The sequence below is a fragment of the Streptomyces sp. NBC_00250 genome, assembly GCF_036192275.1.
Classification (GTDB): Bacteria; Actinomycetota; Actinomycetes; order Streptomycetales; family Streptomycetaceae; genus Streptomyces.
The window spans coordinates 8,463,678-8,579,020 of record NZ_CP108088.1 but is presented as its reverse complement, the minus strand read 5'-3'; the positions used below and the strand labels follow the sequence as shown (position 1 = coordinate 8,579,020).

Annotated in this window: 96 protein-coding genes, 7 pseudogenes and 1 riboswitch (1 of these 104 only partly in view); of the genes and pseudogenes, 55 read left to right on the top strand and 48 right to left on the bottom strand. The window is 71.8% G+C overall.

The genetic code is table 11. The features are described 5' to 3' along the window. Window positions 1-1,206, bottom strand: the 5' portion of a protein-coding gene (locus tag OG259_RS38650; protein ID WP_328946508.1) for an acyl-CoA synthetase. It extends 351 nt beyond the left edge of the window; 1,206 of the gene's 1,557 nt are visible here — the first part of the coding sequence; it begins with the start codon at window positions 1,204-1,206; its stop codon lies beyond the left edge, outside the window. After that, complete coding sequence (locus tag OG259_RS38645) at window positions 1,203-2,312, bottom strand: NAD(P)H-dependent flavin oxidoreductase (protein WP_328946507.1); 1,110 nt, start codon at window positions 2,310-2,312, stop codon at window positions 1,203-1,205. The genes OG259_RS38650 and OG259_RS38645 overlap by 4 nt, the downstream gene beginning before the upstream one ends. Window positions 2,313-2,475: 163 nt before the next feature. Here OG259_RS38645 and OG259_RS38640 point away from each other — a divergent pair, with 163 nt between their 5' ends. Continuing rightward, a complete protein-coding gene (locus OG259_RS38640; protein ID WP_443052089.1) occupies window positions 2,476-4,269 on the top strand; it encodes a serine hydrolase in 1,794 nt (597 codons plus the stop codon). 250 nt (window positions 4,270-4,519) lie between these two features. After that, window positions 4,520-6,535: a sialidase family protein gene (locus OG259_RS38635; RefSeq protein WP_328946505.1), complete on the top strand. Its 2,016-nt coding sequence runs from the start codon at window positions 4,520-4,522 to the stop codon at window positions 6,533-6,535. A 56-nt stretch (window positions 6,536-6,591) separates the two neighbouring features. Here OG259_RS38635 and OG259_RS38630 read toward each other — a convergent pair whose 3' ends face one another. The 7 genes from OG259_RS38630 to OG259_RS38600 all read right to left on the bottom strand — a co-directional run bounded on the left by OG259_RS38630 (window position 6,592) and on the right by OG259_RS38600 (window position 15,766). Then, window positions 6,592-7,368: an alpha/beta fold hydrolase gene (locus OG259_RS38630; RefSeq protein WP_328946504.1), complete on the bottom strand. Its 777-nt coding sequence runs from the start codon at window positions 7,366-7,368 to the stop codon at window positions 6,592-6,594. Between the two features lie 78 nt (window positions 7,369-7,446). After that, window positions 7,447-8,355 (bottom strand): LysR family transcriptional regulator, encoded by a 909-nt coding sequence (locus tag OG259_RS38625; protein WP_328946503.1) that lies wholly within the window; start codon window positions 8,353-8,355, stop codon window positions 7,447-7,449. 37 nt (window positions 8,356-8,392) lie between these two features. Further along, entirely contained in the window at window positions 8,393-9,592 is a 1,200-nt protein-coding gene (locus tag OG259_RS38620) for a glycine C-acetyltransferase (RefSeq protein WP_266901561.1), read from the bottom strand. A gap of 3 nt (window positions 9,593-9,595) precedes the next feature. Beyond that, window positions 9,596-10,630: an L-threonine 3-dehydrogenase gene (tdh, locus tag OG259_RS38615; protein WP_328947305.1), complete on the bottom strand. Its 1,035-nt coding sequence runs from the start codon at window positions 10,628-10,630 to the stop codon at window positions 9,596-9,598. A gap of 319 nt (window positions 10,631-10,949) precedes the next feature. Beyond that, entirely contained in the window at window positions 10,950-12,518 is a 1,569-nt protein-coding gene (locus OG259_RS38610) for a phytoene desaturase family protein (protein WP_328946502.1), read from the bottom strand. Between the two features lie 102 nt (window positions 12,519-12,620). Beyond that, window positions 12,621-14,876: a serine/threonine-protein kinase gene (locus tag OG259_RS38605; protein ID WP_328946501.1), complete on the bottom strand. Its 2,256-nt coding sequence runs from the start codon at window positions 14,874-14,876 to the stop codon at window positions 12,621-12,623. Continuing rightward, window positions 14,858-15,766: an oxygenase MpaB family protein gene (locus tag OG259_RS38600; protein WP_328946500.1), complete on the bottom strand. Its 909-nt coding sequence runs from the start codon at window positions 15,764-15,766 to the stop codon at window positions 14,858-14,860. The genes OG259_RS38605 and OG259_RS38600 overlap by 19 nt, the downstream gene beginning before the upstream one ends. A 126-nt stretch (window positions 15,767-15,892) precedes the next feature. On the opposite strand from OG259_RS38600, the gene OG259_RS38595 reads away from it, so the two are divergent. Then, window positions 15,893-16,330, top strand: a complete 438-nt coding sequence (locus tag OG259_RS38595; RefSeq protein ID WP_328946499.1) for a type II toxin-antitoxin system Phd/YefM family antitoxin — start codon at window positions 15,893-15,895, stop codon at window positions 16,328-16,330. 54 nt (window positions 16,331-16,384) lie between these two features. Here the strand turns inward: OG259_RS38595 and OG259_RS38590 are convergent, their stop codons facing one another. Further along, on the bottom strand, window positions 16,385-17,575 hold the full coding sequence (locus OG259_RS38590; protein WP_328946498.1) for an acyl-CoA dehydrogenase family protein: 1,191 nt from the start codon (window positions 17,573-17,575) through the stop codon (window positions 16,385-16,387). Between the two features lie 219 nt (window positions 17,576-17,794). Continuing rightward, the gene (locus tag OG259_RS38585; protein WP_030314702.1) at window positions 17,795-17,995 is read right to left on the bottom strand and encodes a hypothetical protein; all 201 of its coding nucleotides are present in this window, start codon (window positions 17,993-17,995) and stop codon (window positions 17,795-17,797) included. 206 nt (window positions 17,996-18,201) lie between these two features. On the opposite strand from OG259_RS38585, the gene OG259_RS38580 reads away from it, so the two are divergent. Next, on the top strand, window positions 18,202-19,098 hold the full coding sequence (locus tag OG259_RS38580; RefSeq protein ID WP_328946497.1) for a siderophore-interacting protein: 897 nt from the start codon (window positions 18,202-18,204) through the stop codon (window positions 19,096-19,098). A 68-nt stretch (window positions 19,099-19,166) separates the two neighbouring features. Then, window positions 19,167-19,430 carry a hypothetical protein gene (locus OG259_RS38575; RefSeq protein ID WP_328946496.1) on the top strand — a complete coding sequence of 88 codons (264 nt, stop codon included), beginning with the start codon at window positions 19,167-19,169 and terminating at the stop codon, window positions 19,428-19,430. A gap of 14 nt (window positions 19,431-19,444) precedes the next feature. Here the strand turns inward: OG259_RS38575 and OG259_RS38570 are convergent, their stop codons facing one another. Beyond that, window positions 19,445-22,828, bottom strand: coding sequence for an AfsR/SARP family transcriptional regulator (locus tag OG259_RS38570; RefSeq protein ID WP_328946495.1), 3,384 nt, complete (start codon window positions 22,826-22,828; stop codon window positions 19,445-19,447). A gap of 127 nt (window positions 22,829-22,955) precedes the next feature. On the opposite strand from OG259_RS38570, the gene OG259_RS38565 reads away from it, so the two are divergent. Both OG259_RS38565 and OG259_RS38560 read left to right on the top strand, forming a co-directional pair. Beyond that, complete coding sequence (locus OG259_RS38565) at window positions 22,956-25,040, top strand: SpoIIE family protein phosphatase (RefSeq protein WP_328946494.1); 2,085 nt, start codon at window positions 22,956-22,958, stop codon at window positions 25,038-25,040. An 11-nt stretch (window positions 25,041-25,051) separates the two neighbouring features. After that, complete coding sequence (locus OG259_RS38560) at window positions 25,052-26,077, top strand: PHP domain-containing protein (RefSeq protein WP_328946493.1); 1,026 nt, start codon at window positions 25,052-25,054, stop codon at window positions 26,075-26,077. A gap of 123 nt (window positions 26,078-26,200) precedes the next feature. Here OG259_RS38560 and OG259_RS38555 read toward each other — a convergent pair whose 3' ends face one another. Both OG259_RS38555 and OG259_RS38550 read right to left on the bottom strand, forming a co-directional pair. After that, window positions 26,201-27,598: an NADP-dependent succinic semialdehyde dehydrogenase gene (locus OG259_RS38555; protein ID WP_328946492.1), complete on the bottom strand. Its 1,398-nt coding sequence runs from the start codon at window positions 27,596-27,598 to the stop codon at window positions 26,201-26,203. 177 nt (window positions 27,599-27,775) lie between these two features. Beyond that, window positions 27,776-28,459 (bottom strand): ThuA domain-containing protein, encoded by a 684-nt coding sequence (locus tag OG259_RS38550; protein ID WP_328946491.1) that lies wholly within the window; start codon window positions 28,457-28,459, stop codon window positions 27,776-27,778. A 137-nt stretch (window positions 28,460-28,596) separates the two neighbouring features. Between OG259_RS38550 and OG259_RS38545 the strand changes: the two genes are divergently transcribed. Further along, complete coding sequence (locus OG259_RS38545) at window positions 28,597-29,436, top strand: DUF3626 domain-containing protein (protein WP_328946490.1); 840 nt, start codon at window positions 28,597-28,599, stop codon at window positions 29,434-29,436. A 96-nt stretch (window positions 29,437-29,532) separates the two neighbouring features. Then, window positions 29,533-30,339 (top strand): class II aldolase/adducin family protein, encoded by an 807-nt coding sequence (locus OG259_RS38540; RefSeq protein WP_328946489.1) that lies wholly within the window; start codon window positions 29,533-29,535, stop codon window positions 30,337-30,339. Here OG259_RS38540 and OG259_RS38535 read toward each other — a convergent pair. Next, complete coding sequence (locus OG259_RS38535; RefSeq protein ID WP_328946488.1) at window positions 30,303-30,977, bottom strand: TetR/AcrR family transcriptional regulator; 675 nt, start codon at window positions 30,975-30,977, stop codon at window positions 30,303-30,305. The two genes, OG259_RS38540 and OG259_RS38535, sit on opposite strands and share 37 nt — an antisense overlap. Before the next feature lie 103 nt (window positions 30,978-31,080). Between OG259_RS38535 and OG259_RS38530 the strand changes: the two genes are divergently transcribed. The 4 genes from OG259_RS38530 (at window position 31,081) to OG259_RS38515 (ending at window position 35,956) form a co-directional block, all read left to right on the top strand. Next, window positions 31,081-33,738 carry an FHA domain-containing protein gene (locus OG259_RS38530; protein ID WP_328946487.1) on the top strand — a complete coding sequence of 886 codons (2,658 nt, stop codon included), beginning with the start codon at window positions 31,081-31,083 and terminating at the stop codon, window positions 33,736-33,738. A 3-nt stretch (window positions 33,739-33,741) separates the two neighbouring features. Further along, window positions 33,742-34,635, top strand: a complete 894-nt coding sequence (locus OG259_RS38525) for a hypothetical protein (RefSeq protein WP_328946486.1) — start codon at window positions 33,742-33,744, stop codon at window positions 34,633-34,635. Next, window positions 34,635-35,618: a serine/threonine-protein kinase gene (locus tag OG259_RS38520; protein ID WP_328946485.1), complete on the top strand. Its 984-nt coding sequence runs from the start codon at window positions 34,635-34,637 to the stop codon at window positions 35,616-35,618. Before OG259_RS38525 ends, OG259_RS38520 begins: the two co-directional genes overlap by 1 nt. A gap of 182 nt (window positions 35,619-35,800) precedes the next feature. Further along, on the top strand, window positions 35,801-35,956 hold the full coding sequence (locus OG259_RS38515) for a hypothetical protein (RefSeq protein ID WP_328946484.1): 156 nt from the start codon (window positions 35,801-35,803) through the stop codon (window positions 35,954-35,956). Window positions 35,957-35,962: 6 nt separating this feature from the next. Here OG259_RS38515 and OG259_RS38510 read toward each other — a convergent pair whose 3' ends face one another. From OG259_RS38510 to OG259_RS38495, 4 genes and pseudogenes are all read right to left on the bottom strand, one after another. Continuing rightward, window positions 35,963-36,787 (bottom strand): DsbA family protein, encoded by an 825-nt coding sequence (locus OG259_RS38510; protein ID WP_328946483.1) that lies wholly within the window; start codon window positions 36,785-36,787, stop codon window positions 35,963-35,965. An 80-nt stretch (window positions 36,788-36,867) separates the two neighbouring features. Beyond that, window positions 36,868-37,543, bottom strand: a pseudogene (locus OG259_RS38505) (IS5 family transposase); the annotation flags it as partial. Between the two features lie 3 nt (window positions 37,544-37,546). After that, window positions 37,547-37,990: pseudogene (locus OG259_RS38500) on the bottom strand (helix-turn-helix domain-containing protein); the annotation flags it as partial. 176 nt (window positions 37,991-38,166) lie between these two features. Further along, window positions 38,167-38,745, bottom strand: coding sequence for a hypothetical protein (locus tag OG259_RS38495; protein WP_328947343.1), 579 nt, complete (start codon window positions 38,743-38,745; stop codon window positions 38,167-38,169). A gap of 57 nt (window positions 38,746-38,802) precedes the next feature. On the opposite strand from OG259_RS38495, the pseudogene OG259_RS38490 reads away from it, so the two are divergent. Next, window positions 38,803-39,167, top strand: a pseudogene (locus tag OG259_RS38490) (transposase); the annotation flags it as partial. Between the two features lie 86 nt (window positions 39,168-39,253). Here OG259_RS38490 and OG259_RS38485 read toward each other — a convergent pair. Continuing rightward, entirely contained in the window at window positions 39,254-40,600 is a 1,347-nt protein-coding gene (locus OG259_RS38485) for a streptophobe family protein (RefSeq protein WP_328947304.1), read from the bottom strand. A 239-nt stretch (window positions 40,601-40,839) separates the two neighbouring features. Between OG259_RS38485 and OG259_RS38480 the strand changes: the two genes are divergently transcribed. Continuing rightward, entirely contained in the window at window positions 40,840-42,300 is a 1,461-nt protein-coding gene (locus OG259_RS38480) for a DUF6777 domain-containing protein (protein WP_328946482.1), read from the top strand. A gap of 6 nt (window positions 42,301-42,306) precedes the next feature. Here OG259_RS38480 and OG259_RS38475 read toward each other — a convergent pair whose 3' ends face one another. After that, entirely contained in the window at window positions 42,307-42,921 is a 615-nt protein-coding gene (locus tag OG259_RS38475) for a universal stress protein (protein ID WP_328946481.1), read from the bottom strand. Next, window positions 42,918-43,100, bottom strand: coding sequence for a hypothetical protein (locus tag OG259_RS38470; protein WP_328946480.1), 183 nt, complete (start codon window positions 43,098-43,100; stop codon window positions 42,918-42,920). The genes OG259_RS38475 and OG259_RS38470 overlap by 4 nt, the downstream gene beginning before the upstream one ends. Before the next feature lie 101 nt (window positions 43,101-43,201). Between OG259_RS38470 and yczR the strand changes: the two genes are divergently transcribed. After that, the gene (gene yczR / locus OG259_RS38465; protein WP_328946479.1) at window positions 43,202-44,671 is read left to right on the top strand and encodes a MocR-like transcription factor YczR; all 1,470 of its coding nucleotides are present in this window, start codon (window positions 43,202-43,204) and stop codon (window positions 44,669-44,671) included. A gap of 99 nt (window positions 44,672-44,770) precedes the next feature. Next, window positions 44,771-45,274: an FBP domain-containing protein gene (locus tag OG259_RS38460; RefSeq protein WP_328946478.1), complete on the top strand. Its 504-nt coding sequence runs from the start codon at window positions 44,771-44,773 to the stop codon at window positions 45,272-45,274. Window positions 45,275-45,305: 31 nt separating this feature from the next. Here OG259_RS38460 and OG259_RS38455 read toward each other — a convergent pair whose 3' ends face one another. Next, window positions 45,306-46,496: an acyl-CoA dehydrogenase family protein gene (locus tag OG259_RS38455; RefSeq protein WP_328946477.1), complete on the bottom strand. Its 1,191-nt coding sequence runs from the start codon at window positions 46,494-46,496 to the stop codon at window positions 45,306-45,308. A gap of 136 nt (window positions 46,497-46,632) precedes the next feature. Here OG259_RS38455 and OG259_RS38450 point away from each other — a divergent pair, with 136 nt between their 5' ends. The 5 genes from OG259_RS38450 to OG259_RS38430 all read left to right on the top strand — a co-directional run bounded on the left by OG259_RS38450 (window position 46,633) and on the right by OG259_RS38430 (window position 52,070). Then, the gene (locus OG259_RS38450) at window positions 46,633-47,829 is read left to right on the top strand and encodes a CaiB/BaiF CoA transferase family protein (RefSeq protein WP_328946476.1); all 1,197 of its coding nucleotides are present in this window, start codon (window positions 46,633-46,635) and stop codon (window positions 47,827-47,829) included. A gap of 68 nt (window positions 47,830-47,897) precedes the next feature. Next, window positions 47,898-48,569 (top strand): GntR family transcriptional regulator, encoded by a 672-nt coding sequence (locus OG259_RS38445; RefSeq protein WP_328946475.1) that lies wholly within the window; start codon window positions 47,898-47,900, stop codon window positions 48,567-48,569. 70 nt (window positions 48,570-48,639) lie between these two features. After that, window positions 48,640-49,218 carry a 3'-5' exonuclease gene (locus OG259_RS38440; RefSeq protein WP_328946474.1) on the top strand — a complete coding sequence of 193 codons (579 nt, stop codon included), beginning with the start codon at window positions 48,640-48,642 and terminating at the stop codon, window positions 49,216-49,218. Between the two features lie 49 nt (window positions 49,219-49,267). Then, complete coding sequence (locus tag OG259_RS38435) at window positions 49,268-49,870, top strand: TetR/AcrR family transcriptional regulator (RefSeq protein ID WP_328946473.1); 603 nt, start codon at window positions 49,268-49,270, stop codon at window positions 49,868-49,870. 127 nt (window positions 49,871-49,997) lie between these two features. Continuing rightward, window positions 49,998-52,070, top strand: a complete 2,073-nt coding sequence (locus OG259_RS38430; RefSeq protein ID WP_328946472.1) for a galactose-binding domain-containing protein — start codon at window positions 49,998-50,000, stop codon at window positions 52,068-52,070. A gap of 67 nt (window positions 52,071-52,137) precedes the next feature. Here OG259_RS38430 and OG259_RS38425 read toward each other — a convergent pair whose 3' ends face one another. Together OG259_RS38425 and OG259_RS38420 are read right to left on the bottom strand one after the other, a co-directional pair. Further along, on the bottom strand, window positions 52,138-54,042 hold the full coding sequence (locus OG259_RS38425) for a glycoside hydrolase family 5 protein (RefSeq protein ID WP_328946471.1): 1,905 nt from the start codon (window positions 54,040-54,042) through the stop codon (window positions 52,138-52,140). A 90-nt stretch (window positions 54,043-54,132) separates the two neighbouring features. After that, complete coding sequence (locus tag OG259_RS38420) at window positions 54,133-55,419, bottom strand: YncE family protein (RefSeq protein ID WP_328946470.1); 1,287 nt, start codon at window positions 55,417-55,419, stop codon at window positions 54,133-54,135. A gap of 210 nt (window positions 55,420-55,629) precedes the next feature. Between OG259_RS38420 and OG259_RS38415 the strand changes: the two genes are divergently transcribed. After that, entirely contained in the window at window positions 55,630-56,262 is a 633-nt protein-coding gene (locus tag OG259_RS38415) for a CBS domain-containing protein (RefSeq protein WP_328946469.1), read from the top strand. Window positions 56,263-56,368: 106 nt separating this feature from the next. On the opposite strand, the gene OG259_RS38410 is transcribed toward OG259_RS38415, so the two are convergent. Then, a complete protein-coding gene (locus tag OG259_RS38410; RefSeq protein WP_328947303.1) occupies window positions 56,369-56,830 on the bottom strand; it encodes a MarR family winged helix-turn-helix transcriptional regulator in 462 nt (153 codons plus the stop codon). A gap of 103 nt (window positions 56,831-56,933) precedes the next feature. Here OG259_RS38410 and OG259_RS38405 point away from each other — a divergent pair, with 103 nt between their 5' ends. After that, window positions 56,934-57,881: a quinone oxidoreductase family protein gene (locus tag OG259_RS38405; protein WP_328946468.1), complete on the top strand. Its 948-nt coding sequence runs from the start codon at window positions 56,934-56,936 to the stop codon at window positions 57,879-57,881. Between the two features lie 129 nt (window positions 57,882-58,010). Here OG259_RS38405 and OG259_RS38400 read toward each other — a convergent pair whose 3' ends face one another. From OG259_RS38400 to OG259_RS38380, 5 genes are all read right to left on the bottom strand, one after another. Then, window positions 58,011-58,310, bottom strand: coding sequence for a DUF1876 domain-containing protein (locus tag OG259_RS38400; protein ID WP_266901636.1), 300 nt, complete (start codon window positions 58,308-58,310; stop codon window positions 58,011-58,013). 248 nt (window positions 58,311-58,558) lie between these two features. Beyond that, window positions 58,559-59,377 (bottom strand): maleylpyruvate isomerase family mycothiol-dependent enzyme, encoded by an 819-nt coding sequence (locus OG259_RS38395; protein WP_328946467.1) that lies wholly within the window; start codon window positions 59,375-59,377, stop codon window positions 58,559-58,561. A 172-nt stretch (window positions 59,378-59,549) separates the two neighbouring features. Continuing rightward, window positions 59,550-60,824 carry a diaminopimelate decarboxylase gene (gene lysA, locus OG259_RS38390; RefSeq protein ID WP_328947302.1) on the bottom strand — a complete coding sequence of 425 codons (1,275 nt, stop codon included), beginning with the start codon at window positions 60,822-60,824 and terminating at the stop codon, window positions 59,550-59,552. 272 nt (window positions 60,825-61,096) lie between these two features. Beyond that, the gene (locus OG259_RS38385) at window positions 61,097-61,627 is read right to left on the bottom strand and encodes an SAV_915 family protein (protein WP_328946466.1); all 531 of its coding nucleotides are present in this window, start codon (window positions 61,625-61,627) and stop codon (window positions 61,097-61,099) included. Window positions 61,628-61,828: 201 nt separating this feature from the next. Further along, window positions 61,829-62,761, bottom strand: a complete 933-nt coding sequence (locus OG259_RS38380; RefSeq protein WP_328947301.1) for an NADP-dependent oxidoreductase — start codon at window positions 62,759-62,761, stop codon at window positions 61,829-61,831. A gap of 132 nt (window positions 62,762-62,893) precedes the next feature. Between OG259_RS38380 and OG259_RS38375 the strand changes: the two genes are divergently transcribed. From OG259_RS38375 to OG259_RS38365, 3 genes are all read left to right on the top strand, one after another. Further along, on the top strand, window positions 62,894-63,904 hold the full coding sequence (locus tag OG259_RS38375; RefSeq protein WP_328947300.1) for a GlxA family transcriptional regulator: 1,011 nt from the start codon (window positions 62,894-62,896) through the stop codon (window positions 63,902-63,904). 229 nt (window positions 63,905-64,133) lie between these two features. Continuing rightward, on the top strand, window positions 64,134-64,829 hold the full coding sequence (locus OG259_RS38370; protein ID WP_328946465.1) for a type 1 glutamine amidotransferase domain-containing protein: 696 nt from the start codon (window positions 64,134-64,136) through the stop codon (window positions 64,827-64,829). Between the two features lie 159 nt (window positions 64,830-64,988). Further along, a complete protein-coding gene (locus OG259_RS38365; protein WP_443052088.1) occupies window positions 64,989-65,954 on the top strand; it encodes a LysR family transcriptional regulator in 966 nt (321 codons plus the stop codon). 159 nt (window positions 65,955-66,113) lie between these two features. Here OG259_RS38365 and OG259_RS38360 read toward each other — a convergent pair whose 3' ends face one another. Continuing rightward, window positions 66,114-68,096: a heavy metal translocating P-type ATPase gene (locus OG259_RS38360; RefSeq protein WP_328946464.1), complete on the bottom strand. Its 1,983-nt coding sequence runs from the start codon at window positions 68,094-68,096 to the stop codon at window positions 66,114-66,116. Between the two features lie 95 nt (window positions 68,097-68,191). Here OG259_RS38360 and OG259_RS38355 point away from each other — a divergent pair, with 95 nt between their 5' ends. Beyond that, the gene (locus OG259_RS38355; RefSeq protein ID WP_328946463.1) at window positions 68,192-68,599 is read left to right on the top strand and encodes an ArsR/SmtB family transcription factor; all 408 of its coding nucleotides are present in this window, start codon (window positions 68,192-68,194) and stop codon (window positions 68,597-68,599) included. 131 nt (window positions 68,600-68,730) lie between these two features. After that, the gene (locus tag OG259_RS38350) at window positions 68,731-70,833 is read left to right on the top strand and encodes a SpoIIE family protein phosphatase (protein ID WP_328946462.1); all 2,103 of its coding nucleotides are present in this window, start codon (window positions 68,731-68,733) and stop codon (window positions 70,831-70,833) included. Between the two features lie 105 nt (window positions 70,834-70,938). Here OG259_RS38350 and OG259_RS38345 read toward each other — a convergent pair whose 3' ends face one another. Continuing rightward, window positions 70,939-72,003 carry a substrate-binding domain-containing protein gene (locus tag OG259_RS38345; RefSeq protein ID WP_328946461.1) on the bottom strand — a complete coding sequence of 355 codons (1,065 nt, stop codon included), beginning with the start codon at window positions 72,001-72,003 and terminating at the stop codon, window positions 70,939-70,941. Between the two features lie 210 nt (window positions 72,004-72,213). Here OG259_RS38345 and OG259_RS38340 point away from each other — a divergent pair, with 210 nt between their 5' ends. From OG259_RS38340 to OG259_RS41900, 4 genes and pseudogenes are all read left to right on the top strand, one after another. Then, complete coding sequence (locus tag OG259_RS38340) at window positions 72,214-74,655, top strand: polysaccharide lyase 8 family protein (RefSeq protein WP_328946460.1); 2,442 nt, start codon at window positions 72,214-72,216, stop codon at window positions 74,653-74,655. Window positions 74,656-74,667: 12 nt separating this feature from the next. Beyond that, window positions 74,668-75,069 (top strand): annotated as a pseudogene (locus tag OG259_RS38335) (IclR family transcriptional regulator); the annotation flags it as partial. Then, a complete protein-coding gene (locus OG259_RS38330) occupies window positions 75,066-75,593 on the top strand; it encodes an SMP-30/gluconolactonase/LRE family protein (protein WP_443052087.1) in 528 nt (175 codons plus the stop codon). The pseudogene OG259_RS38335 and the gene OG259_RS38330, both read left to right, overlap by 4 nt. Next, window positions 75,521-76,029: pseudogene (locus tag OG259_RS41900) on the top strand (SMP-30/gluconolactonase/LRE family protein). The gene OG259_RS38330 and the pseudogene OG259_RS41900 overlap by 73 nt, the downstream one beginning before the upstream one ends. On the opposite strand, the gene OG259_RS38320 reads toward OG259_RS41900, so the two are convergent. The 3 genes and pseudogenes from OG259_RS38320 to OG259_RS41890 form a co-directional block, all read right to left on the bottom strand. Continuing rightward, window positions 76,004-76,987 carry a hypothetical protein gene (locus tag OG259_RS38320; protein ID WP_328946459.1) on the bottom strand — a complete coding sequence of 328 codons (984 nt, stop codon included), beginning with the start codon at window positions 76,985-76,987 and terminating at the stop codon, window positions 76,004-76,006. The pseudogene OG259_RS41900 and the gene OG259_RS38320 sit on opposite strands and share 26 nt — an antisense overlap. A gap of 225 nt (window positions 76,988-77,212) precedes the next feature. Beyond that, window positions 77,213-77,410: pseudogene (locus OG259_RS41895) on the bottom strand (mandelate racemase/muconate lactonizing enzyme family protein); the annotation flags it as partial. Continuing rightward, window positions 77,405-77,602, bottom strand: a pseudogene (locus OG259_RS41890) (mandelate racemase/muconate lactonizing enzyme family protein); the annotation flags it as partial. The pseudogenes OG259_RS41895 and OG259_RS41890, both read right to left, overlap by 6 nt. Before the next feature lie 332 nt (window positions 77,603-77,934). Between OG259_RS41890 and OG259_RS38310 the strand changes: the two are divergent. The 5 genes from OG259_RS38310 (at window position 77,935) to OG259_RS38290 (ending at window position 84,546) form a co-directional block, all read left to right on the top strand. Continuing rightward, window positions 77,935-78,129, top strand: coding sequence for a lipopolysaccharide assembly protein LapA domain-containing protein (locus OG259_RS38310; RefSeq protein WP_328946457.1), 195 nt, complete (start codon window positions 77,935-77,937; stop codon window positions 78,127-78,129). 122 nt (window positions 78,130-78,251) lie between these two features. Further along, a riboswitch (cobalamin riboswitch) is annotated at window positions 78,252-78,473 on the top strand. A 164-nt stretch (window positions 78,474-78,637) separates the two neighbouring features. Beyond that, window positions 78,638-80,968 (top strand): 5-methyltetrahydropteroyltriglutamate--homocysteine S-methyltransferase, encoded by a 2,331-nt coding sequence (gene metE / locus OG259_RS38305; RefSeq protein ID WP_328946456.1) that lies wholly within the window; start codon window positions 78,638-78,640, stop codon window positions 80,966-80,968. A 273-nt stretch (window positions 80,969-81,241) separates the two neighbouring features. Further along, window positions 81,242-83,131 (top strand): propionyl-CoA synthetase, encoded by a 1,890-nt coding sequence (locus OG259_RS38300; RefSeq protein ID WP_328946455.1) that lies wholly within the window; start codon window positions 81,242-81,244, stop codon window positions 83,129-83,131. Between the two features lie 189 nt (window positions 83,132-83,320). Beyond that, window positions 83,321-83,689 carry a PRC-barrel domain-containing protein gene (locus OG259_RS38295; protein ID WP_328946454.1) on the top strand — a complete coding sequence of 123 codons (369 nt, stop codon included), beginning with the start codon at window positions 83,321-83,323 and terminating at the stop codon, window positions 83,687-83,689. 260 nt (window positions 83,690-83,949) lie between these two features. Then, window positions 83,950-84,546, top strand: coding sequence for a snapalysin family zinc-dependent metalloprotease (locus OG259_RS38290; RefSeq protein ID WP_328946453.1), 597 nt, complete (start codon window positions 83,950-83,952; stop codon window positions 84,544-84,546). 129 nt (window positions 84,547-84,675) lie between these two features. Here OG259_RS38290 and OG259_RS38285 read toward each other — a convergent pair whose 3' ends face one another. Beyond that, window positions 84,676-85,458, bottom strand: a complete 783-nt coding sequence (locus OG259_RS38285; RefSeq protein WP_328946452.1) for an SAM-dependent methyltransferase — start codon at window positions 85,456-85,458, stop codon at window positions 84,676-84,678. A gap of 343 nt (window positions 85,459-85,801) precedes the next feature. Here OG259_RS38285 and OG259_RS38280 point away from each other — a divergent pair, with 343 nt between their 5' ends. Further along, window positions 85,802-86,488, top strand: a complete 687-nt coding sequence (locus OG259_RS38280) for a response regulator transcription factor (protein ID WP_328946451.1) — start codon at window positions 85,802-85,804, stop codon at window positions 86,486-86,488. 3 nt (window positions 86,489-86,491) lie between these two features. Here OG259_RS38280 and OG259_RS38275 read toward each other — a convergent pair whose 3' ends face one another. Next, window positions 86,492-88,228 carry a sensor histidine kinase gene (locus OG259_RS38275; RefSeq protein WP_328947298.1) on the bottom strand — a complete coding sequence of 579 codons (1,737 nt, stop codon included), beginning with the start codon at window positions 88,226-88,228 and terminating at the stop codon, window positions 86,492-86,494. Window positions 88,229-88,548: 320 nt separating this feature from the next. Here OG259_RS38275 and OG259_RS38270 point away from each other — a divergent pair, with 320 nt between their 5' ends. After that, window positions 88,549-89,172 carry a CBS domain-containing protein gene (locus tag OG259_RS38270; RefSeq protein ID WP_328946450.1) on the top strand — a complete coding sequence of 208 codons (624 nt, stop codon included), beginning with the start codon at window positions 88,549-88,551 and terminating at the stop codon, window positions 89,170-89,172. Between the two features lie 22 nt (window positions 89,173-89,194). Then, complete coding sequence (locus OG259_RS38265; RefSeq protein WP_443052086.1) at window positions 89,195-90,184, top strand: Acg family FMN-binding oxidoreductase; 990 nt, start codon at window positions 89,195-89,197, stop codon at window positions 90,182-90,184. 251 nt (window positions 90,185-90,435) lie between these two features. Here the strand turns inward: OG259_RS38265 and OG259_RS38260 are convergent, their stop codons facing one another. Beyond that, window positions 90,436-91,518 (bottom strand): zinc-dependent alcohol dehydrogenase family protein, encoded by a 1,083-nt coding sequence (locus OG259_RS38260; RefSeq protein WP_328946448.1) that lies wholly within the window; start codon window positions 91,516-91,518, stop codon window positions 90,436-90,438. Between the two features lie 175 nt (window positions 91,519-91,693). Between OG259_RS38260 and OG259_RS38255 the strand changes: the two genes are divergently transcribed. The 3 genes from OG259_RS38255 to OG259_RS38245 all read left to right on the top strand — a co-directional run bounded on the left by OG259_RS38255 (window position 91,694) and on the right by OG259_RS38245 (window position 94,089). Then, entirely contained in the window at window positions 91,694-93,121 is a 1,428-nt protein-coding gene (locus OG259_RS38255; RefSeq protein ID WP_328946447.1) for an MBL fold metallo-hydrolase, read from the top strand. Window positions 93,122-93,215: 94 nt separating this feature from the next. Beyond that, window positions 93,216-93,425, top strand: a complete 210-nt coding sequence (locus OG259_RS38250) for a hypothetical protein (protein ID WP_328946446.1) — start codon at window positions 93,216-93,218, stop codon at window positions 93,423-93,425. 10 nt (window positions 93,426-93,435) lie between these two features. Continuing rightward, window positions 93,436-94,089, top strand: a complete 654-nt coding sequence (locus tag OG259_RS38245) for a CBS domain-containing protein (protein ID WP_328946445.1) — start codon at window positions 93,436-93,438, stop codon at window positions 94,087-94,089. A gap of 276 nt (window positions 94,090-94,365) precedes the next feature. On the opposite strand, the gene OG259_RS38240 is transcribed toward OG259_RS38245, so the two are convergent. After that, window positions 94,366-94,869: a flavodoxin domain-containing protein gene (locus tag OG259_RS38240; RefSeq protein WP_328946444.1), complete on the bottom strand. Its 504-nt coding sequence runs from the start codon at window positions 94,867-94,869 to the stop codon at window positions 94,366-94,368. Next, complete coding sequence (locus OG259_RS38235) at window positions 94,866-95,321, bottom strand: Hsp20/alpha crystallin family protein (RefSeq protein ID WP_328946443.1); 456 nt, start codon at window positions 95,319-95,321, stop codon at window positions 94,866-94,868. The genes OG259_RS38240 and OG259_RS38235 overlap by 4 nt, the downstream gene beginning before the upstream one ends. Before the next feature lie 625 nt (window positions 95,322-95,946). On the opposite strand from OG259_RS38235, the gene OG259_RS38230 reads away from it, so the two are divergent. After that, window positions 95,947-96,276 carry a three-helix bundle dimerization domain-containing protein gene (locus OG259_RS38230; RefSeq protein ID WP_328946442.1) on the top strand — a complete coding sequence of 110 codons (330 nt, stop codon included), beginning with the start codon at window positions 95,947-95,949 and terminating at the stop codon, window positions 96,274-96,276. A 198-nt stretch (window positions 96,277-96,474) separates the two neighbouring features. Next, entirely contained in the window at window positions 96,475-98,247 is a 1,773-nt protein-coding gene (locus OG259_RS38225; protein ID WP_328947297.1) for a SulP family inorganic anion transporter, read from the top strand. 87 nt (window positions 98,248-98,334) lie between these two features. On the opposite strand, the gene OG259_RS38220 is transcribed toward OG259_RS38225, so the two are convergent. Further along, on the bottom strand, window positions 98,335-98,844 hold the full coding sequence (locus OG259_RS38220; RefSeq protein WP_328946441.1) for a universal stress protein: 510 nt from the start codon (window positions 98,842-98,844) through the stop codon (window positions 98,335-98,337). 398 nt (window positions 98,845-99,242) lie between these two features. On the opposite strand from OG259_RS38220, the gene OG259_RS38215 reads away from it, so the two are divergent. Beyond that, window positions 99,243-99,683 (top strand): phage tail protein, encoded by a 441-nt coding sequence (locus OG259_RS38215; RefSeq protein WP_328946440.1) that lies wholly within the window; start codon window positions 99,243-99,245, stop codon window positions 99,681-99,683. A gap of 243 nt (window positions 99,684-99,926) precedes the next feature. Here OG259_RS38215 and OG259_RS38210 read toward each other — a convergent pair whose 3' ends face one another. After that, on the bottom strand, window positions 99,927-100,802 hold the full coding sequence (locus OG259_RS38210) for an alpha/beta fold hydrolase (protein ID WP_328946439.1): 876 nt from the start codon (window positions 100,800-100,802) through the stop codon (window positions 99,927-99,929). 830 nt (window positions 100,803-101,632) lie between these two features. Between OG259_RS38210 and OG259_RS38205 the strand changes: the two genes are divergently transcribed. The 5 genes from OG259_RS38205 to OG259_RS38185 all read left to right on the top strand — a co-directional run bounded on the left by OG259_RS38205 (window position 101,633) and on the right by OG259_RS38185 (window position 105,026). Further along, the gene (locus OG259_RS38205) at window positions 101,633-102,298 is read left to right on the top strand and encodes a DUF4097 family beta strand repeat-containing protein (protein ID WP_328946438.1); all 666 of its coding nucleotides are present in this window, start codon (window positions 101,633-101,635) and stop codon (window positions 102,296-102,298) included. Window positions 102,299-102,340: 42 nt separating this feature from the next. Beyond that, a complete protein-coding gene (locus tag OG259_RS38200; protein ID WP_328946437.1) occupies window positions 102,341-103,291 on the top strand; it encodes an ATP-binding cassette domain-containing protein in 951 nt (316 codons plus the stop codon). After that, window positions 103,288-104,073, top strand: a complete 786-nt coding sequence (locus OG259_RS38195; RefSeq protein ID WP_328946436.1) for an ABC transporter permease — start codon at window positions 103,288-103,290, stop codon at window positions 104,071-104,073. The genes OG259_RS38200 and OG259_RS38195 overlap by 4 nt, the downstream gene beginning before the upstream one ends. Window positions 104,074-104,199: 126 nt before the next feature. Continuing rightward, complete coding sequence (locus tag OG259_RS38190) at window positions 104,200-104,415, top strand: GNAT family N-acetyltransferase (protein ID WP_328946435.1); 216 nt, start codon at window positions 104,200-104,202, stop codon at window positions 104,413-104,415. Window positions 104,416-104,489: 74 nt separating this feature from the next. Then, window positions 104,490-105,026, top strand: coding sequence for a hypothetical protein (locus OG259_RS38185; RefSeq protein WP_328946434.1), 537 nt, complete (start codon window positions 104,490-104,492; stop codon window positions 105,024-105,026). Here OG259_RS38185 and OG259_RS38180 read toward each other — a convergent pair. After that, window positions 105,004-105,759 (bottom strand): DUF4118 domain-containing protein, encoded by a 756-nt coding sequence (locus OG259_RS38180; RefSeq protein WP_328946433.1) that lies wholly within the window; start codon window positions 105,757-105,759, stop codon window positions 105,004-105,006. The genes OG259_RS38185 and OG259_RS38180 overlap by 23 nt on opposite strands. Before the next feature lie 132 nt (window positions 105,760-105,891). After that, entirely contained in the window at window positions 105,892-107,730 is a 1,839-nt protein-coding gene (locus tag OG259_RS38175; protein ID WP_328946432.1) for an APC family permease, read from the bottom strand. Between the two features lie 409 nt (window positions 107,731-108,139). Between OG259_RS38175 and OG259_RS38170 the strand changes: the two genes are divergently transcribed. The 3 genes from OG259_RS38170 to OG259_RS38160 all read left to right on the top strand — a co-directional run bounded on the left by OG259_RS38170 (window position 108,140) and on the right by OG259_RS38160 (window position 112,295). Continuing rightward, a complete protein-coding gene (locus OG259_RS38170; protein WP_328946431.1) occupies window positions 108,140-110,095 on the top strand; it encodes an APC family permease in 1,956 nt (651 codons plus the stop codon). An 807-nt stretch (window positions 110,096-110,902) separates the two neighbouring features. After that, window positions 110,903-111,376, top strand: a complete 474-nt coding sequence (locus OG259_RS38165) for an AAA family ATPase (RefSeq protein WP_328946430.1) — start codon at window positions 110,903-110,905, stop codon at window positions 111,374-111,376. A gap of 44 nt (window positions 111,377-111,420) precedes the next feature. Continuing rightward, window positions 111,421-112,295 (top strand): IS5 family transposase gene (locus OG259_RS38160; protein WP_328946429.1). Its coding sequence is split into 2 segments (ribosomal slippage): window positions 111,421-111,765 and window positions 111,768-112,295, totalling 873 coding nucleotides; the frame shifts between segments, so codons are not numbered across the junction. A gap of 15 nt (window positions 112,296-112,310) precedes the next feature. On the opposite strand, the gene OG259_RS38155 is transcribed toward OG259_RS38160, so the two are convergent. From OG259_RS38155 to OG259_RS38145, 3 genes are all read right to left on the bottom strand, one after another. After that, on the bottom strand, window positions 112,311-112,766 hold the full coding sequence (locus OG259_RS38155; RefSeq protein ID WP_328946428.1) for a GNAT family N-acetyltransferase: 456 nt from the start codon (window positions 112,764-112,766) through the stop codon (window positions 112,311-112,313). 315 nt (window positions 112,767-113,081) lie between these two features. Further along, window positions 113,082-113,213: a hypothetical protein gene (locus tag OG259_RS38150; protein WP_328946427.1), complete on the bottom strand. Its 132-nt coding sequence runs from the start codon at window positions 113,211-113,213 to the stop codon at window positions 113,082-113,084. 635 nt (window positions 113,214-113,848) lie between these two features. Next, a complete protein-coding gene (locus tag OG259_RS38145; RefSeq protein WP_328946426.1) occupies window positions 113,849-115,009 on the bottom strand; it encodes a serine hydrolase domain-containing protein in 1,161 nt (386 codons plus the stop codon). Between the last annotated feature and the right edge of the window lie 334 nt (window positions 115,010-115,343).

The window sequence follows — 115,343 nt, the reverse complement described above, 5'->3', positions numbered from 1 at the left end:
GAAGAGATAGCCGTCCTCGTCGAGGACCCCGAGGTCCCCGACGGTGAAGAAGTCGCCGATGCGGTTCTTCGCGGTCTTCGCCTCGTCCTTGTGGTACTGGAAGCCGCCGGTGTTCATCTTCAGGTAGACGGTGCCGAGTTCACCGGGCGGCAGCCGTACCCCGTCGTCGTCGAAGACGGCGAGTTCGCTGATGGGCCAGGCCCTGCCGACCGTTCCGGGCTTCTTCAGCCACTCCTCGGCGGTCGCGAAGGCGCCGCCGCCCTCGCTGGCCGCGTAGTACTCCTCGACGCACCGCCCCCACCAGTCGATCATCGCCCGCTTGACGTGCTCGGGGCAGGGTGCGGCGCCGTGGATCGCGTGGCGCATGGAGGAGACGTCGTACCGGTCCCGTACCTCCTGGGGCAGCGAGAGCAGCCGGTGGAACTGGGTGGGGACCATGTGGGTGTGGGTGCAGTCGTACCGGTCGATCAGGCGGAGCATCTCCTCCGGCGCCCATCGGTCCATCAGGACCAGCGGGTGCCCGAGGTGCAGGGCGGCGGCGGCGAACTGGAGCACGGCCGTGTGGTAGAGCGGCGAGCAGACGAGGTGGACGTTTCCGTCGGCGGGCCGGATGCCGAAGATGCCGAGGAAGCCGCCGAGATGGGTCTCCTCGGGGAGCTTTCCGGGGAGCGGGCGGCGGATGCCGCGGGGGCGTCCGGTGGTGCCGGAGGTGTAGTTCATGACCCAGCCGAGGGTCCGCTCGGCGGGCGCGGACCCGTCCTGGTCTTCGAGCAGCTCGGCGTACGGGCGGAAGCCGGGGATCGTACCGACGGCGTACCGGTGGGTGGCCGCGAGCCCGGCCTCGTCGGCGGCGAGCGTCACCGCTTCGGCGAAGCGTTCGTGGGCGATGAGGACCTTGGCGCCGGAGTCGGCGACGATCCAGGCGATCTCGGGTCCGACGAAGTGGTGGTTGACGGGGACGAGATAGAACCCGGCCTGGGTGGCGGCCAGATGGGCGGTGAAGAACTCGGGGCCGTTGGGGAGGACGACGGCGAAGGCGTCGCCGCGTTCGAGACCGGCTGCGCGCAACCCGTGGACGAGCCGGTTGGCCTCGGTGTGCAGCCGGCCGGCGGTCCACTCCTCGCCGTCGGGTGCGACCAGGACCGTACGACCGGGGTCGGCGGCGGCCTGGGACCAGAATCCTGCGGCTGTGGCTGACTGGCTCATGCCTCGCTCCGTCCGGCGATGCGGTTGATGCGGTCGACGGCCTTCTCGAAGCCGCGGGTGAGCTCGTCCACGACCTGTCGGACGCTGCGCTCGGAGTTCATCCGGCCGACGATCTGCCCCACGGGGGTGCCGAGAAGCGGTTCGACCTCGTGCCGCTGGATGCGGGAGACGGCCTCGGCGACCAGAAGTCCCTGGAGCGGCATGGGGAGCGGGCCCGGTCCCGCCGGGTCGTCCCAGGCGTCCGTCCACTCGGTGCGGAGCTGCCGGGCGGGCTTGCCGGTCAGGGCACGGGAGCGGACGGTGTCACCGGAACCGGCGGCGAGCAGCTTGGCGGTGAGGGCGCGGGAGTGCAGTTCGGCCTCGGTGGTGGTGAGCCAGATCGAGCCGAGCCAGACGCCCTGGGCGCCGAGGGCGAGCCCGGCGGCGATCTGCTCCCCGCTGCCGATGCCGCCCGCGGCGAGCACGGGCAGCGGGGACACGGCGTCCACGACCTCGGGAGTGAGGACCATGGAGGCGATCTCGCCGGTGTGGCCGCCGGCCTCGTATCCCTGGGCGACGACGATGTCGATCCCGGCGTCGGCGTGGTGGCGGGCGTGCCTGGCGCTGCCGGCGAGGGCGGCGACGAGGACGCCGTGGTCGTGGGCACGGGCGACGACGTCCGGGGGCGGTGAGCCGAGGGCGTTGGCCAGGAGTTTGATCGGGTAGTCGAAGGCCACGTCGAGCTGGTTGCGGGCGACCTGCTCCATCCAGCCGGTGATGCGCCAGCCGGAGGCCTCGCCCTCGGCGAGTTCGGGCACGCCGTGCTTGGCGAGGGTGGCCCGGACGAACGCCCGGTGCTCCTCCGGAATCATCGCCTCGACCTCGGCCTCGGTCACCCCCTCGACCTTCTTCGCGGGCATCACGACGTCGAGGCCGTAGGGCAGGCCGTCGGTGTGCTCCTGCATCCAGTCGAGGTCGCGGGCGAGTTCGTCGGGGTCGGTGTAGCGGACCGCGCCGAGGACTCCGAATCCGCCGGCTCTGGTGAGTGCGGCGGCCACCGCGGGGAAGGGCGTGAAGCCGAAGATGGCGTGCTCGATCCCCAGTGTGCGACTCAGCTCCGTCTTCATGGGCGGCAGGATGCCGCAGCGGCGCGCCGGAGGGAAGAGGTTTTCTGATGCATCGTCAGATTCTTTGCCCGAAGGGCACGGGGAGGGCACCGGGAGGCACCCTCACCGCCTGTCGACGTTTCGTTCGCGTCGACCGTGGGAGAGGGTGGGCATGACGGTGGACATGACGAGAGGTCAGGGTGGACCGAGCCGCCGCGCTTTCGGCGGCGGGGTGCTCGCCCTGGGAGGTGCGCTGATGATCGGTGCGGTGCCGGGGGCTGCGGCAGCCCCGGATCCCGGGTCCGGGAGCGGCGGCGGGAACGGGGGCGGGGGCGCGCGGCGGACCACGCTGCGACACGGCTCGGCCGAGCGGGCGGGGCTGCTCTCCGGGCACCTGGACCGGCTCGTCACGGAGGCCGAGGCCTTCCTCGCGCCCTCCCCCACCCACCCCTGGTACGCGGGGGCCGTGCTGCTCGCCGGGCGGGGCGGGACGGTGGCTCTGCACCGGCCGATCGGCATGGCGGTGCGGTACGCGGCGTACGACGAGAAGACCGACACCGGAGTGGAGCTGCCACCGCACGAGCAGGTCCCGATGACCGAGGACACCGTCTTCGACCTGGCGTCGGTCTCCAAGCTCTTCACCTCGATCCTCGCCGTGCAGCAGATCGAGCGCGGGGCCCTGGAGCTGGAGGCGAAGGTCACCGCGTACCTGCCGGAGTTCGGCGGTGGCGGGAAGCAAGATGTCACGGTCCGTCAGCTGCTCACCCACACCTCCGGGTTCCGGTCCTGGATCCCGCTGTACAAGGAGCCGACGCGGGAGGGGAAGCTGCGGCTGATCTGGAACGAGGTGCCGGCGAACCCGCCGGGCTCGACGTACCTCTACTCGGATCTGAATCTGATCGCGCTCCAGCTGATCCTGGAGGAGATCACCGGTCTCGGTCTGGATGTCCTGCTCCACGACGAGATCACCGCTCCGCTCGGGATGCACCGCACTCGTTTCAATCCACCGCTCTCCTGGCGGCCGGGAATCGCCGCCACCGAGGACGCCCGCCCGCCGTGGTCCGGCCTCGACCGGGGCATGGTCCGGGGCGAGGTCCACGACGAGAACGCCCACGGCCTGGGCGGGGTCGCGGGCCACGCCGGGATCTTCTCGCGCGCCTGGGACCTCGCGATCCTCGCCCGCACCCTGCTCAACGGCGGGGCGTACGGCCGGGCCCGCATCCTCTCCCCCGCCTCGGTGGAGCTCATGTTCACCGACTTCAACACCGCGTTCCCCGGCGACGAGCACGGACTCGGCTTCGAGCTCTACCAGCACTGGTACATGGGCGCGATGGCCACGCCCCGGACCGCCGGGCACACCGGCTTCACCGGCACCAGTCTCGTCCTCGACCCGACGACCGACGCGTTCCTGATCGTCCTCGGCAACTCGGTGCACCCGGTGCGCACCTGGCGCTCGGGGTCGGCTCCCCGGGTCGCCACCGCGAACGAGCTGGCCAGGGCAGTGCCCGTACGACCGGCCCGGGGCCGTACGGCTTGGTTCTCCGGCATGGCGAGCGCCACGACGGCCACCCTGACGCTCCCCCATGTGGCGGGCGCCGCACACCTGGAGTGCGCTCTGTGGTGGGACACCGAGCCGGGCACCGACCGGGTCGCCCTGGAGGCCTCCGCCGACGGCGGCACGACCTGGCAACCCGTTCCCTTCGCCACCGACGGCGCCACCGACGGCACCACCGAGCACCCGACGGGCACGGTCGGCGGCTGGTCCGGCCGCGTCTGGCACACCGTGTCCGCGCCGCTGCCCGGGCCGAACGCGCTCCTGCGCTGGCGGTACACCACGGACCAGCGGTACGTGGGACGGGGCGTGTACGTGGACGGGTTGCGGCTCCTCGACGGAGCGGGGCGCCCGGTGTTCGACGAGGCGCGGCCTGCGGACGGGGCGCGGATCAAGGCGAACGGCTGGAGCAGGTCGGCCGATTGAGCCCTCTCGACCACCTGGTCGAACTGCTGGTTCGACCGCGCACACGTGATCATGTGGGGTACCGTCCCGGCGGGAAGTTCTCACCGGGGGGATGAGACGAACGCGAGGGCGAGCGTCTGTCGTGTCGCCCGTTCGCGGTGCCCTTCCGTCCGCGGGGGCCGCCGCAACCGGCCCGTCGGCGAGCGGCACAACCGCTTCGAGACCCAGCCGCTCCCCTGTCGTTCGCCCTTGCTCACCGAGGTGTTCCTTCGTGCTGTCCCTGTCCGAGCGCCGCCCACCGGGCGCGCGCCGCTTCGCCTTGTCCGCATGGCTGTGCGCGCTCTCCCTCGCGGTCCTGGCCGCGGTGGTCCTGGCGGTCACTCCGCAGTCGCCCGCCGTCGCGTCGACGAACGCGGTCACGACCACGCCGACGGTCTCCGCCGAGGAGACCGACACGCCGTTCCCGGCGGGCGGTACCTACTACTGCACGCGCATCCCGGCCCTCGTCACCACCAAGACGGGCGTCCTCCTCGCCTTCGCCGAAGGCCGTGAACGGGACGCCACGACCGGCTGCAGCGATGTCGGCGACAACGACCTGATCATGAAGCGGTCCGTCGACGGCGGGAAGACCTGGGACGCGCAGCCCACGGTCGTGGTCGGCGCCGACCACGAGCTCTCGCACGGCAACCCCGCGCCCGTCGTGGACGGGGTGACCGGCCGCATCACCCTCCTCCACTCCAGCAGCGACTGGGACCGGAACCGGGCCAACCCGAAGCGCGAAGGCTTCGACCGTACGGTGCACGCCGTCCACAGCACGGACGGCGGCCTGCACTGGTCGCCGAGCGTCCCCCAGCCCCAGCTCGACCGGCCCGAGTGGTTCTGGGTCTCGACCGGTCCCGGCCACGGCATCCAGCTCAGCCGCGGCGAGCACTTCGGCCGACTGGTCGTGCCCGGCGACCACCGGGGCGGCGGCAGGGCCGGCGGTCAGCTGTACACCAGCGACGACGGCGGCCTGACCTGGCAGATGCGCGCGGTCTCCGACACGAGCGACACCGGTTCCTACCCCGCCGAACTGGCCGTCGCGGAGACCGTCGACGGCCATGTGTACGTCAACGCCCGCAACTCCGAGGTCACCCGCTGCACCACCAACGAGCACCGGCTCGCAGCGACGAGCACCGACGAGCACCGACGAGCACCGACGAGCACCGACGGCGGAACGACCTTCGCGGCGCCCTTCGCCCCCGTGGCCAACCTCGACACCTCCCCGACCTACGGCTCTCTGCTGCGGCTGACCCACGACCAGGACGACCGGCCCGACCGGCTGCTGTACTCGGGCCCGTCCCGGCTCGGCGCGAACGTGCTGGAGGACCGGCGCGATCTGGCCATCCGCTCCTCGTACGACGAGGGGAAGACCTGGAAGACCGTCGGCTCCCTGATCACGCCGAACCGCAGCGGCTACTCGGACATGACGCTCCTGACGAACGGGTCCATCGGCCTCCTGTACGAGAGGGCCGTCAACGTCCCCCATGGGAACATCGCCTTCACCGCCTTCACCGAGCAGGCCCTGAGCGACTCCGAGACCGAGCTGCGCCGCCCGCGCACGGCCGACACGCGCGTCAAGGGTCCCGGCGAGACCGGCAACCACGCCGTCATCCACGGCGGCGCGCAGCTGGGAACGCGTCTCGGCGGCGTCGCCATGGAGTTCGACGGCCAGGACGACTACCTGCGTCTCGTCTGCTCGCCGACCCTGCGGGTCGAGGACGGGGACTTCACCGTCACGGCCTGGTTCAAGCACTCGGCCACCACCGGCACCCTGCCGGTCATCTGGGCGTACGGCACGCAGGGGCCTCACTTCTCGGTCCGGGCCGAACCCGGGAGCGGCGTCCTGCGCGGCACCGTCGGCACGAGCATCGGCACCACCGAGGTGACGCTCCCGTCCTCGTACAACGACGGCGCATGGCACCACGTCGTGTTCACCCGCAAGGGCCTCACCGTAATCCTCGCCGTGGACGGGGGATCCACGGCCACCGCCGCCATGCCGGCGGGAGCGTCGGCGGCGGAGCGGAACGCCACTCCGGTCGGCGCGTTCAACATCCACATCGGTGCCCGGCCCGACTTCCCCAGCCAGCCGGCCGGCGTGGCGCAGCTCTTCCGCGGCACCCTGGACGACGTGCGGCTCTTCCGCACCGCGCTGACCGACGCCGAAGCGGCCGAGGTGAAGGCGGGCTCCCTCGCCGTGCGGAACAGCGAGGAGAAGCTCCGCCTCGGTTTCTCCACCATCTGGTAGGCGGGCGCACCCCGGCCGGCGGACGTACCCGCTCGCCGGCCGGGGGCGGGGGCGGCTCAGGCCGCCTCCGCGTACAGCTCCTCGATCAGCCGGGCGACGTGCTCCGGCTCCCGCAGTGTCGGGTAGTGGTCGGAGGCGGTCAGTCGGACCAGGCGGCAGTCCGGGATGCGTGCGGCCATCTCCTCGTTGCAGCGCACGACCTCCGGCCGGTCCAGCTCGCCCAGCGCGAGCAGGGTCGGCGCGGAGATCTCCCCGAGCCGGTCGAAGGCGGGCGGGCCGGTGAGCTGGTGGCCGATGTTGCTGAACCAGGCGGGGAGCACCGCCCGGCAGAGGGCGGCCGCGACCGGGTCGGACTCGGGGGTGCCGCCGCCGGCCTGCGCCCACGCGCGCAGGCCGAGCCGGACGATGCCGTCCATGTCGCCGGCCGTGGCCAGCGGTTCGAGACGCTCGAAGAACTCGCCCGAGGTCAGCCCGTCGTACCCGGTGACCCCGGGGACGAGGAGGGCGAGGCCCGCCACCCGCTCGGGCGACTCCAGGGCGAAGTCGACCGAGGTGGCCCCGCCCATGCTGGAGCCCACCAGGACCGCCCGCTCGATCTCGAAGCGGTCGAGGACCTCCGCCAGATCGCGGACCGGGGAGTACGCGGCGGTGGGCGCGGGTGAACGCCCGTAGCCGCGTACGTCGTAGCGGATCACCCGGTGCCGTGCGAGGAGCGCCGGCAGGACCGGGTCCCACACCGCGGAGTCGCCGACGCCGGGATGGAGCAGGACCAGTGGCAGGCCGTCCCCGCCCGCGTCGTCCGCCCAGACTTCACCGTGACTGACAGGCACCATGGTTTCCACGGTCGCCAGTCTGGTGGGGCATACGGGGCTCCGCCAGCGCCCGAACGGTGTTTGGCCGACGACGCGCCCTCAGGCGCCGGAATCCGACGCCACGCGCAGGGCGGTCAGTACCGGGCTGATCAGGGGGTGGTCCTCCGCGCCTCGACGGACGGCGGCGAAGACCCTGCGGGTCGGGGCGACACCGTCGATGGGGCGGACCTCCACGCCGGTGAGTTCCATGCCGCGCAGGGCCGAGCGCGGTACGAGTGCCACGCCGGCGGAGGCGGCCGCGAGGGCGACGACGGCGCGGAAGTCGTCGGAGGAGTGCTCGGGGTTCAGCGTGAACCCGGCGTACTCGCAGGCCAGGACGGTCACGTCATGGCAGGGGTTGCCCGCGGACTGGCCGATCCAGGCGTCCTTCGCGAGGTCGCCGAGCGCGACCCGCTCGCCGGCCGCCAGAGGGTGGCCGGGCGGCAGCACCGCGTCGAAGGGCTCCGCGTAGAGCGGGACGCGGGTGAGGCGGGCGTCGTCCTCGCCCGGAGCGCCCCGGTACTCGACGGCGACGGCCACGTCGACCTGCCGGTCGAGGACCATGAGCAGGCTCTCGTCGCCCTCGGCGTCGCGCACGCGGACCCGGATTCCGGGCGCGGCGTCGGCCAGTGCCCGGATGGCCGGGGCCACCACGAGGCCGATGCCGGTGGCGAAGGCGGCGACCGTGACCGTACCGGCCTCGCCGGAGCTGTAGGCGGCGAGTTCGGACTCGGCGCGCTCCAGCTGGGCGAGGACGGCGTTGGCGTGGCTGAGCAGGATCTCGCCGGCCGGGGTGAGGCGCGCGCCGCGGGCGCTGCGGTCCACCAGGCGGTGGCCGGTCTCCTGCTCCAGGGCGGCGAGCTGCTGGGAGACGGCGGAGGGGGTGAGATAGAGCGCGGCGGCCGCCGCCGTGACCGTGCGGTGGTCGGCCACCGCACGGAGGATGTGCAACCGCCGCGCTTCGATCATGCCCCTAGTCTCGCAGGCCAGGGGGCCCGCTCTCGCCTCAGCCCCGCAGGGCCGCGCGGGCGTCGACGAAGGCGTCGACGGCCCGGTTCACGTCCTCCGTGGAGTGGGCGGCGGAGAGCTGGACGCGGATGCGGGCCTTGCCCTGCGGTACGACCGGGTACGAGAAGCCGATCACGTACACCCCGCGCTCCAGGAGCAGCTCGGCCATGCGGCCCGCCTCGGACGCGTCGCCGATCATGACGGGGGCGATGGCGTGGTCGCCGGGGAGGATGTCGAAGCCCTCCGCCGTCATCCGGGTCCGGAACAGCTCGGTGTTGGCGCGCAGCCGGTCGCGGAGGTCTCCGGCGGACTCCAGCAGGTCGAGGACCTTGAGGGAGGCGGCGGCGATCACCGGGGCGAGGGTGTTCGAGAAGAGGTACGGGCGGGAGCGCTGGCGCAGCAGGGCGACGATCTCGGCGCGGGCGGCGACGTAGCCGCCGGAGGCGCCGCCGAGGGCCTTGCCGAGGGTGCCGGTGATGATGTCGACGCGGTCCATGACGCCGTGCAGCTCGGGGGTGCCGCGGCCGCCGGGGCCGACGAAGCCGACGGCGTGCGAGTCGTCGACCATGACCATGGCGTCGTAGCGCTCGGCCAGGTCGCAGATCTCGCCGAGCGGGGCGACGTAGCCGTCCATGGAGAAGACGCCGTCGGTGACGATGAGCTTGCGCCGGGCGCCGCCCTCCGTGGCCTCCTTGAGCTGCTGCTCCAGGTCGGCCATGTCGCGGTTGGCGTAGCGGAAGCGGCGGGCCTTGGAGAGGCGGATGCCGTCGATGATCGAGGCGTGGTTGAGGGCGTCGGAGATGACGGCGTCCTCGGGGCCGAGGATCGTCTCGAAGACTCCGCCGTTGGCGTCGAAGCAGGAGGAGTAGAGGATCGTGTCCTCCTGGCCGAGGAAGGACGAGAGGCGCGCCTCAAGCTCCTTGTGGACCTCCTGCGTGCCGCAGATGAAGCGGACGGACGCCATGCCGTAGCCCCAGCGGTCGAGCGCCTCGTGGGCGGCGGCGATCACCTCGGGGTGGTCGGCGAGGCCGAGGTAGTTGTTGGCGCAGAAGTTGAGCACCTCGCCGGGGCGGCCGCCCGAGGTGACGGCGACGGTGGCCGACTGGGGGGTGCCGATGACCCGCTCGGGCTTGTGGAGCCCGGCCTGCCGGATCTCTTCGAGGGTGGCACGGATGTCGTCGCGTACGGAATCGAACATGGGTCAGGCTCCCGCAGTCCAGTCGAGGATGATCTTGCCGCTCTTGCCGGAGGCCGCGTCGTCGAAGGCGGCCTCGAAGTCGGTGTACGCGTAGCGTCCGGTGACGACGGGTGAGAGGTCGAGTCCGCCCTCCAGGAGCACCGACATCGCGTACCAGGTCTCGAACATCTCGCGGCCGTAGATGCCCTTGATCGTGATCATGGAGGTGACGATCTTCGCCCAGTCCACGGCGAAGTCCTCGCTGGGCAGGCCCAGCATGGCGATCTTGCCGCCGTGGGTCATGTTGGCGACCATGTCGCGCATCGCGCGGGGGTTGCCGGACATCTCCAGGCCGACGTCGAAGCCCTCCTTGAGCCCGAGGGTGCGCTGGCCGTCGGCGATGGTGTGCTCGGCGACGTTGAGGGCGAGGGTGACGCCCGTCTTGCGCGCCAGGGCGAGGCGCTCCTCGCTGACGTCGGTGATCATGACGCTGCGGGCGCCGGCGTGCTTGGCGACGGCGGCCGCCATGATGCCGATGGGGCCCGCGCCGGTGACGAGGACGTCCTCGCCGACGAGCGGGAAGGACAGCGCGGTGTGCACGGCGTTGCCGAAGGGGTCGAAGATCGCGGCGATGTCGAGGTCGACGGGGACGCGGTGCACCCACACGTTGGACGCGGGCAGCGCCACGTACTCGGCGAACGCGCCGTCCCGGCCGACACCGAGGCCGATGGTGGCACGGCAGAGGTGGCGGCGGCCGGCCAGACAGTTGCGGCACTTGCCGCAGACGAGGTGGCCCTCGCCGCTGACCAGGTCGCCGACGTTGATGTCGGCGACGTCACGGCCGACGGAGACGACCTCGCCGACGAACTCGTGGCCGACGGTCAGGGGCGTGGTGATCGTCTTCTGCGCCCAGCCGTCCCAGGAGCGGATGTGCAGGTCGGTGCCGCAGATACCGGTCCGCTTGACCTTGATGAGCACGTCTCCGGGGCCGGTCTCCGGCTCGGGCACGTCCGTGAGCCAGAGTCCCGGCTCCGCCTTCAGCTTGACCAACGCCTTCAATGCCACGGCTCCCGACGTGCGTGTCCTGTGATGTGCGGGGTACGGGCACGAATGCGCGCCCAAGATCCCTGGAAGAGAATCTTCCGTACGGAGCGCTCGCGGTCCATCGAGGATTTCTTAAGCGCGCTCGCAGATCAGCTTCACACCACAGGCGGGGGCGGAGCGAGGTCAACGCGGCCGAACGGAGAGGCCGCCATCGGGGAGGGCCGCCCGGGAGAACGCGATGACGTCCCCGTGTCGGGCGGCCCCGTGCGGGAGTCCCGTGTCGGGCGGCCCGTGCCGGAGTCCCGTGCCGGGCGGCCCGTGCCGGAGTCCCGTGTCAGTGGCCCAGTGCCGCCATCGCCGCGTTGTGGCCGGGGATGCCGCTCACTCCCCCGCCCCGGACCGCGCCCGCGCCGCACAGGAGCACGTTGGCGTGCTCGGTCTCGACGCCCCAGCGGCCTCCGCCCTCCTCCGCGTACGGGAAGGACAGGTCGCGGTGGAAGATGTGGCCGCCGGGAAGGCGCAGTTCGCGTTCGAGGTCGAGCGGGGTCTTCGCCTCGATGCAGGGACGGCCGTCCACGTCGAGGGCGAGGCAGTCGGCGATCGGCTCGTCCAGCTGGGCGTCGAGCTGGTCGAGGGTGGCCTTGAGGAGCGCGGCCCGGGTGCCGTCGTTGTCGGCGGCGAACAGCCGGGCGGGGGTGTGCAGCCCGAACAGGGTGAGGGTGTGGTGGCCCGAGGCGGCCAGTTCGGCGCCGAGGATCGTGGGGTCGGTGAGGGAGTGGCAGTAGATCTCGGAGGGCGGGGCCGAGGGCAGCCGGCCCGCGGCGGCCTCGGCGTGGGCGGTGGCGAGCTGCCCGTACCCCTCGGCGATGTGGAAGGTGCCGGCGAAGGCCTCGTGCGGGTCGACGGAGCGGTCGCGGAGCTTCGGCAGCCGGGTCAGCAGCATGTTGACCTTGAGCTGGGCGCCTTCCGGGGCGGGCGGGGGTGCCTGGCCGAGGAGGGCGGCGAGGTCGCGGGGTGAGGCATTGACGAGGACGTGGCCCGCCTCGACGGTGCCCTCCCCGTCGGCGGTGCGGAAGGTGATCGCGGCCCGCTGCCCGTCGGTCTCGATCCGGGTGGCCTCGTGGCCGGTGAGGATGTGGGCCCCGGCGGCGCGGGCCGCGTCGGCGAGGGCGTCGGTGAGGGCTCCCATGCCGCCGACGGGCACGTCCCAGTCGCCGGTGCCGCCGCCGATGACGTGGTAGAGGAAGCAGCGGTTCTGGAGCAGCGTCGGGTCGTGGGCGTCGGCGAAGGTGCCGATGAGGGCGTCGGTGAGGACGACGCCGCGGACCAGGTCGTCGGCGAACTCCCGCTCGACGGTGACGCCCAGGGGGTCCTCGAAGAGCATCCGCCAGGTGTCGGCGTCGTCCACGCGGTCGCGGAGGGCGGCGCGGGTGGGGAGCGGCTCGGTGAGGGTGGGGAAGATGCGGCGGGCGGCGCGGCCGGTGCGCTCGTAGAAGGCCTGCCAGGCCTCGTACTCGCGGTCGGAGCCGGTGAGGGCGGCGAAGGAGGCGCGGGTGCGGTCGGGGCCGCCGCCGACGAGGAGGCCGCCGTCGCCCTTCGGGGTGTACGAGGAGACGGACCGTTTCCGTACGGCGAACCGCAGCCCGAGCTCGCGCACGATCTTCTCCGGGAGGAGCGAGACGAGGTACGAGTACCGGGAGAGCCGCGCGTCGACCCCGGCGAAGGGCCGGGTGGACACGGCGGCCCCGCCGGTTGAGCCGAGCCGCTCCAGGACGAGGACGGAACGTCCGGCACGGGCCAGGTAGGCGGCGGCGACGAGGCCGTTGTGGCCGCCGCCGACGACGACGGCGTCGTACGGACGGGCGGCGGGCCGGGCGCCCGGGAGCAGGTCAGGGGCAGTCATGGCTCATGCTCACACGGAGGCGGCGACCGGGGAAGACCACCGCCGCCCGACTTCCTACGGCGGGGGCCCCGTCCCGGCCGTCCGCCCCGCCGTGCCGGACGATCAGGTCGGCGGCGGGGTGGCCGCCCTCAGGTGGAGGGCGGCGGCCTCGGCGTGGCGGCCCAGACGCTCCAGGCAGTGGGCCTCGTCGTCGAGGGCCGCGAGGGTGTCGGGGTGGGCGGGGCCGAGGAGTCGGGTACGGGCGACGGCGACCGCGTGGTGGGACGCGAGCGCCTCCTCCCAGCGGCCGAGGCGACCGCAGGCGACAGCGGCCTCGCGGCGGCTCAGGAGGGTGTCGGGGTGCTCCGGCCCGAGGACCCGCGCCCGGTCCGCCTGGACGCTCTCGGACTCGGCGAGGGCCTCCGGCCAGCGGCCGAGCCGGCCGAGGTTGACGGCGAGCGCGTGCCGGGCGCGGAGGGTCTCGGGACCGTCGGCGCCCTGCGCGCGGGTGCGGGCGGCGACGAGGTCCTGGCAGACGTCCAGGGCGTCCGCGGCCTGGCCGAGCCGGCCGAGGCAGACGCCGGTCTCGTAGCGGGCGGCGAGGGTGTCCGGGTGGTCGGCGCCGAGGGCCGCGGCGCGCGCGTCGGCGACCGCGCGGTACTGGGCGAGCGACTCCTCGCCGCGCCCCAGCCGCCCGAGTGTGTACGCCACTTCCTGCCGGGTCACGAGGGTGTCGGGATGGTCCTCGCCGAGGAGCCGGGCCCGCGCCTCGGCCACCTCGTGCGCCGTACGGTACGACTCCTCCAGGCGGCCCAGACGGCAGAGCGTGAAGGCGAGGTTGTGCCGGCAGCGGAGGGTGTCGGGGTGGTCGGGGCCCACGGTGCGCTCGCGTGCGGCGAGCACGGTCACGTACACCTCGTACGCCTCGGGGTGGCGTCCGAGGCGGCCGAGCGCGTACGCCCGCTCCTGCCGGGCCGCGAGGGTGTCGGAGTGGTCCGCGCCGAGGACCCGCGCGCGGGTCGCGGCGACCCGGTCGAAGACGCGCAGGGCGTCGGCGGGGCGGTCGAGCCGGGCGAGGGCGAAGCCGACCTCGTAGTGGCTGGCCAGGGTGTCGGGGTGGTCCTCGCCGAGGGCCGCCGAACGGTGCTCGGCGACGGACCGGTGCACCGACTCGGCCTCGTCCCAGCGGCCGAGGCGGCCCAGGCCCATGCCCGCCCGGTACCGGCCGGCGAGCACCGCGATCAGCTCCGCGGAGGGGGCGACCCGAGGCGGGTCGGGCACCTCGTGTGCGGGCTCGGCCGTCGTCCCGGTGGTGGCGGTGGTCCACTCCGTGGTGAGCACGGCCGCGGCGGGGTCGTGGGCGACCGGGCGCGGCACGGTGGCGGCATCGGCGGGCCGGTGCCCGCCGGTGATGGCCCGGACCCACGCGGGCGCGGGGGCGGGCGTACCGGCGCTGGGGCCAGGACCGGGAACGACGGTGGCCCCGGGGTGGCCGGGGCCGACGGCGGTGGTGCCGGGCAGGGACGGCGAGACCCGCCCCGTGACGATCCGGCGGCGCAGGTCGCCCGCGTCGGCCGGCCGCTCCTCGGGCACCTTGGCGAGCAGATCCACGACGATCCGGTCGAAGTAGTCCGGGAGTTCGGCGCGGTGGGCGCGCGGCGGACTCGGCACCGTGTCCCGGTGTCCGATGAGGATCGCCCAGGAATCGCCGAGGTCGAAGGGCGGGACCCCGGTGGCGAGTTCGTAGAGCACGCACCCCAGCGAGTAGAGGTCGCTGCGGTGGTCGACCTCGCCGCCGCCGATCTGCTCGGGCGACATGTAGTGGGGCGTGCCCATGGCGATGCCCGTCCCGGTGAGCTTGGACGTGAAGCCCATGTCGGCGCCCAGGCGCGCTATTCCGAAGTCGCAGATCTTCACCGTCCCGTCCCGCAGCCGCATGATGTTCGCGGGCTTCAGGTCGCGGTGCACGATCCCGTGGCGGTGGGTGTAGGCGAGGGCGTCGGCGACCTGGTCGGCGATCTCGACGACGTCGTGGACGGGCAGCGGGTGCTGGGCGTTGGCGGCGAGGAGCTGGCTGAGGTTGCGCCCCTCCAGGAGCTCCATGACGAGGAAGAGCACGCCCTCGTACTCGCCGAAGTCGTGCACGACGGTGATGCCCCGGTGCTGGAGCGCGGCGGCCACCCGGGCCTCGCGCCGGAACCGCTCGCGGACCACGGTGACGACCTGGGGGTCCTGCTGCGGTCCGATCGGTTTGAGGCATTTCACGGCGACTCCGCGCCCGAGTGCCTCGTCGGTGGCACGCCACACCTCGCCCATGCCCCCGCGACCGATGACCTCGTGCAGGCGGTACCGGCCCTGGATCAGTCTGGAGTCCCCCATCGTGTGCTGCCGCCCCCGTCGATTTCCTGCGCCTTCCCCGGCCCCTCCAGTATGGACGCCGGTTCGGACAGTGGGTACGGGGCGGGGTACGTATAAGGGTCGGGTCTCGTCTCCGGGCCGAGCCGGTCCATGGCGCGGAGGATGTGCCGGGGCGGCAGCCGCCAGCGCAGCCGGGCGGGGACGCAGCGGAGCAGGTTGGCCGTGGCGACGAGCCGGTGGGTGACGGTCTCCGGCGGCGGGGCGGGGCGGCCGTAGAGCGCGTGGGCGTAGGGAGGCAGAGTGTCGTACGCGAGCGCCGTGACGCGCCGCCAGATCACCTCGCGCGCCGGTACGAGCGCGGGTTTCACGGGCGGTCGGCGCAGGAAGTCCTCGACGGTGCGGGCGTCCGGCCCGGCGGCGAGCCGGGGCCGTACGTCGTCGAAGTAGGCGGCGAGTCCGGCGGTGGACCCGGGAACGGTGGCCGGGTCGAGCCCGACGAGCCGCGCCGAGGCGCGGTGCTCGTCGACGTACCGGTCGGCCCGGGCGTCGGTCAGCGGGATGCCGGAGCGGCGGGCGACCGAGAGGTACGAGTCGGTCTCGGCGCAGTGCACCCAGAGGAGCAGCTCGGGGTCGTCCACGCCGAGCCGCCGGTGGATCCGGCGCACCCGGGCCCCGGCCGCCTCGGCGGCCTCGGCGGTCCCGTAGCTGAGGGTCCCGACGAAGTTCGCGGTGCGCATGAGCCGTCCCCAGGGATCCTCCCGGAAGCTGCTGTTGATCATGACGCCGCGCACGGCGACGGGATGCAGCGCCTGGAGCCACAGCGCCCGGACGCCCGCGATCCACATGACCGGGTCGCTGTGCACCTGCCAGGTCACGGAACGGGGGCCGAAGAGCCCCGGGTCGGCACTCATGAAGCGTCCTCGCTCATGCCGTTCAGGCTACGCCGGGGTGCGTCGCGCCGGGTACGGGCCGGGGATTCAGGGTCCGGTAGAGCGCGCTCGCGCGGTGATCGGTGATGCGCCTGTAGCGTCCGGCGGGTGAAAAGTGTCGAACTGACGGACCTCGTAGAGGACTTCGGGCGCTTCGTCGCCCTGGTCGAGGAGACAGGCGAGCGCGTGGGCGTCACCGTGTACGACGAGCCGCCGCGCGTGCTCCTCCCGGCGGCCGAACTGGCCGACCTCGAGTACTGGGCCCTGCGGGGCCGCGGAGCCCTGCTGCCTCGGCAGGACGCGGCGCCGGAGCGCCCGCCGGGGCCGGAGCAGCAGGGCCCGTACGTGCGGTACGCGCACGCGGACGGAGTGCGGATGACGTTCACGCGGGACCGCGCGGTGGTGGCCGAACTCCGGTCCGCCGCTGAACTCGACCGGCTGGAGGAGTGGGCACGCCACGGACGTCAGGGGTACATGGACCCGAAACAGCTGGCGGCGTTCGAGGAGTTCCTCGCCCGGCAGCCGCCCGTCGGAGAGCAGCCCTGAGGGGAGTGGCGTCCGGGAGAGGAACAGCATCCCGGAGAGCCCGACGCACACGGCCTACCGGCGGACGCGGGGCATGCCCAGGCCGATCCACGAGATGATCTCGCGCTGGATCTCGTTGTTGCCGCCGCCGAAGGTGAAGATGACGGCCGAGCGGTAGCCGCGTTCCAGTTCGCCGTGGAGGACCGCGCCCGCCGAGCCCTCCTTGAGGGCGCCCGCGGCGCCGACGACCTCCATGAGGGCCGCGTAGGCGTCGCGGCGGGCCTCGGAGCCGTAGACCTTGACGGCGGAGGCGTCCTGGGGGGTGAGGGTGCCGTGCTGGACGGCGTTCACCATCTGCCAGTTGAGGAGTTTCATCGCGTCCAGCCGGGCGTGGGTGCGAGCCAGGGTGCGGCGGACCCAGGGCAGGTCGATGACGCGCCGGCCGTCGGTGAGCGGGGTGGCGGCGGCCCAGCGCTGGACGTCGTGGAGCGCGCGGATCGCCATCGTGCCGTGGGCGGCGAGGGTGACGCGCTCGTGGTTGAGCTGGTTGGTGATGAGGCGCCAGCCCTTGTTCTCCTCGCCGACCCGTCGTGAGGCGGGGACCCGGACGTTGTCGTAGTAGCTGGCGGTGGTGTCGTGCGAGGCGAGGGTGTTGATGATCGTGCAGGAGTATCCGGGGTCGCTCGTCGGGACGAGCAGCATCGTGATGCCCTTGTGCGGCGGGGCGTCCGGGTCGGTGCGGACCGCGAGCCAGACCCAGTCGGCGGTGTCGCCGTTCGTGGTCCAGATCTTCTGGCCGTTCACCGTGTACGTACCGGTGGCCTCGTCCCCCTCCCGTACCGCGCGGGTCTTCAGGGCCGCGAGGTCGGTCCCGGCGTCGGGTTCGCTGTAGCCGATCGCGAAGTCGATCTCGCCGGAGAGGATCCCGGGCAGGAAGTACGCCTTCTGCTCGTCGGTGCCGAACCGCATGATCGTCGGTCCGACCGTGTTCAGCGCCATGAGCGGCAGGGGTACGCCCGCCTGCGCGGCCTCGTCGAAGAAGATGAACTGCTCCATCGGGGTCAGCCCGCGCCCGCCGTACTCGGTCGGCCAGCCGACCCCCAGCCAGCCGTCGGCGCCGAGCCGCCGCACGGTCTCCCGGTAGAAGCGCTTCTGGGCGGCCGGGTCCGCGTAGCGGGTGTGGACGTCGTCCGGGACCAGCTCGGCGAAGTACGCACGCAGTTCGGCGCGCAGGCTGTTCTGGGCGGGCGTGTATTCGAGGTGCATGGCGGCGGCCTCCCGTGGCGGCGGTCCTGCGGCGTCCTCGGCGTCCTCCGGGCGGTGCGACGCGCGACGGCGGCCACGGTAGAACGTGTTCCACAAATGCGGAAGGCTCGGGGCGGGTCCGGACAGCCCGCGGCCCCGGTTCGGGGCTGCCGAACCGGGGCCGACGGGGTACTGAGGGGAGGATTTCGCGGATCGGGCGGGTGCCCGGGCCAGAGCGGCCTACGGCAGTAGCTCGTCCATGGAGGCGCGACCCTTCTCCGCCATACGGCGTTCCGCCCAGGCGAGGGTCTTCGGAGTCACGTCACGGCCGGAGGCGAGAACCAGGTCCTCGGCCGTGAACTCGCCTTCCGACCCGGAATGCAGTAGCCGGTCGGGCGTCGGGAAGTCCCCCAGGGACGTCTTGTCGGGCTCAGCGTTCATGCCGCCTCCTACGTGTTCTTCCGGCACTCGCCATTCTCGTGTCCGGCCACCGGGAGCGCATCCGGGAGCACATCCCGGGGCGCATCTCGGGGCACATCCGGGGGCGCCTCCCCGCCTCCCACCTCCCATGTCGACGTCGTGTCGGTCGCGTGTCGACGGTGCCCCCGAGGCTGGGCGCACACAGCCGCCCGCCACGAGGAGCCCCGATGACCCCGCCCGAGCCCGCACCCCTGCCCCTGCCCCTGCGACGCCTGCGGGTGGTCGCCACCCGCCCCCTCACCCCCCGTATGCGGCGGGTCACCCTCGGCGGCCCCTCCCTCGCCGGCTTCGCGCTCGCCGGGCCCGATCAGCAGGTGAAGCTGTTCTTCCCCCGTCCGGGGCAGGCCGAGCCCGTCCTGCCGGTCCCGGACCCCGACGGAGACGTGATGCGCTGGTACGCCGCCTACTCGGCGCTCCCCGAGGCCGAGCGGCCGTGGATGCGGAGCTACACCGTCCGGGCCCACGACCCGGCTGCCGGGACCGTCGACATCGACTTCTTCCTCCACGGGGACGGAGGCACGGGCGAAGCGGGTGCCCGGGAGGACTCCGGCGGTGAGGGGCCCGCGACCCGCTGGGCGCGGGCCGCGCGGCCCGGGGACGCGGTGGGCATGTTCGGTCCGTCCGCCGCCTTCGCGATGCCCGTCGATCCGGGCGCGGGTGACTGGACGCTGCTGTACGCGGACGCCTGCGCGCTGCCCGCGCTCGCCACCGTCGTGGCCGCGCTGCCGCCGGGGCAGCGGGCCGTCGCCTACGTCCAGGTCTCGGACGCGGCCGAGGTCCCGCCCCTGCCCACGGCCGGTGACCTGACCGTACGACCGCTGTACGGCGACACCTCGGCGGCCGACGCCCTGCGGGCCGACCCGCTGCCGGACGGGCGGCCCTACGTCTGGCTGGCGGGCGAGACCTCGGCCGTGCGGGCGCTCCGGCGCCACCTCGTGGAGGAGCAGGGCATCGACCGGCACTCGGTGCACTTCGCCGGGTACTGGCGCCGCCGGCTCGCCCAGGACGACGCGCCGACGCCCGAGGACCTCGCGGAGGCGCGCGAACGGCTCGCGGCCGGCTGATCCGTGGTGCGGGTGACGGGCGGCGACCCCCGAGAGCGAGGTCGAACGGGTGTCCTACGATGCGGCGGGTGAAACCCCGTCCTCTCGCCCGGATCCTGCCGGCCTGCTGCGTCCTCGCCGTCGCCGCGTTCGGGTGGTACGCCACCCGGTCCGTCCGTCCCCCCGACTGCGAGGTCACCGTCGCCGCGTTCGCCGGCGCCGACGGCCGGCCCCTCTCCGAGAACGGCGAGGAGGTCACCTGGGAGGAGTTGGACGAACGCGCCTACCAGGACCTGGTCGACTCAGGACGCTGCGAGCCGCCCTCGGCCCGCTGGCGCCACTGGCTGGGCTGACGGCCTCCCGGCGGTCAGGAGGCCGGCCCCTCCGGGGGATGTCGGACGAGCCCCGCAGCCGCACGGAGGCCGAGCCCGGTGCCCTCCTCGTAGTGGCGGGCGTACGACTCCGAGGAGAGCACCGCACGCAGGGATTCCTCGGCTCGCACCCTGATGAGAGCCTCCGTCTCGCGCGTGAACGGGCGGAAGCCGCCGTCCGTGTCCGATCCGGCGTGGGCGTCGTACGCGCCGAGGAGCCGCGCCCCGGTCTCCGCGTCGCCCGGCCCGCCCCGCCCGCCGAGCGCCCACCCGGCCGTCGCGAACTGGGCGACGAGCAGGTACGGGGCGACCAGGTGGGCGAGGGTCTCCACGTCCTCGACGGCGCGCGCCAGCCGGTCCACGGCCCGGTCGTACGCGCCGTCGAGGCAGTCGAGCCAGGCCCAGGCCCCGCCGGCGAGACCCCAGAAGAGCCCCGGGGTCACATCGCCGAATTCACCCTCCAGGAGGGAGAGCTGCGCACGGGCGAGGCCGGTGCGCCCTGTGTGGCCGTAGTGCTGGGTGAGCAGCAGCCGTGCCGAGCCGGCCGCCTCGGCGCCCCACTCCCCCGCCGCGTCGGCGGCCTCGGCGAGCAGCTGTTCGGCCGCGGCGTCCCCCTCCGGCCGGAGCCGGAGCCGTACGGCCGCCAGGCGCGCGGTGAAGAGGGGCACCTGGGAGTGCGCGCCGACGCGGGCGGCGGCTTCCGTGGCCCGCTCGAAGTCGTCGGCGGCCTGGGCGAGCCGGCCCGCGCGCTCATAGGCCCCGCCCCGGGCGGCAAGGGACTCCGCGATGCCCCAGGAGTCCCCGGCCGCCTCGAAGAGGGCGAGCGCCTCGGCGGCGTCACCCGGCCCGTGGACACCGAGCTTGGCCCGCACGAGGAGGGCGAAGCCCAGGTCCCAGCCGGGGGCGAGGTCGCGGCAGGCGTCGACGATCGCCGTGAGGGGTTCGTCGAGGGTGGAGAAGTCCCCGATCATGAGGCGGGCGAAGTGCCACATCGACCCCGGCTGCCGGCAGGTCTGGGGGAGGCCGGGGCGGTACGCGGAGACCAGCGCGGCGAGCCGGGCGCGGGTCTCGGGGCGTTCGAGCGCGGTGGCGCCCCGGCCGCCCTGGGTGGCGAGGGCGTAGAGCCGGCCGCCGCGCCGGGCCTCCCGGAGCCGCTCGCCGGTCCACGGCGGCGGGACGTCCGTGCACCGGCCGTCGAGCGGTTCGGCGGGCCGGACCGGCTCCTGGAACGGGTCGGCGCCGAGCCGACAGGCCTCCACGCTCCAGGTCCTGGCGTCGACCTGGTGGTTGCGCAGCTGCCAGAACCAGCTGAGGGAGTGGACGAGGCAGAGCACCTCCTGCTCCTCGCCGAGCGCGACCGCCGTCCGCAGGGCGCCGCGCAGGTTGTCGTGCTCGCGCTCCAGGCGGGCGGTGGCGGCGACCTGCCCGGCCCCGCGCAACTCCGGGTCGGTGGTACGCGCGAGTTCCCGGTAGTACGTGAGATGCCGCCGCTCGGTCGCGGCCCGCTCCCCGGACTCCTCCAGACGCTCCCCCGCATACTCCGCCACCGTCTCCAGCAGCCGGAACCGCATCCCCTCACCGTCCCGCCCCGGCCCCGCCACCACCAGCGACTTGTCGACCAGAGCGCCAAGGAGATCCAGCACCTCCGGACCACCACCGTCCGCGCACACCGCCTCCGCCGCCGACAGATCCGCCCCACCCGTGAACACCGCCAACCGCCGCAGCACCACCCGCTCCGGCCCCTCCAGCAGATCCCACGACCAGTCCACCACCGCCCGCAGAGTCTGCTGACGCGGCAACACCGTCCGCGCCCCCGACGTCAACAACCGGAACCGGTCGTCAAGACGCTCCGCGATCTGCCGCACCGACAACAACCGCAACCGCGCCGCCGCCAGCTCGATCGCCAACGGCAACCCGTCCAGACGACGACACACCTCCTCCGCCGCCGCCACATCCTCCGCCACCACGAACCCCGGACGCGCCGCCCCACCCCGCTCACCCAACAACCGCAACGCCATCCCCATCGGCAACGGCCCCAACGGCCGCACCACCTCCCCCGGCACCCCCAACGGCTCCCGACTCGTCGCGAGCACGGTCACTCCCGGGCAGCGGGTGAGAAGCGCCTGCGCGAGCTCGGCCGCCGCGGCGACCACGTGCTCGCAGTTGTCGAGCACCAGCAGCAACCGTCGCCCCGCGCAGTGCTCGACCAGCTCGGCGAACGGGTCCTCCGTGTCCGCCCCGGGGACCGACGGACGGTGCCAGAGGTGGGTCTCGCGGGCCCCGAGCGCGCTGACGACGGCTGCGGCGACCGTGGACTCCTCCCGCACGGCGGCGAGTTCGGCGAGGTGGACCGGGCCGTCCTGGTACGTCTCGGCCGCCTCCAGGGCGAGCCGGGTCTTGCCGACGCCTCCCGGGCCGGTGAGGGTGACGAGCCGCCGGTCGCCCCACTCGGCGGCGAGCGCGTCCAGCTCGTCGTCGCGGCCGATGAACGAGGTGAGCCGGGCGGGGAGAGCGGCCGTCGGTCCCCTCCTGGGCACCTTCGGCGGGGCTAGGCGGGCGTCGGCCGGTGACGGTGCGGGCGTCCCGGGCGTCCCGGGCGTCCCGGGCGTCCCGGGCGTCCCGGCCGTACCGTCGGTCAGGAGTTCGGCGTACAGGGCGCGCAGTTCGGGTCCCGGGTCCGTGCCCAGCCGGTCGGCGAGGCTCGTGCGCACCTCCTCGTACGCGGCCAGGGCCTCGGCGGGCCGCCCGGCCGTGCGCAGGGCGCGGATCCGCAGGGCCTGGAGGGGTTCGTCGAGCGGCTGTCCGGCCGCCAGCGCGGCGAGGGGCGCGAGGGTCTCGCCGGCCCTCCCCCGAGCCAGGTCGGCGGCGAGCCGGTCGCGTCGCGCCTGGGCGTGGCGCTGTTCGACCCGCACGACCAGGGGGTCGGTGTCGCGGCCGGGCAGATCCGCCAGGGCGGGCCCCCGCCAGAGGCCGAGGGCCTCGTCGAGGAGGGCGGCGGCACGCGCGGGGTCCCCGGCGCCGAGGGCGGCGGAGCCGTCGGCGGCGAGCCGTTCGAAGCGGTACAGATCGATGTCGTCCGGGTCGGCTGCCAGCCGGTAGCCGCCGCCTGGCGCCGAGACGACGGCGTCCCGGCCCACGGCCCGGCGCAGGCGCCCGACGAGGGCCTGGAGCGCCGCCGTACGGTCCTGGTCCGGGTCGTCCGCCCGGTCGGCGGCGCCCCACACCTGGTCGATCAACGCGCGCGTGCCCACGGCGCGCCCGCCGGCCGCGGCGAGCGCGGCGAGCAGCGAGCGGAGCCTGGCTCCGCTCAGGGCGGCCTCCGTCCCGTCGTCGGTACGGAAGGCCTGACACGGACCGAGAACACGGTAGGGCGGCTGCACCGGCCCATTCTGCCCCGCCGGACACGGGGCCTCACCGGCATTTCCGTGCGGGGGCGCGAAGGCGAACTCGCGCCACGCCGTGTCATCGCCATGGCGTCGAAGGGGTGCGGGTTCGACAATGGGGAGGATGACCGATGAAGACCGGCATACGCGCAATGGCGAGATCGGGCCCGCCGAGTGGCTCGCCATGAACCGGACCGGCAGCTTCGACTGGGATCTCGACACGGGCACCATCGATGTCGACGAGTCCGGGCTGCTGGTCTTCGGGCTTGCCCCGGACGCCTACGACGGCCGCCCGGTGACGCTGATCGCCCGGCTGGCCCCCGACGAGCGGGCCCGGCTGGAAGACGTCGTACGGCAGGCGGTCACCAGCGGCGAGGTCTCCTACACCGCGCACTTCCCCATCCCCCAGGACGACGGACCACCCCACTGGACGCATGTGCAGGCACGGATCCTTCGCTCGCCGGACGGGCGGGCCCGGCGGATCCTCGGCGTCGTGCGGGACACGACCGCCGAGGTCACGCGCTTCGCCTTCGTCCAGGAACTGGAGAAGCGGCGCGAGGTCCAGACGAACATCGTCGAGCGGACGACGCACGCGCTGTCGCGCGCGGTGACGGTGGACGACGTGACGGCCGCCCTGACCGGTCCCGGCGGGCTCGCCAGGCTCGGCGCGGACGGGCTGGCACTCGGCCTCGTCGAGAACGGCTCGCTCCACATCATCGCGCTCAGCGGCGAAACCCTCGACGCGCTCGACGACTTCCGGGTCCGGCGGCTCGACCGGGGCATGCCGCTCGCCGAGGCGGTGCTCAGCGGGCGGCCCCGGTTCGTCTCCTCGTTCCCGTCGCTCGGGCGGGACTTCCCCGAGCTGGCCCCCTACCTGGCGCGGCTGGACTTCCGGGCGGCCTGCTATCTGCCGCTGGTGGCGCAGGCGCGGTCGCTGGGCGGCATGGCCCTGTTCTACCGGGGCCGTACCTCGTTCAACGCCGACGAGCGCAACCTGGCCCTCGGGCTCGCGGCGATCGTCGCCCAGTCCCTCCAGCGGGCGATCCTCTTCGACGAGGAGCGGGAGCTCGCGACCGGACTCCAGGCGACGATGCTGCCACGCCGGATCCCGAAGATCACGGGTGGCGAGATCGCCGTGCGCTACCACGCGGCCTGGAGCGGACGGCAGGTCGGCGGCGACTGGTACGACGTGATCCCGCTGCCCCGCGGCCGGGTCGGGATCGTCGTGGGCGACGTCCAGGGGCACGACACCCACGCCGCCGCCATCATGGGGCAGCTGCGGATCGCCCTGCGCGCGTACGCGGGTGAGGGCCACGCCCCGTCGACCGTACTGGCCCGCGCCTCCCGGTTCCTCGCCGAGCTGGACACCAACCGCTTCGCCACCTGCACCTACGCGCAGGTGGACCTGGGGAGCGGCACGCTGCGTGCGGTACGGGCCGGGCATCTCGGGCCGCTGATCCGGCACACCGACGGCCGGGTCGGGCAGCCCAAGCTGCGCGGCGGGCTGCCGCTGGGGCTGGCGACCGTGTTCGGGGACGAGGAGTTCCCCGAGACGCGGCTCGACCTCGTGCCCGGGGAGACGCTCGTGCTCTGCACGGACGGACTCGTCGAGCAGCCCGGCTCGGACATCGAGACCGGTCTCACCGCGCTTTCGGAGGCGATCAGCAGTGGCCCGCCGCAGGCGGAGGCGCTCGCCGACCACCTCTCCGAGCGGCTGTGGGAGCGCTGGGGTGCCGGCGACGACGTGGCGCTCCTGGTGCTGCGGCGCAGCCCTGACCCCGGCACGCCCCGCGCGCCGCGCATCCACCAGTACATCCACCAGGCCGATCCGCAGGGCCTGTCGGACGCGCGCGCGGCCGTGGGGCAGGCCCTGCACGACTGGGGCATGCCGGAACTGGCCGACGACACCGAGCTGTTGACGGGCGAGCTGCTGGTGAACGTGCTGCTGCACACCGAGGGCGGCGCGGTGCTGACCCTGGAGGTGCTGCCCGAACCGGTGCGGCGGGTACGGCTTTCGGTGCAGGACCGGTCCAGCGCCTGGCCCCGCCGGCGTACCCCCGGCGAGGCCGCCACCTCGGGGCGCGGGCTGCTGCTGCTCGACGCGCTGGCGTCCCGGTGGGGTGTCGAGCCGCGCGGCGAGGGCAAGGCGGTGTGGTGCGAGATCGGACCCGCGGCGGTGACTGCCGACTCCGCCGCGAACGGTTCCTGAGGAGGGACGTCATGGATCCCGTGGCAGCCCTGAACCGGATCGCGTTCCTCCTTGAGCGGGCCCAGGCGCCGGGGTACCGGGCCCGGGCCTTCCGTACGGCCGCCGGCGCGGTCGCGGCCCTGCCCGAGGGCGAGGCGGCCCGGCGCGCGGCGGCCGGAACCCTGGAGTCCGTGAAGGGGCTGGGGCCGAAGACGGCGGCGGTGGTGCGCGAGGCGCTCGACGGACGGGTCCCGGAGTACCTGGCGGGCCTTGAGGCGGAACTCGAGGAGTCCCTGCGGACCGCCGAACCCACGAGTGGGGGCGAGGCGCTCCGCGCGGCCCTGCGCGGCGACTGCCACCTCCACTCGGACTGGTCCGACGGCGGCGCCACGATCGAGGACATGGGCCGCGCGGCGGCTGCCCTGGGCCACGAGTGGGCGGTGCTCACCGACCATTCGCCCCGGCTCACGGTGGCCCGGGGCCTGTCGCCGGAGCGACTTCGGGAGCAACTGGACGTGGTGGCGCGGCTGAACGGGGAGTGGGCGCCGTTCCGTCTGCTCACCGGCATCGAGTGCGACATCCTGGAGGACGGTTCGCTCGACCAGGAGCCCGACCTGCTCGACCGTCTGGACCTGGTGGTCGGTTCGGCCCATTCGAAGCTCCGGATGGACGCGAAGGCGATGACCCGCCGTCTCGAACGGGCCGTCCGCAACCCGCTGATGGACGTCCTCGGGCACTGCACGGGCCGTCTGGTGGCGGGCGGGCGACTGCGGCCGGAGTCGGAGTTCGACGCGGAACGGGTGTTCGCCGCGTGCGCCGAGTCGGGCACCGCCGTCGAGATCAACAGCCGCCCGGAACGGCTCGATCCGCCCCGGCGGCTGCTGCGGCTCGCGGTGGCGGCGGGCACGTACTTCGCGGTGGACACGGACGCCCACGCGCCCGGCCAGCTGGAGTGGCAGATCCTCGGCTGCGCGCGGGCGGAGGAGTGCGGAGTGCCGAAGGACCGCGTGATCAACACCTGGTCGGCTGAACGGTTGTCGGAGTGGGCTCGGGGCTGAGGGGGTGGCTCTGTGGCCGTGGGCCCGCCCCACGCCGGCCGGGCACCCCGCGTACGGCTCCGTGCCTGCTCGCACATACGATGCGCGTTCGCCGAGCACCCGCGCGAACTGACCTTCTGACGGTCAGGCGCGCTGCCAGACCGTCGTCGCGTTGCAGAACTCGCGGATGCCGTGCCCGGAGAGCTCACGGCCGTACCCGGAGCGCTTGATGCCGCCGAAGGGGAGGGCGGGGTGCGAGGCGGTCATGCCGTTGACGAACACGCCCCCGGCCTCCAGGTCGCGCACGAAGAAGGCGACGTCCTCCTTGGAACGGGTCCAGACGTTGGAGCTGAGGCCGAACGGGGAGTCGTTGGCGACGGTCACGGCCTCCTCGATGTCACGGACCGGGTACACCGTGGCGACCGGACCGAAGGTCTCCTCCTGGTGGATCCGCATCTCCGGGGTGATGCCGGCGAGGACGGTGGGCCGGAAGTACCAACCGTTCGCGAGCTCCGGCTCCTCCGGCCGGCGGCCGCCGCACAGAGCGGTGGCGCCCCGCCGTACGGCGTCGTCGACGAGCGCCTCCAGGTCGGTGCGGCCCTGCTCGGTGGCGAGGGGCCCGACGTCCGTGGACTCGTCGAGCGGGTCGCCGACGGTGAGGGCGTTCATGGCGGCGGTGAAGCGCTCGGAGAAGTCCTCGTACACGTCCTGGTGGACGATGAACCGCTTGGCGGCGATGCAGGACTGCCCGTTGTTCTGCACGCGCGCGGTGACGGCAGTCTTCACGGCTCCGACGATGTCGGCCGAGGGCATGACGATGAACGGGTCGCTGCCGCCGAGTTCCAGGACGGTCTTCTTGACCTCGTCGCCCGCGACGGAGGCGACGGCCCTGCCCGCGGGTTCGCTGCCGGTGAGGGTGGCGGCGACGACCCTGGGGTCCCGCAGGACGCGCTCGACGTCGCGGGATCCGATGAGCAGGGTCTGGAAACAGCCCTCGGGGTATCCGGCGCGGCGGAAGAGGTCGCCGAGGTAGAGCGCGGTCTGCGGAACGTTGGAGGCGTGCTTGAGGAGGCCGGTGTTGCCCGCCATGAGCGCGGGCGCGGCGAAGCGGATCACCTGCCAGAGCGGGAAGTTCCACGGCATGACGGCGAGGATCGGGCCGAGGGCCCGGTAGTGGACGCGCGCGATGTCGGCGCCGGAGTCCTGGACGTCGCTCTCCGCCGGGTGCTCGTCGGCGAGCAGTTCCTCGGCGTTGCGGGCGTACCAGCGCATGGCCTTGGCGCACTTGCCGGCCTCCGCGCGGGCGGCGGCGATCGGCTTGCCCATCTCGACGGTCATGGTGTGCGCGATGTCGTCGGTGTCCTCGTCGAGGAGCGTGGCCGCGGCACGCAGGAGGCGGGCGCGCTCGGCGAAGGAGGTGGTGCGGTACTGGCGGTACGCCTCGTGAGCGGCGGCGATCCGCCGCTCGACCTCCTGGGGCCCGTGCGCCTCGTAGACGCGCAGCGTCTCGCCGGTCGCGGGGTTCACCGTGGCGATGCCCATGACGTGCCTCCTCCTGCCATCGGCCCCCGTCTGCAACCTTCCGCGAAGCGGAGAGCGGCGCAACCGGGGGCGGGGCGGTGGGGTGACCCGGGTGACCCCACGGCCCCGGTGGTCCAGTACTCCGGTACTCCCATAGTCCGATGCCCGGGTACGGGAGGGCCAGGGGTGCCCTGTCGGTCAGGCAGGATCTGGGAGCGGAGCGAGCCAGGTCAGGGCGCCGGAGAGGTGTGCGCGGAAGGCCGGGTCGCGGTACGTCTCCGAAGCGTGGCCGAGGGCGGTGAAGAAGACGCGGCCCCGGTCCACCTCCCGGCACCAGACGAGCGGGTGGTCGTCACCGTGGGTGCCGCCCCGGTACGAGGACTCGTCGGCCCGGGCGAGGACGCGTACACCGGACTCCCCGCTCCCTCGCGGGTCGGACGTGAAGTTGTACCACTCGTCGGTCCAGGACCAGCGGTCCGGGAGCGGGGCGGTGGCCGGGTGGTCGTGGTCGTCGACGAGGACGGTGCCCGGCTGGATCTCGGGGTGGCCGTCGAAGCGGGTGCCGAGCAGCTCGCCGTAGAAGGGCCAGTCCGGTTCGGCGTTGGCCGCCGCGTGCACGGCGAGGAGGGCGCCGCCGCCCCGCAGGTACGCCTCGAAGGCGGCGCGCCCCTCGGGCGTCAGGACGTTCCCGGTCGTGGAGAGCAGGACGACGACGGCGCACTCGGCCAGGCGCCCGGGCGTGAACGCCTCCGGGTCGTCCGTCACCTCGGCCTTCCGCCCGAGGTCGTGCGCCAGCTCCGTGAGCGCCGCGGCCCCGTCGGGGATCGAGTCGTGGCGGTAGCCCGTGGTGCGGGTGTAGATCAGGACGTCCGGGGTGGGCACGCGGGGACTCCAGGGGGCGGGGGCGACGGACGAGGGACGGCGAACAAGGCAAAGGGGTAAGCGCTTTCTGTGCGAGGTCGACCGTAGCCACCGAAAACCCCGGGCCGCAACCCTCGGCCCTCCGCCACACTGCCCCGATGACACGGATCCACGCCACGGCGCACCCCCACACGCACGCACACGCACGGCGGGCCCTCGCCCATGTGGCGGCCCGTTCCACCGGCGAGGCGATCGACCCCGCTCTCCGCGTCACCCTCAACTTCCACCCGCACTTCCTCGACCGACTGGCCGACGAGGGGGTCTACCGCTCCCAGTTCGCCACCGGAACGAGCAACGGCGGGCTCACCGCCCGCCCGGGCGGCGACCGCTGGCGCTGGGAGAGCCGCATCTTCGGCGGGACGTACGACGAGGCCCCGGCGGACACGCGCCCGGTCTACGGCGCCCTCGACTTCCGCCGCCGCACCTTCGGTGCGGCTCCCCGCTTCGGCTCCGCCCATCTGCGGCTCACGGCCGCCGCCCTGGACCGGGCGACCTTCTGCTATCCGGACAGCTTCCTGGAGCCCGCCGACTTCGGCGTCGCGGCCCGGATGTCGCTGATCCCGCTCGCCGAGGCCGACGACAAGGACCCGCTCGACGACTACGTCGAGGCGCAGGTCCACGGCCCGGTGCTGATCGGCCGCGATGTGGAGGCGCTGGTCCTGGACCCGAGTCACCGGGGCACGGAGGTGGAGGCGGCGGCCCGGCGACTGCCGTGCCCCGTCGCATGGCACGGCGGTTTCCGCGTCCGGGTCGAGGAGCTGCGGCGACATCCCGGGTTCCGGGGCCCCGAGCACGTCGAACTGGCCGCCCGGATCGCGGTCGACGGCCGGCTCGACCCCCGGATCGTGCAGGAGGCGGCGGCTTCGGGGCGGTACGACCCGCAGGACGTCAAGAAGGTCTGGCACTACCTGGCCCGGTACGGGGCGCCGGAGGCCTGAGGCCCCTCTCCCGAGTGCCTTCGATCCATTGTCGCATCGGATACATCTCTGTATCTTTTGGCGGGCAGTGACCCATCCGCTCACCGAGGAGCCGTCATGAGCACCGTTCCGCCCGCGCTCGCCGCCGCCGTCGGGCCGTTGCCCGAGGGAGTCGTCCTGCCGATGCCGCCGACCTTCGACTCCGTCGAGGAGGAACGCCGGTACCGCAAGGAGCAACTCGCAGCCGGGTTCCGGATCTTCGGGAGGTTCGGGTTCTCCGAGGGGGTCGCCGGGCACATCACCGTCCGCGACCCCGGCGATCCGAACGCCTTCTGGGTCAACCCCTTCGGGATGAGCTTCGGTCAGATCAAGGCCTCCGACCTGATCCTGGTGGACCACGAGGGGACCGTACTGGAGGGGCGCAGACCAGTGAACCGGGCGGCGTTCGTCATCCACTCGCGGGTCCATGCCGCCCGGCCCGACGCGATCGCCGCCGCACATTCGCACTCCCTGCACGGCAAGGCTTTCTCCAGCCTCGGCATCCCGCTCGACCCGATCACCCAGGACGCCTGCGCGTTCTTCGAGGACCACGGGATCTACGACGACTACCGGGGCGTGGTCAACGAGACCGAGGAGGGCGAGCGCGTCGCCAAGGCCCTCGGCGACCACAAGGCCGTCATCCTCAAGAACCACGGCCTGCTGACCGTCGGCCATTCCGTCGCCGAGGCGGTGTGGTGGTTCGTCACCATGGAGCGCTCCTGCCAGGCGCAGCTCCTGGCGATGGCGGCGGGCACGCCGCAGCACATCGACCGGGAGACCGCGCTCCTCACGCGGGGCCAGATCGGCAGCCATCTGGCCGGCTGGTTCCAGGCGCGCCCGTTGTGGGATCAGATCACGGCGTCCGACCCGGACCTCTTCGACTGACCCGCACTCCCCGTGCCGGTGTCGCCGCCGGGGATCTCCCGCGTCGACGCCTCCAGGAGCGGGGTGAGGAACTGCCGCTCCAGACTGCCCGGCGGCAGTTCCGCCGGCTCCACGTAGCTCTGCGCGAGCCCGCCCTCGCGCAGGGCGATGAGGAGCCGCGCGAACCGGTCGGCGTCCACGGTCAGTTCGCGTCCGGCCCGGTGCAGCACGAGGGTGAGCCCGCGGGCGATCTCGGCCCGCAGCCGCGCGTCGTGGCGCGCGAGCACCCACGCGGCCTGGGGGTCACGGATGGCGTGCAGGGTGAACTCGGTGGTGACCAGGTACCAGTCCCGCTCGTCCGGTTCGACACGGGCGGCGAGCTCCGCCAGCCGGGCCAGCGTGTACTCCTCCGCGGTCAGCGCGTCGATCGCATCGGCGAGCCGCCCCACGGTCCGGTCGCTGTGCTCGTCGAAGAGGGCGAGGAAGAGTTCTTCCTTGCTGGCGAAGTTCGAGTAGTACGCGCCCCGGGTGTATCCGGCGCGCTCGCAGATCTGCTCGATGGTCGTGGCGTGGAAGCCGTGCTCGGCGAAGGTCTCCAGAGCGGCCTTCAGAAGCGCCGCGCGGGTACGGGGCCGCCGCCTGGTGACACCTTTCGGCACGGGTGCTTCCTCCTCGGTCCTGGGCCGCGTCCTGCGACGGACGCCCACCTTACCGGCGGCGCCATCCCGGGCACGGATGAGGACCGGCGGATAAAATTCACGCATGGGAGAGCGGCCCGTCGCGCCCGCGGCGCCTGATCTGGTCCTCGAGATCGACGGGGACGCGACGCGCATGAAACCGAGCCGCGTCTATCGCATCGGTCGGGATCCCACCAGCGACATCGTGCTCGCGGACGCGCGCGCGTCCTGGCACCACGCGGTGCTCAGCGCCGTCACCGGCCACTGGACGCTGGCGGACGAGGGCAGCACGAACGGCACCTTCACGGACGGCATGCGCGTGGCCGGGGCGCGGGAGGTGGGCCCCGGGACGGTCGTACGGTTCGGACACCCGGAGGACGGACCGCGCGCGGTGCTGTCGTCGGGAGCGGTGCGGACCGGTCCGGCGGAACCCCCGCCCCCGGCCGTACGGGAGCCCCTGGCGGCACCGGAACCTCCTGCCGAGCCCGAGCCCGAGCCCGCGGTCGCGGAGCCCGTAGCCGGCCCCGAGCCCGTGGTCGCGGAGCCCGTGGTCGTACCGGAGGAGGAACCCCCGGCCGTACCGGAGCCTCAGCAGGAGCCACGACCTCGACCTCGGCTCGACCCTCGACCTCAGCTCGACCCTCGGCCTGAGCCCCGGCTCCCGGACGGAGCGGTACCCGGCGTCGAGCCCCGCCGCGAGCGCGGGGCACCCTTCCGGCCGCCCTCCGTCTCCCATCCCGCCGCCACCGGCACCTTCCGGCAGCCGACGTCCGTGCGGCCACTGCCGACGCACAGCATCCGGATCGGCCGTGCCCCCGACAACGACGTGGTCGTCTCCGATCTCGTCGTCTCCCGGCGCCATGCCGAGCTCCAGGCCCACCCCGACGGCACGTACTGGATCCATGACCTCGGCAGTCACAACGGCACCTTCCTCAACGGCAGCCCCGTCGTCGACGCCCGGGTGACACCGGACGACATCGTCGGCGTCGGCCACTGCGCGTTCTGTCTGATCGGCGGGCAGCTCGTCGAGTTCACCGACACCGGCGAGGTCTCCCTCGACGTCCAGTCGCTCGCCGTCACCGTCGACCACGGACGCAAGACGCTCCTCGACGACGTGTCGTTCCCCGTGGGCCAGAAGTGCCTGCTCGGGGTCGTCGGGCCGTCCGGCGCCGGGAAGTCGACGCTGCTCGGCGCGCTCACCGGCCAGCGCCCCGCCGACCGGGGCTCGGTGCTCTACGACGGCCGTGACCTCTACCGGGACTACGCCGAGCTGCGGCAGCGCATCGGCCTCGTCCCGCAGGACGACATCCTGCACCTCCAGCTCACCGTGCGCCGGGCCCTCGGCTACGCCGCCGAGCTGCGCTTCCCCGAGGACACCGTGCCGGCCGAGCGGCGGGCCCGGGTGGACGAGGTGATCCGGGAGCTGGGGCTCGTGGAGCGCGCACAGCAGCCGATCCACAGCCTCTCCGGCGGTCAGCGCAAGCGGGTGAGCGTCGCCCTGGAGCTGCTCACCAAACCTTCGCTGCTCTTCCTCGACGAGCCGACCTCCGGCCTCGACCCGGGCATGGACCGCTCCGTGATGCACATGCTGCGCGGGCTCGCGGACGACGGCCGGACGGTCGTCGTGGTCACGCACAGCGTGCTCAGTCTCGACGTGTGCGACCGGCTGCTGGTCCTCGCGCCGGGCGGCAAGGTCGCCTACTACGGGCCGCCCGGGGACTCCCTCGGCTTCTTCGGATTCGATCAGTGGCCGGAGGCCTTCGAGGCCTTCGAGAACGACCGGGACCGCGACTGGGCCGGCCAGTACCGGTCGTCCCGCTTCCACCGCCGGTACATCTCGGACGCGACGGCCCGCCCGAACGTCCCCGTGCCCGTGGCCCTCGACGGGGCGGCCCCGGCCGCCACGGAGCCGGCCCCGCCGCCGAAGGCGCAGAGCTGGGGCTCCCAGCTGCGGACGCTCGTCCGCCGGTACGCGGCGGCGCTCGCCGCGGACCGCACCTTCCTCGCCATCATGATCGCGCTGCCGTTCGTGATGGGCGCGATGGCCAGGGCCCTGTCCGAAGGCAGCCTCAACCCCGAGTCGACGTTGAACGTCCTGCTCATCCTCTGTGTGGGCGGAGTCCTCACGGGCGCGGCGAACGCCGTGCGCGAACTGGTCAAGGAGCGCACGATCTACCGGCGCGAGAGAGCCGTCGGCCTCTCCCGCTCCGCGTATCTCGCCTCCAAGGTGGTCGTCCTCGGCGTGATCACGGTCGTCCAGGCGGTCGTCCTCACCCTGGTGGCCCTGATCGGCGTCCCGCTGAACGTGCCCGGCGGCAAGGGCGTCCTGATGCCGCCGCTCATCGAGATCACCCTCGCCGTCGCACTGCTCTCCTTCACGGCGATGATGCTCGGACTGCTCGTCTCCGCCCTCGTCCGCAAGGAGGAGGTGACGATGCCGCTGCTCGTCCTCCTCGCCATCGTGCAGGTGGTGTTCTGCGGGGCGCTCCTGACCGTGCGGGGCACGCCGGTCCTGGAGCAGCTGGCGTGGCTGGTGCCCTCGCGGTGGGCGTTCGCGGCGATGGGCGCGACGATCGACATCGGGCAGGTCGCACCCAGCGACAAGACGGCGGACCCGCTGATGGAGCACACGGCGGCGGCCTGGTTGTTCGACATGGGCATGATGGTGGTGCTCTGTCTCGTCCTCGGCCTGCTCGTGGCGCGGCTGCTGCGTCGGCACGAGCCGGTCGTCATGCGGAGGTAGGCCGTGAGCGTCCCCGTACCCGAGTACGTGCCGGACTTCCGGCCCACCCATGTCGTACCGCGCGCCGGTCTGGACGCCTGGGAGGCGCCGGACCCGGGGCTGCCGACGACGCCGCTCGACGCGTTCCTGCCGGTACGTCTGGAGGAGCGGGCCGGTGACTGGGGACGGGTCCTCTGCTCCAACGGCTGGACGGCGTGGGTCGACGCGCGGCTCCTCGTCACCGTCCCGGACGACCCGCCGGCGGCGGGGCGGCCGCTCACCAGGACCGCGGATCCGCGTCCGCTGATCGCCCGCGCCGAGGACGCGCTCGGACGCTACCGGCGGGCCGCGGAGGCGCTGGGAGCGGGGCGCCTCGACGGCGAGAACTTCCGGCTGCGGACGCGCGGGCTGCGGGTGGGCATGGTCGTGGACGGCGAGTCGGTGTGGCTGTACGACGCCGAGCACGAGCGGTGGGTGTACTGCGACGGGGTGGGGCTGAGTACGTACGCCGCATCGGCGTCGCCCTCGGTCGCCGCTCCTGTCACGGACGCGGCGAAGCCGGAGGAGGAGTCGGAGGAGGAGCCGGCCGGTGAGCGGGATGCCGCCGCACCTCCCGTACACGAGCCCACCCAGGTGGTGCTGCGCGGCGATCCGCCGCCGGCCGCCGAACCGACCCCCACCCAGGTGGTGCCGCAGGTGGACCCCGGGGCCGAGGCCGATCCGCCGACGGAGGTCGTACCGCAGGTGGACCCGGTCGCCGAGGCCGAGCCGCCGACGGAACTCGTGCCGCAGGTGGACCCGGCCGCCGGCCCTCCGCCCACCCAGGTGGTGCCGCAGGTGGACCCCGCTGCGGCCGCCGGGCCGCCGCCGACGCAGGTCGTGGAGCGGCCGCCGCCCGCGACGGGCGGTGAGGGCTGATGGCCGACGCGCCGCGCGAGGACCCGGAGCTGCCGGCGGGCCGCCCCTCGGGGCTCCTCGGCAAGGAGATCGCGGGCTACCGCGTGGAGGGCGAGATCGGGCGCGGCGGGATGGCGGTCGTGTACCGGGCGCGGGATCTGCGGCTCGACCGGACGGTGGCGCTGAAGCTGCTCGCCCCCGAGCTGGCCCGCAACGACACCTTCCGCAAGCGCTTCGCGCACGAGTCCCGGGTCGCCGCGTCGATCGACCACCCCCACATCGTGCCGGTCTTCGAGGCGGGCGAGACGGAGGGCGTCCTGTACATCGCCATGCGGTACGTGGCGGGGCAGGACCTGGTGGCGCTGCTGGACCGCGAGGGGCCGCTGTCGCCCGTGAAGGCGGGGCGGATCGCCGTGCAGGTGGCTTCGGCCCTGGACGCGGCGCACGCGCACGACCTGGTGCACCGGGATGTGAAGCCCGGCAACATCCTGGTCGCGGAGGGCACCGACCGGGACCATCCGGAGCATGTGTACCTCACGGACTTCGGCCTGACGAAGAAGTCGCTGTCGCTGACCGGGTTCACCACGGTGGGCGAGTTCGTGGGCACGCTGGACTATGTGGCACCCGAGCAGATCTCGGGGAAGCCGGTGGACGGCCGGTGCGATGTGTACAGCCTCGCGTGTGTGGTGTTCGAGACGCTGGTGGGTGCGCCGCCGTTCCGCCGTGACACCGACTGGGCCGTGCTGTGGGCGCAGCAGTACGATCCGCCTCCGCCGCTCTCCGAGGTGCGTCCCGGGCTGCCGGAGGCGGCGGACGCGGTGTTCGCCAAGGCGCTGGCGAAGACGCCCGAGGAGCGGTACGGGACGTGCCTGGAGTTCGTGACCGAGCTACGCGCGACCCTGACCGCGGACGGTGGCGGCCCGATCGTGACCAAGGGCCCCGAACCGCTCGCACCGCCACGGGCCCCGCCCGCGTGGGCGAGGCCGATGTTCCGCGAACTGTAGGCGGCACCGGGGGGCACGGCCTCTCCGCGCGCCTGAGTACCCCACCCCCTGCCCCTACCCCTGCCCCTGCCCCTGCCCCTGCCCCTGAGTACCGGACCCCTCGGGCCCGGAACCCGGGCGTGCGAAAGGACGTCCTTACGGGCCGGGGGTCCGGGTGAACCGGGCGGGGAGAGGGGACGAAGGTGGATCTGTTCGACGGAGAGCTGGGCGGGAGCGACGAACACGACGTGGACGCCGGGGGTGGCTGCTCCTGGTTCTACGTGGTCCTGATCGGGCTGCTGATCCTCGTGGTCGTCGTCATGAACTGGTTCGTCGACTTCGTCAGAAGCCTCTTCTGACGGGTCCTACGACTCCTGCGACTCCTCGGCCTCCCACTGGGCCTCGACACGCTGGCCGAAGGGCACCCAGAAGGTCGACCACCTCGCCGGCCGGTCGTGGAGGTCGACCACCAGACGGGTGAGCAGCTCCTCCCTGAAGGCCGCCGCGAACAGGCCGCCTTCGAGCTGATGACCGTTGACGACGAGCGAGGGCGTTCCGGGTCCGTTCGGGTCGTCGCCGGTGTTCTCGTAGGCCTTCTCGGAGGCGGTCACGAACGCCTTGTACTTCATGGTCCTGACGGCGGCGTCGAAGGCGGCACTGCGCAGCCCGGGCACCTGGTCGGCGAGTTTCAGAAGGCGTTCGGTGGTGAAGCCGCCCGAGCCCTCCACGACGACCTGGTTCCGGAACAGCACGGCGTGGTACTCGACGAACTTGCCCCGGTCCAGCGCCGCGCGCAGGGCGTTCACGGCCCGCTTCGACCCGTCACCGCCGAGCCGGTCGTCCTTGAAGGAGGCGAAGGTGTACTCGACGCGGATCTCCCGGCTGAGGACCAGCTTCCGAACGGCCTTGGCGCCGGTCCGTTCGAACTCCTCGACCACGGGGCACCGCGGGTCCTCCAGCAGATGCACGACAGACCTGGCTTCGGGGTTGCCGACCACCACGGTGGTTCCGTCCGCCGACAGACGTTCGAGCAGCTCGGCGGACGACGTGTAACGCGCCGAAGCGGCCTGTGACTCCGGCCCGGCATCCCCCGCGTCTGCCGAACCTGTCCTGCTGGTCGAGCAGCCCGCGAGCACGACCCCGACGACACTGACCGCGATGACGGCCCGTGCCGTTCTTCCACTCTTCATCAGATCCGTTTCCCCTCCCTGTGAACGAACGGACTTTATGCGTCCGGAACGCTGTTCGCACATGCGTTTAAGAGGTCATCTCATTTGGTGAGTCTGCGGTAGCAGATGAGGGTGCAGGCGATGCTGGTGAAGGCGAGGAAGTCGTCGGCCTTGCGTTCGTAGCGACGTGGAGTCGTCGGCAGCCGGCGAGCCGGGCCATGGTGCGTTCGATGGTCCAGCGGTGGCGGCCCAGTCGCTGCGAGGACTCGACGCCCTTACGGGCGATGCGGTGGGCGATGCCGCGCTCGCACAGCCATCGCCGCAGGTGGGAGTAGTCGTAGCCGTTGTCACCGTGGAGCTTGCCGGCCTTGCGTCGCCGACGTCCGCGGCGGGAGCCGATCGGTGGGATGCCCTTTACCGGCGGGATCAGGGCCTGGCTGTCATGCAGGTTCGCCGCCGAGATTGCGACAGAGATGGGCAGACCCGTCCGCTCGGTGATCAAGTGCATCTTCGACCCGTACTTGCCCCGGTCGACAGGATTCGGACCCGTCAGGTCCCCCTTTTCAGGGCCCGCATGTTCACCGAGTCGATCGCGCAGCGGGACCAGTCCCGCTCGCCTCGGGACCCGAGCTCGTCGAGGACCAGACGGTAGAGCTTGGCCCACACCCTGGCCTTCATCCACTCAGAGAAGCGCCGGCGGGCCGTCGCTCCCGACGGCCCGAACGACGCGGACGGCAACTGCTGCCACGTGCAGCCCGACGTGGCCACGAACACGATCAACGGTACGCGGACGGGGCCGCCGGCGCCCTGATGTGCCTCGTCCGCCCGGCGTCCGAGCAGCGCTTCGGTGAGGGCTTCGATGATCCCGTGCTGTCGCGGCGCATGCCGTGGCGCTTGTGCTTCCCGGAGCAATAGGGGGTGTCGGCGGCGATGCGGTCGATCGGCAGCGGGGTGCCGTCGAGGATGACGAACGCCTTCTCCTGGATCGTCCGCATCACCTCGGCCAGGGACGGGGCGAGGGGGCAGGACCTCGACGGCTTCACGTATGGAGCGGTAGACGGTCGCGATCCCGATGCCGAACCCGGCGGCGAGCTGGGCATGGGTGTCACCGCACCGCAAGTGGGACAGGGCGGGCAGGGCTTGACGTGCGGCGGGAAGACGCCGCCAACGTGTCCCGATCTCCTGGCAGACACGGGTGATCTTGGTTGAGAACCCGTCTGCCAGGAGCTTCGTGGTGACGCATGCGTGTCCAGCTCGCGGTCGACACCACAGGCTTGGAAAAGGCTCAGGGATGACCTCCGGTCATGGCCGGGCGCACCACAAGCGCACCGGATCACGCGGAGAACAGTGGGAAATCATGGTGAGATGGTGGCTGACCCCGAGAAAGGTCCCGCGATGATCTACAGCTGAACGGCGGGATCAATCGCTCTCACCACGTGACCATCCGTGGTCCCGCCCGTGCATGTCCAGACCGGGGTCTCATGGACGTAACCCACATGCAGACCGCGGCCGTGCTCGCCGCAGACGGGCCAGGTCACGCGATGGTGGCTCATGACGAATTCCTGCACTCCTTCTGCCACAGCACACAGAACCTCTTCCGAATCGGGTGTGGAGACCTCCGCCGACTTGATGTGGACCACGCCGACCGGTCCCAGTTCCGGGTCGCGAACGTATGTGATGTAGGTGAAGTCGTCGCCGGTGGTCGCTTTCCCGGTGTCCTGCTCCGCCGACTTGGTGACCGTCTCGAAGGCCGATCTCGCCATGGAGAAGGTTCGCGCGGTCCAGGATTCACAGAACTCCGGTTCCGGAATTTCTCCACGCTCGCCGTACAGCTCGGCCATCCACGTCAGCACCTCCTCGGGGAGTTGCTCCCCGTGCCGCCAGACCGCTCGCAGCATCCGGTCCTGCCAGTCCGAGAAATTCGACATCATCGTTGCCTTCCGATGGCAATGAAAGCCGGGGGAGAAGTGGCTGCCCACTTCTCCCCCGGCGGTGATCAACCCGAAGGGTCTCAGGTGGAGAGACCGTAGACGTTCCTGCATGACAGCCAGGCCCTGATCCCGCTGGTAAAGGGCATCCCACCGATCCGCTCCCGCCAAGCCGCGGACGTCGGCGACGCAAGGCCGGCAAGCTCCACGGTGACAAGGGCTACGACTGCTCCCACCTGCGGCGATGGCTGTGCGAGCGCGGCATCGCCCACCGCATCGCCCGTAAGGGCGTCGAGTCCTCGCAGCGACTGGGCCGCCACCGCTGGACCATCGAACGCGCCATGGCCCGGCTCGCCGGCTGCCGACGACTCCACCGTCGCTACGAACGCAAGGCCGACGACTTCCTCGCCTTCACCAGCATCGCCTGCACCCTCATCTGCTACCGCAGACTCACCAAAAGAGATGACCTCTAACGCGCCGCCGCGTGGCACGGGGCGCGGACGACGATCCCAGGGGCAGGAGGGGGCCCGGGAGGGGGTCAGGAGGGGGGCGGGAAGGGCTACGGCCGGGACGGCGTCTTGGGTTCCTCGGTCTCGCCCTTGCGGTGGACCCGGGTGGCGAGGAGGCCGCCCAGGAAGCCGAAGAACAGGCCCCAGAGGAGGGCGAAGCCGACCGTCTTCCAGATGTGCGGGCGCAGGATGACCTCGCCGCCGAGGGAGTCCAGTTCGCCGATGCCGAGGACGGAGAGGCCGAAGCGGGCCTCCACCAGGGTCAGGGGGGCCGCGACCAGCATCGTCAGGGCGAAGGCGATGCCCAGGTGCAGGGCGTGCTGCCAGGGCCGGATCCTGGCCGGGGAGCGGACCGCGGCCAGGAAGGCGACGGCGAGGACCAGGACGGCGGCCACGGGGAGCAGCCACCAGGCCCGGGCGTCCTGCGCGGCGAGCGAGTTCAGGTCGATCGTCGAGAGGTCCTCGCTGTCGCCCGTGCCGCCCTGGCGCAGGACGGCGTCGAGGACCTGCGGCATGGGCAGGCCGAAGGGACCGTCGACCCTGCCCTCCCAGGAGCCGCCGATGCCGACGCCGAGGGCGAGCCAGGTGACGTTGGGCAGGCCGAGGAGGAGGACGGCGAGGGTCTCGGCGGCGTGCCCCTTGACCGCCGCGACCACGAGTCCGATCACCAGGCCCACGACCACGTACGCGAGGAGCAGCAGGAGCATCGCGTACGCCGCCGGCCGAACGGGTTCGTGGTAGCGCACCAGCCGGGGCGGCAGCGGGGTCCTGCGGGAGACGAGGAGCGCCACGACCAGCACGCCGAGGATCCACAGGAGCCCGTAGAACAGGGTGGGCCCGAGGTCGGTGCGGAAGCCGACGGTGGGGTTCACGGCGTCGAGGAGCTCGCCGAAGATGTCCATGAGGGAGCCCTGCTCGTCCCTGCCGCCGATGGTGAGGGGGAAGTCGTGCCGGGCGACGGCGGAGATGCCCGCGAGGGCTGCCAGCCAGAGGACGACCGTGCTCGCGGCGCGCATCAGGAGTTCGCGGGAGCTGGTCACGGCGTGGTGGCGCAGCGGGCGGAGGAAGCAGAAGCCGGTGACCAGTGCGCCCACCAGGGTGACGGTCAGGGGCATGGCGGTGAGTTCGGCCTGGGTTCCGGCGAGGGCTCCGGCGTCGCCGGAGAGTTCGATCTTTCCGCCGGCGGCCATGACGACGACGGCGGCGAGGACGGCGGTGAAACCGCCGGGCAGGTCGCCCGCGCCCGCGGCCCAGAGGCCCAGGCCCGCGGTGACGCCCATCGCGACGTACCCGGCGACCACCGCGGCCAGGGCCTGGAGGCCGACGCGGGCGAGGAGCCCGGTGGAGGTCGCGGCGGGCCGCGTGGAGGTGGGGAGCCGACTGCTCACCCTGCCCACGCTAGTACCGGCAGCGGTCGGGCGCTTGCGGACGGTACCCGTGGCGGTGACGGTCGGGCGCTCGCGGGCGGGCCGGTGGTGGTCGCGGGCGGGGCCGGTGACGGTCGGGCGGTCGCGGGCGGGGCCGGTCGCGTGGGGCCGTGCCGGTCGTGTGGGGCTGTGCCGGTCGGGGTCCTCCGCTTGCGGGCGGGCACCGTTCGGCGCACACAATGGGCCCGGAACGGAAGAAAGGGAAAAACGTGACTTCCCACCCGCCGTCCGGCCCTCCGTCGGTACCTCCCGCAGGTCCCCCCTCCGGCCCTCTCTCGGGCCCGAGCACACGCCCGGGAAGCGCCGGTCCGCCACCACCCCCCGGACCTCCCCACGACGGTTCGGGGGGCGGCTCGGGCGGCGGCGGTTCGTCGGGCGGCTCCGGGAGCGGCGGTACCGGCGGTACCGGCGGCGCCAGTGGCGGCGGCGCCGGGAACGGCGGCTCCAAGGGCCCCTGGTGGCGTTCCGTCCCGAAGGTCGCCTCGGTCACCGCCATCCTGGTCGCGGCCGCCGCCCTGGCCGTCGTGCTCACCAACAGCCCCGACGACAAGGGCGACACGGCGGGTTCCGGTGGCGGCGAGGTGTTCCTCCAGAACGCGGCCGCGTCCGGCCCCGACCCGTTCACCCGGTCGACGGCCCGCACGGACACCGCCTCCGCCCCTCCGGCCTCGCTGCCGCCCCGTACCAGCTCGACCACCCCCGAGGTGTCGGGCTCGACCCCCGGGCTCTACGGCGGGACGCAGTCGGTGGCCAGCTGCAACGTGGAACAGCAGATCCGCTTCCTCTCCGGCGAACCCTCGAAGAACACCGCCTTCGCCTCCGTCCTCGGCATCGCCGGAAACCAGGTCCCGGGCTATCTCCGCTCCCTGACCCCGCTTCAGCTCCGCGCCGACACCCGGGTGACGAATCACGGGTACCGGGACGGCTCCGCCACCACGTACCAGGCGGTGCTCCAGTCAGGGACCGCGGTCCTGGTCGACAGTCGCGGGGTGCCCCGGGTGCGCTGCGCCTGCGGCAACCCGCTGACCGATCCGGTGGCGCAGAAGACACCCCGGACGACGGGCACGGCGTGGCAGGGGTACAGCTCCGACCAGGTGATCGTGGTGGCTCCGTCCGTGACGGTCGTGAACGTCTTCGTGGTGTACGACCCGAAGGACGACAGCTGGTTCGCGCGGAAGCACGGCGACCACGGCCGCAACGACCACCCGACCCCACCGCCTCCCCCGCCGCCCACCAGGTCCCCGTCGACCTCCGCGTCGACGTCCCCGTCCACGTCCGTCTCCCCGTCGTCGCCGGTGCCGTGCGTGACGGTGACGGGCACGGAGACCCCGACGCCGAGCGGTGGGGTCACGCCGTCTCCGTGCCCCGAGACCCTCTCCCCCTCGGCGTCGACGTCCTCGCCGCCGACGTCTCCCTCCGACACGTCACCGTCGACCGACACGTCGCCGCCCGACAGCTCACCGGCGGACGACTCGTCGCCGTCGACCCAGTCGTCGGGTCCCGAGTCCGCACCGGTCACGGACGGTTCGGCCGCCGCCAGCTCCCCGGCGAACGTCGCCCCGCTGACGCCGTCGAACACGGCCTCGGGTTCCCCCTCGGTCCCGGCGTCCGGTCCGGGAGCGGCGCCGTGGTCCCCGTCCGGCGGGGCCGGCCGTCAGCCCGTGGTCTGATCGCGCTCAGCGGGACGCAGGTCCCCGTACCCCCGTCCCGGTCGATTCCCTTCGACGGGGTGCGGGGGTACGGGCGTTCCGGCGCAGGACTCGGGCCTCGCCCGGGAGGAGCGCCGGGCCGGGCACGGTCAGCACCGGGCAGCCCGCACTCTTCAGCACGGCCCGCAGCACCGGACGGCGGCGCAACCGGGCCGCCCGGCCGCGGCCGGGCGCCGAGCCGAGGACGAGCAGGTCGCCGGGGCGGTCCGCCACCCGGCGCAGGGCGGCCGCCGGGGTGCCCCTGACGGCCCGGCCCTCGAAGGCGAGGCCGGCGGGAATGCCACCGAGTCCGTCGACGACGGCGTCCTCCAGGCGCCGGCGTGCGTCCTCGGCCCACATCCGTGCCCAGGCCCGGTCGGGCATCCGGGCGTACAGGGCCTCACCCTCCGGCGGTTCCCAGACCAGGATCGCGAGCAGCTGAACGCCGTCGTGGCGGGCGAGCACGGCCGCGGACCGCAGGGCGGCGAGCGAGGCGAGTGAACCGGTCACGCCGACGACGATCCGACCGACGGAGCCGGGGGCGAGGCCGCTGCCCGACCCGGTGGACCCGCCGGTGGACCCGTCGGTGGACCCGCCGGTCACGGCTGTTCCACGGGGCGAGGGCGGACGGGGCTGGAGGTCGCCTTCGTCTCGGAACGCGGGGTACGCGAGGTCCGCAGGGCCCGGCGGAGCCAGGCTCCGACCGGCAGGGGCCGGGCCGCCCGCTCCTCCGCACGCTGCTGCCACATCCGCTCGTCACGGTCGGTGAAGTGTCCGGACATCGGTCGTCTCCTTTCCCTTGTTCAAGGTGGCCACCAGGCCACTGGAAAGGAGTCTGTAACCTTATTGGCCCGGACAGCAGAGCCAATGAGGAGTGATTGGCATGACAGTGGCACGTGTGGTCCACACAGCGGACCGGACCCTGACGGGCCGCCAGCTGGCGTCGCTCCTCACCCCACCCCCCGAGGGCCGGTTCGGCTACCGCGAGCTCGCGCGGGCCGTACGGGAAGCCCTGCTCGACGGGCGGGTGGCCCTGCGGCTGCGGCTGCCGGCCGAGCGGGAGCTGGCCACGGTGCTCGCCGTGAGCCGGACGACGGTCACGGGGGCGTACGACCTGCTCCGCGAGAGCGGATACGCGCACAGCCGACGCGGCGCGGGCACCTGGACCGCGCTCCCGGAGGGCCAGGCGCCGACCGCACTCGGCGCCTTCCACGACGACGCCGGGGCGACCATCGACCTCGCCCTGGCCGCGCCGGAGGCCCCGGCCGAGGAACTCTCCGCCGCGCTCGCGGTGGCCGCCGCCGAACTGCCCCGTTACGCCGGCTCGCAGGGCTACCACCCGTACGGACTGCCCGCGCTGCGCGCCGCCGTCGCCGCCCGCTACACGGCGCGGGGCCTGCCGACCCGCCCGGAGCAGATCCTCGTCACGACGGGCGCGCAGCAGGCCCTTTCGCTCGGGCTCACGCTGCTCGGCCGGGCCGGAGACCGGGTGCTCGCCGAGAACCCCTCGTACACCAACGCTCTCGACGCGATGCGGAGCCGGATGCTCCGCATCACGCCGGTGCCCGTCACCGAGACCGGCTGGGACACCGGGCTCGTCGAGGCGGCGCTCCGGCAGACCGCGCCGCGCCTGGCCTATCTGATCCCCGACTTCCACAACCCGACCGGGCACCTGATGCCGCAGGAGCAGCGCCGGGACCTGGCGCGGGCCGCGCGGGCCACCGGGACCTGGCTGGTGGTGGACGAGACGCTGACCGACATCGCCCTGGACGTGCCCGCGCCCCTGCCGTTCGCGGCCGCGGCCGGCGGGGGCGACAGCGAGCAGATCGTCTCGGTCGGCTCGCTGAGCAAGAGCTGCTGGGGCGGCCTCCGGGTCGGCTGGGTGCGGGCCGCTTCCCGGGTCGTGACCGAGCTGGCCCGGGTACGGATCACCGCCGACCTGTCCGGTTCCGTACTGGACCAGCTGGTGGCCGTCGCCCTCATGGACCGGCTCGACGTGATCCTGCCGAAGCGTGTCGAGGAGCTGCGGCTGCGCCGGGACGCGCTGGCCTCGGCGCTCGCCCGCCATGTGCCCGAGTGGCGGTGGACGGTGCCGCCCGGCGGGATGTGCCTGTGGATCGACCTGGGCCGTCCGGCCGTCTCGGCCCTCGCGGCCCGCGGCCTGCGGCACGGGGTACGGGTGGAGGGCGGCGCCCGGTTCGGGGTGGACCCCGGCACGCACGAGCACCGGCTGCGCCTTCCGTACACCCTGCCCGTGGAGGTGTACGAACCGGCGGCCGAGCGGCTCGCGGCGGCCCTCGACGGGGCACCCGGCCGCTTCGCCGACCCGGCGCTGCCGGACTGGGTGGCCTGAAGGACCTACGCGGTCGGCTCGGGGCCGTACTCCCTCGCCTGCGGGCCGTACGTACTTATTCGGGTGCCCGTCCGCGAGGGTCCATGTACGGTCCACCGAGTGGAACCACTGACCGACAAACAGATCCGCTCGTCCTTCGTGAACTGCACCAAGGGCGAGGCGGCACGCCTCAAACTGCCGCTCGACTTCGCAGAACTCCCCTGGGACGACCTGGACTTCCTCGGCTGGGTCGACCCGGGCGCGCCGCTCCGCGCGCACCTGGTCGTCCCCCGCGCGGACGGGCCGGTCGGGGTGAGCCTGCGGGTGCCGGCCGCCGGGCGGACCAGCGCGATGAAGTCGAGCATGTGCCAGGTCTGTCTGACCGGGCACGCCTCCTCGGGCGTCACGCTGCTCGTGGCGCCGCTGGCCGGGACCCGCGGCCGTGAGGGGAACACCGTCGGGATCTACCTCTGCGCCGACCTCGCCTGTTCCCTGTACGTCCGGGGCAAGCGGCAGCCGAAGCTGCGCGGGCGGCGCCAGGAGGAGTCCCTCACGGTCGACGAGCAGGTCGCCCGTCTGACGGGCAACCTGGACGCGTTCGTGGACCGGGTGACGGCGGGCTGAGCAGCCCGTCGGATCCGGTCAGCGGATCCGGTCAGCGGAAGGCCTGTTCTCCGGTGAGCGCCTTGCCGATGACCAGGGAGTGGACCTCGCTCGTGCCCTCGTAGGTGAGCACCGACTCCAGGTTGTTGGCGTGGCGCAGCACCGGGTACTCCAGGGTGATGCCGTTGGCACCCAGGATCGTGCGGCACTCGCGGGCGATCGTGATGGCCTCGCGTACGTTGTTCAGCTTGCCCACGCTGACCTGCTCGGCGGTGAGCGCGCCCGCGTCCTTGAGCCGCCCCAGGTGGAGGGCGAGCAGCATGCCCTTGCCGAGTTCGACGGACATGTCGGCGAGCTTCTGCTGTGTCAGCTGGTACGAGGCGAGGGAACGGGCGAAGACGATCCGGTCGCGTGCGTAGGAGATCGCCGTCTCCAGGCAGTCGCGGGCGGCGCCGAGCGCGCCGAAGACGATGCCGAAGCGGGCCTCGTTGAGGCAGCCGAGCGGGCCGGAGAGGCCCCGGGCGTCCGGCAGCATCGCGTCGGCGGGGAGGCGCACGTCCTCCAGGACCAGTTCGCTGGTGACGCTCGCGCGCAGGGACAGCTTCATCTTGATCTCGGGGGCGCTGAACCCGGGCGTCCCGGCCGGGACGAGGAAGCCTCGTACGCCGTCCTCGGTGCGGGCCCAGACGACGGCGACATCGGCCACCGAGCCGTTGGTGATCCACATCTTGGTGCCGTTGAGGATCCAGTCGGATCCGTCGCGCTTGGCGTTGGTGCGCATGGCGCCGGGGTCGGAACCGGCGTCGGGCTCGGTGAGACCGAAGCAGCCGATGTACTCGCCGGCGGCCATCTTGGGCAGCCAGCGCTGCTTCTGCTCCTCGGAGCCGTACTTCCAGATCGCGTACATGGCGAGCGAGCCCTGTACGGAGACGAGCGAGCGCAGCCCGGAGTCGACGGCCTCCAGCTCCAGACAGGCGAGGCCGTACGCCACGGAGTTGGTGCCCGCGCAGCCGTAGCCCTCCAGGTGCATGCCGAGTACGCCGATGCCACCGAGGGTGCGGGCGAGTTCGCGGGCGGGGATCTCGCCCTTCTCGAACCAGTCGGCGACGTGCGGGCGCAGCTCGCGGTCGGCGACGGCACGCACGGTACGGCGGATCTCGCGCTCCTCGTCCGTCAGCAGTCCGTCGATGGCGAGCAGGTCGAAGGGGTGGACGGGGGCGGAGCTGGACTGCGGCGACTTCACGGACGGCCTCCTGGCGGCTGTGGCAACTCGGCGAGCCGAAGCGTAGCCGTAGATGGGATATTGGATCCAGTATTGAAAATGCGATATCCCGCCCGTACGGTCCGATGGGATCCGATCGCCAGTGAGGGAGAGCGGAATGCGCGCAGATCAGCCGGGAACGACGGCGGCAGGTGCCCTGTCCGGGATCGTCGTCGCCGACTTCGGCCGGGTCCTCGCGGGGCCGTACATGACAATGCTCCTCGCCGATCTGGGCGCGGACGTGATCAAGATCGAACGGCCCGGTTCCGGTGACGACACGCGCGCGTGGGGTCCGCCGTTCGCGGACGGCGAGGCCACCTACTTCCTCGGGGTGAACCGGAACAAGCGCTCCGTCGCGCTCGACCTCACCGACCCCGGGGACCTGGCGGCGGCGCGCGCGATCGTGGACCGCGCGGACGTCCTGGTGGAGAACTTCCGCCCGGGCACGATGGAGAAGCTCGGCCTCGGGTACGAGGACGTGCGGGAGTCCAACCCCGGACTCGTCTACTGCTCGGTGACCGGCTTCGGCACCGACGGAGGGGCCCGGCTGCCCGGCTACGACCTGCTCGTCCAGGCCATGGGCGGTCTCATGAGCGTGACGGGCGAGCCGGACGGTCAGGGAACGAAGGCCGGGGTCGCCCTGGTCGACGTCATCACCGGGCTGCACGCGGGCCTCGGCGTCCTCGCCGCCCTCCGGCACCGGGAGCGCACCGGCGAGGGCCAGCGGGTCGAGGTCTCCCTGCTCTCCTCCCTCCTCTCGGCGCTCACCAATCAGGCGGCCGCCCACCTCGGGGCCGGGGTCGTGCCGCGCGCGATGGGCAATCGGCATCCGAGCATCGCCCCGTACGAGGTGTTCGAGGCGCAGGACCGGCCGCTGGTCCTGGCCGTGGGCAACGACCGGCAGTTCCGGGTCCTGTGCGAGCGCCTCGGTCTGCCCGGGCTCGCCGAGGATCCGCGCTTCGCGACCAACACGGCCCGCGTCGCCCACCGGGAGGAGCTGGTCGCGGCGCTCACCGGGCCGTTGGGCACCCGTACCGCCGACAGCTGGTTCGAGGAGCTCACCGCGGCCGGGGTGCCGTGCGGGCCGATCAACGACCTGGCCGCCGCCTTCGACCTCGCGGACCGGCTGGGGCTCGCCCCACGGGTCCCGGAGTCCGCGGCCGGCCCCGGCCAGGTCGCCCATCCGATCCGGCTCGGCGCGACCCCGCCCACCTACCGTGCCGCTCCGCCGCGTCTGGGCGAGCACACGGAGGGTTTGCTGGCGGAGCTGGGACGGCCTGTCCACAGGGGCTCAGCGGCGAACGGCCGCGCGTAGGAAGATGGTCGGCACCGGTGGAGAGATCGTCCGGTGGGCAATGCGAGGGAAACGGAAGGTCACAGGCGATGAGCAGCGTGGTGCAGAGGCGGCGGCCGCAGACCGCCCAGCAGTTCGTCCTGGAGGAACTGCGGCGCGCCATCACCAGCGGGGAACTCCGGCCCGGCGGGCAGATCCGCCAGGACGCCCTCGCGGCCCGGTTCGAGGTGAGCCGGGTGCCGTTGCGCGAGGCCCTGAAGGCCCTGGAGGCCGAGGGTCTGGTCGTCCATCACATACACCGGGGGTACTTCGTCGCGGAGCTCTCGCTCGCCGATCTGGAGGAGATCTACCGGATCCGTGAGCTCCTGGAGACGGAGGCCGTTCGGATGGCCGTTCGGCGGATGCCGGACGGCATCGTGGCCGCCCTGGAGCGGGTCCAGCGCGAGGTGGAACTGGCGGCCGACGAGGGCGACGTGCCGGCGATGGCCGCGGCGAACCGGCTCTTCCATTTCACTCTCATCGAAGCGTCGGGGATGCCGCGCCTGGTCCGTCTGATCGCGACCCTGTGGGACTCCACCGATGCGTACCGCTCGCTCTACTACACCGAGGACCCGCACCGGAAGCAGGCCGTGCGCGAGCATCGCGCCGTCATCTCGGCACTCCGGCACGGCGACGAGGAGGCCACCGTCCGGTGGCTCGACGAGCACCGGGCCCATGCCGTGGCGGCGCTGCGCGAGGTCCTGGACCTGGAGCGGGACTGAGCGCGGTGCGATGCCCCCGAGGGGCGTAAATCGGATGCCCGGGGCCGTGCCGCCTCATAGGCTCCTCGGCATGCATCATGGGGGATTGATCAACATCGTCGACGTCGAGGCGACCTGCTGGGACGGCGAGCGCCCGCCCGGCGCGGTCAGCGAGATCATCGAGATCGGGCTGACGGTCGTCGACCTGAACGCCGGTGAGCGGGTCTCGCGGCACCGGATCCTGGTGCGGCCGACTCGCTCCGAGGTCAGCGCCTTCTGCACCGAACTGACCGGTCTCACCCAGGCGGAGGTCGACACCGGCCTGGACTTCGCCGCCGCCTGCCGGCTGCTCGCGACCACGTACGAGTCAGGGGCGCGGCCCTGGGCGAGCTGGGGCGACTACGACCGCAAGCAGTTCACCCACCAGTGTCGGGTGACGGGCACCCCGTACCCCTTCGGGCGGCACCACACCAACGCCAAGGCGGTGTTCACCGAGGGGTACGGCCTTCGCAAGCGCCCCGGCATGGCGCGCGCGCTGGAGGTCGCGGGGCTGCCTCTGGAGGGGCGTCATCACCGGGGCGAGGACGACGCCTGGAACATCGCGGCGTTGGTGCTGCTGCTCGCGGAGCGGGACGCGTGGCCGTCGGTCGGAGCGGTGGACGTTCCGTAGGCGGCTCCCGGGCCTGCGGTTACCCTGGCGCCGGACGCGAGGAGGAACCATGGGGCGGATGCCGTCGGCCGAACGACGCAGACAACTGGTCGACGCGGCGATCAGGGCGATGACCAGGGACGGGGTCGCCCGGACCACCACCCGGTCGATCTGTGCCGAGGCGGGTGTCTCGCTGAGCGTCTTCCACTACTGCTTCGAATCCAAGCAGGCCCTCCTCGAAGCCGCGATCGAGACGATCAACAGCAACTACGTGGCGCGGGTGATGTCGGCGGTCGAGCCGGGCGCCACCCTGCGCGAGACCGTACGGGGCGCGCTCCAGACGTACTGGGACCATGTCACCGCCCACCCCGGCGAGCACATGCTGACCTACGACCTCACCCAGTACGCCCTGCGCGAGCCGGGGTTCGAGCATCTGGCACGGGCTCAGTACGAGCAGTACGTGGCGTCGGCGGGCGAGCTCGTCGAGCAGGTCCGCGCGGTGCGGGACCTCGATCCGCGGGTTCCGGTGGACTCGATCGCGCGGTACCTGGCGGCGGCGATCGACGGCCTCACCCTCCAGTTCCTGGTCCTCGGCGACGAGAAGACCGCCGCGACGCAGCTGGATCTGACGGCCGATCAACTGGTCTCGCTGATCGAGGGAAAGACCCGCTAGCGCGCTGCCCGGTCGGACCTCCGCACTCACGAACAGGTCATCTGTCCCGGACTATTGACTCACTGTCTCAAGACCGCGATTCTCGGGGCGCCCGGTACTCCCCCACCGTCCGGAGGCATCGCTGACCATGACTCGACCCATTTCGCGCGGGACCGGCGGCAGACCCGCCCTCCTTGCGCTGTTCCTCGCCCTGGCCGCCGTCCTCTTCGGCTCCGGTCCCGTGCCCGCGGCCGCCGCCGCGGGCACGTGGTGGGAGCCCACGTCCCGGCCGGCCGCCGACTCGCAGATCAACGTCACGGGTGCGCCGTTCACGGGAACGGACGCCCAGGGGAAGGTGCGCGGCTTCGTCGACGCGCACAACCACCTGATGTCCAACGAGGGGTTCGGCGGCCGCATGATCTGCGGCAAGCCGTTCTCGACGGCGGGCGTCGCGGACGCGCTCAAGGACTGTCCGGAGCACTACCCGGACGGTTCGGGCGCCCTCTTCGAACACCTCACCGGCGGCGACAACGGCAAGCACGACCCGGTGGGCTGGCCCACGTTCAAGGACTGGCCCGCCAACAACTCCCTGAGCCACCAGCAGAACTACTACGCCTGGGTCGAGCGGGCCTGGCGCGGCGGCCAGCGCGTCCTGGTCAACGACCTCGTCACCAACGGTCTGATCTGCTCGCTCCTGCCCCGCGACCGCGGCTGCGACGAGATGGACGCCATCCGGCTCGAAGCCCGCAAGACGTACGAGATGCAGGACTACGTCGACGGGATGTACGGCGGCCCCGGTAAGGGCTGGTTCCGGATCGTCACCAGTGCCGCCCAGGCCCGCTCGGTGATCGAGCAGGGCAAGCTCGCGGTCGTCCTCGGCGTGGAGACCTCGGAGCCCTTCGGCTGCAAGCAGATCCTCGACGTCGCCCAGTGCGGCAAGGAGGACATCGACAAGGGGCTCGACGAGCTGTACTCGCTCGGCGTGCGCAGCATGTTCCTCTGCCACAAGTTCGACAACGCGCTGTGCGGCGTCCGGTTCGACAGCGGGACCACGGGCGTGGCCGTCAACATCGGCCAGTTCCTGTCCACGGGCACCTTCTGGGCCACCGAGAAGTGCGCGGGGCCGCAGCACGACAACCCCATCGGACTGGCCGCCGCACCCGCCGCGATGGCGGCCAAGCTGCCGGCGGGGGTGGGCGTCCCCTCGTACGCCTCCGACGCACGGTGCAACACGCGCGGGCTCACCCGGCTCGGGGAGTACGCCGTGAAGGGCATGGTCCAGCGCGGCATGATGCTGGAGCTCGACCACATGAGCGTCAAGGCCGCGGGCCGGGCGCTCGACATGCTGGAGGCCGAGGAGTACCCGGGCGTGCTCTCCAGCCACAGCTGGATGGACCTGGACTGGACCGAGCGGCTGTACCGCCTCGGCGGCTTCGCCGCCTCGTACATGCACAACGCCCAGGGGTTCGTCGGTGAGGCGGGACAGAAGGCGGCCCTGCGCAAGAAGTACGGCGTCGGGTTCGGCTACGGCACCGACATGAACGGGGTCGGCGGCTGGCCGGGCCCGGTCGGCCCCGACGCCCCGAACGCGGTGAAGTACCCCTTCCGCAGCTTCGACGGCGGTTCCGTCCTCGACCGCCAGGTCACCGGTGAGCGCACCTGGGACCTCAACACCGACGGAGCCGCGCACAACGGCCTCGTACCGGACTGGATCGAGCAGATCCGGCTCACGGACGGCGGACCGGGGGTCGTGGACGAGCTGTCACGGGGTGCGGAGTCGTACCTCACCACGTGGAAGCGGACCGAGGACCACGAGCCGGGGGTGAACCTCGCGTCCGGGCAGCCGGTGTCGGCCTCCACCACCCAGTGGTGGAACCCCTTCGTCAACTTCTCGCCCGGTCTCACGGTCGACGGCGACACGGGGACCCGCTGGGCCAGCGAGTGGTCGGACGACCAGTGGCTCCAGGTGGACCTGGGCTCCGTGCGCCGGGTCGGACGGGTCACGCTGGACTGGGAGCGGGCGTACGCGCGCGCGTACCGGATCGAGCTGTCCGACGACGGCACCAACTGGCGGACCGCGTGGTCCACGGACGCGGGTGACGGCGGCTACGACACGGCGGAATTCGCCTCGCAGTCGGCCCGGTACCTGCGGGTCCACGGAGTGAAGCGGGCCACGGAGTGGGGCTACTCGCTCTATGAGGTGTCCGTCAACAGGTCCTGACAGCGGGACACGAGAGGGGCCTGCCGGACGCGGATCCGGCAGGCCCCTTTTCTCGTGCCCGGAGGGGCTACAGGGAGCGGCAGAGCAGGGCGTCGGGGGTCTTGCCCTTCGCCCAGGCTCCGGTGAAGGCGATCCCGGCGGCGTACTCGCCGGTGGCGCACTGTCCCTTGTAGTTGCCGGCGGCGAACTCGCCGCCGGGCCCGCCTGCCGGGCGGTTGTCGCCCCGGTCGAACCAGAGCGTGCGGCCGGTCACCGGCAGGGCGCGGGACGCGGCGGTGCAGAGCACGGCGGAGACGGCCTGGCCGCGCACGCTGTACCCGGTCATGAACTGGTCGCGAGGGCACTGGAGTTTGGTGTACCCACCGGCCCAGTCGCCCTCCTTGACGTACCGTTCGTCGGTCACGACGGTGAACCCGCCCGTCGGGGCGTCGAGTCGGGGTGCTCCCGCGTCCGTGCAGAGACCGCGTCCGTCGCGGTGGGCGAGGCCGACGATCCGCTGCCCGTCGGGGCAGACGCCCTTGCGGGCGCCCTGGTCCCAGTCGCCCCGGGCCCGGGTGCGGAGCGACTGCACGGCGTCCGCGTGGTCGAGGTTCAGCATGTTCCAGCGGTCGACGACCGGAACGGGTCCGGTGAGGCCGGGCGCGGTGACGAGCCGGCGCCAGTCGGGGGCGCGCCAGTCGTCGCCGTCGAGTATGCCGGAGCGCCGCCCCTCGGTGTCGTAGTCGAGGAGCTTCCAGCGTCCGTGTCCCGTGAAGCCGACGAGGGGCCAGTAGGCGAAGTCGGTGTCGTTCGCGACGAGGTAGTCGACGAGGTTCCCGAACCAGGCGCGGGCCTGGGGGTTGGTCTCGTCGGCGCCGATGCCGAACTCGCTGATCCACACGGGGGCGGTGTAGTGACGGCCGGTGTCGGCGGCGACGAAGAAGGCCTGCCGCCGCAGGGTGGCGAACAGCTCGTCGCGGGAGAGTTCCTGGTAGCGCCAGTCGTGGGTCTCGCCGGTGCCGGTCGCACCGGTGTGGTTCGGTCCGGTGTAGCCGTAGAAGTGGGCCGAGTAGACGAGTTTCCCGGAGGCGACGAGGGTGTGGGAGAGGGTGCGCGCCGGCTCCAGGGTGGGCCGCCCGTGCGGGAGTCCGTCGGCGGGTATCCCCTGCCAGTTGATGCCCTCGACGATGACGAGGAGGTCGGGGTTGGCCTCGGTGAGGAGCCGGTCGCCGAGGCGCTGGGTGGCCGCCCACCAGTCGTGCCCGTCGCCCCAGCCCCAGTTGGCGTCGTCGGTGATCGTGCGGCGCACCTCGTTGTAGAGGTCGGCACCGACGACCCGCTTGTCGTTCTTGTAGCGCTTGGCCAGGAACAGCCAGTCGGCCTCCCACTGGGCGGCACTCTGACTGGTGTTCCAGCGTTCGTTGCCGTCGAGGCCGCAACACCAACGGGAGGTGTTGGTGTGGTTGTTGAGGATGACGGCGAAGCCCTCCGCGGTGGTCGCGGCGACGACCGCGTCGAAGACCTGGAGCGGGGTCTTGCCGCGCAGCTGGGGGTTGGCCGCGACCGCGGCGTCGGGGACGGGCCGCTGATCGTGGAGCATCTCGTTGGAGAACGGCAGGCGGAGGCTGTTGATGCCGAGGGCATGGAAGTCGGCGAGGATGGTGGCGACGGGCGCGCGGTCGAGGCCCAGCGGCAGTTGGTCGGACTTCTCCGCGTCGTGGTGCGCGGCGGGGTCGGCGATGTCACCCGAGCCGTTCCACGAGCCCTGTGCGCCGTGCCAGTTGGCCGACTTGAGCTTGAAGCGGTCGCCGTTCGCGTCGACGACGTACCGGCCTCGGGTGCTCAGGGGCGGCTGCCAGCTGTCGGCGAGGTCACCGTCCGCCGCCGAGGCCGTGGTGGAGACCGAGGGGACCGCAGGGGCCGCCGGGGCCGCAGGTGCTCCGGCGGCCAGGAGCGCCACGGCGAGCGCGGCCCTCAGGAGTGTTCTCTTCACAGGGTCCTTCCGAGGTGAGGGGTGTCAGCCGGCCGACGGGTGTCAGCCGACCGGGGGCGTCAGCCGACCGGGGGCAGCCGACCGGGGGCGTCAGCCGGCCGAGGGGCCGGTCCAGTCGGCGGGGATACGGGCGAGCCGTACGCGCTGCGGGTGGTCGCCGACGTCCACGGAGGCCACGCGCTGCCCGGTGGCGAAGTCGATCGCCGTCACCCGGTCGGCGCCGCTCTCGGAGATGACGCAGGACCGTCCGTCGCCGCTCACGGTCGCCCAGTAGGGCTTGGAGGCCTCGACGAGCGGGCCTTCTTGGAGGGTGGCGCGGTCGACCACCGTGGCGTAGTCGTCCATCGTGCCCGCGACGCAGAGCTTGGTTCCGTCGGGACTCATCGAAAGGCCGTGGTGGCGCGAGTCGTTGACCCAGGTGGTGCGGTCGGGGTCCGTCTTCGGGTTGCCGGGAAGGACCTTGGCCCGGGTGATCCGGTCGGTGGTGACGTCGTACTCCAGGAAGCCGTTGTAGAAGGAGACCTGGAGGTAGAGCTTCTTCTCGTCCGGGGTGAAGGCGACGGGGCGGACGGCGTCGGAGAGGTCGCCGCGGCCGAAGGCGTCGAGGCGCTCGCGCATGTCGATGACACGGACGGTCTTGAAGGTGGTGGCGTCGACGACGGTGATGCGGCGGTCTCCCTTGGTCCAGTCGAGCCAGGGGGCGTCGAGGGCGGTGGTGACCTCGCCGATGGCCATGTTCCACAGGAGTCCGTCGGCGGTGAAGACGTTCTCGTGCGGCTTGTCGCCGGTCTTGAACGAGCCGATCTGCCGGCCGGTGGCGATGTCGAGGACGTGCACGGTGTTCGCGGTGGAGGCGGAGACCGCGACCCGGGTGCCGTCGGGTGAGACCGCCATGTGATCGGCGCGGTAACCGGCCACGGGGAAGCGCCAGTTGATCCGTCCGGTGCGCAGGTCGAGGGAGACGACGTCGGCGAAGCTGGGCCGGGAGACGACCATGGAGGAGCCGTCGGGGGTGGCGTACATGTCGTCGACGAACTGGTCGTGGCCCTCCCCCGGGCCGCTGCGGACGCCGAGGAAGAACGCGAGTTTGATGGGGTTCAGATAGATCTCGCGGAGGCGTTCCTCCTTGTCGGGGATGACGTTCACCCGGCCGATGCGGTGGAAGTCGCCCCGGGAGGCGATGACGTCGGCCGTTCCGTCCCAGTTGTTTCCGACGAACATCGCCTCGCGGAGCCCAGCGGGCGCCGCGCCTTCGGCGGCGGCCGATCCTGGGGCGGCAGATCCGGTTCCGCCGACCGTGGCGACGAGGGCGACGGCGACCGCGAGAGCGGCGGCGAGGCGTCGGGGGCGGACGGTCGACGTACGGAGAGAGGGCATGCGGGGGTCCTTCTTCCGGCTCGCAGGGGTGACTTACCCGAAGTAACCATGTATATGACAAGCCCCGCAAGTACCTGTCACACCTCTTCTCCACCCCGTTTCACGCCACGCGCGCCCCGGAGCGCTCCCAGCCGAACCCGCCCCCTTGTCCCGCTCCGGCGTCCGGTAGGAGATCATGGACTCCGGACCCCAGAAGGGACGGAACGGACGATGAGGCACCGCAGTGTCGCCGACCTGATGACGCCGACCGCGGTGGCGGTGCAGCCCGGGACGTCGTTCAAGGAGATCGCGCGACTCCTCGACGAATACGGCATCACCGCCGTCCCGGTGGTCGACGACGAGAACCGTCCGGTGGGCGTCGTCTCCGAGGCCGACCTGCTGCGGCGGCACACCGCGAAGGACGGGCCGAGCACCGCCGAGGCCATGATGTCGAGCCCCGTCGTCACGGCCCGGCCCTCCTGGACGGCGGTCGAGGCGGCCCGCCTGATGGAGCGGCACCGGGTGAAGCGGCTGCCGGTCGTGGACGCGCAGGGGCGGCTGATCGGGGTGCTGAGCCGGAGCGATCTGCTCCAGCTGTTCCTGCGCAGGGACCGCTCGATCCAGGAGGAGATCCGGGAGGACGTGGTCGTCCGGATCCTGCGCCTCTCCCCCTCCGCCGTACACATCGACGTCGACGAGGGCCGGGTGACGCTGAGCGGCACGCTGGACCGCGCCGGCATCGGCCCGATCCTCGTCTCGCTGTGCGAGTCGGTGGACGGGGTGGTGGAGGTCGCGGACCGGCTTTCGTACGAGGACGAGGAGAGCCGCGGGGGCGGGGAGAGCGAGGAGGGCGGCGCGGCCTAGCGGTCGGCTCCGGAGCCTTTCGGGAGTGTGGCGGGAAGCCGACAGGCCGGCGCCGACGGCCTCGGCGACCCGCACAGGAGCGCCCGTGCGCCTGGTGGCCGAGGGCTCAGGCGGCGGGCGGGGCCGTCGCGTGGCGCGTCTGCTGGATCAGCACGGTGGTGGCTCGCTCCAGGAGCGCGCAGAGTGCGGCATGTTCGGCGGGCGTGAACGCGTCGGTGAGTGCGCGCTCAAGGATGATCACCTCCTGGTAGGCGCGGTCGAGGAGCACCTGCCCCTCATCGGTCAGGGTGGCGATCTGCACCTTGGCGTGCACCGGGGACGTCTCGCGGCGGATGAGCCCCTTGGTCTCCATGTTGGTCAGCACGCTGCTCATGCTCTGCTGCGTCACCCCGCAGGAGCGGGCCAGCTGAGCGCCGGACATGCCGCCTTCGCGCGAGAGGGCCAGCAGCACGGTGTACTGCGTCATGGTCAGTCCGTAGGCGCGCAGCACTGCCTCGTGGTGCGCCATCAGCGCCTGCTCCGACCGCCTGATCCGGGTACAGAGGAACTCCTCGACCGGGGCTTCCATCACACACTCGCTTCCATTGACAGGTTCATGGGTTGACTCAGGGACCTTATATACCTACCGTCTCGACTATAAGGATACTGAGTCGACACAAAGGGCTGTAATCATGAAGGCTGTTCTCCTCGACTCCGAGGACCGCTACCGAGTCGCCGAACTCGACGAGCCCACCCCCGGCCCCGGCGAAGTCGCGATCCGAGTCGCCTACGCCGGGATCCAGTGGGGGGACACCATGGTCCGTGACGGCCACTTCCCCGTGACGCGCCCCTTCGTCCCCGGCTTCGAGGCGTCCGGGCACATAGCCGCGGTCGGCGAGGGCATCGACGCGGGCCGTGTCGGTGCGCCTGTGGCCGCGCTGACCACGGCAGGCGCCTGTGCCGAGGTGGTCCTGGCACCCGCCGCGCTCAGTCTGGACATCGGCGACCTGCCACTGCGGACCGCCGCGGGTCTCGGCTGGGGCGCGCCGACCGCCTACGACCTGGTCAACACCACCGCGCGGGTACGGCCCGGCGAAAGCGTGCTGATCCACGCGGCGGCCGGCTCGGTCGGCACGCTCGCCGCCCAGTTCGCCCGGCTGGCCGGGGCCGGCCGGATCGTCGGTGTCGCCGGCAGTGCCGCCAGGGCCGACTACGCCGCCCGATTCGGCTATGACCAGGTCCTGCTGCGCGAAGAGTTCCCGACCGCTCTCGGCACCGAACGTTTCGACGTGATCCTCGACCCGGTCGGCGGTGTGACTCGCCGCGCCGGACTGGAGCAGCTCGCCGCGCACGGCCGACTCGCGGTGTTCGGCAACCTCAGCACCTTCGAACCCGTCCTGGCCGACACCAACGACCTGCTCATGCACGGCAAGTCACTCATGACGTACAACAGCAACCTGCTCAGCCAGACCGACCCGGAGCGCCTCGCCGACAGCGCCCGCCGCGCACTCGCCCTCGCTGCAGACGGCAAGGTGCGCGTGGACATCACCGCCGAATACGACCTGATGGACCTGGCCACTGCCGTGCAGCGGCTCGCCGAGGGCACCACCCACGGAAAGAGCATCCTCCGCGTCGCCTGACAACAGGCCGAGAGCGTCGACCACGAGTCGGTTCCCCCCACGCGAGCGGCTTGGATCAGGGCACAGGAACACATCGGCCAGGGCCCGGTGGGACGTGTCGCCGGGCCCTCGCCCAGGACGGCGGTCCCGTCAGGAGACCGCCTCCGGCCAGCCGTAGCCGGGGCCGGTGTGCTGCGGTACGGTTCCGGCGCCCACCGCCTCCATCTCGCGGTTGGCCTCGCGCATGAGCTTGCCGGCCAGGTCCTTCATGGCCCGGCTCGCGGCGAGCTCGTCACCGATCGCCGGGACGTCCACGTCCGCCGGGTTGCAGCGCGCGGAGCCGTGACCCGTGAGGGTCGACTGGCCGGTCATGAGCCGGGCCTCGGCCTTGGTCCTGCCGCCCTCCTCGACCAGTTCCACGCCGACCGTCCATTCCAGGGTGCGCGTCATGGTCTGCCTCCTCGCACAGCGGGCCGCGAGGAACCGGGACGCGGCCCCTTCCGATATCTCCAGGATCCATCGGCGGGGGCCGAGCGGCACGCCGCGAGAGGGCGCGGTCGCGGATCGACTCTCCCCGTCACAGGCCGGTGACCGTGAGGAAGCAAGGACCGCCATGCCTTCGCCATGGCCTCCTGTGACGGGAGGATCCGGACCCCGTCGCCTTCGGGAGGGTCCGGACCCCGATGGCCGTGTCCCGCCTAGGGGGCCCGGAAGAGGCGCGGGAAGCGAGGTGCGAGCCAGGGCTTGCGGCCCCAGCCGAGCGCCTTGCCGCGGGCGATCACGGGCCAGGGGTCGATCCGGCCGAGGCCGAGGAGGAGGAAGGCGACCGGCTCGGTGAGGATGGTGCAGTCCGGGCGTGCGGGCGGCTCGTGGGTGACCTCGACGGCGCCGTCCGTGACGACCACCCCGAAGGTCGGGCCGCTCCGGAGCCGTACCGCGAACCGGGCCGTCAGACCGTCGACGGCGGCCGGGTCGGTCACGCGGGGCATCGCCTCGATCATGAACGGCAGGGTGAGGTCGACCCGGTGCGCGTCCAGCATGTGGGGGCGGCCGACGGCAAGGGCGAGATCGTAGCCGTGGCCGAGCATGTGGGTCAGCAGGTACGAGCCGAGGACGGCCGGGCGCATGGCGCCGAGCGGGGTGGAGAGGAGCGCGTCGGAGTCGCGCTCCTCCACGGAGGCGAGGAAGGCCTCGGCCTGGGCGGTGATCATCTCGGCGAGCGGGCCGGGCGCCCGCTCGGCGAACCCGGCGAGGGCGCGCTCGTTGGCGTCGGCGAGGCTGCCGGGGGTGCCGTCGCCGTAGGGGCGCTCGTGGCCGGCGGCCAGGTCTGCCATGAGGGCGTTGGCCTGTGCCAGGTGGGCGGCGGCCTCACCGAGGGTCCAGGTGGACCGGGGCACGGGCAGCCCGGCGCCGTGTCCGCCGGGAGCCGCGCGGAGCACGGTGGCGATGTCCTCGGCCGTCCCCCGTATCGCCTCCGCAAGCCCGCCGGGAAGCACCCCACCCACTCGTCCCACCATCGCCCCGCCCCTCTCCTGCCTCCGGCGGCCCCATGCGGAGCACCGGCTGGTCGGGACCGTACCAGTGAGTAGCTCCCTCGGCACCGGTCCCCGGGGCACGACTTTCCGCCCGGGACGGCGGCCGTTCCTCGCGACGGCGCGGGTGTCGCATGCCGAGCCGCGGCGGAGGGGGCTACAGGCCGACGTCCCGCGCCCGCAGGTCCTCCAGGGTCTCCCGGCGCACCAACAGCCGGGCCCGGCCGTCGCGCACTGCAACCACCGGCGGGCGGCCGACGAGGTTGTACGAGGACGCCATCGACAGGTGGTACGCGCCCGCCACCGGTACCGCCAGCAGGTCGCCCGGGTGGGTGTCGGCGGGCAGCGGGACGTCCTCGGCCAGGATGTCGCCGGCCTCGCAGTGGCGGCCGACGACCGTCACTCGCTCGGAGTCGGCCGGCGAGTGGCGGCCGATCAGGCGCGGGGCGTAGCGCACCCCGTACAGCGCGGGTCGTGGGTTGTCGCTCATCCCGCCGTCCACCGCCACGAAGGTCCGCCCGGGCGTGCGTTTCACCGCGAGCACCCGGTAGAGGGCGACTCCGGCCGGTCCTGTGACCGCGCGGCCCGGCTCGATGATCAGTCGCGGCACGGGGAGCCCCGCCGCCGCGCAGCTCTCGGCCAGTTCGGCACGGACCTTGCGGGCGAGTGCGGTGAGGTCGAGAGCGGGCTCGCCGGGGCGGTAGGCGATGCCGTGACCACCGCCGAGGTCGAGCTCCGCCAGGGTGACCCCATGGGTGTCGCGGACCCTGGCCATGAGGCCGACGAGCCGCCGTACGGCCACCAGATACGGCTTGACCTCCGTGATCTGCGACCCCAAATGGCAATGGATTCCGGTGAGTTCGAGCTGTGGCTGGTCGAGTATCCGGGCGATCGCGTGCTGGGCGTGGCCGTCCCGCAGGGAGAGTCCGAACTTCTGGTCGTCGGAGCCGGTACGGATCTTCCGGTGGCCGCCCGCGCTGATCCCCGGCGTCACCCGGACCATCACCTTCTGATGGCCTCCGATGCCGACCGCGGCGGCGATGCGCGCGATCTCGGCGGGGGTGTCGATCACGATCCGGCCCACGCCGAGGCGCAGAGCGGTCCCCAGGTCCTGCGGCGACTTGGCGTTGCCGTGGAGCAGGATCCGGTCGGCCGGGAACCCGGTCGTGACGGCGAGTTCCAGCTCACCGGCGGAGCACACGTCCAAGCCGAGTCCCTCCTCCTCCACCCAGTGGGCGAGGGCGCGGCACAGGAAGGCCTTGGCCGCGTAGTGGATCTCGGCGTCGGGGAAGGCGCTGCGGTAGGTGCGGCAGCGCTCGCGGACCTCGGCCTCGTCGAGGACGTACACGGGGGTGCCGTGACTCTCGGCGATCTCGGCGAGGGAGACGCCGCCGACGAGGAGGCGGCCGTGGGGCTGCTCGGTGGTGGTCACGGGCCAGACGGAGAGTGCGTGGGCGGGGTCGGAGCCGGTCGCGCGGCCGGATGCGTATCCGGTCGCGGAGCCGGTCGCGGGGTCGGTCGCGGGGTCGGTCGCGGGGTCGGATGCGTATCCGGCCTCGGAGGCTGTCGCGGGGCCGGTGGTGGGTCCAGTCGGGTATCCGGTCGGGATACCCGTCGCAGTGTCGGTCGCGGCACCTGTCGCGGGGCCGGCCGGCGCGGCGGAGACGGCTCCCAGGGGAAGGGTGGTCACCTCTGGGTCTCCCTTCAGCTCGCCAGGGCGGTCAGCGGCCGCCACTGCGCCTGATGTCGCGAGGACGGCTGCGACTGCGCCTCGACCACGGAGACCGGAGCGGCCACGGGACCGGGGGCAGGTACGGAGCCGGGGGCAGGTACGGGACCGGGGGCAGGTACGGGACCGGGGGCAGGTACGGGACCGGGGGCAGGTACGGGACCGGGGGCAGGTACGGGACCGGGGGCAGGTACGGAGCCAGGGCCCGCGACGGGGCCGGTCGCCGGAGCCGTCAGCACCGGGTCGATCCTCAGCTCCCGGACCTCCAGCGGTGCCATCAGCGCCCGCAGTGCGGGCTCCGACAGCCGGATCCAGGGCTGGTCCGCTCCCAGGACGGCACTCAGCCGCGCCGGGTCGGTGAACGCGACGGCGGTCCTGCCACCGACCGGCGTGCGGAAGAAGCGGGTCACACAACCGCGGGTGCCCGGCCGGACGGGCACGCAGAGCCGTCCGGCCGGGAACTGTTCCCCAGGCTCCGGGTCGTCTCCGTACAGGGCGTCTGCCATGGGTTCCTCCGAGGGACGAAGCACGGTCCCCGGCACGGTCGCGCCGGGGGTGTCTTCGACGCTAGGCCCGGTGTCACCACCTCCCGGCCCCCCTGACGCGCCCCTGACGCACACGGGCCGAATGCATACATCCCGCTGACACGGAGCGGCCCGCCGCCCCGTGTCAGCAGGGACGGCGGGCCCGCGCGGTACCCGGGGGTCTCACTCCACGACGAGGACGATCTTGCCCGTGGTGCGGTCGGTCTCGCCGAGGGAGTGCGCCTTGGCGGCCTCGGCCAGCGGGAAGACCGCCTCGACGTGGGCGCGCAGGGCGCCCGACTCCACCAGGGCGGCGACGGCGTTCATACCCGCGTGATCGGCCTCGACGAGGAGGGTCTCCACCCGGACGCCCCGGGCGGCGGCCTTCGCCGGCTCGTCCGGGTCGGTGCCCGGGAGCAGCGAGACGAGGGTGCCGCCGGGGCGGAGCACGTCCAGGGACCGGGTGCGGGTGTCGCCGGACATCGGGTCCAGGACCATGTCGACGTCCTCGACCACCTCGGCGAAGTCGACCGAGCGGTAGTCGACGACCTCGTCCGCGCCGAGGGACCGCACGAACTCGTGCTTGGGCGCGCTCGCGGTACCGATGACGTACGCGCCACGGGCCTTGGCGATCTGGACGGCGAGGTGGCCTACGCCGCCGGCCGCCGCGTGGATGAGGACGCGCTGGCCGGGGCCGACCTCGGCGGTGTCGACGATGGCCTGGTAGGCGGTGAGGGCGGCGAGCGGCAGGGCGCCGGCCTGGACGTGGTCGATGCCGGCGGGCTTGTGCGCGAAGGCGCGGGCGGGGCCGGTCACGTACTCGGCGTGGGAGCCGACGCCGAACGGGTAGGGCAGCATCCCGAAGACCTCGTCGCCCGGCTTGAACACGGTCACGCCGTAGCCGACCGCCTCGACGACGCCGGAGACGTCCCAGCCGAGGACGAGCGGCAGACGGTTGAGGAAGATGCCGGCCGAGCGGTGCTTCCAGTCGGTGGGGTTGACGCCGGCGGCGCGTACGGAGACGAGGATCTGGCTCGGGCCCGGCTCGGGTCGCGGCAGCACGACCTCCTGGAGCACCTCCGGGGTGCCGTGGGTGTCCTGGCTGATGGCGCGCATGGTGGGGTGGTTCGTCATGACTCCAGCGTGGCCGTCGGCCCAGGCGCGTACCATGGCATGATTGCCATCTTTCGACGAGATCGTGCCAGAGGAGAGGGGTCCGTCATGTCGGCCGAGCCAGTCGTGCACGTCATGTCGACCGCGCCGGTGCTGCCGGTCACGCCGACCGCGGGCAGGCGTCATCGGGTCGTCGTCCTCGCCCTCGACGGGGTGTACCCCTTCGAGCTGGGGATCCCGAGCCGGGTGTTCGGGGCGGCCGACGGGCACTACGAGGTCCTCACGTGTTCGGTGGACGGCGGGCCCGTCCGTACCAACTCCGACTTCTCGGTGACCGTCGAGCACGGGCCCGAGGTGCTGCGCACCGCCGACACCGTCCTGCTGCCGCCCTTCGACGTCTCCCTGCTGAGCCGCGAGCTGTCTCCGGTGGTCGCCGAGGCCCTCGCGTCCGTACGGGAAGGGGCCCGGCTCGTGTCCATCTGCACCGGAGCCTTCGTCCTCGCCGCGGCCGGGCTGCTGGACGGGCGTCCGGCCACGACCCACTGGACTCTCGCGGGCGAATTCCGCTCCTGGTTCCCGCAGGTGGCGCTCGATCCGGACGTGCTCTTCGTCGACGACGGCGACGTGCTGACCTCGGCGGGCGCCGCCTCCGGGGTGGACGTCTGCCTGCATCTCGTCCGGAAGGACCACGGCACCGCCGTCGCCAATCACGTGGCGCGGGTGTGCGTCGTGCCGCCGTGGCGGGACGGCGGCCAGGCCCAGTACATCGAGCAGCCCGTGCCCGAGACCACGGCCAGCGGGACCTCGGCGACCCGCCAGTGGGCGCTGGAGAACCTGCGGGACCCACTGCCCCTGAGTGAGCTCGCCGATCACGCGCGGATGAGCCTGCGGACCTTCGCCCGCAGGTTCAACGAGGAGGTCGGGATGAGCCCGGGGCGGTGGCTGATCCAGCAGCGGGTGGCCCGCGCCCGGCATCTGCTGGAGTCCACCGACCTGGCGGTGGACGACATCGCCGGGGAGGTCGGCTTCGCCACCGGGACGTCGCTGCGCCAGCACCTCCATGCCGCCATCGGGGTCACTCCGCTCGCCTATCGGCGCACATTCCGCGGCACGGTCCCGACGGCGGTCGAGGCGGCGACCGCCTGAGCCTTTTCGCAGGCCAGGGGGGATGAGCGTATTCCCGCGGAGCCATCGGACTTCCCATGGCAGCCATTGGATTCCGCATTGGAAAGGTCTCCGGGACGGGGCTACGTTCGAGGACATCGCCACACCGGCGGTCCCGGACCGGGACGCGGGGTGTGCGATCACCGCCCTGCTCTGCTCTTCCTCCGCTCTCCGGGCCGGACCCTGGCCCGTACCTCCTGGGAGTACCCACATGCCCAAGATCCTTTTCGTGATGACCGGCGCAGACTTCTGGACCCTGGCCGACGGAACGAAGCACCCGACCGGCTTCTGGGCCGAGGAGGCCGCCGCGCCGTACGAGGCCTTCACGGCCGCCGGGTACGAGGTCGTCGTCGCCACCCCCGGCGGTGTCGTGCCCACGGTCGACAAGAGCAGCCTCGCCCCGGAGTTCAACGGTGGGCAGGAAGGTGCCGACAAGGTCGCCGCCACCCTCGACTCGATCACCGCGCTCCAGCACCCGATCCGCCTGGACGACGTGGACCTGGCCGATTACGCGGCCGTCTTCTACCCGGGCGGCCACGGCCCCATGGAGGACCTCGCCGTCGACGCGACCTCCGGCGGGCTGCTGATCGACGCCCTGAACTCCGGCAGGCCGCTGGCCGTCGTCTGCCACGGCCCGGCCGCGCTGCTCGCCGCCACGAAGGCCGACGGCACGAACGCCTTCGCCGACTACAAGGTCGCCGCCTTCACCGACGACGAGGAGACCCAGTCCGGCTTCGCCGAAAGGGCGAAGTGGCTCCTGGAGTCCCGCCTCGTCGAGGCCGGCGTGGACGTCCAGGTCGGCGAGCCGTGGGTGCCGAACGTGGTCGTCGACCGCAACCTCATCACCGGCCAGAACCCCGCCTCCGCCGCCCCGCTCGCGGCCGAGGTCCTGAAGAAGCTGGGCTGACGGCGGCGGCCGGGCGCCCTGTACCCCTGAGGGTTGCGGGGCGCCCGGCCGGACGCATGTGCCCGCCACCGCTCCCCGAGCCGGCCGAGCCCGCCCCGCCCCGCCCCGCCCCGACGGTCCGCCCGCCCCCTGCCATAGGGAGACAAGTAGGCTTCCCGCGTGAGGCATACGGATCCTGATGGGCGGCCCGACGGCCCCCGCCCCGGTACGGCGCCCGGCGGCGGCGTGGGGGCGGCGGACCTGAATCTGCTGCGTACCTTCCTCGCGGTCTACCGCTCCGGCTCGTTCACCGCCGCCGCCGGACTCCTGGGCCTGTCGCAGCCCACCGTGACCACCCAGATCCGGTCCCTGGAGCGGCAGACGGGCCGGGAGCTGTTCGAACGGCTGCCGCGCGGCGTCGCTCCGACCGCGGTCGCCCATGACCTCGCGGCCCGGGTCGCCGCTCCTCTCGACGCGCTCGCCGCCGCGACCGGTCACGAGACCGCGCCCCACGAGCGGGCCGCCCCCGTGCATCTGGCGGGCCCCGCCGAACTGCTCTGCACCCGTGTCCTGCCGGCGCTCGCGCCGCTCGCGGCCGAAGGGGTACGGCTCCGGATCACACCGGGCCTGACCGAACCGCTCCTCGACGAACTCCGGTCGGGGCGCCACGACTTGGTGATCGCGACCTACCGGCCCCGGGGGCGCGCCCTGACCGCCGTACCGCTGATGGACGAGGAGTTCACGCTCGTCGCCGCCCCCGTCTGGGCGGATCGCGTCGGGGTGCGGGCGGCGGACGAGGTTCCGGCGGCGCTGCACGCCATCCCGCTGATCACATACGCGGAGGACCTGCCGATAGCGCGCCGCTACTGGCGCCATGTCTTCGGCACCCGGCTCTCCTGCCCTGCCGCCGTCACCGTCCCCGATCTGCGCGGTGTCCTGGCGGCGGTCACCGCCGGGGCGGGTTTCACGGTGCTGCCCCGCTACCTCTGCGAGGCCGAACTGGCCTCCGGCGCCCTGGTACCCCTCCATCACCCGGACGACCCGCCCATCAACACCGCCTACCTCGCACAGCGCCCCGGCCGACCCGCCAATCCCGACGTCACCCGCGTCCGCGACCTGCTGATCGAGGCGGGACGCGGCTGGTGACCGTACGTCAGGGCCGGGGTAGCCCTTCCCATGGAGCCGGCGGGAAGGGTCCCCGCCCGCGTGGGCCGCTGAGGAGGTTCCACGCGCGCGTACGACCGCTTGAAGCGCGTCGTGTCGATGCGGACGCGCTCGAACGAGTCCACGCGCGCGTACGACGGCTCAGTCGGTCGTTTCGGCGGCGGCCCGCTGCCAGGCGGCCTCGCGGAGGAGGCGCAGGCCGTTGAGGCCGACGAGGACGGTGGAGCCCTCGTGGCCGAGGACGCCGAGGGGCAGTGGCAGGGTGCCCACGAGGTCCCAGAGCACCAGGCCGGTGATGAACACCCCCGCGATGACGAGGTTCTGTACGACCAGTCCGCGGGCGCGGCGGGAGAGGGCGACGACCGTGGGGACGGTGGCGAGTTCGTCACGGACGATCACCGCGTCCGCCGTCTCCAGGGCGAGGTCGGAGCCCGCACGTCCCATGGCGATGCCGGTGTGGGCCGCGGCAAGCGCGGGCGCGTCGTTGACGCCGTCTCCGATCACCATGACCTTGCGTCCCGCCCTGTCCTGCCCCTGGACGGCGGCGACCTTGCCCTGGGGCAGGAGTCCGGCGCGGACGTCGGTGATGCCGACTTCGGCGGCGAGGCGGGCGGCGGCGCGCGGGTTGTCGCCGGTGAGCAGCATGGGCGCGGTGCCGGTCAGCCGGGTCAGGGCGGCGACGGTGGCGGCGGCGTCCGGGCGCAGCCGGTCCGCGATGCCCAGAACTCCGGTCGGCACGCCGTTCACCCTGACCAGGACGGCGGTGTGTCCTTCGGCCTCCAGCTCGGCCGCCACGGTGGCCGCGCGGGCCGCGTGTGCGTCCTCGGCCCCGTGCAGGAGGCGGGCGGGGGCGCCGACCTCGACCCTGTCGCCGCCCACGGTGGCGGTGACACCGACTCCCGGGGTGGAGGCGAACTCCTCTGCGGGCATGAGCTGATGGCCGCGGGCGCGGGCGGCGAGCACGACCGCGCGGGCCAGCGGGTGCTCGCTGGGGTGCTCGGCGGCTGCCGCGAGGGCGAGGAGCCGGTCCCCGTCCGGACCGTGCTCGACCTGGAGGGGGCGGACGACGGTCACGCGCGGGGTGCCCTCGGTCAGCGTGCCGGTCTTGTCGAGGGCCACGGCGTCGACCTGCCCGAGGCGTTCCATGACGACGGCGGACTTGACCAGGACACCGTGCCGGCCGGCGTTGGCGAGGGCGGAGAGCAGCGGCGGCATGGTGGCGAGCACCACGGCGCACGGCGAGGCGACGATCATGAAGGTCATCGCCCGCGGCAGGGCGTCGGTCGGCCCGGAGCCGAACGCGAGCGGCACGAGGAACACCGCCAGGGTGGCGGCGACCATGCCGAGCGAGTACCGCTGCTCGATCTTCTCGATGAAGAGCTGCGTGGGGGCCTTGGTCCCGGAGGCCTCCTCGACCATCCTCACGATCCGGGCGATCACCGAGTCCGAGGCGTCCCGTTCGACCTTGACGCGGAGCGCGCCGGTGCCGTTGAGGGTGCCGGCGAAGACCTCCTCGCCGGTCTCCTTGAGCACCGGCAGGGGCTCGCCCGTGATGGTGGCCTGGTCGACCTCGCTCGCCCCGTCGAGGACGCGGCCGTCGGCCCCGATCCGCTCTCCCGGGCGGACCACGACGATGTCCCCGACCACCAGGTTCCCGGTTGCCACGCTCTCCTCGGTGCCGTCGTCCAGGAGTCGCGTCGCGGTGGTCGGGGCGAGGTCGAGCAGCCCGCGTACGGAGTCCGCGGTACGGGCGGTGGCGACCGCCTCCAGGGCGCCGGAGGTCGCGAAGATGACGATCAGGAGCGCCCCGTCGAGGACCTGCCCGATGGCCGCGGCACCGAGGGCGGCGACCACCATGAGCAGGTCGACGTCGAGGGTCCTGTCCTTGAGGGCCTTCAGGCCCTCCCAGGCCGGTTCCCAGCCGCCGGTGAGGTAGGTGGCGGCGAACAGCGGCGCCCAGGTCCACGCCGGGGCTCCGAGCAGGTCCAGGGGAAGGCCGATCAGGAACAGCACCAGGGCGGCCAGTGCCCAGCGGGCCTCGGGCAGCGCCAGGACACGGGTGCGACGGCGCGGGGCCGGGCGTTCGGCGGAGGGTGGTGCGGGCTTGGTCAGGGTGGAGGCCATGACAGAGGGAGTCCTTCGGGGGAGGAGCCGGACACCCTCACCGTACAGGAATACTTGAACATCCATTCATGTGTTCATTTCCGTAGGATGGCGCCATGGGCCACGGAGTGAACGCACCGGACAGCAGCGCGGCACCGCGCACCCGCCTGACCCCCGAGAACGCGCAGCAGGTCGCCACCACGCTCCAGGCCCTGTCCACCCCGTCGCGGCTCCTGATCCTGGCCCGCCTGCGCGAAGGGCCCTGCGCGGCGACCGAACTGGCGGCGGCCGTGGGCATGGAACAGTCCGCCTGCTCCCATCAGCTGCGACTGCTGCGCAACCTCGGCCTCGTCACCGGCACCCGCGAGGGCCGTTCCGTCGTCTACGCGCTCCACGACAACCACGTGGCGGGCCTCCTCGACCAGGCGCTGTACCACGTGGAACACCTCCGCCTCGGCGTGACCGACACAGCCGCCGAGGCCGCCCCGCGGCAGGACGCGACGCTGCCCGCCGGAGCCCGCTGAACCGGCTGCGAGCAGGAGGGGCGCCCTCCGTGATGTCCGAACCACGGAGCGCGGGCAGAATTGACGTGAAAGTCCCGCTCCGCCGGTGAGCGGCGCGCTCGCCCTTCGACTGCGCCCGGAAAGGGGGCCCGGTGTCCTCACCTCGGCCGGGGGGTCGACCGGGAGACGAACAGGCTCCCGGGCCTCTCTGGTCGGAGCCCGGGACGCTGCTGCAACACGTGGCCGTGGCCGTGCTCGGCATCGACGAGGAGGGCCGGATCTGCTACTGGGGGCCGGGTGCGAAGCGGCTCTTCGGATACGAGGCCGCGGACGTCCTGGCCCGACCCGCCGCCGTCCTCTTCCCCGCCGCTCCCCTCGACGGGGCCGGTGCGGCGGAGCGCCTCGCGGAGCGCGGCCGCGCCTTGGGCTACTGGCGGGCGCGCGTGCCGACGCTGCACCGGGACGGCAGGGTCTTCGACTGCGGCTTCCGGGTCTTTCCGGTGACCGGCACCGAGGGCCACTCCGTCATCCTGGGACTGGCGAGCGAGAGCGCGGGGCTCGACCGGGTGAAGACCAATCTCGCCTTTCTCGACGCGCTGTTCGAGACGTGCCCGATCGGCCTGGTGATGCTCGACGAGAAGCTGCGCTACGTCCATCTCAACCAGGCCCTGGCGGACATGGACGGGACCCCGATCGAGGACCACATCGGGCGGAGCATGGAAGAGTTCATGATCACGTCCGACGGTGGTGAGTACCAGCGCATGCTGCGGGCCGTCGCCGACGAGGGCCGGACCGTGGTGAGCACGCTGGTCGTCCTGCGTACACCGGGCCGTCCCGACCGGGACCAGGTGCGCTCCGTGAGTTTCTTCCCCCTCAGCCAGGCCGTCGGCACGCGACCGGGGGTGGGCGGTCTCCTCGTGGACGTCACCGACCGCGAACAGGCCCTCGTGGAGGCGGCCGCCGGACGGCAGCGACTGGCGCTGCTCGACCGGGCCGCGGCCCGCATCGGCACCACGCTGGACGTCGACGTCACCGCCCGTGAACTGGTCGAGGCGGCCGTTCCCGAGTTCTGCGACGGCTCCGTGGTGGAGGTCGTGGAGTGGAAGGACGAACGCGAGATATTCGATCCGGAATCGGTGCTGCTCACCCGCCGCATCGCGGCCGGCACCAGCCTGCCGCCTCCCGCCCCGGAGCTGGTCGGCGGCCTGGAGAGCGTGACCTATCCGCCCGGTTCGAGCATCCACGAGGCCCTGATCACGGGCCGTCCCGTCTGCGTCCCCGTGAACGCCGATTTCATGACCCGGACGGTCGTCCACCAGGCCCGCGCCCAGCTCCTGATCGACAGCGGTCTGAAGTCCCTGCTCATCGCTCCGCTCATCGCGCGGGGCACGGTGCAGGGAATCACCATGTTCGGCCGCGCCGGCGGCCGTCCCGACTTCACCGAGCAGGATCTCAGCCTGGCGGGCGAGCTCGCCTCTCGGGCCGCGTTGTGCCTGGACAACGCACGGCTCTACAGCCGGGTCCAGGACATCGCGCTCACCCTCCAGCGCGCGCTGCTGCCCACCGCCCTCGCGAGCAGCCCGTCCGTGCAGGTCGCCCACCGCTATCTGCCGGGCAGTCACGCCACGGAGGTCGGCGGCGACTGGTACGACGTGATCGAGCTGCCGGACGGTCGGGTGGCGCTCGTCGTCGGTGACGTGGTGGGCCATGGCGTGCCCGCGGCGGCGGCGATGGGCCGCCTGCGCATCACCGCCAAGGCACTGGCCCGCCAGAACCTGGAACCCGACAGTCTCCTGGAGGAGCTCGACGTCTGCGCCCAGGACGCCGGGATCGCGTACGCGACCTGCCTGTACATCCGCTACGACCCGACGACGGGCCTGGCCCGCATCGCGAACGCGGGTCACCTGCCGCCGCTGCGCCGCCGGGCGGACGGCACGGTCGAGTCGATCGACGAGGTGCTGGGGGTGCCGCTGGGCGTCGGCGGCGTGCCCTTCCGTACGACCGAGATCGAGCTCCACGACGGCGACACCCTCGCGCTGTACACCGACGGACTGGTCGAGGCGCGCGGCCTCGACATCGGCGTGGGCATGGCCGCGCTGCGGTCGCAACTCGAAGGCTCGACCGGCACGTTGGAGGAGGCGGCGGACGGAATCCTGGCGAGACTGCTGCCCGGCGCGCCCACCGACGACGCCGTGATCGTGCTGGCCCGGATCCGGCGTCAAGGCCCCGACCGCCGGCCGGGCGGCCGGGACTGACGCAGGAGACGTCGGTCCCAGGACAGAGGAGCACGGGCCGCCGCGTCACGCGGCGAGGCGCGGGCCCCACGGCTCGGCCCACTCACGACTCGACCCACTCACGACTCAGCCGCCGCTGGACGAGCGCACCCTCAGTCGCGGAAGGACGAACAGCCGGTGCCGGGGAGCGTCCGGCTGCTCGATTCTGCGCACCAGCAACTCCACGGCAGACGCGCCGACTTCATGTTTCGCCGGGGCGATGGCGCTCAGCGGGATGTCGGCGAGCCCCGCCACCTCGTCGTCGTACGCCACGATCGCGACGTCGCCGGGGACCTGGACGGATCGCGCCCGCACCCTCCTCAGGAGCGCCAGCGCGTGGTTGTCGGGATGGGCGATGACGGCGTCGACGCGGCCGGCTGCCACGGCGTCGAGCAGCTCCTCGACCGGGTCGTCGTACTCCGGACTCCCGGGGCCCGCGTCTCCGGTGTCCAGGACGGACACCGGAAGAGGGGCTTCGAGCCCTGCCGCGCGTACGCCGGCCTCGAAACCCTCGGTGATCCACTGCGCGGTCGGGCTCGTGCCGCGTACGAGCAGCGCGAGGCGAGTGCGGCCCGCCTCCGCGAGGTGCCGCACGGCCAGGCGCGCTCCGTGGACGTGGTCGGACACGACGTGGTCGATCCCGGCCATCTCGTCCGACTCGGGCCGGCGCTCCACGATCACGACGGGGACAGGCAGTTGCTCGTACCAGCCACGCGGCCCGGTCGGCACCACGAGCAGCCCGTCGACGCCGTCGCCGATCATCCTTTCGACCTGCGCGCGCTCCTCGTCCGCGTCGTATCCCGAGATGTCCAGGACCAGTCGGACGTTGAGGGCGGCGGCGGCCTCGCGCGCGCCCTTGATCACCTCGGGGAAGTAGTAGTCGGCGGACGGCACGATCAGACCGATCACGCGCTCCCGGCCGCGGGCCGGTGCGGCGGGGTCCGCGTCGGCGGATGCGGTCTCCGCCCAGGTCTCGGGCAGCATGGCCCCGCCGTGCACCCGGGCGACCAGGCCGCGGTCGGCGAGGATCTCCACGTCGCGGCGGATCGTGACCGGGGAGACGCCCAGTTCGGCGGCGAAGTCGCTGACCCGCAGGGAGCCCTCTTCGCGCAGCCTGCGCAGGATCGCCTGATGCCTGTGTTCCGCGTGCACTTCCCCGCTCCCCTCGAACGACGGCCCAGTTCAGACGCAGTGTAGCCACCTCACGATCGATTCTGTCGGTTTCTTGTCGAACGGACAATCAATGGCGGTTCCTGTCCAAACCGTTGCTCTCTTGGTTTTCTGCGTGTTAGAAACCCCACGCTTACGAGCCAGCGACAGCGCCGAGGCAACGACGCGCTCCTCCCGTAAAGGTCGTCTCCCATGCCATCTCCCTGGCGTCGCCGCACCTTCCTCCATGCCGCCGGTGGGGGCGTGCTCGCCCTCGGACTCACGGGGACGCTCGCGCACCCGTCCGGCGCCTCCGAAGCCCCCGGCGCCGAAGGGACGTTCACCTCCACGTCCGACGCGGAGTTCGACGCGCTGCGCGGCAAGTGGCGCGACCTCATCCTCGGTACGGGCTTCAGTCCGACGGCGGAGCCGTACCGGACCATCCTCAGCAGCCTCGGCACGACCGCGGCCGGCTACCGGGCGACCATGGCCCCGGCGAGCGGTTCACTCTGGCCCGGCCGCTCCTGGGCCGACCCGGAGCCGGACCTCGACGCGGAGTCCTACGCGTTCTCCGCCACCATGAACGACAGCTACAACCGGCTGCGCACCATGGCCGAGGCGTACTCCCAGCCCGGCACCGGACTGACCGGGGACGCCGGACTGCGTGATGCCGTCCTCACCGGACTCGACCACCTCCACTCCGAGGTCTACAACGAGAACACGACGCGGTACGGCAACTGGTACAACTGGCAGATCGGCGCTCCGCAGGCGCTCATGGACACCTGCGTGCTGATGTACGACCACCTGTCGGCGACACAGATCGCCGCCTACTGCCGGGCCGTGGACGCGTTCGTGCCGGAATCGGTCTTCGCCTCGTACACCGGGACCAGCACCGGCGCCAATCGCGTCGACCTGTGCCGCGGAGTCATCCTGCGCGGGATCGTCGGCAAGGACACCGGCAAGATCACACTGGCGTCCCAGGCGCTGGCCCCGGTGTTCCCGTACGTCACCTCGGGAGACGGCTTCTACGACGACGGATCGTTCGTCCAGCACCGCAACGTCCCCTACATCGGCGGCTACGGCGCGGTGCTGCACGACGGAGTGGGCCGACTGCTGGCCCTGCTGCGCGGGTCGAGCTGGGAGGTGAAGGACGCCGGCACCCAGCTCTTCCTCGACACGATCGAGAAGGCCGTCGCACCGTTCATCTACAACGGCCTGATCATGGACAACGTCAGCAGCCGGGGCATCAGCCGCATCGGTACCGACGAACACCAGCGCGCCCACGGCCTCATGGCGACCATCCTGCTGGTCGGCCAGGGGGCGAGCCCCGAGGAGAACGCCCGCTGGCGGGCGATGGTCAAGGGCTGGCTGCAGCGCGACTACTACTACCCCGCGCTCAAGAACCCGGGCCTCAGCCTGATCAGGGCATCACTCCTGCAAGCGCTGCAGGACGACACCGCCGTGAAGGCCGCCCCCGAGCCCGTCGAGCACCGGCTGTTCCCCCACATGGCACGAGCCACCCACCGCCGTCACGACTGGGCGGCCTCCCTCTCCATGGCCTCGAACCGCATCGCCCACTACGAGTTCGGCAACGGCGAGCATGCCCGCGGCTATCACACCGGCGCCGGCTGGCTCTCCTGGTGGGGCAGCGACTTCGGCCTGGAGCAGTACTCGGACGCCTACTGGCCCACCGTCGACCCGTACCGCCTGCCCGGCATCACCGCATCACGCAAGCCCCTCGCCGACGGCGAGGGCGGCAACTGGGGGCAGCCCATGCCGGACGCGGCCTGGGTCGGGGGCACCACCGACGGCGCATACGCCGCAGTCGGCCAGCACCTCAAGGGCCTGTCCAGCACCATGAGCGCCAAGAAGTCCTGGTTCTGCCTCGACGACTCCATCGTCTGCCTCGGCGCCGGCATCACCTCCACGGACGGCCACGCCGTCGAGACGACCGTCGACAACCGCGCCCTCGGCGCCGCCGGCGCCCCGGTGCTCACCGTCGACGGCCGTCCGCAGCCGGTGACACAGGGCTGGACGGCCACCTTCGACGACGCCGAGTGGGCTCACATCGCCGGTCAGGCGGGCTACGTCTTCCCCGGCGGCGCAAAGCTCGCCGCGGTACGCGAGGAACGCACCGGCTCCTGGCGGGACATCAACACCGGCGGATCCCCCGACCCGATCACCCGCCGCTATCTGACCCTCTTCACCGACCACGGCATCGACCCGACCGACGGCGACTACGCCTACGTCCTGCTGCCGGGAGCGAGCGCAGGTACGACCGCCCACCGCGCCCACGACCGGGGATGGCTGCGGATCCTCGCCAACACCGGCGCCCAGCAGGGCGTCCGCGTCCCTAAGCTGGGCCTCACCGCGGTGAACTTCTGGACCGCGGGCACCGTCGGCGGCCTCCGGGCGAGCGCCCCCGCCTCCGTCCTCGTACGGGAGCACCGCAACGGCACGGCGACCGTCGTCGTCTCGGACCCCGCGCGGCAGGCCACCTCCCTGGACATCGTCTGGAACCGCAGGGTGGGCAAGGTCCTCTCCCGGCCCGCCACGGTCACCGCCGCGACCACCGGCCCATCGCTGAAGCTCACCTTCGGCGACCTCACCGGCCAGGCAGGCGCACCCCAGAAGGTCACGGTCCGCCTCGGCTGACGCCGAGACCGGAGGCGGACCTCCGCGGCTCGTCGCTCACGGGGTGCGGACGACGGGGCAGTATGCAAGATGCTGCTCGCCTCGCTGCCCGAGGAGGAGCCGGCGGACGGTGTCCCCGACGGGGCCGAGCTGGTCGCGATGACCCCGCACAGCGTCACCGACCCGGCCGACCTGCGCGCGGCGCTCGCGGAGGTGCGGCGGCGCGGAATCGCCACGGAGGACAGGGAGTCGAACCCGGACGTCTCCTGCGTGGCCGCGCCCGTCCGTGACCGTTCCGGCCGGGTGGTCGCCGCCCTGTCGATCTCCGCGCCGACGATCCGCTGGAGCGAGACGCGCCGCGCCGAGCTGGAGGACCTGGTGGTCGAGGGGGCCACGGAACTCTCCGAGCGGCTCGGCCACCGGAGGACGGCATGATCGAGGTCGCGGTCCGGGAGCGCGCCGAACTCGGTGACGGCCCGACGTGGGATCCGGCCGTGGGGCGGCTGGTCTGGGTCGACATCCTGGGCTCCCGGGTGCACACGTACGACCCGGCGTCCGGGCGCCGCACCGTCCTCGCCGCCGAGCAGCACGTGGGCGCGGCCAAGCCGCGCGCGAGCGGCGGTCTCGCCGTCAACCTCCGTGACGGCGTGGGGGTTTACGACGCTCAGGGCGCCTTCAGTCGGCTGCACCACGAGCCGGTGCCGGGCCGCCGCGGCAACGACTCCGCCGTCGCCCCCGACGGGGCGCTGAGGGCGTGCACCATGCGCTACGACGAGGCGCCCGGTGGCGGAACCCTGTCCCGGGTGGCGCCCGGCGGCACGGTCCGGACGGTCTCGGCGATGTCGCCATCGGCAACGGCACCGGCTGGAGTCCTGACGGGCGGCGGATGTACTCCATCGACTCGCCCACCCGCCGCGTCGACGTCTTCGGCGTCGGCCCCGGGACCCAGGACCCGCTGAACCGCCGCCCGCTGGCCGTCGTCGAGAACGGCGCGGGCTTCCCCGACGGGCTCGCCGTCACGCCGACGGATGCGTGTGGGTGGCACTGTGGGGCGGCGGGGCGGTGCGCCGCCACACGCCGTCCGGGGCGCTCGACCGGGTCGTGGAACTGCCCGTGCGCCGGCCGACGGCCTGCGCGTTCGGCGGGCCCGACCTGACCGATCTGTACGTGACGACGGCGCGGACCGGCCTGGATCGCCCGCACCCGCTGTCCGGCTCCCTCTTGGTCGTGCCGGGCGAGGTCTTGCACCCCTTCCCCTCCAGGCTCTTGACGACGTTCTTTCCGTCGGCGATCCACCGCTCGGAGGACTGGGTCGGCATCGCGATGCCGATGGCGCCGGTCAGGACGGCTCTGCGGTTGCGCATGGTCATCAGTCCTCGTTCTTCTCGTCGTTGAGATCGAAGCGCTTCAGGAACCCCGGCAGCCGGGAACCGAGCGGCGCCATCGCGCCGTCCGCGCCGTGCCGGGCGAGCAGGTCCAGGGAGAGACGGCCGCGCCGCACCCGCTCCCGGGCGGTGTCCAGGGCGAGCGTCCGCAGATGGGAACCGTAGGGGTAGATCCCGGGCGCCTTGGACAGACCGAACTTCAGATAGAGCGGTGCTCCGCGCCGGATCAGCTCGGCGACCTCGTACATCCGCACGTAGCCGCCGAGGTCGTCGGGGGCCTCGATGTACATGTCCATGGGGGCGGCGGAGACCCGCCGAATGCCGGTGAGGTGATCGAGCGTCAGGTCGCTGGGCACGTTGATCGAGTCGGCGCCGAGACGTTCGTACACCGCGTACGAGGCGGGGTTGACCGGGCCGATCAGCGCGGAGACCTTGAGCGTGGTGTCGGCCGGGACGATGCCCTTGAGGCGCGCCCGGTGCAGCGCCCACAGCACGCCCTCGTCGGCGACGAGCAGGCACTTCACCCCCAGCTCGGTGGCCCGGACGGCGTCCTCGACGCACCCCGCGACGGCGTCGTGGCCACGCGCACGCGGTCCGGCCCCTCGCGAGTCGGTGCGCACGGAGCCGCCGATGTCCCAGGTGCCGCGCGGGCCGGTGAACAGACAGAGCTCGACGGCGCGTTCGGTGGTCTCGGCGACCATTTCGGTGATCTCGGCATCGGTGAGCATCCACACGCCGCTGCCCTGACTGATCCGGTGCACCGGTACGTCGAGCCGCTCGGCCTCCGCCAGGACCACGGCCAGCGCCTCGGGGCCCTCGCAGGACGGAATCTCGGTACGCCAGCGGCCGCCACCGGGGAAGGTGTGCGGCGAGGCGTCGGCGGGGGACAAGGCCGGGACCCCGAGGCCCAGCGCGGCGAGCACGTGCTCGCCGGGCCGACGGGAGGTCGGGGAGTGAGCGTCGGTCACAGACAGTCCTTCACGTTCGAGATATCGGACATGGTTCGAAGTAATGGACACGGACTTTCCTCCACCGGGGCGCCTGGGCGCCGGGGGCCCACGGGATGGGCCGGGGCACCGGGGTGGGGCCCACGGGACACGGGATGATGCGGGGCGGCGTCCGGCCTCCGGATCGATCGCCCGCGGCCTACGGCCCCAGCGGCGCCTCGGCCGGGACGGCGAGGGCCTCGCCGTTCACCGGGCCCCCTGGGGTCGACGTCGCTCCCAGCCCTCGGACCACAGGTCGAATCGGGCCTGCTGCTGCGGGAACTCGGCCGCCGCGTCCACGTCGAGTTCGACACCGAGGCCGGGCGCCTCGGAGAGGTGGAAGCAGCCCGTCTCCGGGTCCACCCGCGGGGCGCCCTTGACCACCTTCTTGATCTCGGCGTCCGCGACGGCGAACGGGTCCGAGCCCGCGATGTGGTTCGCCTCGGCCTCGCCGAGATAGCCGAGGAGCGCGTCGGTGTGCCCGAGCATCCGGGTCTCGCCGACCCCGTTCAGGCCCTCGTCCGTGTGGAACAGGACGTAGGTCAGGTTGCGCCACGGCGTTGCGGCGACGTGCGTGCTGATTCCCGTGATCCGCACAGCGGTTGCCCCTTGCCGCTCGTTCGATATTTCGTCATGCATTCGAAATTCTGGCGCGACAGTAGGGAGACCGCACGAGGGGCGTCAAGAGGTCGGACCACCCGCGTACGCAGGCCGCCTCATGGGGGACGAAGGCCTCCGTGTCGACCGCGACGGGTCCGCGGAGTGCGGTCTCCGTCGGCACCCAGGCCCGCCGATGCTCGATCTGCGGCGGGCAGCAGTGGACGGCGCGGTCGACCAGGCGCGTAGATCGGTCGATAATGGACCCTATGTCCCAGAAATCCGCCAGGAAGCCGCATGAACCGTCGACCTTGACGGTCAAGGGGCGGGACATGCGCCTGCGCACCATCGGTTTCGTGGTTCTCGCCGCCCTGGCCATCTGGTTCATCGCGGCCAATACCGGTTCGGTCACCGTCAGGCTGTGGGTCCCGTCGGTCACGCTTCCGCTCTGGATCGTCCTCACCGTCACCCTCCTCGTGGGCGTCGTCCTCGGCCTGCTCATCGCCCGGCGCCGCGCACAACGGTGAGGCGGTGTGGTCGACGAGGTCGCGGACGCCCTGTTCACGGTGCGGTGTGGTCGACGAGGCCACGGACGCCCTGTTCACGGTCCGGCATGCGGTCAGAGGTGTGCAGTCCTCGTTCGCGCGCCTAAGGTGGCGGTGCAGCTGGTTCGCCCCGTCCGCCAGGCGGGAGGCGTCGTAAGAGGGAACCCGGTGAGAATCCGGGACTGCCCCGCAGCGGTGAGCGGGAACGACCGCCGTCATACGCACTGGGACCGGACAACGGTCCTGGGAAGCGACGGCCAGTAGGTGTCCTCCACGAGGAGGGCGTGCCCGTGAGTCCGAAGACCTGCCCGTTGCCCGCGCGTGGACGATTCCCGTGCGGCTTTCTCGGTGACCTCGTGGGCGGGTCGGCGTACACAGCGAGCGGCACGCGCGGGACCCTCCGCGACGTGGGCCGCCCGTTCTGTCGTCTCCTTCGCGTCCGCGTTCCGTCCCCGGGATGTTCTGGACACATCTCGCGAAGGAGAGTTCCGTGACACCGAAGCCCGCAGCCGCGGCAGCACGAGCCACCGTGTACGGGTACCCCCGTCAGGGGCAGAACCGTGAACTGAAGAAGGCCGTCGAGGGCTACTGGAAGGGCCGCGTCACCGCTGACGCCCTTCGTCGGACCGCGGCCGGCCTGCGCCGATCGAACTGGCAGCGGCTGACCGAGGCCGGCATCAACGAAGTGCCGACCGGTGACTTCTCGTACTACGACCACGTCCTGGACACCAGCGTCATGGTCGGCGCCGTCCCGGCTCGCCACCGCGCCGCCGTCGAGGCGGGCACCCTCGACGGGTACTTCGCGATGGCCCGCGGCACGCAGGACGTCGCCCCGCTGGAGATGACCAAGTGGTTCGACACCAACTACCACTACCTGGTCCCCGAGCTCGGCCCCGACACCACGTTCACCGCCGACTCCCGCAAGCAGGTCGCCGAGCTGAAGGAGGCCCTCGCCCTCGGGCACACCGCCCGCCCGGTCCTCGTCGGCCCCCTCACCTACCTACTGCTCGGCAAGCCCGCCCCCGGCGTGGCCGGGGACTTCGAGCCGCTGACCCTCCTCGACCGGCTGCTGCCGGTGTACGCCCAGGTGCTCGCCGACCTCCGCGCGGCCGGCGCCGAGTGGGTGCAACTGGACGAACCCGCCCTGGTCCAGGACCGCACCCCGGCCGAGCTGAACGCCGCCGCCCGCGCCTACCGCGACCTGGGTCGTGCCACCGACCGGCCCAGGCTGCTCGTCGCCTCGTACTTCGACCGGCTCGGCGACGCCCTCCCGGTACTCGCCGCAGCCCCCGTCGAAGGTCTCGCCCTCGACTTCACCGGGGCCGCCGCAGCGAACCTCGACGACCTCGCCACGGTCGGCGGGCTGCCCGGCAAGCGCCTGGTCGCGGGCGTGGTCAACGGCCGCAACATCTGGATCAACGACTACCGGAAGTCCCTGGCCACTCTCGGCACCCTGCTCGGGCTCGCCGACCAGGTCGACGTCGCCGCCTCCTGCTCGCTGCTCCACGTGCCGCTGGACGCGACCGCCGAACGGGACATCGACCCGCAGATCCGGCGCTGGCTGTCCTTCGCCCGCCAGAAGGCCACCGAGGTCTCCACCCTCGCCCGTGGACTCGCCCAGGGCACCGGCGTGATCACCGCCGAGCTGGCCGCCAACCGCGCCGGCCTCGCCTCCCGAGCCGGCTCCGCCCTCACCCACGACCCCGCGGTCCGCGCCCGTACCGCGGCCGTCACCGACGCGGACGGTCGGCGTTCCCAGCCGTATGCGGTGCGGGCCACCGCCCAGCGTGCCCTCCTGGGGCTTCCCGTGCTGCCGACCACCACCATCGGCTCGTTCCCGCAGACCGAGGAGCTCCGCGTGGCCCGCGCCGACCTGCGCGCCGGCCGGATCGACGCCGCCGCGTACGAGGAGCGGATCAAGGACGAGATCCGCGAGGTCCTCTCCTTCCAGGAGAAGACCGGCGTCGACGTGCTCGTGCACGGCGAGCCCGAACGCAACGACATGGTGCAGTACTTCGCCGAGCAGCTCACCGGCTATCTGGCCACCCAGCACGGCTGGGTCCAGTCGTACGGCACCCGCTACGTCCGGCCCCCGGTCCTGGCCGGGGACATCTCCCGCCCCGAACCGATGACCGTGCGATGGACGACGTACGCCCGGTCGCAGACCTCGAAGCCCGTCAAGGGCATGCTGACCGGCCCGGTGACCATGCTCGCCTGGTCCTTCGTACGCGACGACCAGCCGCTCGGGGAGACCGCCCGGCAGGTGGCACTCGCCCTGCGCGACGAGGTCGACGACCTTGAGGCGGCGGGCACATCGGTCATCCAGGTCGACGAACCGGCCCTGCGCGAGACGCTCCCGCTGCGCGCCGCCGACCATGCGGGCTACCTGGCCTGGGCGACCGAGTCCTTCCGCCTCACCACCAGCGGCGTCCGGCCGGACACCCAGATCCACACCCACATGTGCTACGCCGAGTTCGGCGACATCGTCCAGGCCATCGACGACCTCGACGCCGACGTCATCAGCCTGGAGGCGGCCCGCTCCCACATGCAGGTCGCCGACGAACTCGCCGAGCACGGCTACCCGCGCGAGGCCGGACCCGGCGTCTGGGACATCCACTCCCCGCGCGTCCCCAGCACCGAGGAGGCGGCCGCCCTCCTCCGCAAGGGACTCGAAGCCATCCCCGCCGAGCGCCTGTGGGTCAACCCCGACTGCGGCCTGAAGACCCGAGGTTGGCCCGAGACCAGGGCCTCGCTGGAGAACCTCGTCGCCGCCGCCCGTGAAGTCCGCGCGGACCTGGCCGATGCCGACGTGACCGCCTGATCCCGCGGGTCCGGGTCGGGCGCCCCGCGCGCCCGACCCGGATCGGCACGCCCCGCCCCGCCCCGGCACCACGGCCACAGGTCGCGGGCGCCCGGCTTCGTCGAGTTCGGGCGCCGACCCGTTGTCGAACTCACGTCACCGGTGCCTCGCTCGACCCTGTCCGCCGACATACGGTAGGCGTGGTCCTCCCCCGCGCTGTGCGCCGCAGCCGACAGACGCAGCCGCAGTCCCACCCCACGGCGAAGGAACCCTGACGCGACAGAGGAGTCCGCGATGGGAATGTACGAGGATGTCTTCCGCGCCAGCATGGAAGACCCGGAGAACTTCTGGCTCGACGCCGCCGGGGGCATCGACTGGGATGTCGTTCCCCGGAGAGCACTGGACTCCTCGGGCGCGCCCTTCTACCGCTGGTTTCCCGACGGGCGGCTCAACGTCTGCTTCAACGCGCTCGACCGGCACGTCGAAGCGGGCCGCGGCGACCAGCCCGCGCTCGTCTACGACTCCCCCGTCACCGACACCCGTCGGACCTACACCTACGCGCAGCTGCGGGACGAGGTGGCGGTCTTCGCCGGGGCGCTCGCCCGGCTCGGCGTGGGGCGCGGCGACCGGGTGGTGATCTACATGCCGATGGTTCCGGAGGCCGCCGTCGCGATGCTGGCCTGCGCGCGCATCGGCGCGGTCCACTCGGTCGTCTTCGGCGGGTTCGCCCCGCGCGAACTCGCCCTCCGCATCGACGACGCCGCCCCCAAGGTGGTCGTCTCCGCCTCCTGCGGCATCGAAGGCAAGCGTGTCATCGAGTACAAGCCGCTGCTCGACCGGGCGATCGAGCTCGCCGCCCACAAGCCGGAGAAGAGCGTGGTCCTGCAACGGCCGCAGGCGCCGGCCGAGCTGGGGCCCGACGACCTCGACTGGGCCGATTTGGTGGCCGGTTCATCGCCGGCCGCATGCGTTCCCGTACCCGCGAACGATCCCCTGTACATCCTCTACACGTCCGGAACGACCGGAAAGCCCAAGGGAGTGGTGCGTGACTGCGGCGGCCACGCGGTCGCCCTGCACTGGTCGATGGGCGCCGTGTACGACATCGGCGCGGGCGAGACGATGTTCACCGGATCCGACGTGGGCTGGGTCGTCGGTCATTCGTACATCGTCTACGGGCCCCTGCTGGTCGGCGCCACGACCGTCCTGTACGAGGGCAAGCCGGTGGGCACACCGGACGCGGGGCAGTTCTGGCGCGTCGCGGCCGACTACCGGGTCAAGACCATGTTCACGGCGCCCACCGCCTTCCGTGCCATCCGCAAGGAGGACCCGGAGGGAACGCTGGCCGCGGACCACGACCTCTCCCACCTTCGCTACCTCTTCCTCGCCGGCGAGCGCCTCGACCCCGAGACCTATCGCTGGGCGAGCGCTCTCCTGGAGGTCCCGGTGATCGACCACTGGTGGCAGACCGAGACCGGCTGGCCCATCGTCGCCAACCCGGTCGGGATCGAAGCCGCCCCCGTCAAACCCGGCTCTCCCAGCCGCCCGCTGCCCGGCTGGGACGTCCATGTCCTCGACCCCTCGGGCGAGCCGGTACCCGAAGGCGTCGACGGCGCGATCGTGGTCGGACTCCCCCTGCCACCCGGAGCGCTCCCCACCCTCTGGAACGACGACGACCGCTACGTCACCTCCTACCTGTCCGCCTACGACGGCTACTACCTCACGGGCGACAGCGGGCACATCGACGCGGACGGCTACGTCTTCGTCATGGGCCGCACGGACGACGTCATCAACGTCGCCGGACACCGGCTGTCCACGGGCAGCATGGAGGAGGCCCTGGCCGCCCACCCCGACGTCGCCGAGTGCGCGGTCATCGGTGTCGCCGACGCCCTCAAGGGGCAGGTGCCGCGGGGCTTCGTCGTACTGAAAGCCGGTGCCGCCCGCGATCCCGGTGAGGTCGAGGGGGAACTCGTCCAGCTCGTACGCGACCGCATCGGCGCCGTCGCCTCCCTCAAGGACGTGGCGGTCGTGGCAGCTCTGCCCAAGACCCGCTCGGGAAAGATCCTTCGCAAGACGATGCGCGGCATCGCCGACGGCCACGACGAGCCCATCCCCTCCACCGTCGACGACGCGAGCGTCATCGACGCCCTGCGCCCCGTTCTCCGACGCGCCGGTCACACCCCATGAACCGGTCTCGGCCACACGCGCGCTGAAACGGCGGAATCGATCCCGTCGGTGATCGAGGGCATGGGGTGCCGAAGCCGGGGCAGGCGGAGTTCAGGCGGGCACGCCACCCGCCGCGTACGACACACGGAAAAGGGAGGGCGACGAGGGAACCTCACGCCGCCCTCTGCCTACCGGAGGAGTTGTTTTCGCGTGACCGAGCACGTGTGGAGCTACAAGTCGACCGCGGGCCACCTGGCCGGTACCGATCTGACCGGCTACAAGGTCGAGGCGACCGACGGCGGCATCGGGAAGGTGGACAAGCACTCCGACGAGGTCGATGACGCCTATCTGGTCGTGGACACCGGCGCCTGGATCTTCGGCAAGGAAGTCCTCCTGCCGGCCGGCACCGTCGTCCGGATCGATCTGGACGAACGGAAGATCTTCGTCGACGGGACCAAGGAGCAGATCAAGGACGCTCCCGCGTTCCACCGCGACAAGCACTTGGACGACCCCGCCTACCGCCACGAGCTGGGCACCTACTACATGTTGGGCGGCCCGTTCGGTATCCGAATCGTCTGAACCCTCGCGCGACGGAGGGCCCGAACTCGACGAGTTCGGGCCCTCCGTCGTCTGCGCCCGCCCTTCTAACTCCCCTTCAGGACAATGAAGTTGACCGAAGTTGACGTGTCAGGTGCATGACTTATGAGGGGGCGGGAGCATACCGTCGGAAGGCCCCGGAGGATCGGCGACCCGACCGCCAGGTCGACCGGTACCAGCGCCACCCCTGCCCCACTCTCGGTTCCGCCAGGTTCCGGGCCCCCCACGAGTGAAGGAGCAGCATGTCTCCCTACACATGGCTGAAGACGGCCACCGTCGGCTTCGCAGTCGTCCTGGCCACGGCAACGGCCACGACGGCGAACGCCGCACCCACCCCTGTGACGGAACCGTCGACGGCACCCGCGAGCGTGTCGGCAGTGGTGACACTTCGTTACGACGACAGCCGGGCCGGAGGCTGGGAGGCGGCCATCACCGCCGGCGTCGCCTCGTGGAACGCGAACGTCGACAACGTCAAGCTGGTCGAGGCCGCACCGGGCACCCGGGCGGAGATCGTGATCGTGGCGACCACCGGCTGGCCCCAGGCCACACTCGGGCCCGTCCGTCCGGGCAGGCAGGTCCGTGTCGAACTCGGGAGCCAGGCGGTGAGCCAGGGGTACGACAAGACCCGTATCGCCGCTCATGAACTCGGCCACAGCCTGGGCCTCCCCGACACCAAGCCCGGCCCGTGCTCGCAGTTGATGTCGGGGTCCAGCGCCGGTACGGCGTGCGTGAACGCGATCCCCGACGCGACCGAGCAGGCCCGGGTGGAGTCCGCCTACGCCAACGGCGCCGCCGCACTCGTCGCCACCGACGGCCGAACCCTCGTGGACGCCCCGTAAACGCGTGACCGAAGCCCCGTAGCCGAGGCCCGGAAAAGCAGGGCGCCCGATCGGAGTCCACGATCGGGCGCCCTGCCGTCGCCGTACGGCAAGGCGGTGGAACCCGGCAGAGGGCAGGGCCGTGAACCCTTACTTACGGCCGACGCCCGCGTACATCGCGACATCCGCCGTCGGCGTCTCCGGCCGCCACGCGGAGCAGGACACCACCCCGGGGTCGAGCAGCTCCAGGCCGTCGAAGTAGCGGGCGACGGCGGCAGGAGTCCGCTGGGTGAGCTTCGGCGTGCCGTGCTCGTTCCAGAACGCCACCGCCGCGTCGACGTCCGGCATGTCGGGGTGGGTGACCGTGTGCGACAGGACGAGGTGACTGCCGGGGGCGAGCGCGTCCATGAGCCGGCGGACGATCGCGTACGACTCCTCGTCGTCCTCGACGAAGATGACCACCCCGAGCAGCATCAGAGCGACCGGCTGCGAGAGATCGAGCGTCTTCGCCGCGGCGGCCAGGATCGTGTCGACGTCCCGCAGATCGGCGTCCAGGTAGTCGGTGTGACCCTCGGGCGTCCCGACCAGCAGGGCACGGGCGTGCGCCAGCACGAGCGGGTCGTTGTCCACGTACACGACACGCGCGTCGGGGGCGACGCGCTGAGCGACCTCGTGCGTGTTGTCGGCGCTCGGCAGCCCCGTCCCAATGTCCAGGAACTGCCGGATGCCCTCCCGCTCGGCCAGGTACCGCACCGCCCGCCCCAGAAACAGCCGGTCCGCCTTCGCGTACTCCCCGATCCCGGGATGCAGCTCCCGGATCATGTCGCCCGCCTCCCGGTCGACCGGGTAGTTGTCCTTGCCGCCGGTCCAGTAGTTCCATATCCGGGCGGTGTGCGGCCGGGACGTGTCGATACGCGATTCCATGTCAGTCACACCCTCAACGTATCGCGGAGCTTCGGCAACTCCCTTGTGGCGATGGCTCATTACCCCCATTGTTCACGTGTCCGCCGCCAGGTCGCGCCCGGCGGCCCCGCGAGCGTGTCGCTGTCCACGCCCTCCGAGGTGGGCTTGATGCCGGCCTGCGGGGTGCACAGGTCGTGGCTGTGGCCACACGCAGAGTGGAACGGCTGCCCGTGGTGAACGACGCCGGCATGTCCGGAGGGGGTCGTCAGCGGGTGCCGGTGCCCACGAGGACGCCTGAAGACGACTGAACTCGTCTCATGGCGGACAATCCTTATGAGGGGCGGGCAGGGTTCCACTCACCTCAGGGATCGCGATGACCGAGCTGCCGGGCGCCGACTCACCCACTCGGGTCTTCCTCGTGGACGATCATGAGGTCGTCCGCCGGGGGTTGCGCGATCTCATCGACGACGAGCCCGACATGCAGGTGGTCGGGGAGGCGGGGACGGCGGACCAGGCCCTCGCCAGGGGGCCGGCGCTGCGGCCCGATGTGGCCGTGCTCGACGTGCGGCTGCCGGACGGTGACGGCATTTCCGTGTGCCGCGAGCTGCGCTCCCGCATGCCGGAGCTCGCGTGCCTGATGCTGACGTCGTTCGACGACGAGGACGCCCTCATCGACGCCATCATGGCGGGAGCGGCAGGATACGTCCTCAAGCAGATCAAGGGATCCGATCTCGTCTCGGCGGTACGGACCGTCGCCACCGGGCAGTCGATGCTCGACCCGGCCACCACCGCCCGCCTGATGCACTCGCTGCGCGACCCTGAGGCGGCGAAACCGCCGGAGGACGAGCGCCTTGCCGTGCTGTCCGAGCGGGAGCGGTCCGTGCTCGACCTGATCGGCGAGGGGCTCACCAACCGGCAGATCGCCAAACAGCTGTACCTGTCGGAGAAGACGGTCAAGAACCACATCTCGCGCCTGCTGGCCAAGCTGGGCGTGGAACGTCGTGTGCAGGCCGCCGTCATCGCCGCGCAGGTCCACGAGCACGACAACGAGGAGAAGTAGCCCTCAATCCTGACCGGCCGACAGGGGAACCCGCCATTCGAGAACCGTGCCACCCGTCGGCTCCGGTCGTGTGCGGACCGACAGGTCGCCGCCCAGGCGTTCGGCCCGTTCGCCGAGGTTCCGCAGACCGCTGCGCGCTCCGCCCTGCGGGATACCGACACCGTCGTCGCTCACCGTCACCGCCAGGACGCCGCCCTCGGCGACGACGGCCACCTCCGTGTGGCGGGCCTCTGCGTGCCGGGCCACGTTGGTGAGGGCTTCGCCGATGACCGCGATCACTTCCTCGGCCGCTTCGGCCGGCACGTCCGTGTCGAGCAGGCCCTCCATGCGCAGGGCGGGGGCGTATCCGAGTGTCGAGGCGGCCGAGTCGACCGTCTTGACGATGCGATTCCTGAGCTTCGGGGCGGCTCCGGGGGTGTCGTGTTCCCGCAGGCCGAAGATGGTCGACCGGATGATCTTGATGGTGGCGTCCAGGTCGTCGATCGCCCTGGTCAGCCGGTCCGCTGCCTCCGGGTGTTCGACGAACCGGCGAGCGCTCTGCAGGGTCATGCCGGTGGCGAAGAGACGCTGGATCGCGAGGTCGTGCAGGTCGCGGGCGATCCGGTCCCGGTCCTCCAGAAGACTCACCTGTTCGGCGTCGCGGCGCCGGTCGGCGAGTTCGAGGGCCAGGGCCGCCTGCCCGGCGAATCCGGGGAGAGGGCCGATCTCGGCTCCCGCGAACGGCGTCCGGCCGCGGCGCCTCGCGAGGATCATCACGCCGCTGAGTCGTTCCTTCGTACCGACCGTCACCGCGACCGCCGGTCCGAAGCCCTGCCAGCGTTCGGGCTGTACCGTGATCCGCTCGTCGCACTCGACATCGGCCACCGTGACAAGGCCGTCCTTCGCCAGAGCGGCTGCGGCCAGGGTGCCCTCGCTGCTCGGGAGCACGACGCCCCGGTGCGCGTCGGCCGCGTCGCCGCAGGCCAGCGAACCCCGCAGTTCACCGCCGGGCCCGACCAGGTAGAAGACGCCCATGTCGGCGCCCGCGATGTCGACCGCCTGCTCCAGCATCCCGCCCAGCACCTCGGACTCCTCGGCGCCGGACAGCAGGGCGCTGGTCAGGTCCGAGCTCGCCACCAGCCAGCGCTGTCGGAGTCTGCCCTCCTCATAGAGGCGGGCGTTCTCGATGGCGATGCCCGCCGCGACGGCCAGGGTCGTCACGACGGCCTCGTCCTCGGCGTCGAAGTCGGCGGCGCCTCGCTTCTCGGTGAGATAGAGGTTGCCGAAGACCTCGTCGCGGACGCGGATGGGGACGCCGAGGAACGTGTGCATCGGTGGGTGGTGCGCAGGGAAGCCGTACGAGGCGGGATGGTCGGACAGCTCGGACAGGCGCAGCGGCTCGGGGTTCCGGATCAGCTCGCCGAGGATGCCGTGGCCCGAGGGCAGCTCCCCGATCCGGGCACGCAGATCGTCGTCGATGCCGATGGGGATGAATGCGGAGAGCTTCTCGTCGCCGCCGATGACGCCCAGCGCCCCGTACTCGGCGTCCACGAGGGTCACCGCCGCCTCGACGATGCCGCGCAGCACCTGGGGCAGGTCGAGTTCCCGGCCCACGGACATCACGGCTTCGAGCAGCCCTTTGAGGCGGTCCCGGGTGCCCCGCACCTCGTCGATGCGTACCTGGAGCTCCTCGAGCAGTTCGTCCAGTTTCAGCCGCGGGATCCTGGGGCCCGCAGATCCCGGGTTCTCCTGGCCGCCCATCGCACCCTCCGCCCGGGTCTCCCTGCACACGTGACACACCCACGTTCACGGTAGTCCGGGGACGGCCTGTGGTCCTGTCGTCAGGTCCTCGGGTGGAACGCGGTTCGTACGGAGCGAGCCGAGGCAAAGCCATGGCTCTCCTTACGTGGCCCGATGGACCGTCTCCACCCTGGCAGCCGGTCCCCGTACGTCCGAGGGCCGCTCAGACCAGGGACGGTGGACCATTCGGCCCTCGCCGCCCGCCACGCGCGCGTCGGAGGGTGGTGACACGGGAAGCCGCCCCTTCCTCACCCTCCGATCCCCGAACAGGAGGAACGGCGATGAAGCACATGAAGATCGGCGGTCTCATGACCGACGACGTGGTCTCCGCCGTCCCCGCGACCTCGTTCAAGGAAGTGGCGAAGCTGCTCGCCGAACACGACATCACCGGGGTCCCGGTGGTGGACGACGACGACCACGTCGTCGGAGTCGTCTCCGAGAGCGATCTCCTGGCCCGCGACGAGCTGACGGCCCGGGGCCTGATGACCCGGCCGGCCATCACGGTTCACGCCGAGGAGACGGTGGCGGACGCGGCACGGCTGATGGTGCGTCGCGGCGTCGAGCGCCTCCCGGTGGTCGACGAGGAAGAGCGTCTGGTGGGCATCGTGACCCGCCGCGATCTGCTGTGCGTCTATCTCCGCCCGGACGCGGAGGTACGCGACGGCATCCGTGAGGACGTCCTCGCGGAGGTCATGAACCTGCCCGGGAACGCGGTGGACGTGCACGTCCTCGACGGTGTGGTGACGCTCGCAGGTCGTGTCCGGCGGCGAAGCCAGGCATTGATGCTCGTCCGACTCGCCGAGAGCGTGGACGGTGTCGTCGCCGTCGTGGACCGGCTGACCTTCCACGAGGACGACACGCCCCCCGCAGCCCCGGCCCGCACTCCCCATCCGGTCATCTGGTGACCCACCGCAGACAGGACGAACCGTGTCTACCACCGCTCTGACCCGACCGCTCGTGACGTCACTGATCGAAGATGCCGTCAAAGCTCCCTCGATGCACAACGCGCAGCCCTGGAGGTTCGTCCACCCGACGGGCTCCGGTGTCATCGAGCTGCACGGCGACCCGCTGCGCCGCATGCCCCAGGAGGACCCCGACCACCGTGCTCTCCATCTCGGCTGCGGCGCCGCCCTGTTCGGCCTGAGGGTCGCCGCCGCGCACCGGGGCCGGCACGCCGTCGTCCGACTCCTGCCCCGACCCGAGGACCCATGGCACTTCGCCGACGTGGAACTCCACGGCCCCGACGACACCGACGGCGGCCTCACCGCGCTCCACGCCGCCTTGCCTCGGCGCCACACCAGCCGTTTCCCCTTCACCGAGGAGCGGATCCCCTCCGAGCTGATCGACGGTCTGCGCGCCGCGGCCCTCCTGGAGGGCTGCCGGCTGGTCGTCCCGGGGGCCTGGCACACCGACACCGTGCTCGGGATCGTCCACGAATCCGAGCGGTTGGAGGCCGCCGACGAGGCGGTTCGCGCGGAGATCGCCGCCTGGACCCGCACGGGTACCTCCGGCGAGGGCTCCGCGACCGAGGGCATCCCCTCGTACGCCTTCGGGCCGCGGCAGTACGACGTCACCTCGCCGATCCGCGACTTCGACTCACCTCGGCACGTGCCGGAGCGGGCCACGGCGCGCTTCGAGAAGGAGCCCCAGATCGCCCTCCTCAGCACGGCCGAGGACACTCCTCGGCAGTGGCTGACGGCCGGCCAGGGGCTGCAACGGGTTCTGCTCCAGGCCACCCTCGACGGACTGTCGACCTCCCTCATGTCCCAGCCCCTGGAGTGGCCCGAACTCCGCTCCGTCGCACGCGATCCGGAGTCCGCGACCGGTTTCGTCCACATGGTCATCCGCCTCGGTTACGGCCCGAAGGGGCGGTCCACACCACGTCGGCCGGTCTCCGAGGTGCTCACCTTCGACTGAGGTGCTCACCTTCGACTGAAGCCCTCTCCGGCGCGAAGCGGCGGCACTCGGCATCCGCGTCGAACGGCACCCGTGCCCCCCGCCTCGGGCGTCGACTCACACCCGTGCCCCGCCTCGGGCGTCGACTCGTCGAGACACGTGTCGAACGCGGTCTTCCAGGCCGCCGCGTGCGGAGAAGCCGAGTCGAGGAGAACGCCGCGCGGTGTCGAGAACGACACCGCGCGGCGGCGAAGGACCCGTGGGCGGACCGTTCATCCGGCGGCCGGAGTGTCGGGCATCTGCACGGCCGTGTGCTGCGGGCCGCCGAGCGCGACCTTGATGGCGCCGGTGTCGGCCGCGCGGCCGAACACATCGTAGGCCTCCTCCATCTGGTCGAGTGCGAAGCGGTGGGTGACCAGTTCCGCCGCGGGCAGCCGTCCGGCCGCCATCATGCGCAACAGCATGGGGGTGGAGGAGGTGTCGACCAGGCCGGTGGTGATCGTGACGTCCTTGATCCACAGGTCTTCGAGGTGGAGGGCCGCCGGCTTGCCGTGGACGCCGATGTTGGCGACCCGCCCGCCGGGACGGACCATGCGCGTGCACATCTCGAAGGACTCGGGGACGCCCACCGCCTCCATCACGACATCGGCACCCAGGCCGTCGGTGAGATCCGCGACGAGCTGCTCCGGACCTTCGTCGGCCGTCGCGGTGGCGTCGGCGCCGAGCTTGCGGGCGGCGGCCAGCCGGGACTCCGCGAGGTCGACGGCGACGATCCGTCCGGGGCTGTAGAAGCCTGCCGTGGCGATGGCGGCGAGACCGATGGGACCGGCACCGACCACGACGACCGTGTCGGCCGGCCGGACGCCGCCGTTCAGGACGCCCACCTCGTAGGAGGTGGGGAAGATGTCGGCGAGCAGGACGGCGTCGAAGCTGTCGACCGAGTTCGGCAGCGGGTGGACGGACAGATCGGCGAACGGCACCCGGACGTACTCCGCCTGTGTGCCGTCGATGGTGTGGCCGAGGACCCAGCCTCCCCCACCACGGCACTGTCCGTAGCGGCCCTCGCGGCAGAAGCGGCACCGGCCGCAGGCCGAGATGCAGGAGATCAGGACGCGGTCCCCGGGGCGCACGGTACGCACGTCCCGGCCTGTCTCGACGACCGTGCCCACCGCCTCGTGACCGAGGACCCGGCCGGGCGTCACCTCCGGCACGTCCCCCTTGAGGATGTGCAGGTCCGTGCCGCAGATGGTGACGGCGTCGACCCGAACGATCGCATCGCCGGGGTCCTTGATGCCGGGGTCCGGTACGTCCTGCCAGGCGACACTGCCCGGGCCGTGGAAGACGGCTGCCTTCATGGCGCCCACCCACTTCCTCTCGCGCGTTCGGGTGTTCCCTCGACCAGGCTCGGCCGCCGGCCCACAACCACGCATGTGCCGATCGGCCCAGAGGAGGGACCGGTCGGGCCCTGGGGACCCGGCCGCCACCGGTGCGAACGTGGAGTCCGGATCACGTTCCGAAGGAGGGCCGGCCATGTCCGAGGCAGCCCCGAACCCAGCCCCCACCCGCTCGCGACCTGCTCTGCTGAGTTTTCTGGGCGGTGTGGGCACGGTCACCGGCAGCAAGTTCCTCATCGAGAGCGACCACGCGCGGATCCTCCTCGACTGCGGTCTGTTCCAGGGCTTCGCGGACCTGCGGCGCCGCAACTGGGAGCGGTTCGCCCGCGACGCCGCCGACATTCACGCCGTGGTCGTCACCCACGCTCACCTGGACCACTGCGGCTACCTGCCCCGCCTGGTCCGGCAGGGCTTCCGGGGACCGATCCTGTCCAGCGCACACACCGCCCGGCTCGCCGGGATCGTGCTCCGCGACAGCGCACGGCTCCAGGTGGAGGCCGCCCGGCACGCCAACGAGCACGGCTGGTCGCGGCACCGCCCGGCCAAGCCTCTGTACGACGACTCCGACGTGGAGAAGACGCTGGCGTTCTTCGACCGGATCGCCGTGGGCGAGGACGTGGAGATCATGGCCGGCACCCGGTTGAGGCTCCACCGCGGCGGGCACATCCTCGGGTCGGCGTGGGCGCACCTGACCTTGGAGGACGGGCATACCCTGGCCGCCTCCGGGGACCTGGGCCGACCAGGGCACCCATTGCTGCTGCCCCCGGAGCCGTTCTCCGGCGCCGACGTGCTGCTCATGGAGTCCACGTACGGCGACCGACGGCACGACCAGGAGTCCGCCCGGTCAGAGTTCGCCGCCGTGATCGAGCGGACCGTGACCAGGGGCGGCACCGTCGTGATCCCTTCCTTCGCGATCGACCGCACCGAGGTCGTCCTGCACGAACTGACCCGGTTGCGCACGACCGGCGTCCTGCCCCGGTCGGTCCCCGTCTACGTGGACAGCCCCATGGCCCTGGCTGCCCTCGACGTCTACCAGGACGCGGTGGCCGAGCGTTCGGCGGAGCTGCGCCCGGAGATCCTGGCCCAAGGCGCAGCGGCTCTGAGTCCCGAACCGTTCCAGGCGGCGCGAACGGTGCAGGAGTCGATCGACATCAACAACACGCACGGCCCCGCCGTCATCGTCTCCTCGGCCGGCATGGCCACCGGCGGCCGCGTCCTGCACCACCTGCACCGGATCCTTCCCGACCCGCGCAACGCCGTGGTCGTGATCGGCTTCGCCGCGGCCGGCACCCGGGCGCGGGACCTGGTGGACGGGACGCGGGTGCTGAAGATGTTCGGCGAGTACGTGCCCGTACGGGCCGAGGTCGCCGACGTCCCGCATTTCTCGGCCCACGCCGACGCCGGCCAGATCGTCGACTGGCTGCGCGGCGCTCCTCCCCCGCACACCACCTACCTCGTGCACGGCGAACCGGCCGCCTCCGAGGCCCTGCGCGACCGCATCGACCACGAGCTGGGCTGGACGGCCGTCGTGCCCCGCTCCGGAGAAGCCGTCCTGGTCCGCTGACCCAGGCCCTTCGGCCCCCTCGGTTTGGCCTGCGCGGCCCTGCCGTCGGCAACCCGACGCGCGGGAGCCTGTGGGAGAAGAGCTGGAGGACACCATGAGCACCACGCGGACCCCGCTGGACGAAGTCGCTCCCGAGGCCCGCGACCGGCTCCTCGAACACGCCCGCCCCGCCGCGTTCCCCGCGGGAACGCGCGTCTTCCGCGAGCCGCAGCACGCCGACCGCTTGCTGCGGGCCGCCAGGAGGCGGTGCGACACCGTCGCGGCGACGCGGACGAACGCGGAACCCCCGACCTGCGCCCGGTGAGGAGACAACCATGACCACCCGGCCGTTCACCGTCGCCGATGTGATGACCACAAAGGTCGTCGCCGTGCGGCCCGGCGCGGAGTTCAAGGAGATCGTCGCCGCGATGGAGCGGTGGAAGGTGACGGCCCTACCGGTGGTCGAGGGCGAGGGCCGTGTCGTGGGAGTGGTCTCCGAGGCGGACCTGCTCCTCAAGGAGGAGTTCCACGACCACCGCCTCGGACTCATCGAGCAGATGAGGCGGCTCGGCGCGACGGCGAAGGCCGGCTCCCGACGGGCGGCGGATCTGATGACCTCGCCCGCGATCACCGTCGCCCCCGACGCCGCGCTGCCGCAGGCCGCCCGCCTGATGGCCGCCCACGGTGTGAAACGACTGCCGGTCGTCGACACACACGGCACGATCCGGGGGATCGTGAGCCGGTCCGACCTCCTGAAGGTGTTCCTCCGTCCGGACGAGGGCCTCGCGGCCGAGGTCCGCCACGACGTCGTCGAGCATCTGTTCCCCGCCTCTCACCACCGGATCGACGTCCATGTCGAGGAGGGCGTCGTGACCCTGTCCGGACGGGTCCGCGACAGTTCCCTGGTCCCCGTCGCGGCACGTCTGGCGCGAGCGGTCGAAGGCGTGGTGGACGTACGGTGCGAGCTCACCGCCGACGCCGAGGTGTAGGCGTGCGACGCCGAGGTATAGGCGTGCCATGCCGTCCCCGTGCGAGGCGCGAACCGGCCGCGCAGGTTCACAGCGTGTCCCAGGTGACCACCACCGACCTGAGTCGGTGAGCAACCACCTGGACAGCACCCGGACCGACGGACGCGCTCCGGGTGCTCCCACACTGCCCGCCCCACGGCCACTGCCCGCCCCACGGCTTCGCTCCCGGACAGGGCCGGCCCACGGTGGGCCATGTCGCGCCTCCGGGTGGGCCGCCTGGGCGGCCGAGGCCCCCGCTCAGCGGGCGGCGACGAGTTCGGTTCCGATGTGGTGCGCCCAGGCCCGGATGCGCTCCGGGTTGCGGAAGTCCCCACCTTTCCCCTGCCGGACCAGGGCACGGGCGATCGGACCGGGTGTCTCGGCGGTCATGGAGCCACCGAAGGTGACGTGCTCCCTCGCGCCGAGCTTCTTCATACGACGGGCCACACCGGGGACAGGCGGAACGTCACCTTGCTCGGCCGAACCGTCCACGGGACCGCTGCTGAACAGCCAGACGGGCCGGTCCCGCAGCTGTGCGGCGTTGCGCCGGGCGCACCGGCGCGCCTTGCCGTTCCAGTGCCCGGCGTAGAGGGCGCCGCCGAGGACGACTCCGTCGTAAACGCTGACGTCGGTGACGGCCTCGGCCGGCACGACGACCGCGTCGATACCGTCGGCCTGCAGCGTCCGGCCGATCTCGTCGGCGATTCCGGCGGTCGCACCGTGCTTGCTGCCGTAGGCGACGAGAACGCGCTTCGGATTCATGACGTCTCTCCCTGGGAGGCGCTGTCGCCCCGCTTCACCTGGATGGTCCGCCCGCTCTTGCCGGCCTCGTCGGGCATGGGGACGCGGACGGTGAGAACGCCGTCCTTGTACGAGGCGTCGACACCGTCTGCCGGAATCGTCGCCGGGAGGCGCACGGTCCTGCGGAACGCTCCGTAGCGGAACTCCGAATGCTCCTTGTCCTGCTCGCTCTCGCCGCGCTCCGCACGCACCGTGACGAGGTCGTCGTCGACCGTGATGGTGATGTCCTCCGGGTCCATCCCGGGCAGCTCTGCTCGCAGCACGCACCCGCCGTCGCCGGTGGACATCTCCACCGGGATGGAGTGGGCGGCCGTGGCGGGGCGCCATCCGGGCAGTCCGGGGAACTCGCTGTTGAACAGGTCGTTGAAGTCGGGGAAGAGGCTGCGCCTGCGTTCCACCTTGCCTCCGGACATCGTTCCCTCCTGGTCCGTGGTCCTGGGACTCGTGTGGTCCCGCGGACCGGTCAAGGAGCCGGGTCCGACTCCGTAACCCACTCTTCCGCCGTGCCCTCGCACGGTGGAGTGCCCAACGGGGCCGCCGAGGAGGGCCGAACGGTCCGCTCCGGGAAGGGACCGGTCGGCCCTGCGCAAGGCGTCGCCCAAGGGGCTCGTAGCGGAACGGGCTGATGAAGGGCTCCTTCGGGGAAGCCGCCCCAGGGGCCTGCCGATTCGCTTCCGTCACAGGTGGACGCCATCCGCTTCGTACGGCCACGCGGCCATCGCGACCCCGAGGATCGGCCGAGAGTCGGGCGCGGCACCCGCCCGCAGCCGGGGCCAACGGCACCCGGCGGGACGGCCCCTGGCTCAGGGGGCGATCTTGTGGGGTCGAGCAGAGAATGACCTGGAGGAGGCTCTCTCACGATGTCGGAATGGGCGGGTCGCAGTCTGTACGTCATGGGACCTGGAATCCGGGACGTTCCTGAGCGCGGTACGAGACGAGGCCGTTCACGTGCTTGAGGAACAGGGAACCGACGGATCTCGTTTCGGCCACGCGCCGTACGGCAGTCCGTCACCGCCCGACGACCGTACGGAGGAAGCCGTGGGCGTCGGTGGTCGACTCCGCGACGGTGGCGCCCCTGGGTGGCTGGGCGGGCTGCCACTCGACTCTCAGGACGAGTCCTCGTCGATCAGGGACATCACGGCGCGGCTGAGGGCGTCGTTCCCCTTGGTCGACACGGTCGTCGTCGAGGCGACGGTCAGAACCGCGTGGGACTCGTTCCGCCAGGCCAGGGTCAGGGCCTACCTCCCGATCCTGGTCGAACGCCGGTCCCGCAAGGCGCTCGCCTCGTACCGCGCCCCTCCCGGCCGGGAGGGGCGCGAGCGAGTCGTGGAGTCCGCGAGTGCTCCCGTGCCCTTGGGCGGCGAGTGACGGACCGCCGCTGTCGTCGGCGCCGAGGTGCGCCGTGCCCGCCTGACCGGAGAAGGGTTGATGTGATGTCGGACAGGAGAGCCGAACGCATCGCGGAGTTCATCGAGCCGCTGGGCGTGCGGCCCGGGCTGGTGGCCCGCCGGTCGAGAGCCACGTGAGGAAGGCGGGCTCGTGACCACTCGGCCCGACGGCCGGGGGATGCCCTCCCGCTTCCGGGGAGTGCCCGGCATCCGCGCAGTCTCCGCCTACCGGCGCGAGTGGCTGGCCAAGGACCTCGTCGCGGGGGTCGTCCTCACCACGCTGCTGGTGCCGCAGGGCATGGCGTACGCCGAGCTGGCGGGCCTGCCGGCGATCACCGGCCTGTACACGACGATCCTCTGCCTGCTCGGCTACGCGGTGTTCGGGCCCTCCCGGATCCTGGTGCTGGGCCCGGATTCCTCGCTGGGGCCGATGATCGCCTCCACCGTGCTGCCCCTGGTGGCGGCCGACGGGGATCCCGACCGGGCCGTGGCGCTGGCGTCGATGCTCGCGCTCATGGTGGCGGGCATCATGATCCTTGCCTCGGTGGCGAAGCTCGGCTTCATCGCCGACCTGGTCTCCAAACCGACGATGATCGGCTACATGAACGGCCTGGCCCTGACCATTCTGATCGGTCAGCTCCCCAAGCTACTGGGCTTCAAGGTCGAGGCGGACAACCTGATCGGCGAGTGCGTCGGCCTCGTCCGGGAGATCGCCGACGGGGCGGCGGTGCCGGCGGCCGCGGCGGTCGGCATCGGTGGTATCGCCCTGATCCTGGTCCTGCAGCGCTTCCTGCCGAAGGTCCCCGCGGTGCTCGTGATGGTGGTCCTGGCGATCGCCGTGGCCGCGGTCTTCGACCTCGACGAGCACGGCGTCAACCTGGTCGGGGTGCTGCCCGAGGGCTTCCCGCCGTTCACGATCCCCGATGTGCGGCTCGCCGACGTCGCACCGCTGCTCGGCGGTGCGGCGGGCATCGCCCTGGTGTCCCTCGCCGACACCATCTCCAACGCGTCGGCCTTCGCGGCCCGTACGGGGCAGGAGGTCCGCGGCAACCAGGAGATGGCGGGGGTCGGTGCGGCCAACCTGGCGGCCGCTCTCTTCCAGGGCTTCCCCGTCAGCACGAGCGGGTCCCGTACGGCGGTGGCGGAGCGGGCGGGGGCCAGGAGCCAGCTGACCGGGGTCGTCGGAGCGGCGCTCATCGTCCTCATGCTCGTGCTGGCTCCGGGCCTGTTCCGCAACCTCCCCCAGCCGGCCCTGGCCGCCGTGGTCATCACCGCGTCGCTGTCCCTGGCCGACGTACCGGGAGCCGTACGGCTGTGGCACCAGCGCCGGGCGGAGTTCCTGCTGTGCTTCGCCGCCTTCGCCGGAGTGGCACTGCTCGGCGTGCTGCCCGGGATCGCCATCGCCGTGGCCCTGTCCGTGCTCAACGTCTTCCGGCGCGCCTGGTGGCCGTACGACACCGTACTGGGGCGGGTGCACGGCCTGGAGGGCTACCACGACATCCGTTCCTATCCGCAGGCCCAGCAGTTGCCGGGCCTGGTGATCTACCGGTTCGACGCCCCGCTCTTCTTCGCCAACGCGAAGACCTTCCGGGACGAGGTCAGGCGGCTGGCCGGGGCGGATCCGCGGCCGAGCTGGATCGTGGTCGCGGCGGAGCCCATGACGGACGTGGACACCACCGCCGCCGACATCCTGGAAGAGCTCGACGAGGCGCTCAACGCGGACGACGTGCACCTCGTATTCGCCGAGCTCAAGGACCCCGTCCGGCGCAAGATCGAGCGGTACGGGCTCACCCGCACCATCGACCCCCGTCACTTCTTCCCCACCGTGGAGGCCGCCGTCACCGCCTTCCGCCTGCGCACCGGAGCGCGATGGACGTCGCTCACCACGACCGAACCGCCCGGTGAGCCCGGCCCCGGGGCCGCTGGTCCCGCGTCCCCCGACGGGAAGTGACCGCCCGACCCGGCCCAGGTGACTCGGCCACCGCAGCTACCGGCCCCCTTGTGTCGAGGTCGCCGACAAAGCCACAGACCAAGTGGGTCAGACGACCTCGCGTGGGTCGAGCGGCATGTGCCAGAGGTTGCGGCGGTGGGTCGTGTCGTACGTGGCGAGGAGCGGGGACGGCGGCACGGCCAGCACGGGGCAGACCGCGTGGGTCTGGCAGTACCGGGCGACAGAGCGGTGGACCAGGCGGCGCAGGGGGCCGCGGGCTCCGGTGCCCACCACCAGGAGGTCGTCGGGGTCCTGTGCGACATCGACGAGCGCCGCGCCCGGGCTGCCCCAGACCGTGACGCCCTGGACCGGGATCTCCGGTCGCACGGGCCCGAACGCGGTGTCGAGCGCCTCGCGCAGCCGGTCGCCGGCCGTCGCACGGCATTGGGCCACGGCCGAGACGTGAGCGGAGTAGCGGCCGCCGAGTTCTCCGCCGGGCGTCTCCCAGGCCAGGACGGCCCACAGCTCCGCCCGGCGCAGCCTGGCCTCGGCAGCGGCCCGGTGCAAAGCCGCCAGGCAGCCGAGGCTCCCGCTCACTCCGACCACTATCTTCGGCACTGCCTCCCCCTTCGTTTCGCGTCGCGGCGCTCCCCGCGGTATTTCCGCGCCTTCCGCAATTCGGCGTTCGGCACGGCACCCATTACGCCGTGGGGAGGGAGGCCGGGGCGGTTCCACTGACGCGATTCTGACGTCGCCGTACGTGGCTCTGACGCAGTACTTACGCGACTGTGAGCCGGCGAGGGCGCGCTCACGGCCGCGTGTCCACGGTCCGCACACCCGGCCACGGGTGATCGCCGCAATGCCGCCGGCGGCGAGGCCACAAGGAGAATCCGCAGGACCGAGCGCGTGTACGGCGAATCACGTGACCTCCTACCGATCATGGCGTTAGGCACACGCAAGCGGCCGGAGGAGACGACCGTCGGCCATTCAGCGATGAGCAGTGGGAGGCATACATCGTGTTGACCGGTGACAGCTTCAGCAGCAGCACCTTCGCCATCGAGTTGGGCAAGTTCCAGGTCGAGACCGTCCAGAGCGTCTCGGGACTTCAGCTGGAGCAGGACGTGGTGGAGGTCCGGCAGGTCTCACCGACCGGGGAACTGCTCATTCGCAAGCAGCCGGGGGCGCGCAAGACCGGTGAGATCACGATCACCCGCGGCATGGACAAGAGCACCGCGTTCACCGACTGGATCAAGGCCACCCTGGTCAACGCCGACCTCGACGCCGCGCGACAGAACATCACCATCGCGTTGAAGGATGCGAAGAAGCAGACCGTCCGCCGCATTCACCTCAGCAATGCCTGGGCGTCCCGTTGGGAGGGGCCGCAGCTGGGAGGCGGCGAGTCCGGGGTCGCCACGGAACAGGTGACGATCACCTACGAAGACATCACCGTCGAGTAGCGGTCGGCTTCTGCTCCCGGCGGATCACGGTCGAAGCCACAGGTGGACTACGGCGACGTGGGCCCGTTTGCCGTAGCGGGTTCGCGGCGGGAACCGGTGGACCTCGCAGGTCCAGCGTGATCACGACACCAGACGGGCCTCGCGTCCGGCCCGGCTCACCGCCGCCGGTAGTCCGAGGAACGCCGCCGCGACGACCCCCGCTTCTCCGGTCATCGCCGCCTCACCTCCCTCACCCCGCCGCTCTCACCCGTCAGCGTGGGGCCATCGGCCGCCGACCAGGGCGGCCAGCGCCGCGGGATGCTCCTCGACCACGAGATGCCCGGCGCCGTCGACGACGTCCAGGTCGATGCCGAGCCTGGTGCGTGCCGCCGGGCGGAGTCGGTTCAGCGGCAGGAAGACGTCGTGCGACCCGTTGACGACCAGCCGGGGAACGGGCCGCGCCGGAAGCTCTGCCGCGCCGGGTGCTCCGCTGGAGCGGGCATGTCGGGAGACGAGCGTCATCCACTCGACCAGTGCCCCGCGCGGCAGGTGGCCCGGACCGTGCATGGCTCTCAGGAGCCGGGCGCTGTGCGCCGGGGCCGGCCGCAGGAACCATGCGGCGGAGGCGGCCAGGACTCCGGGCGTCAGTCGCAGTTTCGTGAGGCCGCCGGGGGAGGCCAGGACGAGGCGGTCGATGCGCGGCGAGGCGCTGGAGAGGGCGATCGCGGCACCGAAGGAGTGGCCCATCACCACGACGGGCCCGGCGCAGGCGTGCTCGACGACGACGCTCAGCCATGCGCCGTACCAGGACAACCGGCCGCCTGAGAGCCCTCGTTCACCTGAACTGAGACCCGGCTGCCCCGGAACGTCCACGAGCACGACGCGGTGTCCCGCGTCGACCAGGGCGCCGGCGAGAGGCAGGGAGGCCGCGGCGTTGAAGTTGGTGCCCGGGACGAACACCACGGTCGTCGCGCCACTGCCGGCGGTGACCAGATGGGTCTCCGCGCCCATGGCGGTGACGGTCATCCGGCCGTGCGCCACCGGCCAGGCCTCCAGCTGCGCGAGGCACCATCGGCGGATGTGTTCCCGTCCGGCAACGGTGCGGTAGATCGAACCCGTCCCCTCGACGTCGCGGCTCATCGCGCCGCCTCGCAGTCCCGGCCGGCGTTGTCGCGGGGCCTGATGAAGGGCGGACGAGCCCCGTCAAGGGTGTCGCGGACGAAGGTCGACAGAACCTCGGATCGGTTCGGCTCCCCTCGGCCGTCCCAGGCGCGGCTGCCCGCTCCCTCACGTCCGGCCTGCGCGTCAGGCACCAGCCGGTGGACGGTGCTCGTCTCGATGAGCGAGCGGGGACGTGGTGACGTCTCGAACTCTCCGTCGTACCGGCGAGCCCGCCGACTCCACGAGTATCCGGCGGCAAACAGGACGGCGAACGGCGCTGCCAGGGGGGAAGGCCGGAGGTACCGGCGGCGAGAAGTACCCACGGCTCGCAGGCTATGGGGTGCGGACAGCGCGGGGACAGTCAGCACCACCATCCTGACGACGATTTGATGACCCCCGGACACCTACACGGACGGCGACATCTGCACCATGCTCATGCGCTCGGCCGGATCGCTCAACGATAGGTAGTCGAGGGGCCTTCAGCGGCGGGGCGGCCGGGGCCGCTTCGGCGCGCCTCCTCTCACCGGATCGGCTCGCGCCCCTCCGGGAGGCCGATGACCCTGTAGATGTACGCATTTCGCGTCCGCGACAGCCTCGCCATAGCGTTCACCTCCATTCCATTGCAACGCATCACTGGAGTGCTGTTGCGTTAGATCCAGAACCATTGCAATGAAATCCTGCAACTGGCCTGCGGCAATAGCATTTTCACGCGATGAAGTGCTTGCCGGAGCTTCGAACGCAACGTAGCTTTTCCTTCATCGGAAACAGCGAGGCGAACAACCGCCCGCTATGAAGAAGGAGTAAGCGCCATGCAGAAGTTCGACACCGCCACCGCCATCGTCACCACCCTCGCCGTCCCCGCCGGACGCATCCGCCTCATCGCCGCCGACCGCGCCGACACCACCGTCGAGATCCTCCCCGCCGACCCCTCCAAGAGCCGCGACGTCAAGACGGCCGAGCAGACCGAAGTCACCTACACCGACGGCGTCCTGCGCATCGAGGTCCCCAAGCCGAAGAACAACGTCCTCGGCAACACCGGCTCCATCGAGGTGACGGTCCAGCTCCCCGCCGGATCCCGCGTCGAGGCCCAGGCCGCCGCCACCGAACTCCGCTCCGTCGGACGCCTCGGCGACGTCACCTTCCAGGGCGCGTACGGGGAGATCACGATCGAGGAGGCCGCGAACCTGACCCTCACCGCCACCGACGGCGACGTCCAGGTCGGCCGCCTCACCGGCTCCGCCGAGATCACCGCCGCCCGCGGCGACATCCGCATCACCGAGGCCACCCGCGGCACGCTCGCCCTGACCACCCAGAAGGGCGACATCACCGTCGGCGCCGCCACCGGCGTCTCCGCCACCCTCGACGCCGGCACCGTCTACGGCCGCGTCACCAACTCCCTGAAGAACGACGGCACTCCCGCCCTGACCATCCGCGCCACCACCGCCTACGGCGACATCACCGCCCGCAGCCTGTAACGCCATCCCGCCCGACGCGCAGCCCCCGAAGGAGCACCTCACATGACCACCCAGGCCATCGCAGCGAACGGGCTGCGCAAGTCCTACGGCGACAAGACCGTCCTCGACGGCATCGACCTGACCGTCCCCGAAGGCTCGGTCTTCGCCCTCCTCGGCCCGAACGGCGCGGGCAAGACCACCGCCGTGAAGATCCTGTCCACGCTCATCACCGCCGACGCCGGCCAGGTGACGGTGGCGGGCCACGAACTCGCCACCGCCCCGCAGGCCGTGCGCGCCGCGATCGGTGTCACCGGCCAGTTCTCGGCCGTCGACGGTCTGATCACCGGCGAGGAGAACATGCTCCTGATGGCGGACCTGAACCGCCTGTCCAAGAAGGAGGGCCGCCGGGTCACCGCCGAACTCCTGGAGCGTTTCGACCTGACCGAGGCGGCGAGGAAGCCCGCGTCGACCTACTCCGGCGGCATGAAGCGCCGCCTGGACATCGCGATGACTCTGGTCGGCAACCCCAGGATCATCTTCCTCGACGAGCCGACCACCGGCCTGGACCCCCGCTCCCGCCACAACATGTGGCAGATCATCCGCGAACTCGTCACCGGCGGGGTGACGGTCTTCCTCACCACCCAGTACCTGGAGGAGGCCGACCAGCTCGCCGACCGCATCGCCGTCCTCAACAACGGCAAGATCGCCGCCGAGGGAACGGCGGAGGAACTCAAGCGCCTGATCCCCGGCGGGCACATCCGCCTCCGGTTCTCCGACCCGACCGCGTATCAGAGCGCCGCATCCACCCTCACGGATGCGACCCGCGACGACGAGGCCCTGGCACTGCAACTGCCGAGCGACGGCAGCCAGCGCGAACTGCGCACCATCCTCGACCGGCTGGACACGGCCGGCATCGAAGCCGACGAACTCACGGTCCACACCCCCGACCTGGACGACGTCTTCTTCGCCCTCACCGCCACCGTCCCCACCCAGTCCAAGGAGTCCGTCCGATGAGCTCGCTCTCGCTCGCCGCCCGCGACACGTCCACCATGCTGCGCCGCAACCTCCTGCGCGCCCGGCGCTACCCCTCCCTCACCCTGAACCTGCTGCTCACCCCGATCATGCTCCTGCTGCTGTTCGTCTACATCTTCGGCGACACGATGAGCGCGGGCATCGGCGGCGGCGACCGCTCCGACTACATCGCCTACCTCGTCCCCGGCCTCCTCCTCATGACCATCGGCTCGACCACGATCGGCACGGCGGTCTCCGTCTCCACCGACATGACCGAGGGCATCATCGCCCGCTTCCGGACCATGGCCATCCACCGCGGCTCCGTCATCACCGGCCACGTCATCGGCAGCGTCATCCAGTCCGTGATCAGCGTCGTCCTCGTCGGCGCCGTCGGCGTGGCGATCGGCTTCCGCTCCACCGACGCCACCGCGGTCGAGTGGCTGGCGGCCTTCGGCCTCCTGGTTCTCTTCGCCCTCGCCCTGACCTGGATCGCCGTCGGCATGGGCATGGTCAGCCCGAACGCCGAGGCCGCCAGCAACAACGCGATGCCGCTGATCTTCCTCCCGCTCATCTCCAGCACCTTCGTCCCCGTCGACCAGATGCCCGGCTGGTTCCAGCCCATCGCCCAGTACCAGCCCTTCACCCCCGCCATCGAAACCCTCCGAGGCCTGCTCCTGGGCACCGAGATCGGCCACAACGGCTGGCTCGCCCTCGCCTGGTGCCTCGCCCTCGCCACCCTCGGCTACTTCTGGTCCAAGGCGGTGTTCAACCGCGACCCCAAGTGACCCGGAACATGAACACACGGGCCGACGCCCGTAGCCCATCCCGCCCGAGGGCGGCGTGACCCGACACCACGTCGGCGTACGCCGCCCTCGTCCGCGTTCCCGTCCTCGCCGGATCATGGGCCTCAGGTGGTCGCCTGCGCCACAGCGCCCGACGAACGCCGCCGACACCTGGCCCTGGCCTGCGTCGCCGGACTGACCGCCGACATCGCGGCCCGCGGCCACCGCGCCAGCTGGAGCTGCTCCCGCGACAACCGCCCGAGCCGCCTGCTCGCCTGGACCGCCGACTTCCGGCTGACCCACGAATACGTCCACCATGTGGCCGGGCCCATCAGCCACGCGTAAAAGTGGCCGACGCCGCGTAGGAAGCTCGCCAGGACGGACCGGCAGGGTTACGCAGCAGCTCTAGCGTCCGTTCCATGGAGCCACGATTCACCCTGCAACCGGAGTCGGGGGACCGCACGGTCCAGGATCGCGAGTGGGCCGGCCATGCCCGGTCCGCCACCGGATGCGCCGGGCTGCTCCTGGCCGTGTCGCTGACCGTGGACGCCTGCGACGGCGGTCTGAACCTGCCCGCGACGCTGCTGTGGATCGGCCTGGCTGTCATCCTCTTCGTCGTCCTGCTGCCCGCCAAGGTCGTCGCGGCGCCGGGCAGCCTGACCGTCCGGACGCTGTGGACCCGGACGACCGTGCGCACCGACCGGCTCGCCGCCCTCCGCTGGCCGGACGGCATCGAGCAGCGTCTCGTGCTGACCGATACGGAGGGCGGCCGGGCCCAGGTCGAACTGCGCGTCCTCCTCGCCAACCCGCCACTCTGGCTGCTCCTGGAAGCGGATGCGAGGACCTCCCGGGAGAACGGCACCCTGAAGGCCGGCGTGCGGGATCTCGGCCGGCTCGCCCACCGCGTCGAACGGGACACCGCCCACTCGGTCTTCACGATCTCGGGCCTGCACTGACGCTGTCGTCGTCCAGCGCGGCGGCGGCCTGAGCGGCCAGATCCGCGGCGACCAGGCGTGCCTCCAACGGCGGGGGTGCGGAGCCTGGTTCGGGGGTCAGCATGAAGCGGCCCTGATAGCGGCCGTGCACGATCGCGCGCAGTTCGATCTCACCGTCCGGCCAGCCCTGCCGCTCCAGGTCCCAGATCCAGTCGGCCACCTTCACCGTCCCGTCCGGGTCGAGCCGTGGCGGACGCCCGATGAGCGTGCCGTACTCGAAACGGCAGGACCTCAGCTCAAGCACCTCCATCAGCTCCTCCCGCACCCGTCGGACGACGTCGTCGGACGACGTACTGACGCGGGCCAGCCGGGTGGTGCCGTGCAGTCGCTCCAGGTGCGTGGCGTCCGTGACGGCCACGCGCTTCATCGTTCGTCCGTATGCGGCCAGTTGGGACGCGATCAGGCCGACGAGCAGGAGCAGGACCGCCGTCTCGATGTCGGCGCGCTCCTGGATGTGGAAGCTCTGGTACGGCGCGGTGAGGAAGAAGTCGAACCACGCCGCCGCAGACAAGGCTGCGAGTGCGCCGGCGAAGCGGTTGCCGAAGGCCGACACGGCGACGACCACGACGACGAGCAGCAGCGCGGCATTGGTGTGCGTGACGGAGGTCCGCAGCGGCAGCAGCACGAGCGCCGCGGCGAACGGTGCCAGGACTCCGGCGGCGACGGCGGCCGTGTCCCGAAGCGGAATCCTCATGACCCACCTCGCAGGATCCAGCCCCCCTCTGCCCCCTACACGTCAAGCCTCCGCCCGGTGCGGCGTGGAGGGCACCGGGCGGAGGAGTCCTTGACGGATCTCTGACGACGGATTCCGAGGACGTGGTCGCGGTCAGCAGCGGAAGCGGAGCCGGCAGACGACGGCGTCCGTGTCGCGGCGCACGGCGTGGGCGACGACCGCGCCCCGCTGGTTCTGCAGGGCGCGCAGCCACAGGCGCTCGGGTTCGGCCTCCGGGATGAGGACGGTGACCCGGGTGCCGGGTTCCGTCGTCCCCAGGTCGCGCACGTACGCCGTGATGGGCCGGCCGAGGGAGCGGCGCTCGGAGCGGAGTCGTACGAGAGGAACGCCCGGGTTCCACAGGGCCCAGTCGCGTTCGAGGGCCTCGGTGGCCGCCAGGTCCTCGGCGTCCGAGTGGCAGACCGTGAGGGCCCGGACCTCGTCGCCGAGGGAGACGGCGGCCGTGAGGGCCTCGCTGGTGACGCGGGTCAGGGAGGAGACGGGCACCAGGACGAGGGAGCGTTCGCGGTGCGGGGTCTCCGGGATCCGGCCGACGCCGAGACGCTCGCCGATCCGGCCGTACGCCCGGTGGACAGCCTCGAAGGCGAGGACGAGGACGGGCAGCGCGATCACGATCAGCCAGGCACCGTCGTGGAACTTGGTGGCTGTCACGACGACTGCGGAGACACCGGTGAGGACCGCGCCGAGACCATTGAGCAGGGACTTAGCCATCCACCTGGGTCCGCGTTCGCGGCGCCAGTGGAGGACCATGCCGGTCTGGGCGATGGTGAAGCCGACGAAGACTCCGATCGCGAAGAGCGGCACCAGGGTGTTGGTGTCGCCGCCGGAGAACACCAGCAAGGCGGCGGAGACGACAGCCAGCCAGACGACACCGTGACGGTGGACCTGGCGGTCCGCCTTCAGGCCGAAGACGTGCGGCAGATAGTTGTCACGGGCCAGCAGCTTCAGAAGAACCGGTAGACCGCCGAACGACGTGTTCGCGGACAGCGCGAGCAGCACCATCGTGGCGAACTGAACAACATAGAAAGCCCAGTTGTGACCGAGAGAGGCGTCGGCGAGCTGCGCGAGGACGGTGACGCCCTCGACCGGCTGGAGCCCGAAACGGGAGATCAGCACGGACAGGCCGATCAGCATGACGCCGAGCAGCGCGCCCAGCGCTACCTCGGCGCGCATGGCCCGGCGGGCGGCGGGAGCGCGGAACGACGGCACCGCGTTCGCTATCGCCTCCACGCCGGTGAGTGCCGAGCAGCCCGAGGCGAACGCCTTGAGCAGCAGCAGGGCACCCACGGTGGTGGCGTTGTCGGCGAGGACGGAGGCGTGACCGTCCGAGGCGGCCGTGGAGACCGGCGCGTCGCGGAAGAGGCCGACGACGATCAGTACGAGGATCGCGCCGATGAACACGGCGGTCGGGAGGATGAACGCGCGCGCCGAGTCGACGATCCCGCGCAAGTTCACCGCCGTGATCAGGACGAGTACCGCGAGGCAGACCCACAAGCGGTCCCCGTAGAGCTCGGGGACCGCCGACGTGAGGGCGGCGACTCCGGCCGTCACGGCCACCGCCACGTTCAGGACGTAGTCCAGGACCAGGGAACCGGCGGCCACGAGGCTGGTGCGGCGGCCGAGGTGCGTCTTGGCGACCGCGTAGGAGCCGCCGCCGTCCGGGAAGGCGGCGATGACCTGCCGGTACGAAGCCACGAGGACGGCCAGCAGGCCCGCGATGGCCAGTGTGACGGGGAGCGTGAATCCGAGGCCGTACCCGCCGGCCGCTGCGAGCACGAGGACGATGGCCTCGGGGCCGTACGCCACCGAAGCCATCGCGTCCAGCGACAGCGCGGCAAGCCCGGTGACGGCGGTCAGCTTGTGCCGCGCGCCGGTATCCGGGGGCTCCTCGGCGACGGGCGTGGCCCCGTTCTCGGTGGTCAGAGCGGACATGCGGGTGGTCTCCTTCGCACTCAGGTCCGCTCAGGGTGTCCCCCGGCCGGCGTGGTTCCCGCACTTCCTGGCGCGTTCTTTGCGCCGGGGGCCTCTCTCTTCACACGCTTTTGACACCGGAGCTCAGGACTGCGGTCATCGAGCATCCGATGGGGCCAGCGGGCTACGGTCGTGCCGTGGGCCGGAACAGCCCGCGGACACCCGTCGACATCCGCACGTGTCGATCTTCCGGCCTCACGCAGCGTCGGCATCTCGGCCGGTGGGTGCCGGGGATGAGCCCGACCGGTGCATCTTGACGCTTTCCTGACGCGCCCGCTCAGATCAGTCGTTGACGCCTTGCTTACGCTGGCCCGGCCGTCCGCACGTATGGACGGATCCCCCTCATCCAGCTGCAGCTCAGGAGTACCCCATGGCCACCACACCGGACGCGCACACCGGACGATTGCGCGCGTGGATGCTGGAGGGCCTCTCCGACATGGGGAAGGGCAAGCCCTCCCGGCCGGTGGAGTCGGCCCCGGACGCCGGGCACAAGGGGCAGCGCTGGTGGCGGGTGATGTGCCTGACCGGTGTCGACTACTTCTCCACCCTCGGCTACCAGCCCGGCATCGCGGCCCTGGCCGCCGGACTGCTCTCCCCCGTCGCGACGATCGTCCTGGTCATCGTCACCCTGGCCGGCGCCCTGCCCGTCTACCGGCGGGTCGCCGAGGAGAGCCCGCGCGGCGAGGGCTCCATCGCGATGCTGTCGCGCCTGCTCTCCTTCTGGAAGGGCAAGCTCTTCGTCCTCACCCTGCTCGGCTTCGCCGCCACCGACTTCCTCATCACCATCACCCTGTCGGCCGCCGACGCCTCCACCCACCTCGTCGAGAACCCCCACCTCGAAGAGGCCCTGCACAACAAGCAGATGATCATCACGCTCGTGCTGATCGCCCTGCTCGGCGCCGTGTTCCTCAAGGGTTTCCTCGAAGCCATCGGCGTCGCCGTCGTCCTCGTCGGCATCTACCTCGGCCTCAACGTGGTCGTGGTCGTCAGCGGCCTCTGGCACGTCCTCACCGAAGGCCATGTCGTCACCGACTGGACAGCCGCCCTGACGGCAGAACACGGGAACGTCTTCGCCATGGTCGGCGTCGCCCTGCTGGTCTTCCCGAAGCTCGCGCTCGGTCTGTCCGGCTTCGAGACCGGTGTGGCGGTCATGCCGCACGTCCAGGGCGACCCGGGCGACACCGAGGAGAAGCCGACCGGCCGCATCCGCGACACCAAGAAGCTCCTGACCACGGCCGCACTGATCATGAGCGTCTTCCTGATCTGCACGAGCTTCATCACCACCGTGCTCATCCCGGAGAAGGAGTTCGAGTCCGGTGGCCAGGCCAACGGCCGCGCGCTCGCCTACCTCGCCCACGAATACCTGGGCAACACCTTCGGCACCATCTACGACGTCTCCACCATCGCCATCCTCTGGTTCGCGGGCGCCTCCGCCATGGCCGGGCTGCTCAACCTGATGCCCCGCTACCTGCCCAAGTACGGCATGGCGCCGCACTGGGCCCGCGCCGTGCGCCCCATGGTCATCGTCTTCACCCTGGTCGCGTTCCTGGTGACCTGGATCTTCGACGCCGACGTCGACGCCCAGGGCGGTGCGTACGCCACCGGTGTCCTCGTCCTGATCTGCTCGGCGGCCATCGCGGTGACGATCGCCGCGCGCAAGGCCGGCCAGCGCGGCTGGACCATCGGCTTCGGCGTCATCTCCGCCGTCTTCCTCTACACCACCGTCGTCAACGTCATCGAGCGCCCCGACGGCGTGAAGATCGGCGCCTGCTTCATCGCCGGCATCATCCTGATCTCGCTCCTGTCCCGTCTCGGACGCGCCTTCGAGCTGCGCGTCACCCACATCGAACTCGACGACATGGCCGAACGCTTCATCCAGGACATCTCCCGTCGCACCCCGCGCTTCATCGCGAACGAGCCGGACAACCGCGACGTCGCCGAGTACCGCGACAAGATCGAGCAGATCCGCGCCGACAACGACCTGCCCACCACCGAGGACTTCGTCTTCATCGAGGTCACCGTCACCGACCCCTCCGAGTTCGAGGCGGGCCTGACCGTGCGCGGCGAGGTCATGCACGACCGCTACCGCGTCCTCACCGTCGAGTCGTCCTCCATTCCGAACGCGCTGGCCGCCCTCCTGCTCCACGCCCGTGACCTCACCGGCGTGAGCCCCCACATCTACTTCGAGTGGACCGAGGGCAACCCCTTCGCCAACTTCCTCCGCTTCTTCCTCCTCGGCCAGGGCGAGGTCGCCCCCGTCACCCGCGAGGTCCTGCGGGAGGCGGAGCCCGACCGGAACCGCCGCCCCCGCGTCCACGTCGGCTGACGCGCCGAAGTCCACCCGCGAGCCTCCATCGCGGCAGCCACCACGGTCGTGGCCCGCACGGTGCGGGCCACGACCCCGCCTCGCTGTCTCCGCCGTCGCGGAACCAGCGAGGCGCGGTGTGCAACACGATCAGGCGGTCCGTGCCGCCTGACCGATTTCGTGGGCGGCCGGCTCCTTCCGCTTCCGCGACACCAGGGCGGAGACCGAGGGACTGGTGACCACGGGGGCGGTGAGCGTCGGGTCGACGGTCAGGAGCTCGATGCCGAGCGGCTCGGCCGGCGAGCGCAGGACCGACTCCGAGAGCCGGATCCAAAGCTGCTCCGCACGGACGGTCGTTCGTCCCCCGCGTCGATCATTCTCTGATCGACTTCGGCCGGGGAGGACACTCGTTTGACGTGGCCTTGATGCCGGTCGGGTCCGGGCTCACGCGTTGTTGACGAGCAACGGCCTGACGCGGTCGGGTGTCAGGGGCGGATGCGACGAGGATCGACGGCCAGGCGGGGCGTGACGCGCAACAGACCCGAGCCGCCCGACGGCATGGGGAGCTCGGCCATCGGGGCAGGGTCTGGGTGACGCGCCACAAAGGTCGGCGCAGTTCGCCCTCGTCGATGGCATGGGCCTCATCCAGGGTCCAGCCGACGGCGAGGACATCGAAGAGCTCGCGGCTGAAGAAGCGGACGGCGAACCCGCGATGCGGCCGCCGGGTCCGAGGCGCGGGTGCGGGTGCGGGTGCGGCAGGCTATTCCCGTTTCCGCTTCGCGGTGGCGTGAGCGATGATCCCTGCAGGCTTGGCAAGAGGAGGCGGGCGTGGCCCATCGGCAACCAAGGTTGGTACTCCTGTGCGGTCTGCCAGGTGCTGGTAAGACCACGGTGGCCAAGAGGCTCGTGCAAGAGCTGTCCGCTGTACGTCTGTGTCCGGACGAATGGCTTGCCGGGCTAGGCCTCGATCTCTTCGACGACGAGGCTCGGGAGCGCGTCGAGCGGTGTCTCTGGCAGCACGCCCAGGCGCTGTTGGCCTCCGGTGCTGTTGTGGTCTTGGAGAACGGTTTCTGGGAGCGGACCGAGCGTGACGAGAAGCGGCTCCAGGCCCGCGCGGTGGGCGCTGCCGTCGAACTGTGTTACCTCCCGGTGCCGATGGAAGAGCTGGAGCGACGTATCGCTCTGCGGAACAACGAGCCGGGCTCTGTCGTGCTGACGGCCGAACTCCTGAGGAATTGCCAGAACCAGTTCGAGCCACCGACGCAGGCCGAGCTCGACCTGTTCGACGCACCCCTGCTCTAGGGCGTGTTGCGAAAGTGGATCAAGGATGTGGATGATCACCAGTTGTGGGGCGTGGTGATCTGACGAACAACCAGTGGATCCGGCTGGAGCCGTTGCTGCCTACGGGCAAGAAGCCGGGGCGTCCGCCGACGTGGACGCGTCGGCAGCTCAACGACGGCATACGGTGGCGGACCAGGACCGGCGCGCCGTGGCGGGACATCCCGGAGCGGTACGGGCTCTGGGACCGGGCCTACGACCTGTTCCGGCGCTGGCAGCGCGACGGAACCTGGAAGCGGATTCTCGCGCAGCTCCAGGCCGAGGCCGACGCGAAGGGCCTGATCATCTGGGACGTCAGCGTCGACTCCACCATCGCCCGGGCCCACCAGCACGCCGCCGGGGCGCGTAAAAAGGGGCACAGCAGAAGGAGCCTCCTGGCGGCATCGACGCCGAGCCCGACGACCACGGCCTGGGACGCTCACGCGGCGGGCTGACCACCAAGCTGCACCTCGCGGTCGAGCAGGGACAGAAGCCGCTGTCCCTGCTCGTCACCGCCGGACAGTGGAACGACAGCCCGCAGTTCCAGCCGGTTCTGGAGGGCATCCGGGTGCCCCGCACCGGACCAGGCCGGCCGCGCACCAAACCGGACAGAGTCCGCGCCGACAGGGCCTACGGCTCCCGCGCGAACCGTGCCTACCTGCGCAAACGAGGGGTTGGCTGCACCATCCCGGAGAAGGCCGACCAGGTCCGCAACCGCAAGAAGCTCGGCTCCCGCGGCGGCCGCCCGCCCAGGTTCGACAAGGTCGACTACAAGGAGCGCCACGCGGTGGAGTGCGGAATCAACAGGCTGAAGCGCCACCGGGCCGTGGCCACGAGATACGAGAAACTCGCTGTCCGCTATGAGGCGACGGTGCTGGTCGCGACCATCAACGAATGGCTGTGACCAGCACGTCTAGAACTATCGCGAGGGTGCCGAACCGGTCAGCGACTTGAGCAGGTGCACGTCCGCGTGTCCTGCGGGGATGCCCGGGATCCGACCGGTCTCGACATAGCCGTGGCGCTGGTAGAAACCGGGGGCCTGGAACGTGAAAGAGGAGACGGCGACGCGATCGCAACCGCGTCGCTGTGCCTCCGTCTCTGCTGCCCGCAGGATCGTGCTGCCCCAGCCGTCCTTGCGGCTGTCGTCGCGAACCCACAGCAGCTCGATGCCGCACAGAGCGCCCCAGGTCCATGCGGCCAGCCCGCCGACCAGTTCACCCGCTTCATCGGTGACCTTGACCGAGAAAGTGCCGCGGTCAGACACGCCGGTGGCGGCCGTGTTGAAGGCGATGAGTTCCTCGGTCAGTCGGTCGTCGAGCTCGGTGTCGCGCTCGCCAATGGTCAGTGTCGGGCCGGAGCTGTGGTCAGTCGTCACGGCGCGGAGTATGTCAGTCGGCCCGGCTCCACAACACGTGATTACTCACTTTCTTGATCCACTTTCGCAACACGCCCTAGGGCAGGTATCGAGTCGTGATCGCTGGGTGGCCCGGTGTGGCTGAGCGCCCCAGTTGGCCAGTGAGCGAGCTCGTCGGCCAACTGGGGTGCTGAGTCGCGCGAGCGGCTTTCACCTCTGGCCGGCTGCCCGAGGAACTGCACCCGCGCCCGTCGTCCGCGCCCGGACGGGATGTGCGTACGCCATGTTCCTTCGCGGCGGCCGCGCGATGCACCACTGCGCGAACTTCGATCTGGGTTACCGCGCGGTGGTGATCACGTAGACGGCGAGCGCAGCCGCCCCTGCGCCGCAGAACACTACGACGAGGCGAGCTGTCCAGTTGTCCTGCTGTATCGCCATCCGGATCGTCCGCCAGAATTCCCTTCCCATCGTGCCTCCTTGGCATCGTGCGAGCGACTGCTGCCGATGACCAGGCGGCTCACTTTCTCCTGCACTGCGGCTACGAAAAACGTCACACCGGCGACTGCCTCCGAACTCGCAGCCCTGGGTCCATCGGCGTGCTCAGGGGGCCCGCTCTCAAGCAGCAGGTGGAGGGGCCGGGGCCGAGGCAGGCAGGTCAGACGCTCGGCGAACAGCGCATCCCACTCGGCGACCTCAGGGGCCGCTCCTCGCTGGGCAGCGTGCAGGACTGCGGCAGCCAGGCAAGATCACTCATCACGCTCACTCCCGTCGGAGGTGTCCCTGGTAGCGGGGGCCCCGGCCGGTCGGACGCCCGGCCGTGGACAGCGTGCGGGTCAGGTCGTCCCGCGGACCTCCGGCACGGCACCCGATCGTGCTGTCCGGAGCAACGATCACGTCCGGCACCCCAGCCCAGGTATACGGACGTGTGAGCGCGGGCGGCGTCGGCGGGAAGGGTGACCGGGCAACGCCAGGAGAGCCGGGGGCGCAGGTCACGCCTACGTGAAGCTGGGCCTGACCTGCGACGTCCGCCAGGAAGTCCCCGGCGAAGAGAGATTGTGGGCGTCGCCTGTCCGCGTGATCCCGGCGGGTGAAGCAGCGGAATGCTATTCCTTCTTCGAGCACGCGGCCGCGTCAGTGAGCTTCTCGACCGCAGCTTTCGTCTTCTGCTGCATGGAGTTCGGGTCGTAGTTCATCGCGATAGTCGCTTGACGCTGACCATTCGTCGTCGCGTACGATTCGACGAGGTATCCGGGGAAGTTCCCACTGTGCCCCCACCAGGTTCCGCAGGAGAATTGACGGGGCACGATTCCGAGACCATATTTTGCGCCACTCTTGCCTGTTGCCGTCGTCATCATCTCTTTCAGCAGGCCAGGTGGGATCAGGCGGCCCGTCAGCAAAGCATGGTAGAACGACGAGACATCACCCGAGGATGCAATGATTCCACCGCCGGCCCATGCGATGGAGGGGCTGAATCGCGTCACGTCGGTAGCGGGCGGCTTCCCGAGCACAAAGTACCCGTGCGCATGAGGGTCGGCGATATCGGGCCCCGTGGGCAAGTAGGAAGAATCCAGCTTGAGTGGTTTGAAGATGCGGTCGTCGAATTGGGCGGCCAGAGAGGTCCCGGCCACCTTCTCGATGATGAGACCGGCCACTGTGTAGTTCGTATTCGAGTATGCGGCGTCCGCACCAGGCTGAAACTTTCTCGGCAGGGATGTTCCCAACTTCACGAGCTGCTGTGGCGTCGTGACATGCGTGACGTCACCGGCGAGGTACGGGGCCAGATATTGCGGGTTCTCCTCGTAGTTGGGGATTCCGCTCGAGTGGTTCAGAAGCTGGCGGACCGTGATCTTTTCGCCTTCGGGAACCAGGCCGGGCAGCCACTTCTGCACGGAATCATCGAGAGTCATCTTCCCTTCGTCGACCAACTGAAGAATGACGACTGCCACGTAAGACTTGGCCAGGCTCCCAATCCTAAATCGGTCCTCCACCTTCATGGGAGTGCGGGATGCGACGTCGCCCAGCCCCCAAGCATTGGCGACCTGGTTCCCTTTGTCGGCCGTCACCACCACCGCGCCGGGGACGTCAATGGCCAGCACCGCTTCGACATCCTGTTGCAAATTCTTCTTCTGGGATTCTGAACTCGACTCTCCCTCATCGCCACAAGCGCTGACGAAGAGGGCGACAGCAAGGGGAATGGCAATGAGCCTGATCGGAGCCTTCACAGTACACATCTCCAGCGTGGGGGTCGGCTCTACGATGCCCACCCTCGAGTCCTGCGTTAGGGAGGCACGCCGTAGCAGCCGGGCTCGGGGAGAGGTTTCACCGGAGTCTGGGCGTAGTGCAGCGAATAGGCGCGTCTCGGAAGTGGCCGAGCCTAAGGCCGTTTCCCATGCGGTGAGGCGGAGAAGCTGTTTGTAGCAGCAGAGGGCGGCAGCGAGGCCGAGGAAGGCCGGGTAGTTGCGGGGGTGGCGTTCGTCGCGGTGGTTGAGCCGGCGGTAGCCGGTCAGCCAGGAACCCGCCCCCGCACTCCCTCCTGCAGACGCCCCGGCGCCGAAATCACTCGGATCCGAGTGATGAGGCACCGGTGCGCGCCCGCGA

Coding starts and splice junctions, on each gene's coding strand:
- OG259_RS38235 (WP_328946443.1), bottom strand. CDS start 95,321: ATGTCCGGAGGCAAGGTGGAACGCAGGCGCAGCCTCTTCCCCGACTTC.
- OG259_RS38440 (WP_328946474.1), top strand. CDS start 48,640: ATGCATCATGGGGGATTGATCAACATCGTCGACGTCGAGGCGACCTGC.
- OG259_RS38205 (WP_328946438.1), top strand. CDS start 101,633: ATGCAGAAGTTCGACACCGCCACCGCCATCGTCACCACCCTCGCCGTC.
- OG259_RS38275 (WP_328947298.1), bottom strand. CDS start 88,228: ATGGGCGGCCAGGAGAACCCGGGATCTGCGGGCCCCAGGATCCCGCGG.
- OG259_RS38415 (WP_328946469.1), top strand. CDS start 55,630: ATGAGGCACCGCAGTGTCGCCGACCTGATGACGCCGACCGCGGTGGCG.
- OG259_RS38270 (WP_328946450.1), top strand. CDS start 88,549: ATGAAGCACATGAAGATCGGCGGTCTCATGACCGACGACGTGGTCTCC.
- OG259_RS38150 (WP_328946427.1), bottom strand. CDS start 113,213: ATGGGAAGGGAATTCTGGCGGACGATCCGGATGGCGATACAGCAGGAC.
- OG259_RS38640 (WP_443052089.1), top strand. CDS start 2,476: ATGACGAGAGGTCAGGGTGGACCGAGCCGCCGCGCTTTCGGCGGCGGG.
- OG259_RS38600 (WP_328946500.1), bottom strand. CDS start 15,766: ATGAGTGCCGACCCGGGGCTCTTCGGCCCCCGTTCCGTGACCTGGCAG.
- OG259_RS38450 (WP_328946476.1), top strand. CDS start 46,633: ATGCGCGCAGATCAGCCGGGAACGACGGCGGCAGGTGCCCTGTCCGGG.
- OG259_RS38280 (WP_328946451.1), top strand. CDS start 85,802: ATGACCGAGCTGCCGGGCGCCGACTCACCCACTCGGGTCTTCCTCGTG.
- OG259_RS38400 (WP_266901636.1), bottom strand. CDS start 58,310: ATGACGCGCACCCTGGAATGGACGGTCGGCGTGGAACTGGTCGAGGAG.
- OG259_RS38445 (WP_328946475.1), top strand. CDS start 47,898: ATGAGCAGCGTGGTGCAGAGGCGGCGGCCGCAGACCGCCCAGCAGTTC.
- OG259_RS38565 (WP_328946494.1), top strand. CDS start 22,956: ATGACCGATGAAGACCGGCATACGCGCAATGGCGAGATCGGGCCCGCC.
- OG259_RS38360 (WP_328946464.1), bottom strand. CDS start 68,096: ATGGCCTCCACCCTGACCAAGCCCGCACCACCCTCCGCCGAACGCCCG.
- OG259_RS38380 (WP_328947301.1), bottom strand. CDS start 62,761: ATGCGCGCCATCAGCCAGGACACCCACGGCACCCCGGAGGTGCTCCAG.
- OG259_RS38355 (WP_328946463.1), top strand. CDS start 68,192: ATGGGCCACGGAGTGAACGCACCGGACAGCAGCGCGGCACCGCGCACC.
- OG259_RS38520 (WP_328946485.1), top strand. CDS start 34,635: ATGGCCGACGCGCCGCGCGAGGACCCGGAGCTGCCGGCGGGCCGCCCC.
- OG259_RS38585 (WP_030314702.1), bottom strand. CDS start 17,995: ATGAACGCTGAGCCCGACAAGACGTCCCTGGGGGACTTCCCGACGCCC.
- OG259_RS38310 (WP_328946457.1), top strand. CDS start 77,935: ATGCGCCTGCGCACCATCGGTTTCGTGGTTCTCGCCGCCCTGGCCATC.
- yczR (WP_328946479.1), top strand. CDS start 43,202: ATGACAGTGGCACGTGTGGTCCACACAGCGGACCGGACCCTGACGGGC.
- OG259_RS38620 (WP_266901561.1), bottom strand. CDS start 9,592: ATGTTCGATTCCGTACGCGACGACATCCGTGCCACCCTCGAAGAGATC.
- OG259_RS38240 (WP_328946444.1), bottom strand. CDS start 94,869: ATGAATCCGAAGCGCGTTCTCGTCGCCTACGGCAGCAAGCACGGTGCG.
- OG259_RS38170 (WP_328946431.1), top strand. CDS start 108,140: ATGGCCACCACACCGGACGCGCACACCGGACGATTGCGCGCGTGGATG.
- OG259_RS38395 (WP_328946467.1), bottom strand. CDS start 59,377: ATGGTGGGACGAGTGGGTGGGGTGCTTCCCGGCGGGCTTGCGGAGGCG.
- OG259_RS38625 (WP_328946503.1), bottom strand. CDS start 8,355: ATGATCGAAGCGCGGCGGTTGCACATCCTCCGTGCGGTGGCCGACCAC.
- OG259_RS38555 (WP_328946492.1), bottom strand. CDS start 27,598: ATGGGCATCGCCACGGTGAACCCCGCGACCGGCGAGACGCTGCGCGTC.
- OG259_RS38200 (WP_328946437.1), top strand. CDS start 102,341: ATGACCACCCAGGCCATCGCAGCGAACGGGCTGCGCAAGTCCTACGGC.
- OG259_RS38580 (WP_328946497.1), top strand. CDS start 18,202: ATGACCCCGCCCGAGCCCGCACCCCTGCCCCTGCCCCTGCGACGCCTG.
- OG259_RS38605 (WP_328946501.1), bottom strand. CDS start 14,876: ATGGGGGACTCCAGACTGATCCAGGGCCGGTACCGCCTGCACGAGGTC.
- OG259_RS38630 (WP_328946504.1), bottom strand. CDS start 7,368: ATGGTGCCTGTCAGTCACGGTGAAGTCTGGGCGGACGACGCGGGCGGG.
- OG259_RS38560 (WP_328946493.1), top strand. CDS start 25,052: ATGGATCCCGTGGCAGCCCTGAACCGGATCGCGTTCCTCCTTGAGCGG.
- OG259_RS38375 (WP_328947300.1), top strand. CDS start 62,894: ATGTCGACCGCGCCGGTGCTGCCGGTCACGCCGACCGCGGGCAGGCGT.
- OG259_RS38250 (WP_328946446.1), top strand. CDS start 93,216: ATGAGCACCACGCGGACCCCGCTGGACGAAGTCGCTCCCGAGGCCCGC.
- OG259_RS38210 (WP_328946439.1), bottom strand. CDS start 100,802: ATGAGCCGCGACGTCGAGGGGACGGGTTCGATCTACCGCACCGTTGCC.
- OG259_RS38255 (WP_328946447.1), top strand. CDS start 91,694: ATGTCCGAGGCAGCCCCGAACCCAGCCCCCACCCGCTCGCGACCTGCT.
- OG259_RS38185 (WP_328946434.1), top strand. CDS start 104,490: ATGGAGCCACGATTCACCCTGCAACCGGAGTCGGGGGACCGCACGGTC.
- OG259_RS38540 (WP_328946489.1), top strand. CDS start 29,533: ATGAGCACCGTTCCGCCCGCGCTCGCCGCCGCCGTCGGGCCGTTGCCC.
- OG259_RS38530 (WP_328946487.1), top strand. CDS start 31,081: ATGGGAGAGCGGCCCGTCGCGCCCGCGGCGCCTGATCTGGTCCTCGAG.
- OG259_RS38610 (WP_328946502.1), bottom strand. CDS start 12,518: ATGACTGCCCCTGACCTGCTCCCGGGCGCCCGGCCCGCCGCCCGTCCG.
- OG259_RS38590 (WP_328946498.1), bottom strand. CDS start 17,575: ATGCACCTCGAATACACGCCCGCCCAGAACAGCCTGCGCGCCGAACTG.
- OG259_RS38545 (WP_328946490.1), top strand. CDS start 28,597: ATGACACGGATCCACGCCACGGCGCACCCCCACACGCACGCACACGCA.
- OG259_RS38260 (WP_328946448.1), bottom strand. CDS start 91,518: ATGAAGGCAGCCGTCTTCCACGGCCCGGGCAGTGTCGCCTGGCAGGAC.
- OG259_RS38225 (WP_328947297.1), top strand. CDS start 96,475: ATGCCCTCCCGCTTCCGGGGAGTGCCCGGCATCCGCGCAGTCTCCGCC.
- OG259_RS38405 (WP_328946468.1), top strand. CDS start 56,934: ATGAAGGCTGTTCTCCTCGACTCCGAGGACCGCTACCGAGTCGCCGAA.
- OG259_RS38370 (WP_328946465.1), top strand. CDS start 64,134: ATGCCCAAGATCCTTTTCGTGATGACCGGCGCAGACTTCTGGACCCTG.
- OG259_RS38510 (WP_328946483.1), bottom strand. CDS start 36,787: ATGAAGAGTGGAAGAACGGCACGGGCCGTCATCGCGGTCAGTGTCGTC.
- OG259_RS38245 (WP_328946445.1), top strand. CDS start 93,436: ATGACCACCCGGCCGTTCACCGTCGCCGATGTGATGACCACAAAGGTC.
- OG259_RS38175 (WP_328946432.1), bottom strand. CDS start 107,730: ATGTCCGCTCTGACCACCGAGAACGGGGCCACGCCCGTCGCCGAGGAG.
- OG259_RS38180 (WP_328946433.1), bottom strand. CDS start 105,759: ATGAGGATTCCGCTTCGGGACACGGCCGCCGTCGCCGCCGGAGTCCTG.
- OG259_RS38330 (WP_443052087.1), top strand. CDS start 75,066: ATGATCGAGGTCGCGGTCCGGGAGCGCGCCGAACTCGGTGACGGCCCG.
- OG259_RS38385 (WP_328946466.1), bottom strand. CDS start 61,627: ATGGCAGACGCCCTGTACGGAGACGACCCGGAGCCTGGGGAACAGTTC.
- OG259_RS38645 (WP_328946507.1), bottom strand. CDS start 2,312: ATGAAGACGGAGCTGAGTCGCACACTGGGGATCGAGCACGCCATCTTC.
- OG259_RS38420 (WP_328946470.1), bottom strand. CDS start 55,419: ATGCCCTCTCTCCGTACGTCGACCGTCCGCCCCCGACGCCTCGCCGCC.
- OG259_RS38470 (WP_328946480.1), bottom strand. CDS start 43,100: ATGTCCGGACACTTCACCGACCGTGACGAGCGGATGTGGCAGCAGCGT.
- OG259_RS38290 (WP_328946453.1), top strand. CDS start 83,950: ATGTCTCCCTACACATGGCTGAAGACGGCCACCGTCGGCTTCGCAGTC.
- OG259_RS38435 (WP_328946473.1), top strand. CDS start 49,268: ATGGGGCGGATGCCGTCGGCCGAACGACGCAGACAACTGGTCGACGCG.
- OG259_RS38430 (WP_328946472.1), top strand. CDS start 49,998: ATGACTCGACCCATTTCGCGCGGGACCGGCGGCAGACCCGCCCTCCTT.
- OG259_RS38410 (WP_328947303.1), bottom strand. CDS start 56,830: ATGGAAGCCCCGGTCGAGGAGTTCCTCTGTACCCGGATCAGGCGGTCG.
- OG259_RS38300 (WP_328946455.1), top strand. CDS start 81,242: ATGGGAATGTACGAGGATGTCTTCCGCGCCAGCATGGAAGACCCGGAG.
- OG259_RS38195 (WP_328946436.1), top strand. CDS start 103,288: ATGAGCTCGCTCTCGCTCGCCGCCCGCGACACGTCCACCATGCTGCGC.
- OG259_RS38340 (WP_328946460.1), top strand. CDS start 72,214: ATGCCATCTCCCTGGCGTCGCCGCACCTTCCTCCATGCCGCCGGTGGG.